We start from the raw sequence: 115,343 nt of genomic DNA on the forward strand, positions 1-115,343 counted from the left end.
TGAATCACTCCCTTTATGACGATTATGGCCATAGATTTCCGGTATTATTCGTGTCAACTATGATGGGCGCAATTCACAGGCACCATCCAAAGAATTCCTAGTTAATTCTCGGAATGTTTCCTAAATGAGGAAGAATCACTGCAATCATATTGGTGCGACCGCTAAAAACTATAACTAAATTTTTCTATAAAAAGTAAAAATATTACAATCTATGATATTGTTAAACAAGGATAGAAAAAATATTATGGGGGTTATTAAATTGAAAAAGTATTTAGTAGGTTTATTTGCTTTATTATTAATTTTTAGTTTAGTAGCTTGTTCATCTGAAAGTTCGGAAACCTCAAAAGCAGAGGATAAGAATGAGGAAAAGAGTTCTGAGGCCAAAGCAAAGGCAGATGAAGAAGCCAAAGAAAAGGCAGAGGCAGAAGCCAAAGCGAAGGCAGATGCAGAAGCTAAAGCAAAGGCAGAGGCAGAAGCCAAAGCGAAGGCAGATGCAGAAGCTAAAGCAAAGGCAGAGGCAGAAGCCAAAGCGAAGGCAGATGCAGAAGCTAAAGCAAAGGCGGATGCAGAAGCTAAAGCAAAGGCAGAGGCAGAATCCAAAGCAGCTGCAGCTTCAAGTGGAGGATCAGAGCTCTTTGACAATTGTACTGAACTAAGAAAGAAATATCCAAATGGCGTAGCTTCTGATCATCCAGCCTATCAATCTAAAATGGATAGAGATAACGATAATTTTGCTTGTGAAAGATAGTGAACTATCACTTAGTAGACCTTTCTAGGGAGTTGAATTATGCATGATCCCTTCTCAAATAATGAGATGGGATTATTTTTTGTATTTCATTAACAATTCCTAAACTGAAGTTTCATTGATATATCCGAATGTAGATTTGAGTCGTACGTGCTAGAAAAGTAGGAGACCGTGGGGACGGTTCTTACGGTCATGGCAAAATATGTAAGACCAAGAGAACCGTCCCCGTGTACATAGTTCACCATTGCATTGGTTGAGGGATAGAAAAGAATGATTATGAACATAAGGCTATTTCCACGACAAAAAATTCACTAGAAAACTGCCCAGGTTCGTTTTTATATAAGGGTTCTTGGCACTTTTAATCAAACGTTTGATGGGCATTTCGTATAGTAGATGTGTGTCAGGGTATGCCGTTTACTAGTTTCTATTGTCTATTTTTAGGAGGACCATAAATACTCTCTACTTTTTTTCGGCAAATTATTCATTTGAAAACAATAGATAGTTCTTTTACGAAAGGGACTCAGTGTCTATTTAATCAAACGTTTGATTAGGGGGATTCGGATTAACTAATCGATTGATTAGAATCGCTGCAGATGTTGGTAATGCAGGGTTTATACCTTCTAAGAAGCGTTGGAGGGTGTCGAAAAGATGGTATAGTGGAAATGGTGAATGTGTATTAACTTAGTATCAATATTTCTGTTCTAACTATATTTTAAACCAACATGTACACCTTTATTTATTCTTCACCAGACTAATTTTCAATAGATTTATGAAACTTTCTAACTATTTTGCAATTATAATCAAACCGTTTACAGCCTCCCTTCGTTTCCTTTAATAGTACTGATAAAAATCATGTATGAAATGGAGGAAGAATCATGAAGAAGACTGTGTTCCTATCAGCTCTACTACTCTTTGTCATTATGGCTGCCGGATTGTCAGCCTATGCAAAAATGGACCGTAAGCCAGAGTTCCAGGCGACACCCAATTCTAGCCAAAGTAATCATGTCATCCGAGTGTACGGACCGGGCGGACCACTTGGACCGATTAAGGAAGCGGCTGAACATTTTTCAGCTGAAACGGGAATCAAGGTGGAAGTAACAGCCGGACCAGAGGGCAATTGGATCGGCCAGGCAAAGCAAGATGCAGATATTATTTTCGGTGGCTCCGAGTATATGCTGCAGGACTTCATCTTTAACCACCCCGAAATGATCGACACTAAATCACGTACGGAGCTTTACCCGCGTGCTGCAGGAATATTGGTGAGGAAGGGAAATCCTAAGAAGATTGAAAGTCTGGAGGATTTGACGAAAAAAGGAGTAAAAATAATCGATGTGAATGGGGCCGGCCAGCTTGGCCTGTGGGAAGACCTGGCAGGCAGAAAAGGGCTGATTGAAGGCATTTCCAAAAATATTAACCTTTCTGTGAAGTCGAGTGCCGAAGCCATTGAACGATGGAAATCGAATTCCAGCCTGGACGCCTGGATTACCTATGAATCGTGGCATTACCGGCTCCAGGATGTGACCGACCTGGTCGAGCTGCCCAAAGAAGAAAAGCTCTATCGTGGAACGCCAATCGCCCTGACGAAATTCACCGATCAGAAAAAAGAGGCACAGCAATTTATTGATTATTTAAGAACGGAAGAATCTCACCTAATCTTTCAAAAATGGGGCTGGAAGTAAGGATGAGCCTTAAATCTAAAAAACTGGGAGGAACATACATGAAAAAAGGAATTCTTACCCTCGCGATACTTTCGATTATTTTTGCTTTGGCTGCCTGCGGAAAAAGCACGGAGGAAAAAACAGAGAAAGATCAACTCGATCAAGCTCAAACGGAACAAGCACTGGCTGACAGCCTCCAGCTTTTGGAGAATGAGAAAGCTGGAGAGTACCTGGTGGATTCACAGGGAAGGGCCCTGTATTATTTTAAAAAGGACGAAGCAGGAAAAAGCAATTGCAGCGGAGACTGCCTGGCAAACTGGCCGGCATTTACCCAGGAGGATTTCGCCGTCCCGGAAGGTTTTGATAAAAAGGATTTCGATACGATCACAAGAGAAGACAACGGGGAGAAGCAGGTCACGTATAAAGGCTTTCCTCTCTATTATTTTGCAAAAGACCAGCAAGAAGGGGATGTAAACGGACAAGGGGTAAAAGATGTATGGTTTGTTGTAAACAGCGAAACAGAATTTGAATAAGCCTGCCCAGGGAACGATCAGTCGCGGTCGTTCCCATCCTTAATATCAGTGCCTGTCAATCCCCGATATTTGTCGAAGATTGATAGTTCTTTATTTAAATAGATAATGCTAGAATGGGGTTGTAGCTCAATATTGTGAGGGTGGCCGGTTGTTGATCTTCTTTTCCTTTTTAATAGGGGAGGAGGTGATATACCTGGAAACTTTTCTTGAAATCCTACGAGAAATTCTAAAGGGAATTGTGCGTGAAGTTAGTGCATATTTCTTTCGGAAAAAAATCCTAGAAAACAAGAAAACCACCCTACGCCGTCGAAAGCCAAAGGGTGGTTCTCATAAATAAACTACTTTGACAACCACCACCCTGACGGTAGAGGCTGCAGGGAGAAGTGTTACCAGCACTTCTCCTTTTTATTATATGTTCATTATACACAAAAAAAACCTTATTTAAAAGGTAATCCTAAGCTCCAACTCGTTCCAATGTATTTTATTTTTTTCTACAATATTTTGCAGGATTTTGAATTATTTTGTAGAAAGTTAGTATTGTAATACTCCTTTTTATTAATCTTCAGAAATAAGCTACGTTTACTTTTTCCTCAATTCTTTTGTGTGATTCCAATTATGTATAGCAATGAAAAATATGTTATGTTGGAGGCTGCTTTATGACGGTCAATGTATTAAGTATTGGTTTAAAAGGACTTGAGGGCTATCGGGTTCAGGTGCAAGTGAGGATATCTCCAGGTAAGGAGTCGATGGTCATTGTAGGGTTGCCAGATTCTTCGGTTAAGGAGTCAAGAGAACGGGTGATAGCTGCTCTTAGTCACTTTGGTGAAGATGTTACCGATCAAAAGGTTGTCGTTAATCTTTCACCGCCTGAACAAAAAAAGAATGGACCTTTATTTGATTTAGCGATAGCGATTGCTGCATTAAAGGAACTAAAGGTTATTAAGGAAGAAATCCGGTTAGATACCGCGTTTATTGGAACGTTGTCCCTAGATGGAACGATAGAAAGTGCGGAAGGGCTGCTGCCAGCATTAATTGCAGCAAAAGCACTTGGTCTAAAGCAGATTTACATCCCTGATGATCCAACCATACCGATTGACATGCTGCATGGCCTGGAATTTGTTGTTGTAAGCCATATTAAGGAAGTGGTCCAGCACTTACAAGGACAACAAAGTTTTTCATTTCTTCCTAAACCTCGGACAAGTAATCAAGCACCACAATTTTCTGAAGCAGTTCAAAAGGATTTTTGCCACGTTATTGGTCATGAGCAGGCGAAACGAGCATTAGAAATTGCTGCTGCTGGCGAACATAATGTGTTAATGAGCGGTCCACCAGGCTGTGGAAAAAGCTTGCTTGCTGAAACTTTCCCCTCCGTTCTTCCTTCTCTAACGAATCAAGCCCAACTAGAGGTAATGAGTCTGAATCAAATCGCAGGTGAATTAAGACGATCGGCAGTTTCTAAACAACATAGTATCGCGAGGGAAACCTAATGGCACGCCCACAAAGAGTTTGGGTCAATCTTCGATATTATCATATTGTTTGTCGTGGCAACCGCCGTGATCCGCTTTTTCGAAATGCATCTGATTTCCAAGCCTTTTTCCATATCCTTCAACAGCTCCATGAGAAAATACCATTTGAAATCGCCGCCTACTGTTTAATGACCAATCACTACCATCTCCTCATTCGCTCAAAAGAGACTTCCTTTTCAAAGCTCATGGGACTAATCAACAAACGCTATGCCAATTATTACAATACCAAGTATCGCTTAACAGGCCATGTCTATGAGAAACGTTTTTACGACAAGATGATTGAAGATAAGGCAGGTATGCTAGAGGTTAGCCGCTATATTCACTTAAATCCGGTTGAGGCCAAAATGGTTAGGAAGCCAGAATACTACCCTTGGAGCAGCTATCATTTTTTTATACACCCTCAAGCAGTAGTACCTTCTTATATGAATATTGATTGTATATTGAATTATTATCTTGGGACAGTAGAAGAACGGAAAGAAAGGTACTGCCAAACTTTACAGGTGTAACTAATGATTTAATCGTTTCATAGTGATCTTGTTAATAGAACAGGTACCAGCTGTTTTAACGCTTTAATGATTATTGATATGGAATGTTGTCAATCGCTTGAATAGCAGCCTTTATTGGGTCATGGTCATCTCGACCAATGCCTATTGGGAAATCCTCTAAGATATATTGGACTTTACCAGGTCTTTCATTTGCAAACGCTTTGGTGGTACCATTTGTATAATGGAAAACCTCTATGTAGTACAATTGACCTTTGAACTCGAATTTTCTCAATATATCCATTTTAACAATTTCATTATGCTGCCTGTTCATTTGATAACCCTCATTTACGTAAGAATCATTATGCCAGAGACTACTAGGTTCCTACTAGTGGAACTAGGCGTAAGTGCAAAGAAGGAGAATAACGAGCCTTCCGCTATTCTCCTCAACTAAACCTTTATCCTCACTTGAAATTTTCCATAGCTGGAACGAGAGTCTTACTTTCCTTTGTCCATTTTTGGATCAATGAACTCCTGTTCGAATAAACTTTTAAAGTCTATGCAATGGTAGATTTTTTCAAACATTTCTCCTGGTGGTATGCCTAAGCCTATAGTAAGTTTAAAGATGGTATAGACTGATGGAGCTTTTAGGTTTCTTTCAATTTCACTTAAATAGCTCCGATCTAAGTGGATTTCATTCGCCAGCCCTTCTTGAGTCATACCTTTTGCTTTTCGTAATGTTCTAATTACTTTTCCTATGTAAATGGCCTTTTCTTTCAAGGGAATTCTCCTTTTATGACCATTAGAAACCTAGGAAGGTAATTGCTCCACGGGCTATAGCCTACAAAACAGCTCATTTAATAAAAAATGGGTTCACTCATTTAGGAATTCTTGATATAATCCGGATCCGAGTGATCGCTTGCTGTGACTATTTTGGTTTAATAGACTGAAATCTCTTATTTGGGCACGGATTTTTCCCTTGTATTTTTAGAATGGTGCATTCACTCTGTCGAAAACTTGATTTTCCATTTCCATCATAAATTCTGAAGCTTTTATACCAAGCCCGGAAGCAAGGGCTAAAATAGTATATAGACTGGGCAGTTTAAGATTTCTTTCAAGAATACTAATATAGGATCGATCTAATCCGCTTAGGTCCGCAAGTACCTCTTGCGATAATTTCCGGTCCTTTCGCAGTCTTTTTAATGCCTTCCCAAAATCTAAGTGCGAATAATAATCCGCCATGGAACTCCTCCTTTGGCTAGTAGATATCTAATAAGGGATTTTCATTTTTCTTCTTTTTCTAAAATGTCAAAATTATACTTGCCTGATTTCTCCTTAAGAAGCTGATGCTTTTTTGGCGGTTCCAGATAGAAGAGGAGGGGGCCAGCTTGAATCCCTCTTTCCTTCGTGAGTCGTTTTAATTGGTTGGCTGTTTGAAGTTTATTGTTAAAAGCAGTTAATTTTGCATCGACAAGCATGAAATGACCGTTGCTCCATTCTACCTCGGTCTTGTTGCCAATTGCTTTGGTGTTGACAATATGGTCGGGATTAAACCAGATGCAGTCTTGTTTTTGTGGGGATTTGCTTGGAAAAAGGCAAACGCTTTGATAGGGATTTACAATGATTGGACACTTAACGGTCTTATTAAGAATGTATTTTGCTCCAGCTATTGCTCCCCGTAAATCAAAGCCTATGTATTTTAATGTATCGTCTAATAAATGTAGTGGAGCTCTGTCCACCAGTAACGTCGTTTTTTCTACCATGATCCTGGAACACAGCTTCCCATTTTGGTCATATTCACCCATCACAAGGATCACTTTCTTATCAATAAAGAAATTTTTATTTATAATCGTACTCCACTCCCTTAGGTGCTATAAATTCGAAGGTTTACTAACTGCTATTTTGAGAAAAACTTTACCAGATAAAATGGATTTCTATGTTTCATGGTTTGGCCATGTCTTTCCTTTACATAAACCTCCTTCATTAAGGCAATGTATGCGGTTACCTTATAAATCTATTAAACGCTAATTGGGACTTTTTTACTGCGGACTATAGCAAACAGATTCGTCATAATTCGGGTGAATTTTGACAAAGATGCGACATTTTTTGCGATTTGGTTCCTTTCCTGTTCACCGAGGGCAATAAAATCGTTTATTCATTTGGCTGCAACCAATCCCAGTCTGGGTTTATGCCATCTAGAAAAGTATAGGTTATGGGTGTTGTAGTCCCCATTGCCGATATCTTTTCTAAATAGAATGTCATGAATTTGTTGTTTAAGATTCCATAAAAGTAGGCGAGCGGATTTTTTACAAGATGGGTCCTTTTTATTTTTCGAATCAGTTGTCTAAAAGCCTGGATGGAGATGTCTAGTACATCTTCTGTGTCATTCGCACACTCAAAGCGAAAAGCAGTAATTTGCACCATCTGCCAATATTCTTCAATGGTTTTTGCATCGGTGAAAAAGCATTTTACTAGCTGTACAAAAGGTTGTGGTACTTTACTGTTTACATAGGAGTAATCTAATGTTGACGGTTCTTCGTAACGTTTATTTATCTTTTGATTGTTTGTTTTTATAAGATTACTAGTTTCATATTGGTGGTTCACTTTTTCCGCTTTGGGTAGTTCATTCGTTGGAAAACGGTTAAACTGATATAAATTGCTAGACTGCGAACCGTTCTTCCTTTCTGTTTCAAAGACCGTGATGATCCCATATTCCCTTGCTTTCAAAATCATTCGTTTAAAGGTAGACCTTGATATGCCGTTATCATGGTATTGTGCGTGAATTGATTTTAAGATGGTTCCGATTTTGGCATTGCATACGCCGGGAACTTTGGCGGCAAATCGCACGAGCCTTTTTAATCCTACCAGCTCACCCTTAGTAAAATCATGCTTGTGTTCTAATGACCACATCTCCATATGTTGATTAAATTCTTGTAGGGAACTAAATTGCGAGAACTGCTTAAATTCTTCCGTATTACCCGATTTTATACTCATGATTCATAACACCCTCTCATCACCAAGTTTAAAGTGTTCCTTCGTGAGAGCTTAATGTGAAGGTTCACGACTAGCACTTCTACAATAACGAGATTGGCTGAGTAAATCGAACTGCCCATTTCTTCTTTTGAGGACATTTTTAGGGCCAAACGTCAAAAAACGCCTTAAAAAATGACTTTTGAAGGCGTTTTTTGATATTTGTGCTTGTTACTATCCAAGATTTAAGATTGAATTCGTGCCTGTCACTCCCCGAGTTATATCCGATTTTGTCGGATATTGTAAAAGCACCTTAGAAACCCGGGCAGTTTAGGTAATAAACACACTGCCCAGGTTGAAATAAAGTTGTTAATGATAAGTTGCAACTTTTTGCTTCATTTTTCTTATTGCCCCTAATTTCCAATGCTTAACGGCAGAAACGGTTACCTTTTCGCTTTCCGCTATTTCTTTAATGGATAGCTGATTGATAAATGATTTCATTACCCATGCTGCTTCCTTTTTCGTTAGGCCTTCGCAATATGATTGGATGGTTTCTTTCTCAAGAAAAAGTGGTGATTCCTGACCTTCAATCCTTTCCCAAAACTCCTCCTGCTGTGGAAGAATATGTTTCTCCTTATATTGGTTGTTCTGTGTCATATCAGATAACATTTTCCCTTTAATAGACGTGTAGGCGTAATTCGAAAAGCTGCCTTTTCGTTGGTCGAAGGATTGTGTAGCCTCCCAAAGGGCAATTAATCCCGTCTGATAGAATTCATGTTGATTTTTATAGATGTGCAAGGATTTAATAATCTTACGAATCATCGGTTGATACTGTACAACTAACTCGTCAAAGCTCTCCACTGATAAAGTCCTTCAGGCAGCGCGCTTCCGATCTATTCCTAGGTAGCTTTACCATAATCCATCCATTGGGAAACTTCGAATCTTGGAAAATTGAATTTAACAGAGAAAATGAGATTTATAGGGTGAAATTTGATTCAAATTGGAACAACAAGCCCCAAATATGATTAGAATGTTAAAAAGTATAAGAGATAAAAAGACCGAAAAAGCCGTGGGGACGGTTCGTGTGGTTTCCTCATTCATATATTAGTAGAGTTCACCATGGAAGTGGTTGAGGGATAGAAAAGAATGATTAAGAACATAAGACTATATCCACGACAAAAAAATCACTAGAAAACTGCACAGGTTCGTTTTTATATAAGGATTCTTGGCGCTTTTAATCAAACGTTTGATTGACATTTCGTACAGTAGATGTGTGTCAGGTTATGACCTTTACTAGTTTCTATTGTCTATTTTGAGGAAGGTCATAACTACTCTCTACTTTTTTTCAGCAAATTATTCATTTGAAAACAATAGAAAGTTCTTTTACTAAAGGGACTTATTGTCTATTTAATCAAACGTTTGATTAGGGGAATTCGGATTAACTAATCGATTGATTAGAATCACTACAGATGTTGGCAGTGCAGGGTTTGACCTTCTAAGAAGCGTTGGAAAGTGTCGAAAAGGTGGTATAGTGAAAATGGTGATATTTGTATTGATTTATAAATTTATAAATTGATGCAAATATCACCCTCGGCTCACCACTGGCGCCCCCAAAGAATGGTAGTATCACCTATTATACTTCTTTGTACATCGATGATCCGCTGATTGGACGAACCTCTGAATAGAACTCGTAAGTCCTTTTTTGATAATTCAAAGCGTCCATCTATCATCACATCTAGATAATGTACTATCTCTTTTTTATGCTCAGGTAATTCCTCAAACACATAACCAGTATATAGCCATATATTCTTGTTCGTCTTAGCTTTGATTTCCTTAACAAGCATCAATGTTTCCTCGTATTGAATGGTAAGACTATCTCCGCCACTAATGGTTACATCGGCGATGGGATTTTCTTCGATTATTTCAATCAATTCACTTATGCTATATTCTATCCCATTGCTTGCATTCCAAGAGGAGGGATTATGACATCCCTCACAATAATGCGTACAACCTGATACATAGATGACCGTACGGATGCCGTTTCCATTATCCGTAGCGTCCGTGTCAATCTTCATGATTCTCATTTCTTACACCCATGTTTTACTCTATTCATTTCTTCTTTACGTTTTGAGCTGTTCCATTTTTCCATGCTTCCTACCAAGTATCCAGTTATTCTTCTTATGCGTTCTATATCGTCGTGATTATTACACTTAGGACATTCGTTGTAAATCACGCCATTGTATCCGCACTGAAGGCAGCGATCAACGGGAACATTAAAACTGCCATACCCTATCCCATTTTCTTTCATTGCCACCACATACGTTTCTAGGGCATCGATATTTTTTGAAGCATCTTCTGCTAATTCCACATAGGTAATGTGACCAGCATTTGTTAACGCATGATAAGGTGCTTCCTTTTTAATCTTATTGATTGCATTAATCTTATATTCGACAGGGACATGATTGCTATTCGTAAACCATTCCTTATCTGTTACTCCTTTGATGACCCCATGTTTTTTTCGAGCGATTTTTAAAGCTTTCCCTGCATAGGATTCGGCAGGTGTTGCTAGCAATGTATAGTTTAATTTCGTCTTTTCTGTTAAAAGATCCATCTTTTCTTTCATGAAGGAAACCATTTTTAAGCCTAGGCTCTGAGCTTCGTCGCTTTCTCCATGATGTTTTCCAATCAGGGCAACAAGGGCCTCCGCTAAACCAACATAACCAACGGATAATGTACCTTGACGAAGAACTTCTTTTAGAGAGGTATCTTTGTATAGTTCCTCTGAATTCCTCCATATTTGTTGCCCATATAAGAATTTAAAATTTGCAGGTGTCTTTGTTGATTGATATAAGAGCCTTTCATATAGTTGTTGACTTGCTAGGTCAACATAATGGTCCAGCTTCTTAAAAAATTCCTCTACGTTATCTGCTTCTACCGCAATCAAAGGCAGATTAATTGAAGTAAACGAGAGGTTTCCTCTCCCCACGGGCGTTGACTTGCCATTTACATTTGTGAGTACCCTTGTTCTACACCCCATTGTGGCGATATGTGTTTCAGGATCTTTTTCTTTGTAATCGTGTAGATTGAATGGAGCATCTACAAACACATAGTTTGGAAAAAGACGTTTTGCTGTTGTTTCAAGCGACAGCCTGAACAAATCATAGTTGACATCACTTTGTTTTAAATTGATACCATCTTTTACTTTAAAGATTTGAATTGGGAAAATCGGCGTTTCTCCATTTCCTAGCCCTTTTTGAGTAGCAAGAAGCATATTCTTAACAAGCATTCGCCCTTCCTTTGAAGTGTCTAATCCATAGTTAATACTGATGAAAGGGACCTGTCCGCCACCGCGGCTGTGCATGGAATTACTATTGTGAATAAAGGCTTCACAAGCCTGATAGACATCTCTATCTGTCAGCTCCCAAGCTTTTTCTTCTAGGTCGCAGCCAGCTTGAACGCTTTCTAATAATTGAACGTTCTTCTCGTATGTCTTATATATATAAGGTGCTAAATCAAAATCAAAGTTACTCATTGCTTGACCGCCGTGCTGCTGGTTTTGATTCGATTGAAAGATGATAGAAGCTAAAGCCATTGCCGACATGATACTGTTTGGTTCACGCATATGACCATGGCCGGTATCAAAACCATCTTTTAACACCTTTGCTAATGGGATTTGCACGCATGTTGTCGTGCCTGATGCATAGTAATCCAAGTCATGAATATAAATATAACCATTCATATAAGCTTGTTTTACTTCGTCAGACAATAAGTGTTCAATTGCGTAATACTTCGCACTAGTAGAAGCGAAGAGTCCCATCATACCCATAGGGCTCTTGCCATCGACATTCGCATTCTCTTGTATTAAATCTTGATTATTGCTACCAACAATTTCATTGAATTCCGCTAATAAATTAGAAAAAACCTGTTTCGTTTCCACATTGGACCTCCTTGTTTGCTCAGAACCATGGAACCCTGGGGACGGTTCTGATGGCTCTTTTCAGTGGCAATTGACTTTTATTTTGAACAACAAAAAACCCATCAAAGTTGATGGGTGAAATAACGTGGAATCATCTATAAACAGCATTCATTCACTGCTAATAGTCAGAATAGCCCCGTTATACCTCCCCAACTCCCGAAGAAGATAATACGTATAAAAATGGCAGGTCTCCTGACTTATGCTTCTTCCTACTCTAATACCTTCCCATCCTAAGACAGTGGATTACTTAGTTCGTCAGCATTTACAGTTGCGGGTACAGCTCTGGACTTTCACCAGATTCCCTATTACGTCTTATTTGACGCCATTATTATCGGTCAATATCTATATATAGTATTTTATAGAAGATAAAAACACTAAATATTGTATAATTTACTATAATATACAATCTCTACTTTGACAACCATTTTTTACTAGGGGATTTTGGAGTCAGCGTATGAAATCCGGGTGACAGGCACCATCCAGGTTCCGATGGCTATGAGATAGCTAGTAAGTAGGTAAATAGGTAGTAGGAAACGTGAGAACCATCCCTAGGGAGTCGGATACGATTTGGATAAGCATGGTTTTCTATGATCACATAGATTGCGATTTATTATTTTTGACTAATTTATCTTTTCTAATTTCCTTGATTCTGCTCGCAATGAATGTACCAATGCCAATAACAGTAGAACTAACCATAAAGATATGAATAATCCCTAATATATTTGCCAGTACTCCCAAAATAAGAGGTGTAGTAACTTGAGTTAGACGATTAACCGTTAGTCGAATTCCTAAAGCTTCGCCAACACGACCGTTAAGGGCATGCTCAATGGTAAGCGAAATAGATAATGGCTGTCCAATTCCTAAGCCCATTCCAAGTATAAACGCGATTATACCAGCTATTATCATTTGTGGAAAGAAGGGTAAAGCTGAATACGAAACACACGTAATGATCATAGAGCCTATAAAAACATGAATCATTCCAAAACGATTGATTAAAGGGGTCATGCAGAACCGAATAATGACACTTGCGATCCCGTTTATCGAAAGCAGCAGCCCAATGATAGAGTTACTGTAACCAAAGTGTAATCCTAGCAGTGGGAAAAAGGTGAAGTATAGATCTTTTGCAAATAAGATTAATGAGCTGAAGAGTAAGGCTACTCTCAATCCCGGTATTTTTAGTAAATCCAAAAAAGTTGAATGGCTTGTTACTGAAGAAGTAGAATCTATCTCCTTTTTAATAGGATATACATTCGGAATGAAATGGATGAGAATGCAGCTTACGAGTCCGAATAGGCTTAGTCCGAAAAAGGTTTTGGGGAAGTTGAATGAATCTGCGATGATTCCACTTAGCAAAGGGCCAAGGAGAGTTCCGGCTGCTACCCCCAGGCTAAACCAAGAAACATATTGATTTCGATTTTCCTTGGTAGAGATTCTTCCAACATAATCTTGAGCAGATAGAATGAATATGGTTTGAGCAGAACCCGCAATGAGTTGTGATACATATAATCCGAAAAAGTTAGGAAGGAAACTGGGCAGGATGATTCCTAAAACGCCCAGATATCCCCCAATAAGTAAGGTTATTTTAGAATTAAGCTGATCGATCACTTTCCCGAGCACAATGGCAAAAATTAAGGGGACCAAGGAAAATAGACTCGTAATGAATCCGATGTGATTAATGCTTCCTCCTAATTCATGTGCAAATAAAGAAACGGTTGGACGTGTCCCCATGATCATCAACATATAAAGACCTGCGATACATACGATAGAGAAAATCTTCATAGTTACACCACTTTTAGGCAGAATCAATCTACGATAATTGATACGTCCCTCTCTTCTTTAAATATGGGACAAGCCCTCCATCATTGATAATGTCAATCATCACTAAGGGCATTTCTGACCCCTGGTATTTTACGGATGTTGTTACATTTTCTACTTCACCTGTAGTTAAATTTACTTCTAGTTTATCCTTATCGCTAATGGTGTGATCACTGATTTCAAGAATAGGTAACCCAATATTAATGGCATTTCGATAAAAAATACGAGCAAAGGATTTTGCAATCACAATCGAGACACCGGCTTTTTTTAGAGCTAACGGTGCTTGTTCTCTAGAAGATCCACAGCCAAAGTTACTGCCTGCAACTAAAATATCTCCATCCTTTAATTTCGCTCGGAAATCAGGATCTAAATCTTCAAAAACGTGGTCAGCCAATTCTTGCATATTTAATGTTTTTGTATATTTACCAGGGATAATTCGATCGGTATCAATGTTATCCCCATAGACATGAGCAGTTCCATTTAAGATCATTTCACTTCCTCCTTCATAAGCTTTGTAGGATTTGTAATCTTTCCGAATAAGGCGGATGCTGCAACAGTAGCTGGAGAACCTAGGTATACATTTGAATTTCTGTTCCCCATCCTCCCTCTAAAGTTACGATTGGTAGAGGAAATGACTCCCTCATCATTACCAGGAACACCAAGATGTGTACCGACACATGGCCCGCAGCCGGATGGAAGGAAGGTTGCTCCAGCACGTACAAGTATTTCAGCCGTCCCATCTTGAATTGCTTTTAAGTAGATTTCATTAGAAGCTGCTGCAACCATAAACCTGACATCAGGATGAACTTTTTTGCCCTCTAAAATAGTGGCGGCTTCATGTAAATCTTCTAATCTTCCATTTGTACAGCTCCCTAAAAAAGCTTGTTGAATCGAATTACCCTCTACTTCAGATATTGGTCTTACGTTATCTGGTGAATGAGGGATAGAAACCTGTGGTTCAAGTGTAGAAAAATCATAGATGTATACGGTTTCATATTTTGCATCTTCATCTGCATGAATATAGTCAAAATCATATGGCAATTCCAACCCAATCGTGTCAACAAACCCCGCTTTAGCTCCCATTTCAATGGCCATATTTGCTATGGTTAAACGGCTGTCTAAACTTAAGGCTTCAATCGCTTCGCCGGTGAACTCAACCGCTTTATAGGTTGCGCCATCAATTCCTAACTGCCCTACTAAAAATAAAATAAGATCTTTCGCAGAAACTCCAGGTTGTAACGTTCCATTCAACTGGATCTTAATCGTTTCGGGAACCTTAATCCAAGTTTTACCTGTTAATAGTACCGCAGCCAAGTCTGTTGAACCTACACCAGTAGCGAAGGCACCTAGTGCTCCGTATGTACAAGTATGGGAGTCCGCGCCAAGAACCAATTGTCCAGGTTTGACGTGTTCATTTTCAACCATCAGTTGATGGCAGATGCCACTACCTGCATCGTATAATTTAATTCCTTGATTTCTAGAAAAGTCTCTCATTAAAGAATGTAAATTTGCGATTCGTTCATTAGGAGCGGGTGCTGCATGATCGATGACAAAGATGACTTTAGATGAATCCCAAACGTGGGTTCCACCCATTTCTTCAAAACTTTTGATGGTTAAAGGAGCGGTAGTATCCGATGCCATAACGGCATCCACGTCTACAATCGCGATTTCATTTTGATAGGTTTCTTTACCTGCATGTGAAGAAATAATCTTTTCTACTAATGTTTGGCCCATCGATAAACCTCCTTGAAGAATGATAATAAAAAATCATTAAGTGAATTAAGAATTCATTCTTCGTATTTATAATCCGTATGATGAATTTTAAATTCATTCTACGGGACAATAAAGTTGGATGTCAATTATTTATTAGAAAATTTAAATTAATATAAATATTTATTCGTTGTACTTGCTTACAAAAGATTTGACAGTCTAGTGTTTTAACTTTTCTGAATTTTTAATTGACAAGGCTTATATCATCATTTACGATTAAAACAAATCACCAGCCGGATTCGAAATCCACAAGATGAAACATGGTTGAGATTTACTATATATGGAATTCACTATGTGGTCTCTTTTTTTGAAAAGGTACATAAGGAACCCGTGATAAGAATTAAAATGGAGGCGAAATAATGCATGAGTGAAACGGTCCGTTCAGTCGAAAGAGCGATTGACATTTTAACTAGTTTTTCAATAGAAGAACCGATCTTAACCGTTCCTGAAATAAGCCAAAAAACAGGATTAACAAAATCGACTGTCTTTCGCTTATTAGCATCTTTAGAATCAAAAGGGATGGTTCAGAAAATCCCGTCTACATATGAATATAAACTAGGCATTCGATTACTAGCTCTCGGAAATATTGTACAAAGTTCATTAGAACTAATAGATGTTGCGAAGCCCATCATGAAGGGGTTATCAGAGAAAACACAAGAAACTGTGAATATTAATATTATTCAGGGATTAAAGAGAGTTTGCATTGATCGAATTGATGGCAATCAAGCTTTAAGGAAAGTTTCAGAAGTTGGAAAGTTATTACCTTTACATAAAGGAGCTTCTGGTAAGTTATTATTGGCCTTTTCTGATCAAGAACTAATGACGAAAGTGTTAAAAGAACAAAGAGAGTTCATGTCAGAGGCTGCTCTAAATGAATTAAAGCTTGAACTTTTTGATATTAGAGAAAAAGGATATGCAACAAGTTTGAGTGACCGTTTAGAGGGAACAGCTTCTGTTTCAGCACCAATTAAAGACTATACAGGTAAGGTCATTGCCGGTTTAACGGTTTCTGGACCATTGGTGAGATTTACGGAAGAAAGAATTGAAAATTTTATAAAAGAAGTCTTGGAGTCTAGCGAGAGAGTTTCTAAAAATCTTGGGTATACACAGGAAGAGATGAATTCAGTCCAGTAATGGCTTTGAAAAACTTCTTTTTTTTGAAGGGAATTATGAGAAAATTATTTATTTTAAAAATTTTCAACAACAACATAGCTGTAAATAGACTTCTTTGTTTAGACAAAAATGAAAGCGTTGTCGAAATGGAATAACCATAAATGAAGAGGGGGAAAAGTCTTGATTCAATTCTCAAATGTATCGAAACGCTTTACGAGAGATGGGGAAACGTTCTTAGCCGCACAAAATATTAACCTGGATGTAAAAGAGGGTGAGTTCATTACGGTTATTGGTCCCAGCGGATGCGGAAAATCAACAGTATTAAATATGTGTGCGGGTCTAATGAAGCCAAATGGGGGAAGAATCCATTATCGCGGGAAACAAGTAGATAAAATTAATACTCAAGTAGGGTATATGACACAGAAGGATAATTTATTGCCGTGGAGAACGGTAAAGGCAAATGTTGAAATTGGCTTAGAAATACAAGGCATGAGTGCAAAAGAACGAGAAATAGAGAGTGCTAAATTTATCGAAATGGTTGGCTTAAAAGGCTTTGAAAAGCATTACCCTCAAGAACTTTCGGGAGGTATGCGCAAGAGAGTAAGTCTCGCCAAGATTCTTGCCTATAATCCAGAGACTCTTTTAATGGATGAGCCATTTGGCGCTCTAGATGCTCAGTTAAGATTAATTCTACAAGATAAGCTGCTAGAAATTTGGAAGGACACGAAGAAAACGATCATATTTGTTACGCATGATCTGGAAGAAGCGATTACACTTGGAGACCGAGTTGCCGTTTTTAGTAAAAGACCTGGAACCATCAAGTCCATTCATGATGTTAATCTCCCAAGACCAAGGGATACGTTTAATGTCCGCTATACAGAGGAGTTTAAGGATATCCAAACCAAACTTTGGGATGCATTAAAAGAAGAATTTATTGAGGAGGGCATTGTTGGATGAGTGTATCAGTTGCTAATTCTAAGGAATCGAATGTACAGAATCAGCCTGCTGTCTTAGATGAAGAAGTGAAAAAGAGTCCTTTACAGGAAAAGTTAATTCTTGCGGGTATGAGACTGGCTTTACTCGTCATTATTTTGGTGCTTTGGGAACTGATTTCAGGTTCGTTGGTCGATAAGTTTTGGGTAAGTGAACCGAGCGATATTTTCCAATCACTCTATACGTGGACGCTATCGGGTGAACTATTTTTCCATATCGGTATTACGGCTCAAGAAATGTTTATTGGCTTTTTTATTGGTGCAACAGGCGGAGCGATCTTAGGCTTTGTTCTGGGACGGTGGGAATTCTTAGCAAAGTTATTGGACCCTTTCATTATGGCACTGTATAGTTTGCCAAAGGTTGCATTAGCGCCACTCTTTATTCTTTGGTTTGGTATTGGAATTGAAATGAAAATCGTTTTTGCAGCAGTCATTGTTTTCTACCTTGTATTCTTTAATACTTATGCGGGTGTTAAAAATGTTGATAGTGATTTGCTTGATAGTATCCGTTTAATGGGGGCTAGTGAACGTCAAATTTTACTAAAGGTAACGATTCCATCTGCTCTAAACTGGGTCTTTGTAGGATTAAAAATGTCTGTACCATATGCCTTGATTGGTGCCGTTATCGGAGAAATCACCGCATCCAATCGTGGTGTTGGATTCTTAATCAGCTATTCAGCCGGACAGTTCGATACGGCTGGAACCTTTGCGGCGGTAATAATCTTAATGTTTATGTCCGTCTTGCTCAATTTTGGATTAGGTATCTTAGAGAAGCATTTTCTTCGTTGGAAGCAAACAAATAACTAATTAATCAATTATTAGGGGGAATCACATTGAAGAGAAGAAATTTTGTATTAAGTGTAGTAATAGGATTGATGTTAATCCTTTTGAGTGCCTGTGGTGGAGGAGAACCAGCCGCAACAAAAAAATCGAAAGAAGGTTCTGAGAAAGCAAGTGGTAACCAAAAAATAACGATTGCCCAAACGACCCACGGATTCTTATTCACACCACTATATATTGCACAGGAAAAAGGGTTCTTTGCTGAAGAAGGTCTTGATGTAGAGCTGATTACCACTGGCGGAGGTTCTAAGGTAATGGCGGCCGTTATTGGAGGAAGCGTTGAAATTGGTGGAACCACTTTAGGAAATGTAATGGATGCAGCGGAAAAGGGACAGGATGTTAAGGTCTTTGCGACGCTAATGAATCAATATGCTTCAAATGTTGTTATCAGGAAAGAAATTGCGGAAGAAAAAGGAATTACGGAAGACTCGCCTATTTCTGAAAAAATACAGGCATTAAAAGGGTTGAAAATAGCGATCACATCACCTGGAAGTTCAAGTGATAAATTGGTTCGTTATCTTCTAGAAAGGGAAAATATACAACCAGATAAAGAGGTTGAGCTAGTACCTCTTGGTAAAAGTGAAGCCGTAATCCCTGCCTTTAAAAACAAACAAATTGATGCTTTTGCCTTCTCCTCTCCGACGTCTGATATGGGGGCAATGGATGGTGGATTCATGCTAATCAACCTATCTAAAGGAGAATTAGAAGATTTAAATGGTTTCCTTTATACCGGTTTAGTCGCAACGCAGAAAGAAATGGATGCTAATCCAGAATTGTTCGAGAAAGTGACTCGTGCCGTTGCCAAAGCAGAGGAGTATATCAAAACCGATAAAGAGGGAGCAAAAGAAGCCTTAAAGAAATCCTTTAGTGATATAGAGGAAGAAGTGTATAACATAGCTTATGAAAACAATTATCCAGCGTTTGCCACAAGTCCAATCGTTACTGAAAATGGGTATGAAATGAACGTAAATTTTGAAGGAATAGAAGTTCCTTTTGATAAAGTTGTAAATAATGAATTTGCAGAAAAAGTGAAGTAAAGAAAAGTATACAAATAAAAAACACTTTCGGAATTTCCTGTTATGTTAGGTAACCTAACAGTGTCGGAAAACTGTGAGTGTTTTTTATTCTAACAATATGAAACTAGTTAGTTGAAGGGAATGGAAAGTATGAATAATCCTAACTTTGGACCTTTAACGGGTATAAGAGTTTTAGATTTATCAACGATGATTGCGGCACCATTTGGAGCTACTCTCTTAGGAGACTTTGGTGCTGATGTTATAAAGGTAGAGCTGCCAGGGAGAGGGGATTCTTTAAGAGGGATGGGCCCATTTCATGGAGATGAACCATTAAGATGGCCAGGACTAGCTAGGAATAAGAAATCTCTAACATTGGATTTGCATCAAGAAGAGGGCAAGGAAGTTTTACGAAAATTGGTTCGGATTTCGGATGTAGTGATTGAAAATTTTAGAGTAGGAACCTTAGAAAAATGGGGTATTGGCTATGAAGATTTAAAGAAGGAAAATCCAAACCTTATCTTGTCGAGGGTAACGGGATACGGTCAAACAGGACCCAATTCGCACAAAGCAGGATTTGGAACACCCGCCACGGCCTATAGCGGATTTACCTATTTGCATGGATATGAGGATAGACCGCCGATCAGCCCTTCTTTCTCATTAACAGACTATGTTACTGGTATTTATGTTGCCTTTGCGACAGTTGCTGCCCTATATTACCGTGATATAGATGATAATGGTACAGGACAATTTATTGATATTGGCTTATATGAATCTATGTTTAGAATGTTTGAGTTTCTTGTTGCGGAATACGATCAGAACGGAACGATAAAAGAACGTTCTCCTGGTTTAAGTGGACATTCTAGTCCTGCTGGAACATTTCAAACGAAAGATGGACATTGGGTGTCCCTTGTAACGAGTTCAGATCGTACATTTGAAAGACTGGCTCAAGCTATGAAAAGAGAAGATATGCTGGTGGATGAAAGATACCACAACAATGCTGAACGTCTAAAGCGCTTTGATGAAACAAACGGTATTGTAGCAGATTGGGTGAGAACGTTTAATAGGGATGATCTTCTCCATCTTTTAGATGAATTTGGTGTACCTGTAAGCCCCATCTATAGCATCAAAGATATTTTTGAAGATGAGCATTATAAACAAAGAGAGAATATCATTGAAGTCAACCATCCGCGGCTTGGAAAAATTAAGATGCCAGGTGTCGTTCCAAAATTTTCAGAAACTCCTGGTGCTGTTAGAAATGTTGGTCCCGATTTAGGGGAAAATAATGAAGAAATACTAGGAAAACTATTAAACCTCAGTGAGGAAGAAATTACAAACCTAAGAGAAAGAAAGGTTATCTAAAGGAGGAGAAGTTGTTGAACTTTCCAAATGAAGTAAACATTACGGAAGTGTGTCCGCGGGACGGATTTCAAAGCCTATCAGAAATCATTCCCACTGAGGAGAAAATCGACATCATTAATGATTTAATCAATTGTGGTTTTAAGCAAATGGAAGTGACTTCATTTGTTCATCCTAGGGCCATTCCGCAGCTCAAGGATGCAAGTGCCGTTTTACAAGGGATAAAACGAAAAAAGGATGTCAAATTGCGGGCACTTGTACCCAATCTACGAGGATTAGAGAGAGCGATCGAAGCGGGGGTAGATAAGGTGAAGCTCATGCTGTCAGCTACCGATTCGCACAGCATCAGCAATGCAAATAGTAAAACCTTCGATGTCATGAAGGGATTTGAACCTCTAGTAGCCAGTGCAAAAGGTACATCCATCATACTATCTGGTTCCATTTCCGTTGTATTTGGCTGCCCTTACGAGGGGGATATCCCGATAGAAAGAATTTCTGAAATTTGTAAACGATATATAGATTTAGGGATTTATGATTTATCATTAGCCGATACAACCGGAATGGCCAACCCTGTCAAGGTGAAAAGAATAGTAGGAAACCTACATGAAAGATTCCCAGAATTAAAGTTCTCCCTGCATCTTCACAATACAAGAGGAATGGCTTTCGCAAATGCAGTAGCGGGACTGGAGGTAGGAATTAAAGACTTTGACAGCTCAGTCGGAGGCTTAGGCGGCTGTCCATACGCCCCAAATGCAAGCGGAAACATTGCCTCAGAGGATTTAATTCATGGCTTTGAAGAAATGGGAATAAAAACAGGTATCAAAATTGATAAAGTTATCTCTATTGGAGAGGAATTACAACGTAAATTCCCATCTTATTCTAATAGTTTTATTTTAAAAGCTGGAAAATGCTCTGATTTGCATTTGGCGCCAGTTTCTCAGGAAAAATTAGGTTAATGATTTATAGGAAGCAGGGATACGATTCTCTGCTTTTTGTCATAACGCTGGTACGTATCGTTGTTTTCTTTGCCATCTTCAATCACTACCTTTCTTTGAACGCGCGTGACCGTGGGGACGGTTCTTGTGGTTATGGGAAAATATGTAATACTAAGAGAACCGTCCCCGTGTACACGTGTACAATTCGTAAAAAAGGCACAACTAGTGTAATGAGCTAGTTGTGCCTTTGCTGTTTTCCAGGGGAGATCCTTACGCAAAATTTTGAAGACCGTGGGGACGGTTCAGGTGGTCGTGGAAAAATATGTAAGACCAAGAGAACCGTCCCCGTGTCCACAGGAAAGGAACTATTAAGAATACAAGTCTATATCCACGACAAAAAATTCACTAGAAAACTGTCCAGGTTCGTTTTTATATAAGGGTTCCTAGCGCTTTTAATCAAACGTTTGATTAGCATTTCGTATAGTAGATGTGTGTCAGATTATGACGTTTACTAGTTTCTATTGTCTATTTTGAGGAAGCTCATAAATACTCTCTACTTTTCTTCGGCAAATTATTCAGTTGAAAACAATAGAAAGTTCTCTTCCTAAAGGGGCTCATTGACTATTTAATCAAACGTTTGATTAGTGGCATTGGGATTAATTAATCGATTGATTAGAATCGCTGCAAATGTTGGTAATACAGGGTTTGTACCTCCTAAGAGGCGTTGGAAAGTGTCGAAAAGTTGATATAGTGAAAATGTCAGCAAGATGATAAATGAGAGGTTCAAAAAATGCTGGTAACAACTGGATGGATGAATCAGGCAGTCTTTCAAAAGATAATAACAGTCTAATACGTAAAGAGTGTAGGTGATAGTATGTCCAAATTTTATCAAGTTACAATCCTCATTCTGTTCATTTGTCTTCTTTCAGCCTGTTCTTCTAGACCAGAACAGAATTCTTCTGGTCAATCGAGTCCGTATATTAAATTGTCTATTCCTTCAAAAGAAAATCCAAACCCGGTGATGCCAGATGAACAAGTAGATGAAAATAATGATTCTCCTAATCAAGTACAAAATCAAGACGCTCCAGAACAAAAGCCGCCAGAAGACTATGCAGCAGAGGATCGGCTTCAAACACAGGAGATACAAGAAAATGAAGACCCGAAAAGCGGGACTGAAACGGTGCCAGCGGAGCTGCCTTTTCAGGACTTCAAAGCCAGATGGAATGCTGTTACCGATGAACAAATGTCTAATTTATATATTAAGGATCTAGAAGAGGTATCTTCCAATGGAGAAACGTTTTATCGATCCAACCTGTCCAATCAGCTGGAGTTACGCGTATTTGTTCATCAAGATCACATCCAGCAGTTAGAGATGATTAGTAAGGACAAAACCAAAGTGACCGTAGCGGCCATGCTGACAGGCTGGAGTCAAATCATTACCTTACTGCATCCGAATATTGAAATTTATGATGTGGATGAGCTCTTTAATAAAATGGGTGTTGAGCCTAATGGTAATTTAACTAACGTAAAACAAACATCCTTTACTTACAATGACTTACATTACGAGGTAACACCGACAGAAAACGGCTACAGCTTTAGAGGAAGGTATGATAAGCCGTAACATGAGGGGGAGAAGCCATGAAGGTAGTAAAGCTTACAATTATCTTATTATTAATCATTCCTGTATCGTTGCAAGGCACCTCACCGACCCGTGCCCAAACGAGGTTATTTAATATGTCGTATGTATTCTTTGGGTCACCCAGCAGCTATGTCACTCAAGTAGATAAAACGAAAGGCAGTTTGAATGTTGTTTCCCCGAACTATTTTGATATTACTTCAGATGGACAGCTCGATGTCACATGGAGGTTACAAACTTCATTTATTACCGAGATGCATAACCGAGGAATGAAAGTAGTTCCTTTTCTTGCTAATCATTGGAATCCAACCGCAGGAATTAACGGGTTAAATAACCGTGACAGCTTAGCTCGAAATATTGCAGCTGCCATTCAACAATACAATCTAGATGGTGTGAACGTGGATATAGAGGGAGTAGGTCACGCCTATCGGGATGCTCATACGGATTTTATAAGGCTTCTTAGGGAATACATACCCGCTCATAAAGAGGTGTCTGTAGCGGTTGCTGCGAATCCTAACGGCTGGAAAACGGGCTGGCATGGCTTCTATGATTATAAGGCACTAGGGGAATACGCTACTTACTTAATGATTATGGCTTATGACGAAAGCTGGGACTCTCCTGATAGCCCAATAGGTCCTGTATCCAGCCTCTCCTTCTTTGAAAGATCCATCCAGTATGCCATAAATCAAGGTGTTGCAAAGGATCGGATTGTTGCTGGATTACCGTTTTATGGGCGAATGTGGAAGCTTGATGGGCCGACCTTGGAGAACCGTTCTATAACGGGGATGGGACTTTCAAGTACAAGAGTGGATCCTCTTGTTGCACAATTTAATGGAAAAATCCAATTTGATGAGAAGACTCAGTCATCTTATGCAACGTTTACGATACCGATAGGCGGCAGTGCCTTCATCGGGAGTGTAAAACTTACAGAAGGTAACTATATTATTTGGTTTGAAAATGAACCCTCTATCAAAGCAAAGCTGCGTCTGCCGAAGCAATATGGAATAAAGGGAACGGGTTCTTGGGCGTTGTATCATGAGAAGCCTTCGATTTGGAACAATTATACACTGTGGCTGAATGAGACCTATAATTCCTTTTGGGTACAAAATGGGTATATGGCTTTAGTGAAAGCTGATAATGTTAACCTTCGTGACAGCCCATCCCTCAGCAGTAATGTCGTAAGGACACTCTATAAAGATCTAAACCTAAAAGTAACAGGCCCTCTTGTGAATGTCGATAACCAGGAATGGTACCCCGTGCAATTATCTGAGGGGACTCAAGGGTATGTAAGTTCTTCGTACGTAGATATTTTTCAGAGATTCGGTGGAAAGAACCGGTTTGAAGTAGCCGTTAATGTTTCAAATATGGGATGGAAGGATACGGCTAATACCATCATAGTATCGAATTATAATGCGTTTGCTGATGCCTTAACCGCTTCCCCTATCGCCTATAAAGAAAACGCACCCATCCTGTTAACAGCTAAAGATCGTTTAACAGCTGAATCAAAGGATGAAATCAGTCGGCTCAAGCCCCAAAAAGTGATTATTGTCGGCGGTCCTGGCAGTGTTGGGGAGGGGGTTGTAAATGATTTACGTAACATGGGAGTCACTCATTTGGAGAGGATTGGCGGTAAAGACCGCTTTGAAGTTTCAGCCAATCTTGCGAAAAGATTAGGACCCACTACGAGAGCGGTTGTGGCAGATGGAATGAATTTTCCGGATGCACTTTCGATTGCACCTTATGCTGCCAGAAATGGGATTCCTATTTTGTTAGCTAACAGAGATCATTTACCTCAGCAAACAGAAGAGGTCCTTACCAGCATAGGTGTTCAAGATACCATCGTGGTTGGTGGTGAGGCAAGTGTGGGAAAAGCTGTGTATGACAAAATCCCAAATCCGAAACGAATATCGGGTAAAGACCGATACGAAGTAGCTGCAAATGTCATTCGGGAATTAAACTTAACGCCTGATACCGCATTTATTGCCACTGGTTTGACGTTTGCAGATGCATTAACGGGTTCGGTTTTAGCTGCAAAAGAAGGTGCACCACTTTTATTAACGAATCCAAAGCAGTTACCTGAGGCTACGAAAATGATTCTTGTGGAAAAAAATATTACTCGGCATAAGGTTCTAGGCGGTTCCGGTTCAGTAAGCGAACAGGTTTATCAAGAACTTCGACCGTAACGAAGGGAAGCAGGTGATGATGAGTGAAGAAAGTGGGATTCCTATTATTTGCCCTTTGTTTTCTTACCATAGCCGGTTGTAGAGCAACGGAGGAACCTTCGCGGCTTACTCAGGAGGCTGCTGAAGAAGTTGCCATGCATAATCCGAAGGTTTCCAAGTGGATGAACCAACACCACCCAAGGAATGGAACGACCTATTTAGTAACAGGGCTAAATAATCAGAATTCCAAAGACCTTTATACCAAATCAATAACATCTAAGGATCATCACTGGAAAATTACCTATACTTCGAAAACAGAGATTAGTCCAAACAAGATGGAGGTCACTGTTAATTCAACAACGGGTGAAATTGAATCGATACAAGAAGAGGAAAGAATGATTGTCCAATTTAAACAACAAGTGAATGAAGAAGCGATCCATGATGTAAATGGGGAAATTATAAATACAGTGGAAACAATCCCTTTACTATCAGCGTATATACCGGTTGATAAGATGGAAGAAATCAAACAAAACCCGGAAATATCCACTGTAGAAAAGGATGCAAGGATTAGAGCGACTGCCTAAGTTGTAGATTGGGGTAATGAAAAAATTCGTACCCCAATCGCTTGGCAGGCAAGCTTTACGGGAAAAGGGCAGAAGATTGCCATTATTGATTCTGGAGTATCCACAAGCCACGAGGACCTAAATATAACAAATGGGGTTGCCTTTGTTCCGTATACGACTTCTTATGATGACGATAATGGTCACGGAACGCACGTTGCAGGAATTATAGGAGCAGCTAACAATACTAAAGGCACGGTTGGAGTGGCCCCAGACGCCTCACTCTAAGCCGTTAAGGTATTGGATAACAACGGCGAAGGGTATGTTTCAGATATAATCGCTGGGATTGATTGGGCTGTTCAAAATGATATCGATATTATTAATCTAAGTCTTGGATCAGACACCCCCTCCAACATGTTGAAGGATGTGTTGGATATGGCGTATTCAAAAGGGATTCTGATTGTAGCCTCTGCTGGTAATACAGGGTACGAGCCACACACCAGTACAGTAGGTTATCCAGCTGCATATGATTCCGTTATTGCGGTAGGAGCGATTGACCAATCCAATAAGTGGGCTGATTTTTCTTCAGTAGGACCAACAGTAGAGGTTACTTCTCCAGGTGTTGATATTTTGAGTACTTATTTAAATAATTCCACCAAAAGGCTTACTGGGACATCGATGGCAGCACCCTTAACTGATGCTTAGAGTTCCGGTGCCTGTCACTCCCCGATATTTGTCGATGTTTGCTAGATTACATTAGTATTAGAACTATTCTGAAGGGAGAACGATTGGGTTCGTTGTCTTGATGAATGGCATTTATGAATACATCCTTGTATATAGACATAAGAAGGGGTGTAGAGAACTTAGCACAGGAAGGATGGATATTTGATGTGTACATGGGGACGGTTCAGGTTAATATTGTCATAGGATTGTGAAGAAATATACTAAAACTAAAAAGGCAGAATAATTGAACAAGGATTGAAACCTTATTGTTGGGTTAATCTGGCAAGGTGTGGATTGAAACATCATTGGTTCGGGAAACGTATAAAAAGAAACTCTAAAAAGGGAATTGAGGAACATTGACGGAGTATTTCTTTTTAATGGTATTGTCATTCCTAATGCTTGTGGGGATGTCAGCTTATCTTTGGCATTTATACAAACTGAAAAAGAAAAATGGAAATTCATATAAGATAGAAATCAAGAATATTCTTGTCTTGGTCTTTTTGATTCTTCTATCTGGGGCTCTATTTGTTCACTCTTTGTTGGACCTGCCAAACGTCTTAGCTAATAAAACGGAACAATATAAAGGGACCTGTGAAGTTTGGGTATTTGAAAGTGCAAGGGGTGGACATACTTCGGTGGAATTTGAAAACCATAACATTATGTTTCCTGAAAATTATCAAGGGGCAGAGGAAGGCAGCTACTACTGTGAAGTGGAATATTATCCGCGAACCGCGCAAACCGAAACAGGTAAGTCATTGAAATTTTATGAAACAAAGGGTGGAGAATTATTAAATTCAAAATAAGTTGCTTCTTCAACTATTGGACGCTTTAATGAAGTAACTAAAGCCTAATTTCTCACTTAACCCCCGAGAAATTAGGCTTTTTATATTTTGAGTTCCTTAACGTTGTAAATCCGCATTTTTCTGAACTACACCTTTATGCACTATTTATTTTTCAAGCGAATCCATGTGTATATACTCCCTTACATCATTAATTAGAATAGCAAGATTGAGAGACATTTATCTGTTGTTTTGTGCGTCCTGTTATTTAGGAATTAAATTTTAAAACAAAAAAAGACTGAACACATGCCTGAACATCATTCAGTCTAGGTAACTTACGTTAGAGATGTTAACAATTATTGAAAATTGTCTTTAATGCTGTAACAGCTTCTTCGCTATCTTTTCCATAAGCAAAAATAGTCATATTGCCATTTGTGCCACCGTACATAGCCATACTTAATATACTTTTGGCATTTAGACGTTTGTGATGCATTTCTACTAATATAGTGCTCTCAAATTCATTAGCTTTCTCCACTAATTTCATAATTGTCCCATGGGTGAGCTTCTGACAAAGAATCTGTTCTTCCTTGATTGTCAATTTGATCCCATCCTTATTAATAGTATTATTAATTAAAATCCATGGAGATAATAATCATTTTTCTCTAAATTGTTTTATAAAAATCCTTCTATATCTATAAAATGTATGGGAGGATCGGTACTAATATAGTAAGAAACAATGCTGATATAGTCATCGCAACACTTCCCATTGCTCCTTCTTCTTCCCCCCATAGGAGAGAACGGTTAGCCCCAAGCATTTGGGCTGAGGTTCCCATTGCCAGCCCTTTCGCAGATTTACTTTTTATACCCAACTTTTTTAATAAAATTGGGCCGATGATTAAGGAAATTAGGGCAGACGTAATCACAAACAAGACTGTGGTCGACGTAATTCCCCCTAGATCACTAGATATAGTCAATGCAATTGGGAGAGTAGCAGATCTAGGAATCAAGGATGCCAACAACTGTTCCTGCAAGTGGTAAATGCGGGACATCTCTAATACAGCTATAACTCCCAAGACTGTCCCACTCATTACGCCGATGCAGATTTTTTTATAGTTTTTCTTCAAAAAAGGCCATTGCTTATAAAGCGGTACAGCTAATGAGACAACAGCCAGCTGTAGCAACGGACTAAATACTGAACTTCCTTGCTGATAAGCTCCTTCTTGGATCGGCGAAACGATCAGCAAAAAAATCAGCAGAAGAGATGATGTATACAGAGGATTCAACCAAGCTTTTGGATATCTACGATAGAATCGCAGACCAAGAAAGTAACAGGCTAAGGTGATGGCGATACAGAAAACAGCATTTACAGTTAGAAGTATCATTTTGCATTTCTCCCTTTTATTTTTTCATACCACTCCACAGCGAAGGCTGTACCTAACAAACAACAAAGACTGCTCACAACTAATATAGTTAAAACATTCAATCGGAGGGTCTCCTGAAAACTTGAGGATAAAAAGAGGCTTACAATAGGTGGAATAAACAATAATGTAAGATGTTTTAACTGAAATGTAGAGGCTTTTTCAATCCATTCTAGTTTCAGCATTCCTGTTAAGAGGAAGATTAATAGCACAAGCATACCAACGACACTACTTGGCAAGGGAAGGTGAGAAACTGTAACAATACCATGGCCGAGTATTAAAAATCCTAAAATGATTAAAAGCTGCAAAAACCAACTTAGATTCACTTTACCCGCCCCCCCTGTTATGATTTGTTGATTTCAGTTTAAGGTAACCTTGAACCCGTGTCAGCGATTAAGTAAGAAAACATTACATAAATTTTGTTTAACAAACCCAAAAAACGTAAGAAAATCTTACAATAAAACTGCCTCCTAATATGAAAACAGTTCATCCTTATTTATAAAATTTCCTTATTTCGGGAACGGATGTTGGAAATCCTTTCGTCTGCTATACGGAAGAAGATTCTTACCCTCCCCACTTAAAATTCTAAATTCTGGTGCCTGTCACTCCCCGATATTTGTCGAAGATTGATAGGTTGTTAGATAGCTAAACACTGATAGAATGTAGTTGCAGTTGAATATTGTTGGGGTGTTGGTTGTCAGTCTTCTTTCCGTAATTGCGGAAGGAGGTGATAATCATGGAAACATTTCTTGAAATTCTACGAGAGGTTCTGAAGGGAATGGTGCGGGAAGTTTGCGCATATTTTTTTCGGAAGAATGTTCTAGAAGACAGGAAAACCACCCTACGCCGTCGCAAGCACAAGGGTGGTTCAGATAAAATATAAACATTGACAACCACTACCCTGACGGTAGAAGCTGCATGGAGAAGTGTTACCAGCACTTCTCTTTTTTATTATATGTCCATTATACACAAAATTATTCCAGGAGAGAAGGGATTCAACCTCTCCATGCACTGGTATTCCTCGGATTATGTTCGAGGATTGATAACCTTTTAATAAACGAAACATTTATCTAAATGGCATTTTATTTTATTTTTTCCATACTCTATGCAGGATTTTCGAATATTTTGTAGAAATATAGCAAAGAAATACTTCGTATAATTCTTCAACTATATCTTTAATATCTTCATCACGAACCGCTATTATTTTATTTCATTCATTATTCATCTATCTCCACCGTAGACATTTATGTTAATCCTGTGTTTATTTTCCTAACTTTAAAAAAATTATGCTTGGAGGCTGTTTTATGACGGTCAATGTTTCTAGTATTGGTTTAAAAGGGCTTGAGGGTTATCGGGTTCAAGGGCAAGTGAGGATATCTCCAGGTAAGGAGTCGATGGTGATTGTAGGGTTGCCGGATGCTTCTGTTAAGGAGTCTAGAGAACGTGTGTTAGCTGCACTTTATCACTTTGGTGAAGATTTTACCGATCAAAAGCTTGTCGTTAATCTTTCACCAGCTTTCACTCTCTTAACTGCATCTAGTTTTAGTTTGAATAAATAGGATTTGGTTTTTCTTTTTCTCTTTCCTCACCAAAGCGACATTTCCAAATGAGATTGCTTTCTCTCGCAAATCCATTAAGTTGTTCCTTGAAGGAGACCATTACATTATGACTATCAAAATCCATCCACGTACTGTAGTACGCGAAATGCTATTTATAAGAAAGAAATTTTTTAACTAGCAGAAAAAGACACCATTGGTTCATTTATTATTTATTCCAGTGAGTGTTTAGCAAGAGAAAAGAATAGGACGAGCAGATAACTATAACAATCTTTCTCAAATCAACAGAACACTCAAAAGACAAGTTGTAAAATTTGATTTTGAGGTCCCACAATCCTCGCACTTAATTATTAACGGAAATCCATGCTACTACTGTATTCCTCCCCAAACTAATCAAACGTTTTGAGTAAACCCATTCATGTCATTTCTAGTCTGCTATTGTAAAAATCTAACCTTTGCTGAAAGTTACTGATAGCTTGTCTTAAGGAACTGTTCTAATCCTCGACAAAAAATTTCCCGGAAAACAATTCTAATTCCGTTTATCAAAACAGTTTTAGGCTCTTTTAATCAAACGATTGATTGGGAATATTGTTAGCAGACTTTGTCGATAAAAAGAGGTTTTAGTGATTCCATAAGATAAGGGTCAGCTAGTTCATTGACAAACTGAGTACGATGTTAAAGAAAAAACAAAGGCAGATTGTTTGAATATGGATTGCAATGACGGTTATGAATCGCCACTTCCATAAATTATGACTCTGTGTGCAGCCAATCATAGTACATGACTTCGCCGTTTCCGAGCACATAACGCAAAGGATTACTCTCACATCTGTTTTCAGATAATTGTTCGAGATAGAGTTCTTTTAATTTGTTAGTTAAGATTCCATAAAAGAAGGCAATCGGTTTTACTACCAGTTTGGTAGATTTTAATTTTCGTATTAGTTGCTTAAAAGACTGAATCGCGATAGCGAGAACGTCCTCTGTGTGTTGGTTACATTGAAAATCGAAAAGCAGCGATTTGCACCATATGCCAGTATTCTTCAATCATTTTCGCATCCGAGAAGAAGTATTTTACAAGCTGGACAAATGCTTGTGGAACTTTATTACTAACAAAAGTGTGATCGAGTTCAATCGGCGATTCGTTACGTTTAGTACTCTTTTGATTATTAGTTTTTAAAAGATTATTAGTTTCTTTAGGGTGTCCTATTCGTATGTACTGCTTCCAAATAAAAATAAAGAAGATGTAGAATCATACAGCCAGAATCCAAATGTAACGATCTTAAGCAATACAAAGAATGTTCATTCAGTTAAAGAAACGACGCTTGGAATAACCGCTGCCAACTTTTTTGCTGCTGGAACGGCAGATATCATCACAGCTGAGAATCCTTCCTCTGTAATGGTGAAGGAGGAAAAAGGAGAATTGACACTGTCTGTTTCGGATCCAACACAGAAGCAAAACACAGTCATCATTGAATTGGATAAAACAGGATTATCTGTCATTAGTAAAGATGACACCGTAAACGTTCTGCAAACATCTCCTACGATTAAAGTAGAGGTCAATGTTGCCGGAGCTATCGGTAAATCGCACGTTGTGAAATTCCAAGTGGATGAGATGAATGATATTGAACGGTTAGATCAAGTTATCGATTTCGGCTATCAAAACGGCTGGATCATGAATGACGGAATCTATAACAGTTTAATTTCAAAGGTGGAGCGCATTCAAAAACACAAAGATGACAGTAGGTTAGTATATTTGGGCGTGGAAGCTCTTGAAAATGAAGTTCGAGCTCAATTTGGGAAAAAGATCAACCCTGTTTTTGCTAATTTTCTGTTAAGTAAAACGATGCTCTTGGAATCACATTAGTACTTAATTAGATTGAAAGTAATTCTGAATGCAAATACATTTGATAATTTAAAAAGTAAATAAAGAAATGACAAATAGCCAAGCTTTTTAAGCATTGGCTATTTTATTTGTGCGCCTTAGCATGGGTGCAGTCTATAGGGTGCAAGTCCCGAACTGTGAAGGCAGAAGTAACAGTAGCTTAACGCAAGGGTGTCCACGGTGATACCTCATAATTTCACTTTTTCCGGCTGGATTAAAAGAGTACTTGTGCTTTGATTATAGATTTTAACCTCATATTTGTTTAGGAGTAAAGGGTGTTCATAGTGTGTCAAATCACCTTTAAAAAGAATGTAAGCTTTCTTTAAGATAGAGCTTTGATCTGTTTTAATAATGTCGCCCTGAGCATGTAGTTGTGAAATTATTTCTTTTTGTAAGTTGGTGGATTGATAGAATAATAAATAAACTTTTTGAGTTACTGCTTCATTTTCGTATGTGTTCTTTGTAATTCTTGAATATTGATAATTTTTGTTTTCCCTTGTCAGATAGATTGATAATAAGTCTTCAATAACCGCACTTGCAGTAGCTTCTGCTCCAGCGCCTGCTCCTTGTAAAGTTAAGTATCCAAGCAAATCTGTCTTTATTCGAAGGGCATTATCAACATTTTCGACTCCGTGTAAAGGATGATCCTTGTCAACGAATACAGGCTTTACTTCTACATTCAAATGACTGTCAATAAGTACTAAATGCTTAAGGCGAAGTCCAAGCTGATCTGCTAATAAGATTTCCTCATGCGAAATACCTTTTATTCCTTGTACGGTCACTTGTTCCCAAGCAGGTTGTTCTCCAAAGATCCACTCGCTTAATACCATCGCTTTATAAAATGCATCTAAGCCTTCAATATCATTCGTTGGATCAGGTTCTGCATATCCTTTCTGCTGAGCAAGTTCAAGGGATTCTGGAAAGGAATCACCTGTTGTTCTCATATGACTTAAAATGAAATTTGTTGTTCCATTTAAAATAGCTTCTACGCTCTCAATTTGATTTCCACCGAGCAGCTCTTTAATGGTTCTTAAAACAGGAATTCCACCGCCAACACTTGCTTCGTAAATAAATCGCACCCCGTTCGTGTGAGCTATTTCCCTTATTTCTTTTCCATGACTTGCAATTAATTCTTTATTTGCTGAGACTACATGACAGCCATTCTGAAGCGCTTGTTTTATATACGATAAAGCAGGTTCAATTCCGCCCATAGCCTCTATAACTACATCTGGATTACCCTTTTCTATCATTTCATCGAAGCTTGTCGTAATCATAACATTTTCATCAATGGAGCGAGGCTTTTCTTTATTTTTAATTAAGATACCTATGATTTCAAAGGATTTCCCCGCTAGTGAAGATAATCGTTCCTCTCGATTCATTAATGCGGTATAAGTCCCATACCCTACTGTACCTAATCCTAATAATGCCACTCTAATTCTTGTCATTGTTGACTCCTTTCAAAAATAAAGAAATATAAGTCTTTAAGAAAAGTGGAAAAATAAAAGCCGCTCTATCACTGAGATAGAGCGGCTCCATAAAAAAAATTCCGTCACTTATCTCTCAAAGTAAAATACTTTGAAGGACTTAGCACCTTTTCAAACATTTGTTTGAAGGTTGCCGGGCTTCACAGGGCCTTTCCCTCTGCCACTCTTGATAAGACTTATTAAATTAATACAAATATTATCAGGGTAAACAGTCAGAGTCAACTTAATTTTATGAAAATTTTAAATCATACTTAGCCTCTTACAAATTAATATGATCTTTTTTATACCTTTCTAATTGTTCTTGTTAGATTGAGATGTAATTTCTCTAACTCCTTTTGATTGGAAATTACATGGGTATTACATTCAAATGAAAAATTACAGGATCAAGATAAAACTTTATTGAATTATTTACTTTTAATCAGCACTTGTCCATTCACCTTTATTATGAACGCATAAGTTATATTACCCACCATAGCACCATCCACAACCTCTTTCATAAGGGTGTACCTCCTAAAGAACGTTTGCATGTATTGCAGACGTTTTTTGCATTTTTATGGCGACTGTTGATTTTGTCCAAAATATGATATTTGTCCAAACCACTCTTGTACTACTGAAATATATATACATAGTGAAATTGTTTTTCTTACAAGTATTTAAGTGGTGGTGAAAAGATATGTGGTGGTGTTCTGGATACAACGGCGGTTATGGCTACGGCGGCAATTCCTTTGTATTAATTGTTGTATTGTTTATTCTTTTAATTATTGTACTTGCAAGCTTCTGATAAATGTTGAATTAACCGAACGGTACGATTTTTACAAGTAAACTCATTTCTGGAGGTGTTATGTATGAGCGACGGATCTGGAAAGTCTTTTGCGTTAATCGTTGTATTGTTTATTCTCCTAATCATTGTAGGAACTTCTTTCATGTCTTTCAAGTACTAATTTGAATTATTGAAATGGAAAAGGCGGCTAGTTTAAATTTAGTCACCTTTTTTGTGAGAAATTTTTGGCTTTGCGGACTATGTATGAAATTCGCTGCATAATGCAGATTTCGTAATAAGTTATGAGTTCGTCCTCACAAAATTCTAGTGAAAGAGCCCTTCCCTCCTTAATTTCTCAACATATTTTGTAAGGAATAAGTTTAAAGGAGGGCTATAAAATGTTTGGATATGGTGGACACGGTGGATTAGGTGCTTGCTGTGGTTATGGCTACGGCGGTACAGACCGCTGTGACGATTTTATTTTAATCGTTGTATTGTTTATCTTGTTAATCATCGTTGGAGCTGTTATCTGTTTTTAAGAAAAGACAATTACGCTTATATTAGAATACAAAAAAGCCCTACAAGGGCTTTTTTTGTTCGAGACTTTTCTTCATTAAGGCGAATGTGCAATGGAAAGCTATGGGGCTTCGGCTACACTTTAGCTTATGCATCAGTTCATGTGAAAAATCATATGGGTTAAGCATTATTTTGAAGAATTTTTTAATTTATTAAGCAATACTTAAGGTCGGCATGCAATCACAAGAAAGGTTATTGAACAATACCGTCGTGCCAGGAGAATATGCTTCCCAAAAACAGATTTCAGAAGCTGGTGGACGAAGAAACAAAGGAGAATAAGACTATAAGAAAGGTAGATTTGGTATGAATAAGCTTGGAGCAGGAGAAACCTTAAAGCTGAGTATATAATGAAGTTTCATTAAAGGGAGCCTGGGGGACGGTTTTTTAAAGGGACAATCGGCAGTTTTTCGCGTGAAAAAGCCGAATAGGGGATAGGTTCTAGTCGGGCTTTTGTACAATTTAGTGTAAGATTTTTTTCGCAAAATTTCCGATTTCCCAAGAAGAATGAAGTCGAGGTCATGGCCTGTGGGTTCCAAACTTTGGGTGTCCCAAAAATCGGATACCAGGAACCATCCGGGGATTTCCAGTTATTGTTGAGAAACTCTAGAGATAGCTTTATTATCAGCAGATCTTTGGTATAAGTGACCAAGTAGTAAAAAATCAAATGAGCAGCTGTCTTTCAAAAACTGATTTTAGAGAGCAGATTTATATTGCGTTTCGAATAAATCGGGGTGAACCGTACCACAAGTAAATGAGGTTTGTTTCTTGAAAAATAAAAGCCAAAAAATGTGCAAATATTGAATGAAAATTTGCAAAGAACATCGGGGACGGTTCTTGTGGTCATCGTTTATATATAATGCCAGGAGAACCGTCCGAGACCACTGGAAAAGTCGTTAATTTGAACAATGAACATGAATTTTCATCATTATATAATAAATACAAGAAGGCAGTTATCTACATATAGTAGGTAATTGCCTTCTTGTTTTTCAAAAATGGACTTGTCCAGTGATCTCGAACCGTCCATATTTTCCTCATGCTTCTCGCTAAGAAATCTCCTGGTTATTCCTCTTGTTTTACTGCAATGATAAAATCAATCTCAATCGGAGTATTACTAGGGAGTTCCGCTACTCCAACAGCTGTGCGAGCATGATGCCCTTTATCGCCAAAAATCTTATCTAATAATTCAGAAGCAGCATCTAGAACTTTTGATGGTTCAGAAAAACCTGGTGCAGTCTGAACATAGCCTGTTACTTTTAATACTTGTTCAACCTTGTCAAGGCTGCCAATTGCCGCTTTTAAACTGCTAAGCCCTTTTAGCACACACATCTCAGCTAGTTCCTGGGCCTGTTCAATGGTAACCTCTCTACCTACTTTACCTTGAAAAGGAACCTCTCCATTTATTCTAGGTACTTGTCCACTAATGTAGGCTACACCTTGATGAATCATTACGGGTACATAATGGTAAAGAGGTGCAGCTGCTTCCGGTAATTCGATATTTAAATCTTGTAAACGTTGATCAATATTATTCAATTTCTTGCTCCTCTCAAGGTTGTTTTTTTTATATAGATTTTAAAAAGTAATTTACGTCTTATATTCAAGAGGCGTTGCCAGAAATCCTTCTAAAACATGTTAAAAATGATGCACGGTGAATAAATGGAGGCAGCAAGGGATGGTATCGTGAAAATGGTGATAGTTGTATTATGAGGTCTGGTACCATTCCACTTTTACTTCAGGTCTTATGAGTATAAGATGAATATGAAATGCTAGAACAATGAGTAGAAATACAAGCGCGTTTTGTTCGACAATAAATTTTCATGACAACAGGAAAAGGTTCGCTTTTTAAAAGGATTTGCAACACTTTTAAACAAGCGATTAGTTGGTATAACAGCTTGTTTATATTTGTAATAATATGTATTTTGTTAGTTTTTATTGTTAGTTTTGAAGATGATTCCTAACAGCCACACATTTTATTAATCATCCTTTGTAGGGCGGATTTTGTCGAGAAGTGGGTCTGGTAAAAAGGGGAGAGAGAGTATGGGTTTCTTTATTTATGGCAATCCTTGAATATATTCCACAGCATACTTAAGAATAATATCTAAAGGGGACTGAAATAATAAAAGTATTATGCTGTAAAAGAGGTAGATTACTTTGCTAAATAAAATATTATTATGGACTTTATTATTTGCTCCATGGTTCACATTGTTTTTAGTTAAGAAGGAAAATATTAAACGATTTATGCCTGCAGCGATTTTTGCATCCTATTTAATGATTATATATAATGTGGTCGCCAATAATCAAAAGCATTGGGTAATTAATGAGACAATGATTCCCTGGTTAAAACCTTTACTTGTTTTTGGTGTATTTGGTGTTTTTCCAGTGATAACTTTATGGGTTTTCCATTATACATATGGTCAGTTTTGGAAATATCTTGTTACTAACATCATCATAGATTTCATGTTTGCTGTTTTTCCTCTACATTATTTGTTTCAAGAAGTATTAGGCGTCTATGAGCTAGTTAACATTACTGTATGGGAGCGATTTATGCTATTTGTCTTTTTTTCCATAGTAATTTATGGCTATTATAAGTGGCAAGAGGATATGTTTCATTCAAAACCTAAGAGAGAAGCAGGATAGTCTTTTAAAGTTTTGTGTTAGTAGTTCGACATTCGATAAAAATTTTCTGCTTCTGGTGGCTTCCTCATTTAAGTTTTAGCTTTATATTTCTAAGAAGCGTCGAAAAGATGGTATAGCGAAAATGGTGATATTTGTATTGATTTAGTAAATAGATGTAAAAGAAGGGGATTCTATCACTTTGCGGTGTTAGAAGCCCCCCTTTTTATATTATGAGGTCTGGTACCATTCCACTTTTACTTCAGGTCTTAAGAGGATAAGATGAATATGAAATGTCAGACAAAGAGATGAGGGGAAAATGATGATTGTTATTGAAAATGATTGGTTGAAGGTTGATATTGTCAGACACGGAGCAGAAGTACGTAAAGTGACGCATAAGAAAAATGGGCTGGATTATATGTGGACAGGGGATGAGGCCTATTGGGGACGAGTCTCACCTGTCTTATTTCCGATTGTGGGACGGTTAAAGGAAGACCACTATCAACTGGATGGTCAGACTTATAAGATGTCGCAGCATGGCTTTCTGCGTGACGTTGAATTCGATGTGGAAGAGCAAACACCAATAACGGCCTCTTTTGTGTTTGAGTCTCTTGGACGCTTCATTCATGTATATCCATACGAATTTAAAGCGGTGATTCGATATCGTCTCATGGCGGACTCGCTGATTGTCCAGTGGGAAATCCTGAATGTAAACAAGGAAGCGATGTATTTTTCCATTGGAGCACATCCTGCATTTAAGGTTCCACTAATAGAAAATGAAACCATTGAAGATTACCATTTGCACTTTACACCTGCGGTAAATAAGAGTGTGATGGAATATGAGATAAAGGATGCTCTCATTCATGAGAAAGGGACCGCTATTGATCTTTCAACGATTCCACTCACAAGCTCACTATTTGAGCGCGATGCTCTTATTTACAGCAATATCGATAAAGTTACATTGGTATCTAATCAGTCACGTCATGGTGTAGAGGTAATGTTACAAGGTTTTCCGTTTGTTGGGATTTGGTCGAAATATATGGAAACAGATGGGACGATCGCTCCGTTTGTTTGCATCGAGCCCTGGTATGGCATAGCAGATACATATGATACAACAGGAAACCTAAAGGAGAAGTTTGGTGTGAATAAGCTGGGAGCCGGAGAAACCTTTCAAGCTGAATATACAATGAAGTTTTATTAAAGGAGCAGATTTACATTGCGTTTCGAATAAATCGGGGTGAACCGTATCATAAATAGATGCGGTTTTTTCGAAGAACATGTTTATAGGATAACTTGTAACTTCATTTTTAAATTTGTCTATGGCGCTGGTTTCGTTAAACTTTGTTCCAAAATTTTCATATAAAGAAAAACACATTGAATCGGGGGATCCAATGTGTTTTTCAACGCTTCTCAAATTGAAAAAAATTTTTTTTATTCAGGCTTAATTGCTATAAATTCGTTAATAGTTTCAGGGGTGTGTTTACCTTCTTTTCCTTTGAAGAGGTCAAGATTAATGGTCACATCCATACAGCCAAGGTATTTTCCATTTTCATCACGTACTGCCATGAATTTTTGGTAAATTTGACCACTCTCATCACCGGAGCGTTTTGGAAACCAAAATTCCCATTCGTTGCGTGCTCCAGAACGGAAATCATTCAACAATTTTTCAACGTGATGAGCCACTTTTGGGTGAAGCTCAAGCACAGGGCGACCAATTGCTTCTTTACGACGGCCATGGACACGGTCTGGATTATTTGAATACCAGCGGAAAATATCGTTAGCATCACAAAAACCCATTTCAAATGGTAAAAGATTGATAATTGAATCCAAAGTGCTTGCTTTCAGTGCACCCGTTTCAAAATTAATGACAGCTTCAGGACTAATTAATTCTGACAATTTAGCTTCAGACATTTATAACACTCCTTTATGCAATCTTCCTTTATGAGAAGAATATAATAGTACGACTATTAGTGAGAAAAAAACCGCTGCTTTTAGGAGATTATTATCTAATCTCATTATTAATGATAGCACTATTAATAATAGAGAAATGTGATTTATCTCACAAAAATTGATTTTGATCATTACTTGCATTTGAGGGACTGGCCATTTTCATAAAGAAGAGGATTTGGCCAAGGAAAACAACCACATTGACGTTGTCCACTTGCCTATTATGCAATATTTGATTAGATATGAAGAAATTGATACTTCCAAAAGAACCATAGCTGCCATTCATCCTAATCCGATAAAATCCGTATAGAAAATATCGAGTGAAAAATCAATGCTAACGATATGATGTATCTATAAAGGAGGGAAATGAAATGTTACAAGAATTCAATCATTTAATGGACTACATCGAAGAACATTTGACAACAGAAATCTCTGGGAAAGAAATATCAAAAATTGTCGGGCTATCTGATTATCATTTTAAAAGAATGTTTTCGTATATGGCTGGAATGTCATTGAATGAATATATCAAAAACAGGAGATTATCTTTCGCAAATGTTGAATTAATCAACGGGGCAAAAGTGACAGATATTGCCTATAAATATGGCTATCAATCCATCGAAGGGTTTTCAAGAGCCTTTCGTGAATGGTGTGGCTTCTTACCTTCAGAAGTAGCGAAAAATAAAATTCAAAAATCATTTCCTAAATTTACATTTTTTATAGATATAAGGGGAGGAACTTCCATGGAATTCAAAATTGAAAGGAAAAAGAAATTTAATATTGTAGGAGTATCGAAAAGGGTGCCGATACAATTCGAAGGTGTCAATCATGCAATTTTGGAACTAGCCAAGTCCATTACGGAACAACAAAGAAATGAAATGCACCAATTAGCGGATTTATATCCTCATCAAGTTTTGAATGTATCTTATGATTTTGATGATGGGTACTTGGAGGAAAAAGGATCCTTAACACATATGGTTGGGTTTGCAACGACAAAAGGAAATCCATTCGATGATTTAGAACAACTTTCTATCGAAGAAAGTTTATGGGCCATTTTCCCGAATAAAGGACCGTTTCCTGCTACCCTTCAAGAAACCACTGCGAAAATTTATTCTGAATGGCTGCCATCCTCCGATTATGAAATAACTGAATTGCCCGGCATTTCATTTACAAAACATGATGGTACGTATGAAAATGTATATAGCGAAATTTGGATGCCGGTAAAGGAAAAGAAAGCTAAAAAGGCAAGATAGTGTCTGAAGCCGTGAGAGCTTCGGACAAGGGAGAGTTGAAAAAGAGAGGTTTTGTAAAGAAACCGAAAAGGAATTACAATACTTACAATAAATTTTCTTTACCAGCTCCTCATATTGATAGTTAGGTACCTGTGAAAATGGATTCTTAGTTTGATGCAATGATAGCAATTGTTGGGCCAATTTTTTGTGACCCTCATTCAACTTTGATGATGTATCATTTATACTTTTTAAAAACCGATTCACCTGATTGGGAAGAATAATGGGGTGGTCCACTTGCGCGTTGTATAAAGTGAATTCAGGGTTAATAAAAATAATGGTGGCTTCAACGAGGTAATTAAGCTTGAGGTCTTGGAGCAGTTGGCGGAATTGCGATGCGCATTTGTTTAATTGATCGATTGGATTTTTATATTCGCGGCCGGTTTTAACGAGGAAAAATCTGTCCTTTTCCAGGCAGAAGTCTCCTTCAAAATTTTTCACATCCAAGAGGCGAATGACTTCTTGCGAAACAAAAGTTGTATCAATCTGAAAATAAGAATTATTTACTTTAAGCAGCAAGTCATTGATGGCATATCTTTCTTCTTGAAGATTTTCTGCCATTCGGTCAAATTTCACCTCACCTTCATAACCCTTTTCCAGGTTGAAATAATGAAACTTTTCTTCTTGTGATAACTTCATCCGCGTGTTTAATGATCGCATTTTCAACAATTCATCTGATTCTGTTCTTCCTCTAAGTGCATAATCCACTTCCCTTCAATATTCCTAAGTCTATTTTATAAAAAAATTGAGCAGATGGGTGTGAAGATTCCGTTAAATATTTACAGGTGTTTTCAAATGAAATTTTATTTCTGATCAAACCTTATCAAAATAAAAAAGATGAAAGAGATTGATTCTTCCAAAGAAGTGTCATCTCTTTCACCTGTATTGGTTGTTACATACCTTTAGTGAATAATTTATTACAATAAATCAATAATATTGAGAAGATAGAAGCCTCGATATTATTGTAAAGACTTTGCCCCTAAATAGCGTGACTTCCAGTAGGAATTGTTCATATCGGAAATGGTCACACCCGTAGAAGAGCCAGCATGAAGGAATTTGTTATCTCCAAGGTAAATTCCCGCATGAGACGCTCCTGGAGCATAGGTAGTAAAGAAGACCAAATCACCTTTTTGTGGAGCAGATATAGGTGTTGCCGCCGCCCAAATTGTTGCAACGGTTCTTGGAATCGTGATGCCTTGTGTGTTAAACACATACTTTAAGAAACCAGAGCAGTCAAAACCAGCAGGTGTATTTCCGCCCCATACATACTGCACGCCAATGTAATTCTTTCCTTCTGCAATTAACGCATCCGCATTAAATGGAGCCACTTCTGGTACTGGAGTTGGAGCAGGAACCGGTGCAGGTTCAACGGTTGTGCCTGGTGTTAATTGAAGTACTTGCCCAACACGCAGGAAATCACTTGTTAAGTTGTTGTAAGACTTTAATTGAGTCACTGTTAAGCCATTGCTTGTAGCCACTCTCCATAGCGTGTCACCTGATTGAACCGTATAGGTTTTGGCTGATGCTGGAGTTGGTTCTGGTGCAGTATGTGTGCCAGCAGGAACTTTTAACAATTGTCCAATTTGGATTACATCAGATGTTAAATTATTCAATGTTTTTAGTTCGATTACTGTTGTATGGAGGATTTTCGCAATTAATGAAAGGCTATCGCCTGATTTGACGGTGTAGGTTGCTGTTTGTGGTCCTATTTCATGTGAATGTGGTGCTAGTAATGAAAGTTCTTGGCCGAGATAGATCGTGGAAACCGATAGATTGTTATATTGCATGATATCAGGAACGGATAGATTGTTTGTTGTGGCAATCTTCCATAGGGTATCGCCAGATTGTACTTTGTATGTTAACTCATGTGCGTCTGCTTGATTAGAAAATCCAGTAGCCATAATTCCTAATGTCATAGCAGCCGTAATGATTTGTTTTTTCAATAACAACACACTCCTATTGGTTATTTATGTTATGCCTGTTTTTTCGTGTGCTTGTCCAACGAGATTCATCATAACGTCATTTAAGTAGTAAATGAACCCTCAATTTGTTGGTTGAAATACATTATTTTACCACCATTAAAAATAGAGTCTTATAGGGACTACGAACCAGGTGGAAACCAAATCAATTAATAAAAGCAGGCTGATTATTGTCAGCCTGCTTTTTGATTTTCTGTAGTTAGTTCGCTGTATTGGTTAATTCTGTTTTCTTAGCTTCTACATCTGAATCAGCTTGTGTCTCTGCTTGTAAACAAACGGGCGTTAGTTCAAAGAGACTAACAATCAAAGTAAAGTTCCCGTAAATTCCAATTAAATACCAATGAAACAAGTTTATTTATTTCGTACAATTATCAAGAGCTGGTATGAAATTTTGTTTTACCAATAATTTTACAAAAAATAGAACATCCTTTTGATGTTGATAAACTCTTTTTAGGAATCACTTCCTAATTGAAATAGGAATGATGGGTACTATACAGTCTAACATGACTAAAGCATAATTAAGAATGTGCTAAATGAAGGTACTGAAGGAGTAAGGTAAACGTATAAAAGGAGAGAATTATGTTTAATAAATTTTTTAGACTTTTAAATTATCCTATTACTTTTCGATATTGTTTTTTTATCCTATTAATAGTAGGAATAACTGTAAGTTGGTTGACTATTGATAAAGACAGTAATGTTTATATCCTATACATCTTTTGTGCAATATTTTTAGGTATTGGATTTTATAACTTTTCTATTTGGTTTATTTTTCTTCTTTCAGGTTTAGTGGTTACTTGCAGATTTATCCTATTACCTGAAGTATCATCTGATTTAACAACATTTTTGACATATTTGTTTACGTATCTTTTAATAACTTTTATCTCAGTTGCACTTATGAAGAAGGTTCAGAAAGTAAAAGAAGATCATTTGGAATTAATAAAAGCACTATCCAACGCATTAGACTCAAGAGATACCTATACCAAATATCATTCCGAAAACGTAGCAAAATATGCTGTTCAAATCGCAGAAAAAATGAAATTGAAAAAAGACTTGTGTAATGTCATTCATACTGGAGGATTACTTCACGATATTGGGAAAATCGGTATTCCTGAATATATCATGCGTAAGTCTGGGAAATTAACAGATTATGAATATAATACTATAAAAACTCATCCAACTATTGGTTATGAGATGATTAAGCATATTTCAACTTTTAAAGAAAATGGGGTTTTAGATATCGTTTTATATCACCATGAACGTTATGATGGCAAAGGTTATCCTAAAGGATTAAAAGGAAATGAAATACCACTAGTCGCTCGAATAGTAGCAGTTGCTGATACTTTTGATGCAATGTCTACCAAACGTGTATATAGAGAGGCACTGGATCTTGATCATGTTTTGAATGAGATTCGTAATAATAAAGGGACACAATTTGATCCTGAAATAGTTGATGTTTTTCTTAGTCTGTTTAATCCTATGAAAGATAAGGAACCTGAAAGAAATAGTAATGGAATCGTTTCGATTCATTTAAAATAGTATTTTATTGACCTGCTATGATTCCAGGTGAACCAACTTCAAGACTTTTTTCTATTTCCGCATGAAAGTTAGTAATAAGCAGCATCTTTGGTTAAACAATATTGAGGAGACCAATAGCTTTTGTTTTTGCTTAAATGGGCTACCGAAAGGATGAAAAATATGAGGTCAAATCAATTTAAGGTGATCTTAGTTTTAATGTTTGTCACTTTATTAACGTACTACTATGATGAACAAATTCTTGCTTTTTTTGGTTTCCCTATAAATTCAGTGGAAGAAGACTTTTTTGATACGATCACTTTGCTGATATTAATAGTTCTGTTCTTATTTTCTTTTTTGTTTGAAAGAAAATTAATAAACGATTTAAAAGAAAGTGAAGAACGGCATCGTTCTTTAATTGAATTATCACCAGATGCAATTCTTGTTCACGATGGGGAAAAACTTCTTTATACAAATCCTTCGGGGGCTAAAATTCTTGGGGCAAATAAAATAGGTGAGCTGATAGGCAAGCCTATTATGGATTTAGTTCATCCAGACTTCCGAGACATTGTAATATCACAGATTAAAAAAGCATTTCAAGAGAGTAAAAACCCACTTGATCGTATGGAACAAAAATTACTTCGTCTAGATGGACAAGTCGTTGACATCGAAGCATCAACTACAAGAATTAGGTTTATGGGGAAAAAGGCGATTTTAAGTATTGATAGAGATATAACCGAACGTAAAAAAGCAGAGGAAACTATTGATTATATGGTTTACCACGATCAATTAACAGGGTTACCCAATAGAAACCTGTTGAATAAGTATACGGAAACAGCTTTTACGAATGCGAAAGATCATCATAAACAAATTGCCATATTATTTATTGATCTGGATGGATTCAAAGGTGTGAATGACAAGCTAGGTCATGCAGTTGGCGATCTTCTTTTACAAGAAGTGTCAATCCGATTAAGAAAATGTGTAGAAAAAATAGGGACAGCAGCAAGATGGGCAGGAGATGAATTTGTGATACTTTTGCCAGATTCAAACCAACTTAATGCCGTTCAAGTGGCGGAAAGTATTTTAAAAACAGTAAGTTCGCATTTCATGATTAAAAATAATGAGGTTATTGTTACCCCAAGCATAGGGATTTCACTTTTTCCCAAAGATGGTGAAGATGGAGAGGAGCTCTTAAAACACGCTGACATGGCTATGTATGAGGCTAAGAATAAAGGCAAAAATAATTATCAATTATATGATAGTAACAGAAAAAAAGAATTTACGATGACTATAAAGTAGCCTTACTTTTTGAACTATTGAAAGAGATGCTTTTACGCGCATTGATAGTTTTTTTCATATCTCACAAAAGACGGTCTTATGTGAGATAACAACTTTTTCTCAATAAAAAGAGCTGCCCTAAAATGGACAGCTCTAGTGAAATAATACTAGCAACTTGCTAGGAGAAGCAAGCTACATTTAATATTATCGACAAACAATCTTAAAAAGTATAGCTCTTTTTTGAAAAAAATTTTTTATCTTTCACAATGTAATAGGAAAAGCTGCCACAAAAAAAGTTTTGTGACAGCCCCAGAAAATCCGAGAGATTTTTGTAGAAGGGAGAAACTATTATTTTCTTGCTATAAATTATCCATAAAAACCTCTATTATTGATCGTTCTATTGCAACCCGTAAGGCTGCAAACCTTCCTTTTGGACCTTAATCCGCCAGACTTCGTTTTTCAATGACTCTGTTACATAAAGGTATCCATTATGAAAAGTCAGATTGGTGGTAAAAGTCCCTGCGTCCTTAGGCAGGCGAATGGTACCGTATTTAAATCCACTTGCATCAAGTACGACAATTTCGCCAGCCTGGAAATGGGCTACATAAAGATTGCCCTCTGTATCGACGGCCAAACCATCTGGACCGATTCCGCCTTCAAATTGACCGAAGACAAACGGCGTTTCACGAGTGTCTTTAGCATTCTTTGAAGGTACAGAGATAATTCGATTTGTCGCGAACTCAGAGATATAAACACGTTGACCGTTCGCTGAAATCGCAATCCCATTAGGATAAGCAATACCTTCTTGGAAAAGTTGTAATCCTGAACCATCTGGCGGCAGGTAGAAGACACGGCCTATTGGATTCGTTGCACTCGATCCCATTGGTTCTGTAAAGTAAAGTCCGCCAGCTTGGTCAAATACGAGGTCATTTAGTCCATTTAAAGGTTTGCCATTGTAAGAATTAACAATGGTCGTACGCTTTCTAGTAACAGGGTCATAGGCGTAAAGTTTTCCAGTAACATCTGTGATAAAAAGGCGTCCATCCTTGTGAAACTTTGTCCCTACAGGGAGGTCGCCTACATATGTTTCTACGATTGAAAGCTTATCGTCTTCGACCTTAATAATTTCGCCTGTAGGCGGACTGACCATCCAAATGTTTCCGCTCCGGTCGAAGTTAATGCCCTCCATAAATCCACTTCCGGTCGCTACCTTTTCCCATTGACTACTAGGTTGGACAATCTCTGAAATGGAATGTCTTTCTCCTTTTGGCACTGGTTTTGTTACATATAACGCTTTTGCTCCAACGACTGTAACAGTAATAAGGGAGAGTATGATTAATACGGTTACTGCTAATACCCTTTTTTTCATTTTATACATTCCTCCTTGTTTAACCTATTAAGGTCAAATGATAAATCTTTCAATTATTCATCTCTCTGATTTCTGAAATAGGGATGAAAGCCTGTATCGCTCAATTTAACAATATATTGTGAATATAAACAATATAAGGAAATATCTGAATTTGATTGAAAATAAGTAGTTTTTTCTTCTATTTAATTTATGTATATTTTGGTAGACTAGGAGTTTTAAAGACTGTGGCGACGGTTCTGGTGGTTTTCTTATTAAAGTTTTTGCTGTGTTAAAGCCGAATGTTGATTTTACTGTGTTTGGAAAATAAGCGGAGAATTTCCGTTTAAATTGGGAAATAGCAAATTAAACCTTTATAATAAATAGAAGGTTCCCATAATAAAGGGACTCAGTGTCTATCTAATCAAACGTTTGATTAGTGGCATTGGGATTAACTAATCGATTGATTAGAATCGCTGCAAATGTTGGCAATGCAGGGTTTGTACCTTCTAAGGAGCGGTGGAAAGTGTCGAAAAGATGGTATAGTGAAAATACCAAAAAGCCCTCAAACTTCGTTTGAGGGCTAAAATCATAGACAAATATACAGAAAAAGATGTATAAATGGTTAAAAATGAATAAATGGTGCCTGTCACCCTTCGTCCATTTGTTTGATCATGGCGATGAAGGGTTCGATGAATTGGGGGTCGAATTGTTTTCCGGAGCAGGCCCGTAATTCTTCGAATGCTTCGTTGAATGTTTTGGTTTTTTGATAGGGCCGTTCGGTGGTCATCGCGTCGAATGAGTCGATGATACATAGGATACGGGCCAGTTTAGGTATTGATTTTTCTTTTAACCCATAGGGATAGCCATTTCCGTCAAAGCGTTCATGGTGCAGCTCCACTAATGGAATCAAGTCTTCTAATTTCTTATTCACTGAAACGATTTCTTTGCCCCAGGTGACATGTTTTTTCATAATCTCCCATTCATGTGGTTCAAGTTTCCCCTTTTTTTGGAGAATATCCCGAGGGACTTCAATTTTCCCGATGTCATGGATTAATGCACCAAGAATTAACGTCTTCCGTTCATAGTCACTTAAGGATACCATCCTTGAAAAGTTCACGGCATACTGATACACACGTTTACTATGACGGTATGTATAGACATCCTTAGAGAGAAAGATTCGCAGCTGCTGTTCTGCTTCTTCCAATTCCTTTTCTAAGGAGAGGGAGCGCTGGACTGAGTATTCGGAATATTGATTGTAAATTTGAACAAGGTTTTTTCCTTGACCCTTCGCTGCATACATGGCTTGATCTGCCTTGTTTAGCAGTTCCGAAATGTTATAGGTTTCTTTTTCGCATTCCGCAATTCCCGCTGAAAAGGATAAGCAGCCATAGGGCAGACTTTCCACCCCATCGAAGTAGGTATCATTTGTCTTCTTCCGTAGTTCATTCATAAATGAAATGGCCCTTTGAGGGGTTGTATTAGGCATTATAATTGAAAATTCCTCACCGCCATAGCGGGCAACCGGGTAATTTTCCACCTCCGAAGCGGCTTTGACAAGTTGGCCAAATTCCTGAAGCAAATGATCACCTTGGATGTGACCGTATAAATCGTTATATTTTTTAAAATCATCGATATCAAGCAGAACGATACAAAGTGGCTGATCGCTTTCCTTCGCGACCGTTACTTCTTTTTCTAAAATCTCTTTAAAATACCCATGATTATTAAGTCCGGTTAAAAAGTCTTTGTTTGCTTTCTCTGAAATTTCCTTAAATAAATGAAAGTGCTGCTTAAAGGCTAACGACAGTAAAAAAGCAATACAGACAAACAGGAAAAGTCCAAATAATCTTTCGTAACTCATTAATATGGCCAGTACTAATGACAGCATGAGCGTACTCATATAAGGGGAAATGGCCTCTTTAATAAGTTCTCTAACTACATTTTCTAAACTTTCAGCAGCTGCCAGAATGAAGAAATATCCGATAAAAAAGACATTCAGGGCAAAGTAAATGCTAAAAGAAATTAAATAAGGAACGATGTTATTGACTTGGATACCATCGATGGTACCCCCAGTTAAAATGAATATATAATAAGTACTAGTGATCATTAAAACATAAATAGAAAAATTAAATATATGTTTCCACCAGACAATTTTTCGTTGTGTCAGTGCAAATAAAATCGAATTAATTAGCAATACCGCCAAAGTTAAATTTAGTCCAAATAAAAAAAGACTTGCAAGGAATATAGAAGAATCCATAGAAAGAGAGTTACCCTTTGGGGGAAGTACTATAGGATGATGATTTAAAAGTAATATAGCTCCTGCCAGTGCAATCGTGATCAGCCATTCGGAAGATGAATGAATTTTAAGATCATATATTGCTATAAAGGCGATGATGCCTAAAACCGAGACAATAAAAAGGTATTTATTAGTGGTTGACTTTAAAAACTGCATTTTGTTCATCACTCTCATAATAAGATAGGAGAAAGTGATAGGTCACTTTCCCCATTTTAATACTACTTTAGGATTATATTAGTCTAAATCCAGAAGTTAAAGCAACAATTACAGATCCAATAATAATTGCATTGTAAATCATGCCAGTCAATTTAAGTCCATGTCTTTGGTCTTTTTTCATCCTTGTTCACCCCCCTTCATGGATAGGGGAGAAAGATCACTCTTTTTTGCCAGCGGATGTCGGACCATGATGTATTGAATGAAAAAGAAGATTCCGATATTCATAATAATATCGCCGATACTAATGATTTGTGTACGCGGGTAGGGATCAGAAATTGGAATCACATCACCCAAAAATCCAAGATGAGTAGTAGAAGTTAACATGGTATGCTTGGCATACAAGCTTTCTTTTAGCGCTTCAATGTAACCAGGGTCTAAAACGGCTGCAGACTCTACGGAAACGGGCATTCTGCCCCCATTCACGACCATCACTAGAAAGTTTAGAAATACACCAATAAAAATAAGGATAAAACCAGGATTCTTGCGATTTAAAAATAAAAATAGCAAGCCAATCATATAGACTAAGATATAAATAGAGCCGCTCAATTGTCCTAAAAATTCACTATTGTTTTGGAGGGTAAAAACCGTTAATTGAACAACCAATAGTAGTGGGAATACCCATCCCCACTTAAGATTTAGCTGAGAGAAGGCTCTTAAGTTCCCTTTCCTAAATAAACCGACAATAAATGAAATGATTATACCATCAAATACCATTAATTTTTACCTGCCTATGCTCGATATAAGTTTGATAAAAGAGAAGATTTTATATTGGGTAAATATTCCTACAATAAACATCATATTGTTGTATTTTGTCGAATACAATAGAAATTTGTGAAATTTACGTGTTTTTTTTGTAAAAAAGTACGGGGGACGGTTCTGGTGGCTTCCTTATTCAAGTTTTAGCTATATATTTGTAGAGTTCACCATGGTTATTGGTTGTGGGATAGAAAAGATTGATTAAGAACACAAGGCTATATCCACGACAAAAAACTCACTAGAAAACTGCCCAGGTTCGTTTTTATATAAGGGTTTATAGCGCTTTTAATCAAACGTTTAATTGGCATTTTGTATAGGATATGTGTGTCAGGTTATGACGTTTATTAGTTTCTATTGTCTATTTTGAGGAAGGTCATAAATACTTTCTATTTTCCTTCGGCAAATTATTCATTTGAAAACAATTAAAGTTCTCATCCTAATGGGACTCAGTGTCTATCTAATCCAACGTTTGATTAGTGAGATTGGGATTAACTAATCGATTGATTAGAATCGCTGTATATGTTGGCAATGCAGGGTTTGTACCTCTAAGAAGCGTTGGAAAGTGTCGAAAAGTTGGTATAGTGAAAATGGTGATATTTGTATTATGAGGTTTGGTACCACTCCACACTTCTACTTCAAATCTATTTTATTCACGGAAATACTATTCTCAAAAGTAGAGAAAAGAGAAGGTTCCGTTAACCTCACAACACAAAGATTCATAGATTCAGGAGCACCGAAAAAAGCTAGGTGAAATAAAATTAAAGGGACCATAAGAACCGCCAAATGGCAACCTTTACTCCCCAAAATTAAGACTCCGTGTGCATCCAGTCATAGTATACGACTTCTAAGTTTCGGAGAACATAGTGCAACGGCTTACTCTCATTTTCAAGTAACTGCTGGAGATAGTGTTCTTTTAGTTTGTTGGTTAAAATTCCATAAAAGAAAGCAATCGGTTTTGCTACAGCTTTGGTAGATTTCAGTTTACGCACCAGCTGCTTAAAGGACTGAATCGCAATGGAGAGAACATCATCAGTGTGTTGATGACATTCAAATCTAAAAGCAGCAATTTGAACCATATGCCAGTATTCTTCAATCGTCTTTGCGTCGGAGAAGAAGTATTTTACGAGTTGGACAAATGTTTGTGGGATTTTTTCAGAAACAAAAGTATGATCGAGTTCAATCGGCGCTTCGTTACGTTTAGTAGTCTTTTTAATATTCGTTTTTAAAAGATTATTAGTTTCTTTAGGGTGGTTCAATTTTTCCGCTTTGGGTGGTTCACTTTGTGGAAAACGATTAAAGCTGTATAAATTACTAGTCTGTGCTCCATTTTTTCGTTCGGTTTCATAGATGGTAAGGATTCCCAATTCCTTGGCTTTGATGGTCATCCGTTTAAACGTAGAGCGGGAGATTCCATTCCCTTGATACTCTTCATTAATCGCTTTTAACAAAGTCCCAATCTTTGCATTGGAAACCCCTGGCACTTTTACAGAGAAACGAACCAGCCGCTTCAAGCCAACAAGCTCTCCCTTCGAGAACTCATGCTTCTTCACCGCTAACCACATCTCTATATGCGTATTGAACTCCTTCACACTTTTAAACTGAGAATACCCTTCAAACCCTTCAATTCTGCCTGATTTCAAATTCACAAAAATGCACCAGCCTTTCTACCCTCTATATAGGAATCTAGAGGGCAAAAGGACAGGGTGATTTGTGGAAAGTTGTGACAGAATTATGGACGATGAGCCGCAAGGACGGTTCTGGCTTTTCTGACTCTATCATTGATCGGAAAAACCCACCATAAAAAGAGAGGATGATTCATTTTCTCTGAATCATCCTCTCTGCTGTTTTAGAAGAATAAGAAGCCTAGTGAAATGACTACACCGCTGACAACAAGGACCATGACAAGGTACCCCATGATGTCCTTCGCCTTCAGACCCGCGATTGCTAGTGCGGGAAGTGCCCAGAATGGCTGGATCATGTTCGTCCAGGCGTCGCCCCACGCAACGGCCATCGCTGTTTTTGGAAGGGATGCACCAAGTTGTGTCGCCGCATCCAGCATAATAGGACCTTGAACTGCCCATTGCCCTCCACCAGATGGAACGAAGAAGTTGACAATACCGGCACTTAAAAAGGCAAGCATCGGGAAGGTAAATTCATTTGAAATTGCAATAAACCAGTCAGATATGACGGCAGCTAATCCAGAGGTCGTCATCAATCCCATTAATCCGGCATAGAAAGGGAATTGGATGATAATGCCGCTCGCTCCTTTAACCGCATTCAACACAGCATCCAAGAATTGTTTTGGAGTACCGTGGAGTAGAATGCCAAGGAATAAAAATAAGAAATTGACGATATCGAGGTTTAGCTTAAATCCGTTAGTGGCGAAATAATAGAACAGGAAAACAAGTCCAAGTACTCCAATTAATAGAGAAATAAATTTGCTGTTTTCAAGTCTGTCAGCAGGTGTCAGAGCCTCTTTTTCAATGGCCGCTGCCTGGAAATCACCCTCCAAGAGTGCAGGGTCAACCGTTATCGTTTGTTCCTTTGACGGCATACTTAAGCGGTTGATAATAGGAATGGTTACAAGCAGCCCTAATACAATCACGATATTAAAGGTTGAAAAAATCGTTTCACTTGTTGGGATAACACCGATTAGATCTTCTGTAAAATGTCCCGGAGTGGCAATGGTTAATGGGACAGACCCTGAAATTCCTCCATGCCATACGAGAAATCCTGAGTAAGCGCTCGCAATTAGCAGCCTGTAATCAACATTTTCTACTCTTTTCGCTAATTCCTTCGCAAACAAAGCACCAATGACCAGCCCGAATCCCCAGTTAATGAGGCTGGCAATCATCGATACGACGGTTACGATGACAATTGCCTGCCCTGGTGACTTAGCGAATGAAGCAAGAGATCCTAACCCTTTTTTAAATATATGGCTGCTTGCCAAGACATGTCCTGTTACTAATACGAGGACCATCTGCATCGTAAAAGAAAGAAGTGCCCAAAAGCCATTTCCCCAGTGCTGGACCATTTGGTATGGTCCGTTATCTGTGAAAATAAGGCCTAATCCAAATACAACAAACGTTAAAATGATGACGAAAATAAATGGATCTGGCAAGTACCGCTGCATGATGCGGTTAAAAAATGATACCAAAACTTTCATAAAGTTCTCCCCTTTTGATGTATTATTGCAACACTATTAGGTATTTTACAAAAATTCCGAAATTCCTCCATTTAGATTATATATTTTGACAAATTAAGAAAAAATACCTAAAAATAAAACAAAGAAATCTGGAGAATATTAGTTTTGGTGCCTGTCATTCCCCGATATTTTCGAAGTTTGCAACATTAGCCATACACCCTTATCTACCAGAAGACGAGTGGACATGGGTGGGCATGGCGTGGACATGGGGACGGTTCTGATGGCTTTTATCTTTGGCTTTGTTAAAGACAGATGTTGATTTTTCTCACGAAGACCCGATGAAGGACTAATCTCAATAAGAAATTTTCTGATATGTCCTTCATCACGCTTATGAAGGACTAATTTCACTGGGAACTCTCCTGATTTGTCTTTCATCATGCTTATGAAGGACTAATCTCACTGGGAACTCTCCTGATTTGTCTTTGATCATGCTTATGAAGGACTAATCTCACTGGAAACTCTCCTGATTTGTCTTTCATCATACATATGGTTGTGTCTGAACGAAAAGAGATGCCCTTGGATATGACCATGAGAACCGTCTCCATGGTCCCCATGAATTATATTTTTACCGGTATCGGCTTCCTTTTTTCAAATTTGTATATATAGTTAAATCCACATTCCTTTGCTAATGAAAGCGCATCGGTGAGGTTTGCTCCAACGGTATCAGCGCTGTGGGAGTCTGAGCCAATGGTTAGGATTTCTCCGCCGAGGTCTTTGTATAGCTGGATGATTTTGATGGAGGGCATCGTCTGTTTTAAACTTGTTCTGAGTCCAGAGGTATTAATCTCGATTCCTATATTTCTATCAATTGCTTTCCTTAGGACGAGCTCGATGATTTCCTGATATTCTTGAAAATCATATAGGCCATGTACTTTATAGGCATATCGTTTCATTAAGTCGAAATGGGCGATGATATCTATATCTGAGGCAGATACCATAGACAAGAGTGCATTGAAATACCGTTCATAGGCAGTTGCAGGATCTTCGTTGAGGGCGAGACGAAGCTTCTGGTTATTGAGATTATGGACAGAACCTAAGATGAAATCCAAGTCTAGTGGCTGCAGTATTTCATCATATTGATCTTTTAAAAGGTGAGGCTCGCAAAGTTCAATTCCAGCTTTTACGATTAACTGGCTGTGAAATTTCTCCTGACATTCACGAATCTCATGTAAATAATTTTCAAAAACGATGTGACCGTAGGTTGGCGCAAGGGGATTAACGGAGAAATGCTCGGTGAAGCAAATTTCTCGAATCTCGTTTTCTATTGCTTTTTTACATACTTCCACCATACTAGCGGTGGAGTCAAAGGAATGATTGGTGTGATGATGATAATCCATTACATACATCGTTTTTTCACCTGCTTTTTTTAAAATTACTATAGTGAAATCTTTCACAATTGTCTATATTAGAACTAAAATTTTCCTAATAGCGAGATGAGCACAATTTTGTCAGATTGTTCAAACATCAAATGAATGATTTTCTCTTTTTCTATTAAACTCGAATACTTTAAAGAATTCAACAAACAAACTCCGAAAGACATAGCAGCAGCCGTCAAAGAATTACTTTAAAAAGTGAAAGGGTGTCGATTTCGGTGTTTTTTTTCATATTGTTATGTCTGAACAAAAAGAGATGCCCTTGAATATGACCATGAGAACCGTCCCCATGGTTTTTATGTGAATATAGGAATGTTTACTCTTTTCAATTTTCGAAATGAATAATACAATGAAGGGTGTAAATAATAAAGAAAATATTGGATTTTATTAGGAGGACCATCATGAGCTTGAAATTTGCAATCATTGGCTGCGGAAGAATTTCGCCCAATCATATAGCTGCGGCTATCGAAAATGAACTTGAAATTGTTGGATTATGTGACACTACACCTGAACATATGGAGGATAAAATTGCGAGTTTTAACCTTCCAGCATCAACGCCTACATATACAGACTATAAAGAGTTACTTGAAAAAGAAAAGCCACAGCTAGTCGCCATTTGTACGGAAAGTGGGAAGCATGGTCAAATTGCTTTAGATTGTATTGATATGGGAAGTAATTTGATCATTGAAAAGCCGATCGCTCTTTCGCTAGAAGAAGCGGATGCCATCATTGAAAAAGCAAAAGAAAAAAATGTGAAGGTAAGTGCCTGCCATCAAAACCGTTTTAATAAATCGGTTCAAAAAATAAGGGAAGCAGTCGAACAAGAGCGCTTCGGCAGATTACTACATGGAACTGCTCATATTCGCTGGAACAGGGGAGAAGATTATTACAAGCAAGCTCCTTGGCGTGGAACATGGGAACAAGATGGTGGTGCATTGATGAACCAATGTATTCATAATATTGATCTTTTACGTTGGATGATGGGCGACGAGATTACAGAAGTGGTTGGGATGACAGACAACATGAAACACGACTTTATCGAGGCTGAAGACTTAGGGATGGCATTAATTAAGTTTTCAAATGGAAGTTATGGAATTGTTGAGGGTACCACCAATATCTATCCGACGAACCTTGAAGAAACGCTCTACATTTTTGGAGAGAAAGCAACTGTTAAAGCTGGAGGAAAATCGGTCAATATTATCGAGGAATGGCAGTTTGCAGATAAGTTAGATGATCCAGAAGAAGTGAAAGAAACGTATCAAGAAAATCCTCCGAATGTATACGGATTTGGTCATAACCCACTGTATGCGGATGTCATTGATGCTATCAAGAATGATCGTGAACCATACGTGACAGCAGAAGATGGAAGAAGAGCACTAGAGCTTGTTCTTGCCATTTATAAATCAGCTGCGGAAGGTAAAAGTGTTAAACTTCCACTGGAAAAATGCAGCACATTGGATTTTAAAGGCAGGTTCGAAAGATAGGAAATTGGTGACCGTGACCAGGGGGACGGTTCCAATGGTCTTTTGATTATGATTTCACACTTCGGAGCAAATCGTAGGATTTGATTATTTTTTACGCTAATAAGTTACATGTTTTTCATTCAATTTATGAGGGAACCCTTGTCATATAAGGGTTCCCTTCATATTTACACAAACGTTTAATTAACCCTTTATTTGTCGAGAGGCGCTTGAGATAGCTTTCTTACTAAGCCACAGTTGTCCCCTTAGGTTTTGTGGTAAAATATAGGATGATACAATGGATTAATGTTAGCTAGAAGGCAGGTGTTCTGATGAAGATTAATATACATATTGTGGCACCTTATGAAGCAATGATTCCTGTTATTCAGGAGTGTATCCCTCTTTTTCCTGCGCTTGATATTACCTATTCTCTTGGGGATTTAGAGGAAGGGGTTAGGAAGGCGGTCGATGCGGAGGAAAAGGGTGCAGACATTCTGATTAGCAGGGGTGGAACAGCTCAATTTATTAAGAAGAATGTTCGGATTCCGGTTTTGGATATGCATCTTTCCGGATATGACATGATTCGGTCGCTTTCTTTGGCCACGAATTTGGAAAGAAAGACGGCGATAGTGGGCTTTTCCAATATTACCTCTGGGGCTCAGGCCGTTATTGACTTATTAGACCTTCCCTTACAGGTATTCACGATTTCCGATCTTTCTGAGGTAGCCCCGTTGATTTTAGAGCTAAAAAACACTGGCTATGAGCAAATTGTCGGTGATGTGATTACGCTGAAAACCTCCAAGGCATATGGTCTTAAGGGTTTTTTAATCCAATCGGGCAAAGAGTCGATTATGAATTCACTTGAGGATGCGGAGATTCTCTATCGTTATCTGCAAGACAATAACAATGTCACAAAGGTTATGGAGCAATATATCGTAAATAACCATCAAAATCTGATGATGATCGATGGGCAAAATAAGCTGATTTATGAGCATTGGACGGATTTTCCTTCCAATCCACTTACAGAGGAACATTTATACATATTAAATACAGACCTTGAGATCAATCAACATAAGGTGACGAGAAATCTTATGCTTGATGATCGGATGATTAATGTGACGGGCACCTGTGTTCAAGTTGAGGGGCAGCGTTACAAGGTCATTGTAATCGATAAAAATACAATGCCGCTAATGGAGCGAAGGGGACTCACCATCGAGACGGAAATCGCGAGTGAACCCATTGCGGATACCTCTGTTTCGATCAAGACGATTCTCAATCATATTGAAACACTCTATAAAAGCAATCAAATCATCCTTTTAGAAGGAAGGAAAGGAACAAGCAAGGCCTTTATTACGCAATATATCCATCAAAAGCTTGCAGATGGCGGCATGCTTGCTACCCTAAATTTCAAGGAATTTGAGCAAGACTATTTGGATCAGCTGCCGTTAGGAAAAATTAGGACAATCAAGCTGTTGAATACAGAATTTGCAGACGGTCGCGAAAGGCTTTCCCACTTTTTAAAGGAATGTCAAAAACAGCAGGTTCGTATTTTCATCGTTTCAGAAAATGGGTTTGTTCCTGAGCTCCTTCCAGGACTCAAACTTACGAAAATTATGATGCCGACTCTTTCTGAAAGAAAAGAGGATATTCGCACCCTGGCCCAATATTTCATCGCCTACTACAATCAGAAATATGGAACAACAGCTGTGAAAATTACAAATGAGGCAATCGGGTTTTTAGAGAACTATAGCTATCCGAATGAGATTGATGATTTGAAAAACTTAATCAAGCAGATCGCCCTCAATTCGCAGGACTATGTGATTCAAAAGGAAACGATTGAAAAAGCGAATACGAATGAACACCTCCCAGCCAATGACATTCTTCAAAAAGGTACCCTTAAGGAAATTGAAAAGGAAATCATTAAATGGGTACTGAAGGCAGAAAATCATAATCAAACAAAAGCAGCAGAACGATTAGGCATTAATCGTGCCACCCTATGGCGTAAGCTTAAAGAGTAATCTTTATGCTTTCGCCTATTTTTATTGGGAAAAATAAGGCAGGGCTACCTACGTTTTTCAAATCTAAACTGTTGCAATTTTAAACGATTAAATTTCGCATAATATAAATATATAAAAAAGTGTTGCTTTTATAAACAATCTGTTTTAAGATAACAAATGTAAACGATTTACTAGATAACTTGTGTTACTTTTTTAAACAATCTTAAGGGGGAAAACAAGATGAGAATTAAAGCAACTTTAGATAAAATTCCTGGCGGGATGATGGTTGTTCCGTTGTTATTAGCAGCAACAATCAATACATTCTTCCCAAGCGCATTACGAATTGGCGGATTCACTGAGTCCTTGTTTGTAACCGGTGCCAATACATTAATTGCACTCTTCCTATTTATTGCCGGTGCGCAAATCAGTGTGAAAAACGTAGGGGTATCACTTGGTAAAGGTGCCACATTACTTGGTTTGAAATGGGTAGTTGGTGCTGCCGTTGGTTTAATCGGTTACTTGTTAGCTGATAGTAACGGATTATTTATAGGAATGGCACCGCTTGCGATTATTGCAGCGATGACAAATAGTAATGGCGGTATGTATATGGCTCTTGTGGGTCAATACGGAAAAGAAGATGACAAAGCAGCGTATTCACTGTTAGCTTTAAATGATGGACCATTCTTAACAATGGTAGCATTATCGATTTTTGGAACAATGGGATTTGTAGACGGAATGTTCTCGGCTAAATCCTTTATCGCAGTCCTTCTTCCTATCGTCATCGGTATGATCTTAGGAAACTTAGATCCAGAATTGAAGGCATTCTTAACAAAAGGCAGTGACATGCTGATTCCATTCTTCGCCTTCGCGCTGGGTATGGGAATTAACTTCACTGCTATCCTTGAAGGTGGATTAGCGGGAATATTACTAGGTGTGATAACAGTTATCTTTACAGGTGGTTCAGGTTATTTACTATTTAAATGGATTGGCTGGAACCCACTTGTTGGTGCAGCAGAAGGTACAACTGCAGGTAACGCAGTTGCAACACCGGCAGCAATTGTAGCTGCGAATGCGTCATTCGCACAGTACGCAGAACTTGCAACCGTTCAAATCGCAGCAAGTGTTGTAACAACAGCAATCTTACTTCCAATCGTAATCGGCTTTTTAGCCAAACGTTTAGAGAAAAAAGGCGGACTAGCCAAATATAATCATTAATTCCAGCTATTTTGTAAAAAAGAGAGACTTAATGGCTCTCTTTTTTTGAAAGAGAAGGAAGTTCAAGGTGCCATGAAAGGCACCTCGTGCTTTTCCCAGGGAGGACAACAAAATGAAATTAGCAATCATAGCAGACGACCTAACGGGTGCTAATGATAGCGGAGTTCAATTAGCACAACATGGTCTGAAAACCTCCGTATTATTTGACATAGATAAAGAATCAATCCATCACTATGAGGGTATTATTTTTGATACAGATAGTCGTTCCATCGAACGCGAAGAAGCTTATCAAAAGGTAAAAAAGGCGGCTAGCTTTTTAAAGGAAGCGGGCTTTCCCTCTATCTTCAAAAAAATTGACTCCACGATGAGAGGAAATATTGGTGCAGAAATAGATGCGGTTTATGATGTGGTCAAACCGGATTTTATGATGATTGCACCAGGTTATCCTAAAAATAATCGTACAATCTTACATTCCACTCATTATTTAAATGGAGTTCCATTAGCAGAAACGGAAATCTCTAAGGATCCGAAAACACCTGTTACTCTTTCTTTTTTGCCTGAGCTTTTACAGGAACAAACAAAGCAAAGAATTGGAACGATCACCCTCGATGACTTAGAGCAAGGTGTGACTAGAATTCAAGAAAAATTAGATCATTATTTTGAACAAAGCATCGCATACATTCTTGTCGATTCAACAGAGGAACAGCATCTTGAGCAAATTTTGGCGTATACAAAGCAGTTACGGTACCAATTCTCATGGGCAGGTTCGGCTGGTATCGCCAATTATCTTCCGGCTTACTACGATATACCAGAACAGCATCGTGACTTGTCAATTCCAAAAAACGATGGTCCCATTCTTACCGTAGTAGGAAGTGTGAATAAAAACTCACGAGCACAGTTAAAGCTATTGTTAGAAAAAACAAATGTGTATCCGATTGCCTTTGAATCCTACAAATCGGTTTCCGATGAAGAGGAACGTGCAAATGAGATTAGAAGGGTCTATAACCAAGCGGTGGAAAACGCTGAAAAAGGTTTTGATGTTGTCATCTATTCCACTGGTGAGGCAAGCGATATTGAAAAAGCTTGGGAGATAGGGGAAGCTAAAGGCTTAACCCACACACAGATCAGCAATGAAATCGTAAAAGCGATCGGTATTGTTTGTGCCGCTCTTTTAGAAAAGGACTATTTCAAAGGTGTTTCCATGACAGGTGGAGACACGGCGAAACAAATTTGCCATTTATGGGATGTTAAAGGCTTTGAACTATTCGATGAATTAGAAATTGGTGTACCGATTTCGCGGTTTTTTGGAAATGATCATTTGTATGTGATCACAAAGGCTGGAGGATTTGGAACACCTGAGGTATTTATCAATGCCATTCACAAATTAAAGGGGGAGCTATCATAATGAAACCAGTAATTGGGATTACAATGGGAGATGCAGCAGGAATTGGACCTGAAATTATCGTTAAGGCCCTTGCGCACGAGGAAGTTTATCAAATTTGCCGTCCTGTCGTCATCGGTGATGCAAAAATACTAGAACGGGTAAAACCGATTGTTGAATCAAATGCAAAAATAAATATCATTACCGATCCAGCTGAAGGAACGTACGAATATGGAACGATTGATGTCATTGATGTAGACCTGCTGCCAGTGGATTTACCATTTGGAGAGGTTTCATCGATTGCTGGAGATGCAGCCTTTCAATTTATTGCAAAATCCGTTGAACTTGCAAAAGAAAGAAAAATTGATTCCATCTGTACCGCGCCATTGAATAAAGAAGCCTTGCACAAAGGCGGCCACATGTACCCTGGACATACAGAAATTTTGGCTGACCTAACGGATACGGAAGATTTCTCTATGATGCTGACAACACCAAATTTAAGGGTAATTCATTTAACCACACATATGGGTCTGATTGACGCCATCAATAGCATCAATCCAGAAAGAACCTATAAAGTGGTTAAATTAGCACATGAAACACTTTCACGAGCAGGCTTCGATAACCCGCGCATCGCCGTTTGTGGCATTAACCCGCATGCAGGGGAAAATGGCTTATTCGGCTACGGAGAAGAAGAGGAAAAATTACAGCCAGGTATTGAACAAGCACAGGCAGAAGGAATCAATGTAACAGGACCGCTGCCTGCCGACACTTTATTCTTCAGAGCAGGAAGAGGAGACTTCGATATCGTCGTAGCCTGCTACCATGACCAAGGCCATGCGCCAATTAAAGTAATGGGCATTGAAGAAGGCGTCAACATCACCGTGGGACTAAAAGGCGGAATCATCCGCACATCCGTCGACCACGGAACCGCCTTCGACATAGCCGGCAAAAACATCGCCGCTGAACAAAGCATGCTCGCTGCCATCAACTCAGCTATTGAATTGGCACCGAAGAGATAAGTGACCTTGACCGTGGTAAGTGACCTTGGGGACGGTTCTTATGGTCTTTTGAATATGGATTCACACTTCAGAGCAAATCGTAGGATTTGCTCTTTTTTTTTCGCTAATAATTTACCTATTTTTCATTCAATTTATGAGGGAATCCTTGTCATACAAGGGTTCCCATCACATTTACACAAACGTTTAATTAATCCTTCATATTGTCGGAAACTGTCTCTTATGTAGAGTTTTGTAAGTTCATAAAGAAACCTAGAACCTATTTTCTAGCGCTGACATCTTGAAGGGCATGGTGAAGCGCCACATTAAGGGCAAAGTCGGTCTTTCCAACGCTTGGGCGAGCACCGATGATGATCAAATCGGAATCCTGGAATCCATCTGTCAGTTGTTGAATATGATGAAAATGAAAAAGGTTTAAGTATTAATTAAGAGGTGCAGTAAATTGAACATAATAGAAACTTCTATACAGGGAGTAAAGATCATTGAACCAAAGGTATTCGGTGATCACCGGGGATGGTTTATGGAAACCTATAGTGATGTATTGTTTGAAGAAGCAGGAATCGATATAAAGTTTGTTCAAGATAATCAATCGTTTTCTGCAGCTAAAGGAACATTAAGAGGATTGCATTATCAATTAAACCCTAAGGCACAAACTAAGCTCGTAAGGTGTACGAAGGGAGCCATATTTGATGTTGCTGTAGATATTCGAAAAGGGAGTCCTACTTTCGGTAATTGGTTTGGAATTGAACTAAGTGCAGATAACAAAAAACAATTGCTTGTACCTAAAGGATTTGCACATGGATTTATGACTTTAACAGATGATGTGGAAGTTCAATATAAAGTTGACGAGCTCTATGCACCTGAATGTGACAGAGGTATTCTTTGGAGTGATCCTGAAATTAATGTTGAGTGGCCAATTGATATCTCACCAGTTTTATCTGTAAAGGACGAGAAAACACCACTACTAGTTCATGCAGAAAATAATTTTTTCTATGGAGAGTAGACGATGAAAGTTCTAGTAACGGGTTACACTGGGCAACTTGGCTTTGATGTTGTTCGAGAAGGATTCGAACGTGGATTTGAAATGATGGGGATAGGTTCTAATGAGTTAAATATTACGGATGAACAATCTGTTTCCCAATTTGTGAAAGAAATGAAACCAGATGCTATTATACATTGCGCGGCCTATACAGCAGTAGATAAGGCAGAAGATGACAAGGAAAACTGCTGGAATGTTAATGTCAACGGTTCAAAGTACTTAGCCATTGCTGCAAAAGAGATAAATGCCAAGTTTATGTATATAAGCACTGATTATGTGTTTGACGGACTGGGTGAGGATCCATTTGTTGAAACAGAAGTACCTAATCCAGTAGGGTATTATGGGTTAACAAAACATGAAGGTGAAAAGGTAATTCAATCTCTCCTATCTGAATGGTTCATTGTACGGATTTCATGGGTGTTTGGTCAAAATGGAAATAATTTTGTTAAAACGATGCTGCGGTTAGCGGAAACACGAAATAAATTGAGTGTTGTTGGAGATCAAGTAGGTTCACCAACGAATACATTCGACTTATCGAGGTTATTACTTGAAATGATCCAAACGAATCGATATGGAATCTATCATGCAACGAATGAAGGATTTTGCAGTTGGTCTGAATTTGCTAAAGAGATTTTTCGGTTATCTGAGAAAAATGTAGTGGTTCACTCTATTACAACAGAGGAATACCCTGCTAGGGCAGTCCGTCCTAAAAACTCTCGTTTATCGAAACGAAAATTAGTTGAAAGTGGCTTTGAACCTTTACCAAAATGGCAGGATTCGTTGGCACACTATATAGATGCATTAAAACGTGAGGTGAAATAATGACTAAGAAAAAGCTCCTAGTAACTGGTGGAGCAGGGTTCATTGGAGGCAATTTTGTTCAATATATGGTTAATAAATATCCCCAATATGACATTTGCAATCTTGATTTACTAACATATGCTGGTGATTTAGCGAAGCACCGTGACATAGAAAAGAAGGATAACTATCATTTTGTACAAGCAGATATTGCAGATCGTGAGGCTATGATCGCTCTTTTTGAAAAAGAGAAGTTTGACTTTGTAGCCCACTTTGCAGCAGAAAGTCATGTGGATCGTTCTATTACAGAGCCCGAAATTTTTGTTCGAACGAATGTATTAGGAACTCAGGTATTACTAGATGCGGCAAAGCAAATTGGAGTTACAAAATTTGTTCATGTATCAACGGATGAGGTCTATGGTGAATTAGATTTTAATCCAACGACTTTCTTTACAGAGGAAACACCGTTACAACCAAATAGTCCATACAGTGCTAGTAAAGCATCATCTGACTTTTTGGTCCGTGCTTATCACGAAACATTTGGTCTTCCTGTCAATATCACACGTTGTTCTAATAATTATGGACCGTTCCATTTTCCAGAAAAGCTAATTCCTTTAACCATTTCTCGTGTATTAAATGATGAAAAGGTGCCCGTATACGGGGATGGCAAAAACATTCGTGACTGGTTACATGTTCTTGATCATTGTGCGGCCATTGACCTTGTTCTTCATGAAGGAGCCAATGGTGAAGTTTATAATGTTGGCGGACATAATGAACGAACTAATTTAGAAGTTGTTAAAACTATAATTAGTGCTTTAGGAAAATCAGAAGATTTAATTGAGTTTGTTACAGATCGCTTAGGTCATGATAAGCGTTATGCTATCGATGCAACTAAGCTAGAAAAGTTAGGCTGGAAGCCAACTTATACTTTTGAGACAGGTATTGCTCAAACCATTGAATGGTATTTGAACAACAAATGGTGGTGGGAACAAATCATTAGTGGTGAATACAAATGTTACTTTAAAAATCAATACCCATTAAAATAATTGATAGAAAGAGACCATGGGGAGACCATGGGGACGGTTCTCATGGTCTTTTGATTATGGTTTCACAAATCAGAGCAAATCGCAGGATTTGCTCTTTTTTTCACTAATAATTTACCTATTTTTCATTCAGTTTATGAGGGAATCCTTGTCATACAAGGGTTCCCTTCCCATTTCACCCCTCTAATTGAGCTAAAATCCCTTTTGGAAAATATATTTTCAAAGACCCTGTCCTTTTTGCCTACTTTTCTATATATAAAGGGGTGAAAGGAGGTGATTACGATGGCACAAGCAATTATTGCAACTTCTAAGCTGCGTTTGGTGTTCCAGGTGGGGATGGAGGATGACGGTAAACCGATTCTAAAGGCGAAGACTTTCAGTAATATCCAAAAGTTAGCGACAGCTGACCAGCTTCTACAAGCAGCACAAGCTGTTATCAGCTTATCCAATGATTCTCTCAGCAGCATGGAGAGGGTCGACAATTCTGAATTACTAGCGTAATCGGAAAATAAATGATAGAAGGAGGTGAATGAAATGGCTAAAACATTAGAGTTGGAGTTTGTTACGGAATATGGTAAACCCGCACGATTATCAATCGAAAATCCGAAGGAACCGATTGAGGAAGCAGTGGTGAAGGCTGCGATGGAAGCAATGATCGCTTCTGGAGTTTTCACTTCTACTAATGGTAACTATGCTTCTGTTAAAGGAGCACGAGTGATTGACCGCAATGTAACGGAATATGAAATTATTTAATAGTGTACGAGGCCGGTTTCCAAAAGAAGCCGGCCTCGGTGATACTGGCGAAAGGAGTGAATTCTAGTGGAGCAAATTATCCCTTTCATTAGTGATGTTGGATTCCCAATCGTTGTCACCCTCTATCTGCTTTACCGAATCGAGTCAAAACTTGATATGGTGGTCCAGTCGATACAGAACCTTCCTGAACGAATGAAGGTGTAAACGGAGTGGAGTGACGAAGTGACCATGGGGACGGTTCCGATGGTCTTTCTAAGCGGATTGTTATCTTTGGACCCTGGCCCCATGGTACGTGCTATTTAAAATTGACGAAATTTTAATACTTTTGCAAATTTTAATGTTGTATAATATAAAAATATTAAAAAAAAGGAGTAAAAAGAGAACGAGAGATAGCGGATATGTTATAGGAAAAGGAAGGTATCGTTAATTTTTTAAAAGTGAGAGGAAGGTTTGCATGCTAAAGATAAAACAGAATTTTTCAAGTATCTTATACCTTATCCCAAAGGTATTCCAATTATTTTTGAATATTTCTCTCATTCTTTTAGGAATCATTTTATCCGTTTTACTCGTAAAGGAATTAGTCATTTTCATTCAGATTTTGATAGAAGGAGGCGAAAATGATTATAAACTTGTTCTAGCGAATATACTGATCTTCTTTTTATATTTTGAGTTTATTTCTATGATTGTTAAGTACTTTAAAGAAGAATACCATTTCCCTATTAGATATTTTATCTATATTGGTATAACGGCAATGGTAAGAATCATTATTGTTGAGCACGAACACCCTGAAAAGGTATTATTTTATGCGATTATCATCCTCATTCTTATAATCGGCTATTTCATTATCAATTGTACTCCTCGTGAAAGACCCAATAGTAACAAATTGTTTAAAAAATGAAACTGATAAAAAACCGCAGGTAGTAACGTTACGGTGAGCCTTATCATTAGTAAATGAGGTATAGGGGATACCTCTCCTTAAGGTTGGGGATCAGGTTAAGGGCCCGATCTGATAAATAGACGGAGAAATTCCGCTTAGTTAGTAAATAACATCAAAAAGAGCCTAAATAAACGGAGAAATTCCGCCTATTGACTCGAAAACCGTGGAAATAGAGGATTTCGCTTTGCATAAGCGGAAAACTTCCGCTTATATATCCCGAAACAAGCTTCATTCTGCAACTAACCGGAAAATCTCCGCTTATTTACTTTGGCTGGTTACTTTAAGTTGCATGCTTCAATTTTAGCCATCCAAGAGACCCCATTATGATGCGTTACGGTGAACCGTAAACCAGAAACTCTTATTATAAAACAGACACTTACAGCTTAGTAGGTGTCTGTTTTTATATCCATATTGGAAATGGTCCCTAGTTATTACCAACTTGTAAGAAATAATAAGAGTTTTTTGAGTTTATGTTAAATAATTGTATTTCATGAAAAAGTTCTCTTTTTCTATGCTATAACTTGATTGAAGTGAGTTGATTCCGTTGGTTTGAGAAAACGAAAGACTACCTAAATTCGAAAGGTGCTGTTTTATTTGTTACATTCCACCGTTCAGTTAAGTGATTTTAGTTTAGATACATTACCATCCATGTTAAACCATTCGCTCAACAGAATGAAGAAGGTAAAAAGTATTATCTTATTAATAGGGGATGGGATGGGTTTTTCGTACACGACAGGTCTTCGTTACTTTAATCATGATGCGCGAACGGGGCTTATGAGGCCGACATTATTTGATCAATATTTTGTTGGTACCCAATCGACCTATTCATTGGACGCAAAGAGTAACATTACAGACTCGGCTGCAGCAGGTACTGCTTTAGCAACAGGCTATAAAACCTATAATGGTGCCCTTGGTTTGAATAGTGAAAAACAGGCGGTTCCGAGTATTTTAGAATATGCTAAATTTCGTGGTAAATCTACTGGTCTAGTAGGAACGAGTCAAATCAATCATGCTACACTTGCGGCGTTCGCCACACACCATGAATCCCGGGAAAACTATCATGGAATTGCCGATGATTATCTGGATGAACGAATCAATGGCGAGAACAAAATCGATGTCTTGTTGGGGGGAGGAGCCTCCTACTTCGATAGAAATGACCGTAATTTAGTTGAAGAGTTTATAAAAAATGGCTTTGGTTATGCTACCAATTCAATCGAACTTTTAGCCGATCGGAACGAGAAATTGCTAGGCTTATTTGCTCCAATGGAACTTCCCAAACACCTTGATCGCTATGCAACCACGGTACCTTCTCTTTCGCAAATGACCAATGCTGCACTCACCCGCTTGCAGCAAAACGAAAATGGTTTTTTTCTTTTGGTAGAGGGAAGCCAAATTGATTGGGCGGGGCATGACAATGATATTGTAGCTGCCATGAGTGAGCTGAAGGACTTTGAAACCGCGTTTCATGTGGCCGTACAATTTGCGAAAAATCGGGAGGATACCCTCGTGATTGCAACCGCTGACCACTCCACTGGCGGAATGAGTATCGATCGAAATGATAACTATAAATGGAATCCTTCTGTGATTAGATCCGTTAAATCGACCCCGTCTGTGATTGCAGCAGACATGCATAAAACCAAAGAATTAGCTAGGATCAAACGTCACATGCACCTATCTATTCATCTAGAAGACTTGAAAACCATCCAATCTACATTAGAAATGGAAGTAGAAGATACCAAAAAGGCTCTCATTGACATCATCAATCACTATACCAGCACCGGGTGGACGACAAAAGGCCATACTGGTGAGGACGTCCCCATCTATGCATATGGCTTAAATAGACATATGTTTAGTGGAAGAATGGAAAATAGTGAGATTGGTAAGCTTTTGTTTGAGATGATAGATTAAGGGGGTTCCATGGGGGCGGTTCTTGTGGTCATCGCAAAAATATAAAGTCCATCAGAACCGTCCCCATTGAACACATTGAACATTCACTTTTGTATCGTGGTATTATTTTTGCTGCGAATTGAAAAGAAAGCTTTGTGTAATCTTGTGGCTAAAACACCTGTTATCACGGAGATCACGATGTCGCCGGCGATGCTATTAACAAAACCAATCATTAAAATATGTGCCCAGCCGTTTGGAACACCCAGCCATGTATTAAGCGCCAAGTATAAGTAAGGTACCCCAATGAGGTAAACGACCAGGAGGCCGATAAAATTGGCAATAATAAAATGATAGGTTTTAGGATTTGCGATTCGTTCAATCATCCAGCCGATTACAAATGCGGCAACAATAAAGCCGATTAAATAGCCAAATGTAGGTTGTAGAAAATAGCCAATCCCGCCGCCTTGGGTAAAGACAGGGAGTCCTGCTAAGCCAATACCTACATAGACAAGCTGGCTTTGCATTCCACGTTTACTTCCTAATAAACTACCTGCTAAAAAGACAAAAAGAATTTGGAGTGTAAATGGAACATAGGGTAAGGGAATTTTAATAAACGCACCAACCGCCGTTAAGGCAGCAAATAAAGATACATTGATTAATGAAACCGTTGGATTTTTTTTAATGGTCAAGCACCGCCTTATGAAAATAGATATTTTCGAAGTAATGTTCAATCACTTCATTTGTGGTCAAAATCATCGTCTTGATTTCCTCATCTGTAATGACATAGGGCGGCATAAAATAAAGAACATTTCCTAAAGGGCGCAGCAGCAAGCCTTTTTCCAAAGCAAGCTGATAAATTTTATATCCAATTCGTTCTTCACTAGGGAAGGGCTCCTTTGTTGCTTTGTTCTTTACTAATTCAATCGCCCCTACCATCCCGGTTTGTCGGTATTCTCCAACGTATGGATGGTCTTTAAATACTTGGGAAGCCAGCTTATTCATGTATGTACTCTTCAATCGGTTTTTTTCCAAGTAATGGTCCTCTTCAAATATGTTTAATACTTCAAGTGCGACTCGACACGCTAACGGATTACCTGTGTAACTGTGAGAATGTAAGAAAGCTTTTTTCGTTTCATAATCATCGTAGAAGGCATTAAAAACCTCCTCTGTGGTTAAAACGGCTGAAAGTGGTAAATAACCGCCTGTTATTCCTTTTGATAAACACAAAAAGTCGGGTGAAATTCCTGCTTGCTCACAAGCAAACATCGTTCCCGTTCGACCAAATCCTACTGCCACTTCATCTGCAATCAGGTGCACATCATAGTGCAAACAAAGTTCTTTTAGTTTCTTTAAATAGGAGGGAGGGTACATTTTCATACCTGCCGCTGCTTGTATTAACGGTTCAATAATAATGGCACTTATTTCTTCATGATGTTGAGATAGCTTTTCTTCCATGAATGAGATACAAGGTGTACTGCAGCTTTCGGGGGTCTTGCCAAAAGGACATCTAAAACAGTCAGGTCCTTGTACCCGAATGGTATCTAGTAATAGTGGTCTATAAATCTCGTTATATAGTTCCACTCCTCCAACAGAAAGGGCCCCTAGTGTTTCGCCATGATAGGCATCTGTTAAGGCTAAAAATCGCTTTTTATTTGGTTTGTTTTTTTGCATATGATATTGAAAGCTCATTTTTAAAGCAATTTCTATCGCAGATGATCCGTTATCGGCAAAAAATACTTTCGTTAAACCATCCGGAGTTAGTTGTACTAGTTTTTCAGCAAGCAGAATGGCTGGTTCATGTGTAAAGTTTGCAAAGATTACTTGTTCCAATTGAAAAGCTTGATTGGCTAAAGCTTTGCTAATTCGCTCATTGGCATGTCCGAATAAATTTACCCACCAGGAAGAAACCGCATCTAAATACCTTTTTTCATTTTCATCATACAAGTAAATCCCTTTCCCGCTTTTAATGACAATGGGCGGAAGGTCTTCATAATCCTTCATTTGTGAACAAGGGTGCCAAACATGATTTAAATCTCTCTTTTGTAAGTTTGAAAGTATAGAAGTCATATACTGGATAACCTTTCAAGAAACTCGGTATTTGGTAGTTGAATATTTTTTAAATCAGAAAGAACGTCTAACTTGGGTATGACGAGAGTTGGCAGGTCTGTATTTTGTTGTATCGTCCTGATGTTATTTTTCTCAAGCTCAGTCCCTTTATCCCCATTAAATACGATCCCTACAATGGGAATCTCCCATATTTTAAGAGCTTCAAGAGATAGGAATGTATGATTAATCGTCCCTAACTTTGTACGGGTAACCAATACTACAGGTAACTGAGATTGTTTAATAAGCTTGAGGAAATGATAGTTACCTTGTTCGTTCAAAGGCACATATAATCCACCTGCACCTTCACTAATCACATGATCATACATGGTCATTAATTTTGTGATATGCTGCAGAATGACTGCTTCATCGATTACTGCTCCTTCTAACATGGCGGCATAATGGGGAGAGGCAGGCTTTTTAAAAGAATAACTATTCAAATGTTCCTCGACTAAAACTTCTTCACTGAATGACTTATAAAATTCCGTGTCACCATAAAAATGCTTAGTATTTTCTACCATGATTCCAGTTTGAATGGGCTTGTAGGGTATGGCTGTCACTCCTTTCGTTTGAAAATACCGCATGAAGTAAGCGGTTACCAATGTTTTTCCTACATCTGTATCTGTACCCACAATCCAAAAATGATTTGTCATAAGATTCACCCCTATATGTTAACCAATATAGAAAATAGGTTAACATATGAAAAGTGAGCCTGTAAATGATTTTGTGTCCTGGGGGACGGTTCTGATGGCTTTTTTCCTCTTTGGGATTTTTCGTTACTAAAAAAGAATAAGAAAAATTTCACTTCCATCATTTAGAAACATGTGGTAATCTTTACTAGAAAGTTGAATATCGTGTTCTAGTAGTCTACTAGGGGGGTCCAATGGCTTGGACTGAGAGAAGAAGGCAAATTTCTTCGACCCTTTGAACCTGATCTGGGTGATACCAGCGTAGGGAAGTAGTGTCAAAGTTATGTGCTTCATTGTACAGGTTTTGGCTACTTTTTTATGGCAGTTTCAGGTTCTGAATTTCATTCAGGGCCTTTTTTATTGTCTAAAACTACGTTGTAACTCTTCATCCGCACACAAAAAAGGAGGAAGTTACATGCAAAAGCAAGAAGAAATGAAAATGGATTTAAAATCACAGTTTACAGGAAGTAAAAAGGTATATGTACAAGGATCTAGGCCTGATATTCAGGTGCCGATGCGAGAAATTTGCTTAGGTTCTACCGTTAATACCTTTGGTGAGGAAGAAAACGAACCAGTACGAGTGTACGACACAAGTGGTCCTTATACGGACTCAACCTACACCGTTGATATTAGAAAAGGGCTGCCTGCAGTCCGTAAGACTTGGATAGAAGAACGTAAAGATGTAGAAAGCTATGAGGGCAGAGATATTAGGCCAGAAGATAATGGCTTCAGTGCTGAAGATCCACGTGCAAACTTAGAATGGTTTCCGAATGTTAACAAAAGCCCATTACGTGCAAAAAAAGGCCGCAATGTAACACAAATGCACTATGCGAGAAAGGGTATGATCACTCAGGAGATGGAGTATATTGCCATTCGTGAGAAAATGGATCCTTCTTTTGTACGAGATGAGGTGGCAAAAGGGAGAGCAATTATTCCAGCAAATATAAATCATCCAGAATGTGAGCCCATGATTATCGGGCGGAATTTCCATGTGAAAATAAATGCGAATATCGGAAATTCTGCCGTATCTTCTTCTATTGAGCAAGAGGTTGAAAAAATGACTTGGGCAACTCGCTGGGGTACTGATACGATAATGGATTTATCTACAGGGAAAAATATCCATACGACAAGGGAATGGATTATTAGAAATTCACCAGTACCAGTGGGAACCGTGCCCATTTATCAAGCACTTGAAAAGGTAAATGGGGTGGCAGAGGACTTAACCTGGGATGTGTACCGCGATACATTAATTGAGCAGGCAGAACAAGGTGTTGATTACTTCACGATTCACGCAGGGGTGTTATTGCGCTATATTCCAATGACCGCAAAGCGTACTACAGGTATTGTCTCACGTGGTGGTTCCATCCTTGCTCAATGGTGCTTAGCTCACCATAAGGAAAACTTCTTGTATACACATTTTGAAGAAATATGTGAGATTTTAAAAGAGTATGATATATCTGTTTCTCTTGGGGACGGCCTAAGACCTGGGTCCATTGCGGATGCAAATGACGAAGCGCAGTTTGCTGAGCTTGAAACATTAGGGGAATTAACAGATATTGCGTGGAAGCATGATGTACAGGTAATGATTGAAGGCCCAGGACATGTCCCTATGCATATGATAAAAGAAAATGTGGATAAGCAGATGGAAATTTGTAAAGAAGCACCCTTTTATACATTAGGTCCATTAACGACAGATATTGCTCCTGGATACGATCATATTACATCGGCAATTGGTGCAGCCATGATTGGCTGGTTCGGTACAGCCATGCTGTGTTACGTAACGCCGAAGGAGCATCTGGGATTACCCAACAAGGATGATGTACGTGAAGGGGTGATTACCTATAAAATTGCTGCACACGCTGCTGATTTAGCAAAGGGTCATCCTGGGGCACAGATCCGTGATAATGCCTTATCGAAGGCACGCTTTGAATTCCGTTGGAACGACCAATTTAATTTATCACTTGATCCAGAAAGGGCACGAGAGTACCACGATGAGACGCTTCCAGCTGAAGGAGCTAAAACAGCACATTTCTGTTCGATGTGCGGTCCGAAGTTCTGCTCCATGAGAATTTCCCATGACATTCGAAATATGGCGAATGAAAAGGGTGATTCCGAAGAACGTTTAATTGCTGAAGGTATGAAGGAAAAAGCGAAGGAATTTGTCAAGGATGGATCGAAAATCTATCGATAAATGTACCTTGGGGATGGTTCTTGAGGTCACGTTCAAATATGTCCAGGAGAAACGTCCCCATGGTCCCAACGGGTATTAGGGTTTCCAAAGAAAGCACTTGAATTCAAGTGCTTTCTTTTATTTTCAAATGCTAAAATGCTTTGCCAGTTCAACAGGATGAGGACTGGTCATTGCTTCAGACATAATACAAAAACCCGCCGCACCTGCTGCTCGTATTTCTTTAACGTGGGTTCTTTTGATTCCGCCAATGGCGTATACCGGAATACTGACCGAATCGCATACCCCTTTCAGGAAGGGGAGTCCTCTCGGAGGCACTCCCTTTTTACTATCTGTTGAAAAAATATGACCCGCAATTAAAATGTCAGCACCTAAGGATACAGCCTCTTTTGCTTCCTCTACTGAATGGACAGATGCACCAATCACGCTAAATGAACACAAATCACGTTGGTATTTTCTTAAATTTGACATGGATAAATGAATATTGGTTAGTCCCAATTCAGCTGCTGCAGAAATATTTTGATTGATGATCAATGGGACATCGTGATACTGACAAATTTCGTTTATTTGAAAGGCTAAAGCTTCAAATTCATGAAGCTCTAAGTCTTTTTCCCTTAGCATGATGGCATGAGGCTTTCCCTTTGCTAATTGCTGAATTCTCTCGAGAAAATTCTCCTGACAAAGCCTTCGATTGGTAATATAAATGAGCATGGGTTCACCTAAACCCTTATATAGTCTGTATAGACCGGCTGCAGACCTTTCTGGACAATCATGTCGTGAACTTCCTTAACGGTTCTTTCATCAGAAATTTCAAACTGCTGGTCGCCTTTTTGTTCTTCTACATGACCGCCCACGCCAACATTCACACCTGCCGACATTTTCGTCGCCACCATGCCGGCAGTATGGTCACGGAATCCCGGTCTTTCCCGGGTGGAAATCGTAATTCCCGCAAATGGCATAAACAGGCGGTAAGCCAGCATCACTTGTAAAAGCTGTTTTTCGTGGACGTCCTTTGAATTATTATCCGCATTGTTAATGTATGGACGTAACCGTGGAACGGAGAAGCCGATTTCAGCATGCGGATATTTTTGTTGAATTAATTTTGCGTGCAATCCAGCCGCGAAGGCATCTTTACGAAAATCATCTAATCCTAGCAATGCCCCGAAAGAAACCCCGCGCATTCCTCCTAATAAAGCCCGCTCCTGTGCATGAAAACGGTAGGGGAAAATTCGTTTCGATCCCCATAAATGAACCTGCTCATATTTATCGGGATTATAGGTTTCCTGATAAACGGACACAAAATCAGCGCCGCATTCCCTTAGAAACGCGTATTCGTCTACGTTTAGAGGATAGATTTCAATTCCAACCGTTTTAAAATACTTGACTGCCAGTTTAATCATTTTCCCGATATACTCAACATCTGATTTATACCGGGATTCACCGGTAAGGAGTAAAATCTCTTCTAAACCTGTAGCAGCAATCGCTTTTAATTCATCCTCTGCCTCATTGGGGTTTAGAACGGCACGCTGAATTTTATTGGTTGCTTTAAACCCGCAATAGACACATTCATTTTCACAATAATTCGCAATATATAAAGGTGTAAAAAGGGTGATGCTGTTCCCGAAGTGCTTCTTTGTTTTCTCCATGCCTTTTTGAGCCATCTCTTCTAAATATGGCAGCGCGGCAGGGGAAAGAATGACTCCAAAGTCCTCCAAAGTTAAATGCTCCTTGCTTAAGGCTCTCTCAACATCATGTCCTGTGTAAAGATTATAATTATATTTTTCTACCGTTTTTAACACCATGTCCATTAAATCAGATTGTATGATTTCCATACCTTCCTGATACTGCATATGATCAACTTTTTTTCTTCCCATCTCGTATTAATCCTCCAAAAATCCTGTTAATGGACTAGATGCTTCCGCTTTATAATCAAGTACTCTTCCTAAACCGGCTAAATAGGCTTCACGGCCAGCTATTATCGCGTGTTTAAAAGCACTTGCCATCATGGATACATTGTTTGCTGTCGCAACGGCCGTATTACACATGACCGCCGCAGCCCCCATTTCCATTGCTTCACATGCTTGAGACGGGCGTCCGATACCGGCATCGACAATAATAGGTAAGTCGATTTCATCAACTAAAATCTGAATGAACTCCTTTGTACATAGGCCTTTGTTGCTTCCAATCGGAGCACCTAAAGGCATGACCGCACTAGCCCCTGCATGGACGAGGGCTCTTGCCGCATATAGATCCGGGTACATATAAGGCATCACAATAAATCCTTCTTTGGCCAGCAATTCGGTTGCTTTAACCGTTTCTTGATTATCAGGCAGTAAGTATTTCGAATCAGAAATTACTTCCAATTTGATAAAATCCCCGCAGCCGAGTTCCCTTGAAAGACGGGCGATTCTTACAGCTTCCTCTGCTGTTCTAGCACCGGAAGTATTCGGAAGCAGCGTAATATTGTTTGGAATATAGTCGACGATATTTTCTTCGCCGCCTGTATTCGCTCTTCTTAGGGCGAGAGTGACAATTTCAACTTCTCCATATTCAATAACGGCTTTCATAAAATCGAGTGAAAATTTACCTGACCCCAGAATAAAACGAGATTGAAACGCGTGTCCGCCAATCGTTAATTGATCTTTTACTAATGTCTCTTTCATGTTAAAAATCCTCCTTATACTTCTTCTTGTCCTAATAATAATCGTAGAATCATATTCGCTTGATGGCCGGCGCAAATTTGCACTCTTGGTGCCATTAAACCTCTGCCGATTCTTGCTTCATTTTCTAAATCTCCACAAAGATATAATTGTTTCATCGGCCTCCTTGTCTGGATTAAATTAGAGCTATCATAGCCTGCCATACCGGACCCGGATACGATTTTACAATCGGGGAGCTGCTCCAATGCCGTATTAACCAGCATTGCTTTGGCATTCGGTTTGTCAAAGGCTTCACAAATGACATCATAGCCTTCAAACAGTTCCTTAACATTTTCCTCTGAAATTCTAGCGATTCTTGTCTCGACTGTAATAAATGGATTAATCTCTTCTATCTGCTCTTTAAGAGCGGTTGTCTTTGGCATTCCTAGATGTCTTATGTAATAGCTTTGCCGGTTAAGATTACTAGGCTCCACAATATCAAAATCAACTAGGAACAGATGGCCAACGCCAATTCTCGCCAGCATGATTGCAATATTAGATCCAAGACCGCCTAACCCTGCGATGGCCACTTTTCCTTCTTTTACCTTCTGGTGGACGTATGGAGTATGCCTCGCCATCATCAAGCTTTCTAATTCTTCTTCTTCTGGCATGATGCCTTTTCGAATAATAGAGAGAATATCATGTTCATCTAAGGGTGAATCATGTTCAATTTGAAATCCGTTTAAAATAACAATATCATCAGGATTTCCTATACTTTCTCTTACTTGGAAGGCCGTCTGAAAAGTTGTTTCCTGTTTCTTGCCATTGATGATTATTTTCATGATGGTCAACCTCCTCCAACAAATCTAACAATTTCTAAAGTATCCTCTTCTTTAAGAATTAAATTCTTATATTCTGCTTTAGGAACAATCTTTCTATTGCATTCAACTGCAACTTTTGTTAAATCAAAGTTTTTTAATGTTAAATATTCATATAAAGTTTGATCCTTCTCTACTGGTTCAATAGTCCCATTTACCTTCACTTTTTCCACTTCCTTTCTCAATTTTTCACAAAAAAAAGCACAAAAAAGGTAACACCCTTTCGGTGGTGCTCCCCATTTTGTGCTTCGTTTTATTAAATATTTAACAGAATTATATAATAACTTTGTAACTAAGTCTATAAGAGATTTGAAAAAGTTTCAATGGGGAGGGTTCTTGTGGTCTGCGTAAACCATAAAAGACCATGAGAACCGTCCCCAAGGTACACTTTCCCTAGGGGACATGAATATTCTCCTTACCGACATCATATATATTACCAACTTCTATAAAATCCAAAATATTGGCTTTTAGTTAACTTTTGTATTATATTATAAATAAGTAGTTCTTTATTTAGAACGAGTAGTGCGTTAAAACAATCAAAATTTGGAGAAAGAAGTCGATTTATGAAAAAATTTTATAAATTTCTTTTTATCCTTTTATCGCTTTCGATTTTATCCCTACTATATTTCCATTACCTTACATCTACAAAAGAAGACATAACCATTCAACCTCATGAAGATCCGATTACTCAAGATATTATACAAACAAATCTGCCAAGGGATGATGAAGGTGATTGTGTGGAAGACGCTATTTACAAAGAAACGAATGCTAATCTAAATGGGTGGGTTTTAATTTGGCAGGATGAATTTGAAAGTAACTGCCTGGATTCCAGCAAGTGGAATATAGAAGACTGGGCAGCTGAGAAAAATAATGAACTCCAATACTATTCTCCCAATAATGTAAAGGTTGAGGATGGCGTGTTAAAGTTAATCAGCAAAAAGGAACAATTTAAAGGGAAGGATTACACATCAGGGGCAGTACATACCCAAGGAAAATTTAATTTTTTATATGGAAAAGCAGAAATGAGGGCTAAGGTTCCTGCTGGACAAGGGATGTTTCCAGCTTTTTGGATGATGACAGATAAGGAAAATACATGGCTTCCAGAAATCGATATTTTGGAAATGCTTGGTCACCAGCCGGATCAAGTTTGGATGGTTTCACATTGGTTAGGTGAGGATGGAAAGTTAAAAAGTGTTTCTGACACCTTTAAAGGTCCAGACTTCTCCAAAGATTTTCATACTTTTGGTATCGAATGGACTCCAGCTTCGATTACGTGGTTTATCGACGGTATGGAGAGATTCACAATAAGCAGGAACATTCCAAGTGAAGAAATGTATTTATATCTAAATACGGCGGTTGGGGGTAATTGGCCAGGGGCTCCAGACCAAACGACGGTATTTCCTGTCAGTTTTGAAATAGACTATGTAAGGGTTTATCAGGGAAATGGAGAGTGAGGGTAATTTTTTTTGGACCGCTTGTTCGTTTTTTCGAACAAAATGTGAATTAAAGCACAAAAAATTCCCGGACTCTTTATTATCCTTCACAAAATCCTTTCATGAAGGTTGGAGGAAGGTTCTATGATGTTAATGATCACAATGACTCTATTCTGCCTTTTTATCGTATTCCATCTCCTCTATATTTTTATTCCCCTTTATACTAGCAGAGCGCAAAAGAGAGATTATCCAACAAAGGAGAAGGGAATTAGCATCTTGATTCCTGCCTATAACGAGACACTTGTCATTGAAAACTGTCTGATGGGTATTCTCAATGTGAATTATACCGATTTAGAGATTCTGTTTATCAATGATGGCTCCACCGATGACACACTTGATACTTTCGACAAACACCTTAAGCTTGCTAAAACCTCAAGGCTTAAAGAGGGGGTGCTGAAACATGAAGAAGTAAGGGAAGTTTACCAGTCGCAAATCTATCCTTATATTTGGGTGATTGATAAAGAAAACGGTGGAAAGGCTGATGCCCTTAATACCGGAATAAATTTCGCCAAGAATGAAATACTGATTACCTTAGACGCCGACAGCATTCTCGAGCCCAACTCATTAAATGAAATGAACCTAACATTTACAGATGACTCTGTTGTAGCTGCAGGTGGATTGGTTAATATCGTGCAAGGATTTAAACGTACTGAACAGAAGTTATTCCCTTGTTTTAAACTGCCTGGCCTGATTCGCTATCAAGTCGTTCAATATTTGAGCGCGTTTTATTTACATAAAACCACCCAATCAAGGATTGGGTCGATTACGGTCATCGCTGGGGCGTTCGGTGCTTTTCGAAGAAGTATTCTGATTCAAGCAAAAGGCTACAGAAAAACAGTTGGTGAGGATATGGATATTACACTAAGGATCCAAGAATTAATCGGGACAGTTTTGAAAGGAAAAAGGATTGTGTTTGTACCTGAAGCGGTTTGTTATACGGAATGTCCTGCAAGTTTTAAGAATTTATTCAGACAGCGAATACGCTGGCAAAAAGCTTTTGTAGACTGCGTCATTACCTACCGCAAGTCATTTTTTCGAAAAATGAATTTCAGGGTATCAACCTATTTATTAGTAGATTCTTTTTTACTCGGAACAGTGTCTGCCTATCCAACACTGATGGTTCCCATTATCGTTATTGCCACCATGAACCATCTGAAATTATCTATCATTCTCTTAATCATGTCGATCGTGTTAGCCATTATGCAGGATATTGCTACGTTAATAGTTTCTAGAAGATTCGGACATCATTATAGTTTGAGAGAATATATTTCGGTGCTTTTATTTCTTCCGATTGAAGTCATATTCTATCGAGTGACAGGATTACTTTTTGTTACGATTGGAACCATCCTCTATTTCTTTGATAAAGATGGATGGAACCGTTCAGAGCGGATTGGACAGCCAATTATGCTTGATATGGGGGTAAAAGCAGGCGTTAAAGATACACTCGGGGGGTAATGAAATGAAAAAATACACCATCTCCAATCTCTTGTTTACCGTTTTTTTCTTAGCTATTTTCAGCCCTCTTTGTTATTTACTTTACGATTATGTTCTCAATTTCGCTCTGCCGCCTGTGGCAGCCAAACAGTCATTACGTGATATGAACACAGATCCGATCTCTGTTAATCGTGATTTTCCTATTGTCGAGGAGTATGCCGACAAAGTGCCCGTCCTCATGTATCACCAAGTTATTCCGGAGAGTCAATTAAAAAAACACCATTTTACTGAAGATGGTGATATCAATGAAATGGTTGTGACGCTTGAGGAGTTTACCAAGCAAATGAACTATTTGAAGGAGGAAAATTATACGGTTTTATCGTTAAAAGAGTTTGAAGGGTTTATGACGAACCAGAAAAAGGTACCAGCCAAAAGTGTCCTGATTACATTTGATGATGGTTTTAAAAATGTGTTTGAATTTGCGTATCCTGTTTTGAAAAAGCATGATTATTATGCTGTGAGTTTAATCATTACTGGACTCATTACAGATAGAACCGTTGATTATGATTCTGCCTTTCTCCAATATGCCAGTCTTGATGAACTGAAGGAAGCAAGTGATGTCTTTGATTATGGAAACCATACACACTCCTTCCACCATAGGAATGATGAGGGAGTGTCCTACTTAGAAGCCTATGATATGGTGGACGTTAAAGAGAATCTTACCAAAGCGAATGAATGGGTAGGTCACTCAGAGGCTTTTGCAGCACCATATGGAGAGTATAATACTGCGACATTAGATATTTTAAAAGAACTGAATATTAAAATGGGGTTTACTGTTGAGCCAGGTTATGCGAATCCATCTCAGCACATCCTGGAGATTCCTCGGTTTGCCATCTATCCATTTTATACGGTGGAGGATTTTGGATATATTCTTGGGGGACATGGGGACGGTTCTCACGGTTTTATTCGATGATGATAGAAGAAAGAGATGGAAATCCCATAAGGGGTTTCTTTAGGCGGAGAATTTCCGGCTATTGTAGATAAAGGAACCTTAAGAAGCCGATATAAGCGGAAATATTTCCGGTTAACTGCTTTAAATACGACAAAATCCAATGATTTGGAAACCTTAAGCGGAAAAACTCCGCTTATTATGAAGGAAATATGGGGATTTCCCAATTTAAACGGAAATTCTCCGCTTATTTTCCAAACACAGTAAGATCAACATTCAGCTTTAACACAGCCTTAAAATAAAAAGACCAGAAGAACCGTCCCCATTGAACACATTCGTATTCAAATTTAATTTTCTCCACCAATCAGTCCCTCTTGCCACATTTGATAAATGTAAAGGCAGATAGCGATTGTTGTCATGATTAGAATCCCTTCAATAGGCGATAAGTTTCCTGCACCAGTTGTAATTTTGAGTTTTTTCCATAAAGCCCTGAAACCAAAGGAATAGATACTATCTACTATCAAATTAACAAGGATATAAACCCAAAATCTCCGAAAGGTAAAATAAAAGATCCATATGGTCCCAACCAAAAAAACACCATAAACAGTATGGATTTGTGCGATTTTATCCCAAGAAAAAAGAGTTTCTTTATATTTCCACCAATCATACGTCCAAGCAACTTGGTACATTATTGTATTTATCACCGTTGCAAATAAAGCAACAGGCATATATCTTCGGAGAGCAGAGTTGTTCAAAAAGAATAAGGAAAGCCAGGGTAATAAAAAGAAAGACCATAAAACGAGTTTTATCATATAAATTCTCCTCTAATTCAGCTTGTTCTAGTCTTTTCAAAATTCCCTTTAACGATCCATTTTATTCAATTATTGAACATCGCAATCTTGTCTGGTTTTTGGGGCCAGACCAAAAAAGCCGATTGAAGCGTATCAATCAGCTTTGTTCCTTAATTCAATTCTAACTGAGTTTTTAGCTCAGTCTGGATCCGTTGTTTTTCTTCTGGTGAAACCAGCCCATAATAAATGCCATCAATTTTTGTACCTTGGGACTTGATTTCTATCTGCTGGATGTTGTTAACGACGCTCTTATAGTTTTTTTGGATATCCATCATCTGGTCAAAGGTAAGATTTGTTTTTATATTGCTCCCAAGAGCAGAAAATATAGTTGAAAAGTTAGTAAGACTGGATAAACTTGCTCCTTCTTTTATTACAGCTTGAATAATTTGGCGTTGCCTCGTTTGGCGCCCGAGGTCACCTCGTGGATCTTCATATCTCATTCTGGTGTAACTCAATGCTTCTTCCCCATTTAACGTGATTTCACCAATCGGAAATTTGAAATCACCGACAGAAAAATCTAAGTCATTTTGGACCGTTACCCCACCAACTGCATCGACGATATCCTCGAAACCTTCCATATTAATTTGCACGTAATAATCTATCGGAATATCAAGGAAATTTTCAACGGTATCCATGGCCATGGGAACCTCCCCAAAGGCGTAGGCATGGTTAATTTTATCTTCAAACCCTTTTCCGATGATTTCTGTTCGTGTGTCACGTGGTATGCTAAGCATTTTTACAGAGTTGTTGTTTGGATTGACCGATAGCACGATGATTGTGTCCGAGCGGCCGCGATCTCCCTCTCTTTGGTCCACGCCCATCAATAACACGGAAAACGGATCTTTCTGTTCCAATACCACCGGTTCAAGACGTTTCACTGAGATTTCACGTTGAAGCGGGGCATGCATTGTTTGAACAGCAGAGGTTAATGACCTATATACTGTAAACCCATAGACTCCTCCAGCTACGAGCAAAAGAAGCAATGTAATGCCGGTTACCTTTAACCACTTGCGTTTCTTTTCCGCCCGCATTAGCAAATTCCTCCAATTCTGTAAAAACTCATCTATAGAATACCAGATAAAAGGAAAAGTGAATAGATAGATAGTAAATAAAATTGAGCAGATAGTCCTCATTCATTAGTAGGATAGCTACAATTTGTATCAGCGAAATCAGGTCGTGTATCAGCAAAACTGCTAATCTATCGGCGGTTGCCAGCCCCAAGTAACGAAGGTTTTTAAAACAAAAAATGTTTTAGTTTTTTAGCATATAACACCTTTTTATCCGATTGTGTACTAGGCTCTATTAATACCGGCGCCTGTCACTCCTAGATATTTATCGAAGAAGCCTTCTCCACTAGAAGTTAAAATTCAAAAAAGTATAATTAATTCAGAAAATTTGAAATAGACATATTGCTTAGCAGAAAAATCTATGATATATTTATGGTGCATTATAAAGAACTGGGTTTACCATAGTAAACCGGTTTTATTTTTACTCAGTATACTAAACTTAGTTTACTATAATAAACCAACAATAATGAAGGGTTATGATGACATGGACAAGAAGTACTGGGCTCCCGCAATTGAGAGAGCAGACAAAATTATTGATATTATTGCCCATCATCCTGCCGAATATCGGTTAATTGATTTTTCGCATGAATTAAGCATTAATAAAAGCTCATTGTTTTCGCTGCTGAATACGTTAGAGGTATTAAATTGGGTGAAAAAGGAGAAGGACGGCACTTATTCCCTCGGGATAAAATTGGGAACGCTTACTCCGTATTACTTTAAGCAATTTGATATTATAAACACCTTTAATTTGGCAGCGCTTTCTACCGTTGAAAAGCTTAATGAAACGATTCAGCTATCGATCCTTGATGGTTCAGAAATTGTGTATTTAAGCAAAAAAGAAAGCTCGTCACCAATAAGGGTCTCCACCGATCCAGGAATGAGGTTTCCTGCACATGCCACGGCAATGGGAAAGGTGCAGCTATCGCAATATACTTACGATGAATTAAAAACCCTTTATCCCGAGTGTTCCTTAAAGCCAAAAACGAAGTATACGGTGAGCAATATCGAAAATCTATGGGAGCAGATTTTAAGTATTAGAGAAAATGGCTTTGTAGCGGAATGCCAGGAAGCGGTAGAGGACTTTAATTGTATCGCAGCCCCGGTTACCAATCATGAAAATAGGATTATTGCCGCAGTCAGTGTAACGATGCTCACTTCAAAGTGGGAGGAAAAAAGGGACATGGCTCAGGTGGAAATCTTGGACTTAGCTAAAAGAATATCATTGATGGCTGGTTTCACAGCTCCAATAAAAAGTTGAAGGAAGGAATCCAAATGAGACTAAAAAACAAGGTGGTTTTAATTACCGGTGCCGGCTCTGGAATTGGTAAATCAACTTCGTTGTTATTTGCCAGTGAAGGTGCTTATGTCATCGTCAATGATTTAAACTCTGAGGCTGGAAATCAGACCTTAAACGAGATTCTCGAAAAAGGGGGGCAAGGAACCTTTATCCAGGCAGATGTCACGAATGCGCAAGAAGTAGAACGAATGATGGGCCAGGCTATAAAAGAAAATGGCAGGATTGATGTTCTATTTAATAACGCAGGAATTTCTGGGGTTGGGTCGGTACACGAAACGAGTGAAGACTTGTGGGACAAGGTGGTCAACGTCAATATTAAAGGCGTCTTCTTGCCTTGTAAGTATGTACTCCCATACATGATGGAGCAACAGGGAGGCAGTATTATCAATATGTCTTCTTGTATCGCAGAAATTGGCCTTGCCCGTCGCGCATCATACTCAGCAACAAAAGGAGCTATCCTTTCCTTAACCAAATCAATGCAAGTTGATTATGCCCCATACAACATCAGAGTTAACGCACTTTTACCGGGGACCATCCTCACTCCATTTGTAGAACAATACTTAAGAGACTCCTATGAAGATTATGAAGAAGGATTAAACAGCATTAGAAATCGACAGTTAAGCGGTGACCTGGGACGGCCAGAGGATGTGGCAAAAGCAGCCCTTTTTCTAGCCTCCGATGATTCCAATTTTATGATGGGTTCCCCGCTCTATATCGATGGCGGCGTGACATTTGGAAAAATGGCTTAAAAACGAAAAATGAAAGGGGCTTAATTGATGAAACTTGTAAACTTTAAACGGAAATCCGAGGACAAATTCAAATTTGGTGTAAAAACAGAAGCAGGGGTCTTAGACATTGAAAGGGCCATAGAAGCAGCGGATGAGCCTTCTGTCATTCCGCTTTCATTCGAAGCATGGCTCCAGGCTGATGAAGTCTCGAAGGAATTTTTCGAATCTTTTGTAAATGAAAACCGAAACAACAGCAGTCTGCATATTCAAGAGAATGAAATTGAATATGGTCCATGTGTACCGAAAAGTGCAAAAATCATTTGTGTGGGCTTAAACTATCAAAAGCATGCAAAAGAATCCAATATGGAGGCGCCAAAAACACCGGTACTTTTTAATAAATACAGTAATTCACTTGCTGGTCATGGGGAGGATGTGGAACTTCCAGCGGACTCCAAGCAAATCGACTTTGAAGCAGAACTTGGGATTGTGATTGGGAAAAAGGCTAAAGCTGTTTCAAAAGAAAATGCTTTGGATTACGCAGCAGGATATTGTAATGTCAATGATTTATCTGCCAGGGACCTTCAATTCCGTACGAATCAATGGCTGCTTGGAAAAGCTCTTGATGGTTTTTGTCCAGTCGGGCCCTATCTTGTGACGGCAGATGAAGTCGGCAGCCCAAACAATCTCAAGATTGAAACGATTGTAAACGGTAAAGTTAGACAGTCATCCAACACTTCCGACATGATTTTTTACTGCGATGAAATTATCAGCTATATCTCTCAATATATTACGTTGGAGCCGGGTGACCTGATATTAACAGGAACACCTGAGGGAGTCATCTTTGGTCTTCCTAAGAACGAGCAGGATTGGCTGACTGACGGTGACAAAGTAACGATTCGAATTGAGAAGCTTGGAAAATTAACGAATCAGTTAACAGCTGCAAAAAACAGTGAAGCAAAATTTTCCGCAGCTAGTCAGAATGCGTAATTATTTTCAAATGTATGCAGGGGATTAAAAAAATAATATCTTGGGGGGAAAAACGTGAAAAATAAAGGGGCAGCAATATTTTTAGCATTATGTTTGTGTATTTCTATGTTACTCGTTGGATGTGGTAAATCGGAAGGCGCATCAGGGAAGAAGGATGTTTACACCATTAAAATTGGTTATGAAAATCAGCCCGGTGAGCCGGTAGATTTAGCGGCACAGGAGTGGAAAAAGCTAGCTGAAGAAAAAAGCAACGGGAAAATTAAAATCGAGCTTTATCCAAGTTCACAGCTTGGTTCAAAGCAGGATGCCATTGAACAGATGAAAACAGGTGCCAATATTATTCATATTGCTGATGCCAGCTTTTTAATGGATTATGTTCCAGACATTGGTATCCTCTCTGCTCCCTATTTATCTGAGAACTATGAGGACTTGTTTAAAGTAACTGACAGCGATTGGTTTAAAGGGTTAGAAAAAGACCTGCAAAGTCAAGGGCTGCATATTGTTTCAACCAAGTGGATTTATGGTGACCGTCACCTAATTACTACGAAAGAAGTAAAGGAACCAAAGGATTTAAAAGGACTTAAAGTTCGTGTCCCAAGTAATCCGTTATCCATAAAAATAATGGAGAAAATGGGAGCAACCGCTACACCGCTGCCGCTTGGTGAAGTATACCCATCGATTGCGCAAGGTGTCATTGACGGGATGGAAAACCCGCTTCCTGTTATCCAAGGATCAAAAGTTTATGAGAAAGCTAAATTCTTATCTGTAACGGGTCATACCAATATGATTATTCAGTGGATTTCTGGTCAGTCTTATATGGAAAGCCTTCCGGAAGATGTCATGAAAGTGTTAAAGGAAACTGGTGACGAGGCCGGAAAGTTTATGGAAGAGAAAGTAAAAGAATCAGAGGAATCCGTGCTGAAGGATTTAAAGGATGCTGGGGTTACAGTAGTCGAGCCAGATAAAAAGGCGTTTAAAGAAGCGACGAAGTCCGTTTATGAAGAAATGGACGAATGGAGCCCAGGATTGTACGACAAAGTTCAAAAGATATTGAAGCAGTAGGGATAATTGGGGATGTGAAGGATGCTCATCCCCATTAAAAAAGGGGTGAATGATTCGATGTTAAAGCAGTTGGGACGCGGGATAGCCAATCTTGATAACATATTTGCTTCTATTTCGCTCATTTTGATCATTAGCGTATCGGTAATAGGGGTATTTATGAGATTCATAGTAGGAGAGCCTCTAACTTGGACTGAAGAAATGACCCTAGCGTTATTCGTATGGTTCACTTTTCTTGGAGCAAGCGTCGTTGAAAAAGAGAACGGACATGTTGGTATTGATTATTTTGTAGAAAAGCTAAATCCCTCTTTCAAAAGGTTTGCTTTATTAGGAAAAGAATTGATCGTTGGTTTTATTAATATTTTTGTTTTTGTTTTCTTAGGAAGTCAATTAACCGCACAAGCCGCATCACGTCTGACACCCGTTCTAAGAATTAGTTACATATATATTGATATTGCGGTGGTCTTGGGCGGGCTTTTTGCCGCCACTCATATTATTTTGCGAATCCGAAAAATCCTGAAAAAAACCCAAGCCCTTCATACAGTCCGTAAAATAGAAGATTACCAAACTACAACACAAGAGGAGGCGAAAATATGACAGTAGCGGTTGCTTCGGTATCCTTATTAGTCCTATTTTTAATCGGTATTCCCGTTGCCTTTGCAATTATAGGAAGCTGCTTAATCTATTTCTTACTTTCCATGCAAGTAGAACCCATGCTGCTCGTGCAGCGAATGATTGCAGGGATCGAATCCGTTCCCCTTCTTGCCATCCCCTTTTTCGTGGTCGCTGGCGTTTTAATGAACTATACAGGGATTACCCGCAGAATTGCCAACTTTGCTGAAGTAATAACCGGACATCTACCTGGTGGATTGGCTCAAGTAAGTATTGTCCTGAGTACCATCATGGGAGGTTTGTCAGGATCTGGTTTGGCAGATGCGGCGATGCAGGCAAAAATGATGCATCCGCAGATGGTGAAGAAGGGGTACGCCCCAGGTTTCTCGGCCTCTGTGATCGGAGCATCGTCTCTTATCACACCATTAATTCCGCCGGGTATCGGAATGATATTATATGGGTATATCGGAAATGTTTCCATCGGGAAGCTTTTCATGGCGGGAATTGTACCAGGCTTGATGACATGCCTTTTAATGATGATGGCCGTTCATTTCGTATCGAAAAAAAGAGGCTATCTTCCATCAAGAGAAAAAATGGCTCGTCCTAAAGAAGTGTTCACTGCATCAAAGAATGCCATTCTCGCCCTATTATTGCCGGTTATCATCATCGGGGGAATTCGCATTGGTGTTTTTACCCCTACTGAAGCGGGAGCCGTTGCCATTGTTTATGCCTTATTAATCGGATTTTTGTTTTATCGTGAAATGAAGCTGTCTCATTTAAAAGAGGCACTTAAAGAATCTGTAACAACATCTGCATCCATTTTAATCATCATTGCTGCGGGCTCGGCGTTTGGCTGGATCTTAACGTGGGAACGAATCCCGCATGTAGCCACTCAATATGTAACCGACCTAGTAAGTACACCCATTGCTTTCCTATTAATCTTAAATCTTTTCTTATTAATTCTAGGGATGTTTATTGAAGGAAATGTGGCCATCGTCATTTTAACTCCTTTGCTTATCCCTATGGGTCAGGCCTACGGCATCGATCCCGTACATCTAGGAATGGTTTTCCTATTCAATATTGGAATTGGGACCATCACGCCTCCATTAGGAACTGCTATTTTTACCGTTTGTTCTACAGCTAATGTGAAAATAGAGCAGTTTTTAAAAGAAGTTCTTCCGTTTTATGTTGTTCTAATTATTGCTTTATTGCTGATTACATTTATACCAGCCATTTCCTTATGGTTACCTAGTATGATGATGTAAAAATTTCACCCCTTAAAAAATGAATAGAAAAGGAGATATCATGATGCGGGTTATTCGATATCAAGATGATAATGGCTCAACCGTTTTAGCTGCACTAACCGATCAATCAGAGGTATATAACCTCCTATATAAGGACTTTTTGGAATTAGTAGAATATGCCAAGGATAAAAATCAAAGTCCTTCCTCGCTCATTAAGGAAGTGATTAAAAATCAGCTGCCAGAAAAGATAAGGCTTGAGGAGCTTTCCTTGCTTGCACCCATTGAAGCGCCCGAAGTATGGGCTGCTGGGGTAACCTATGAAAAGAGTAAAGAAGCACGAAATTATGAAGCAACCGGCGGAAAATTAGATGCAACAACCTTTTATGACAAGGTGTACGATGCGGAACGCCCAGAGCTTTTTATAAAATCTACTGCTGCTAGATTAGTAGGTCCGAACACAGATGTATTTATTCGAAGTGATTCGAATTGGCAGATCCCTGAACCGGAACTGGGACTTGTCATCAATCGTAATGGCGAAATTTTGGCCTACACGATTGGAAATGATATGAGCTCTCGGGATATTGAAGGGGAAAATCCACTCTATCTCCCACAGGCGAAGATTTGGAAGAATTCCTGCTCAATTGGGCCGGCATTGCTCCTGACTGATACCGTTGAAGATCCCTATAATCTCGATATCATTTGCAGGATTTATCGGAATGGAGAACAGGTAGTGGAGGGGTACGCCAACACGAAACAATTAAAAAGGAAATATGATGAATTAATTTCGTTCCTTTTAAGAGATAATGTTGTTTTTGATGGAACTGTTCTTTTAACGGGAACCTGTATTGTGCCGCCGAATGAATTTACGCTCGAGGATGGAGATTTCATTGAAATTGAAATTCCGGAAATTGGTGTATTAAGAAATCCGGTGAAAGCACCGGTAAAGACTTTAGCAGAGGAGGCTTTGCCAAATGGATCAAAATTATAAAGCAGTCATGATTAAGCCGAACGATAATGTCGCAACAGCCCTTGAATTTATTCCGGCTAATGTCGTTGTTACGCTTGAATCCCAGGATAAGAAGGTATCGGTCAAGCTGCTAAAAGATATCGAGTTTGGTCATAAATTTGCGTTAACTTTGATTCCAAAAGAGACGAATATTTTAAAATACGGCGAAGTGATTGGAAGAGCTGTAAAGGTTATTGAACCGGGAGAGCATGTTCATATTCATAATATCGAAGGTGTAAGAGGAAGAGGTGATCAGGTTGGAACTAACCAACAATCAATTTTGGGGATATAGAAGAGCGGATGGAAGAGTAGGAGTACGTAATCATGTGTTAATTTTACCAACGATCACATGTGCGACCCAAGTAGCTAGACAAATTACGGAGTTGGTCCATGGAACGGTATCGTTTATTCATCAGCATGGATGTGCCCAAGTCGGAATTGACTATGAGCAAACCTTCCGTACCTATGTAGGAATGGGGGCAAATCCGAATGTATATGGAGTTGTGGTTTTAGGATTAGGCTGTGAAACCCACCAAGCCAGAAGTGTAGCGGGTGAACTAAAAAAATACAATAAACCGGTAGAAGTTGTATCGATTCAGGATGAGGGCGGCACATTGTCGGCGATTGCAGAAGGAGCAAGAATCGCTGCAAGAATGGTCCAAGAGGCTTCCGCTCAAACAAGAGAGATCTGTGACATTAGTGAATTAATTATTGGAACTGAATGCGGCGGGTCTGATGCCTGCTCAGGTTTATCAGCAAACCCTGCGGTTGGATATGTCAGTGATATGATTATTGACCGCGGTGCGACTGCTATTTTAGCAGAAACAACTGAGCTAATCGGGGCCGAGCACCTACTCGCTGAGCGGGCTGTCGATGATAAGATTGCCAAAAAGGCTTATCAAATCATTCAGGCAATGGAAAACCGCTCACTGCAAATGGGCGTCGACATCCGCACCGGAAACCCAAGCCCTGGAAACAAAAAGGGCGGGCTCAGCACCCTTGAGGAAAAATCATTGGGGGCTGCCGCTAAAGCGGGAACGAGACCGCTGCAGGAGATTATTGATTATGCTGAGGAGCCTACGAAAAAAGGGCTTGTTTGGATGGATACACCTGGACATGACATTGAACAGTTAACTGGAATGGTTGCCGGCGGTGCGCAGGTTGTCTTATTCACGACTGGAAGGGGAACTCCGACAGGATCGCCGATTGCCCCTGCTATTAAAATATCAACGAATAGCGGCATTTTTGAAAGAATGTCAGAGAATATTGATTTAAATGCCGGGACCATTATTGAAGGGAAGGAATCGATTGATGCAGTAGGTCATCGAATTTTTGATGAAATCGTGAAGGTTTCTTCTGGCAAATTAACAAAGGCTGAAATATTAAAACAGCACGATTTTGGGATTTGGAGAATTGGTCCTACTTTTTAAAAGGGAAGGGAGATGGTTGGCTGTATGCAAACGATAAATAAGGAAAAGGCTTATAAAAATTTCATTGCTAACGAGTGGGTTGAATCTTCTGCACAGGAAGTTATCGAGAGTATAAACCCGGCAAACAAAGAAGAGATTGTCGGTTATGTGCAAAAATCAACAATTGAGGATTTGAACAAAGCTGTTGAAGCGGCTCATCGTGCGAAAAAGGCCTGGCGCAAGCTTGGTCAGTCGGCAAGAGGACAGCTTCTGTTTAAGGCAGCCAATATTCTTGAAGAAAATCTTGATGATATTGCCGAAACGATGACAAGAGAAATGGGTAAAACACTTCCGGAAGCGAAAGGTGAAACGGCCAGAGGGGTCGCCATTCTTCGCTATTATGCAGGAGAAGGCCTGCGTAAAGATGGAGATGTGATTCCGTCTTCTGATAAGGATGCATTGTTGTTTACCAAACGGGTGCCTCTTGGGGTTGTTGGAGTCATTACTCCGTGGAATTTCCCAGTTGCCATCCCTATTTGGAAAATTGCCCCTGCCCTTGTTTACGGAAATACCATTGTGCTGAAGCCTGCTTCGGAAGCCGCAGTGACAGCAGCTAAGGTTGTCGATTGCTTTGTAAAGGCCGGCTTCCCTGAAGGTGTATTGAACTTTATCACCGGATCAGGCTCTGTTATCGGACAGGGATTAATTGATCATCCATTATTAAATGCCATTACCTTTACAGGATCTGAAGGTGTTGGTAAAACGGTAGGAACATCAGCGGCCGATCGAGGTATCAAATTCCAATTGGAAATGGGCGGCAAGAATCCTGTGATTGTTGCGGCGGACGCCAATCTCGACCAGGCTGTTGAAGCGGTTATCAGCGGGGCCTTCCGTTCCACAGGACAAAAGTGTACAGCCTCAAGCAGAGTGATTGTAGAAGAAGCTGTATATGAAGAATTTAAGGAGAAATTGATCGCTGAAACGAAAAAAATTACAGTGGGCAATGGTTTGGCGGATGGTGTATGGATGGGTCCATGTGCCAGTGAAAGCCAGTTAAATACAGTCATTGGATATATTGAAAAAGGAAAAGAGGAAGGAGCTTCCTTGATCTTAGGCGGTATTGTCTTGGATGAAGGGGAGTGGAAAAATGGATTTTACATTACTCCAGCTATCTTTGAAAATGTGAATTCACAAATGGCGATTGCTCAAGAAGAAATTTTTGGACCTGTTATTGCTTTAATTAAAGCGGGTTCAATAGAAGAAGCTATTGAGATTGCCAATGATACAAAATATGGACTAAGTGCTTCTATATTTACTACCAACATTAATTCTTTATTACGTTTTATGGATGACATGGAAGCGGGTCTTGTAAGAATTAATGCAGAAAGTGCTGGTGTAGAGCTTCAGGCACCATTTGGCGGAATGAAAGCATCCAGCACAGGATCTAGGGAGCAGGGAGAAGCAGCTAAAGAGTTTTTTACGGCTATAAAGACGGTGTTTGTGAAAGGAACTTAGTCGGCCACGGGGTTTCCAGGGAGACGGTTCTTGTGGTCATCACTAAAAAACAAAAATCTATGAAGACTGTTCCCATTGAACAGATGAAAAAAAGCCACTGTTTCAGAATTTTTGTATACAGTGGCTTTTTTATGATTATTTAGACTTCTTATTTAATCGTTGCATAAATTTTTTCTGTTTTAGCAAAGCACTTGTCCACATACATTCACGACAAATGGATGGAGTTATCTGGATTAATCATTATCCTTCTTGTACTATAATAATATGCTTTACTGACAACTAAGAATCAGGAGGAAACGTTTTGTATAAATTAGTAGCAATCGATATCGATGGAACGCTGATGAATGATCGAAAGGAAATTACAAGGGAAGTAAATGACGCCATTCAAGCTGCAAAAGCTAAAGGAGTGAAGGTGGTAATTTGTACGGGGAGGCCAATTGTTGGTGTCCAATCGATTATTGAGGAATTGAAATTAAATGACGAAGAGGACTATGTGATTACCTTTAATGGTGCTCTTGTGCAAAATACATACTCCAAGGATGTCGAATCCCAAATTACCTTAACTTATGAAAACTTAAAAGAACTACACGATTTAAGTCTAAAGCTCCATTCACCGCTCCATTTCTTTGACACAGAAAATCTTTATACCCCTAATCGAGAGATAAGCCGATACACCATTCATGAAGCCCATATCAATCAAATTTCTCTCCATTATCGGCCAATTGATGAAGTACCAAAGGACATGCTGATTCCGAAAGTTATGTTTATTGATGAGCCGGAACGTTTGAATACGATCATTGCAAACATACCTGAATCGTTTTGGGATAAATATACGTTCGTTAAAAGTACTCCGTTCTTTTTAGAAATCCTTGACCCAAGTGTCAGCAAAGGAAATGCAGTAAGACTTCTCGCCGAAAAACTTTCGATTAAGCAGGAAGAGGTCATCTGTATCGGGGATGGCGAAAATGATCTAAGTATGATTGAGTATGCTGGCTGTGGAGTGGCCATGGACAATGCTGTATCTGTCGTAAAAGAAGCGGCTCAGTTCCATACATTATCCAATAATGAAAATGGGGTTGCCTATGCGATTGAAAAATTAGTACTGGGGTCAGAGCACCAGTGAGCTGAAGCTTAACGGTGTAAAGTATGACAAAAGGTGGAGGGCAAGTTCCTTCCGCCTTTTCAACTATCAGTTTGTAAGATTTTTTACAGTAAATGAACAAGGCGTTTCAAACCTACCAGCTCTTTCTTCTAGAACTCCTGCTTCCACTCGCTAACTTTATCTCTACATGGTTATTTAACTTCTAAAATTCCGTGCCGCACTACAACTAATTTCAAAATGATAGTTACTGCTAAGTGATTAAGATAGGAATCTATACTGCTTTCTAAAAAGTGCTGTATTTATGAAATAAAGTGAAATTTATTGAAAATGTTAAGTGGAATCTATTCTATTTTACAAATAAATGACATTTTTTAGTATAAAGATTAAATTTTATGAAAAAAGATGAAAAAAGATGAAAAAATTTATTGAATCTTTGGAATCATGATGGTAAAGTATTAATCAGAAAGCGGTTTCTAAATTCAAGTTTTGGAGTGGTTATCAATGAAGTTAGCAACAAGGATAAATTCAGTTCTCCCAACTGTCAATGGTGATATTTTACAAGCAATTGATTTGGTTTCGAAAGTTGATGGAATCACTTCTGTTGACCTTAACTTTCCGGAGCACTTTGAACAGTATACTGTCTCTGAAGTTTCTAACAAGTTGCAAGATACTGGGTTAGAAGTTAATGGACTGGCTCTAAGATTTCGGAAACATTTTATTAATGGAGAATTAGGGAATAGCAATATTGAGATTGCAGAAGACGCATTAAAGTTATGTTATCAAGCAGTCGATGCTTGTAGAGAACTAAATGGTAAAGTCATCACACTTTGGTTAGGATATGATGGTTTTGACTATCCATTCCAAATTGACTACCCAAAGGTTTGGAGTCAAGTGAAAGGTTTTATCAGAAAAGTTGCAGATTATGCTCCTGATTTAAAGATTAGTATTGAATATAAGCCTTATCAAGAAAGATCTTATGCATTCATTGATAGTATCGGTCTTACCATGTTAATGGTTAATGAGATTGATAGAGAAAATGTAGGGGTAACAGTTGATTATTGTCATATGTTAATGAAAAGAGAAAATCCAGCATATGGGTTAAGTATTGTAACAGAGAGAAATAAGTTATTCGGCGTACATATTAATGATGGGTATGGTCAACACGATGATGGCCTAATGGTTGGAACGGTTTCGTTCATGCAAACATTGGAATTTATGTATTACCTTAAGAAAGGTAATTATGAAAGCGCTATTTACTTTGATACATTTCCGGTAAGAGAAGAACCGTTAGCAGAAATTCAACAAAATGTCGAAATGATTCATGAGATTAATAGATTGATCGATTCTGTAGGATTGAGTCATATAGAGAATGTTATTAGTAAAAATAGTGCAATAGAAGCAAGACAACTTTTTATGAAATTCTTGCAAAGTGTAAGCTCAACCGTAACAACAAAATAATAATAGTAGAATATAGGAGGGTTATTGGATATGAATAAAAAAATATTTCTTGCATCAATGGTCTCAATCTCTTTACTGTTAGGTGCGTGTAGCGCTAACAGCAGCAATAATGGGACAAGTGGCGGCGGAACAAAAGAAAATACAGGATTTAATCCTGATACAGAAGATGGTAAACTCTATTCAGAAATTAGGGATGAGCTAGGTGCAGTACCAAAAGTTTCCGATGAATTGAACCTTGGCGGTGTAGCAAAAGCTTTTGAAAATGAATACTGGAGAACACTAAAGGAAGGCATGGAAATAGGTGCCGATAAATTCAATAGCAAGGGTTACAATATTAACGCTGATGTCAAATCTCCACAAGGGGAAGCAGATGAAGAAGGGCAATTGTCTATCGTTAGAGATATGATTAATAAAAAATATTCAGGATTATTGTTATCACCAATCTCTGATAGTAATCTTGTTCCTGGGGTAGAAGAGGCAGTAGAAGATGATATTCCCGTTATTAACGTAAATGATGGTATTATTGCGGAAGCGCCTCACTTTGTTGGGCCAAAAGCGATAGAAAATGGCGAAAAAGTAGCTGAGTGGGTTTCCGAAAAAATTGATGGAAAAGGAAAGGTTGCTATTGTTGTAGGTATGCCTAAAGCCTTTGCAGCACGACAACGTACACTAGGTTTTGAATCTTGGATCAAAGACAACGCACCAGGAATTGAAATTGTTGAAAAACAAAATGCCGACTGGGATCGCGAAAAGGCAAAGAATACAGCAGAAACTTGGATCAAAAAACATCCTGACTTAAAAGCTATTTTTGCTAACAATGACACAATGGCATTAGGTGTACAGGAAGCTGTAAATGCATCTGGAAAAGATATTCTTGTTATGGGTGTGGATGGAATTGGTGAAGCCTATGATTCCATTCGTAAGGGTGAGCTTGACGCTACCATTGATTCCTTCCCTAAATATAAAGGACAAATTGCAGTCGAAATGATGATTAGAAAAATCGGTGGTCAAGAATTACCTAGAGTTATTTGGACACCGCAGGCATTAATCGATTCGACAAATGTAGATACACCAGCTGAAGAGATTATTGGCTGGACTGAACCTGAACTAGCTCAATAAAATTTGATTAAAATAACTATAGTCGAATCTATTGAAGATTCGGCTATAGTAATAAAAAGGGGAATTTTATAGTGAAAGACCAAATGGAAAAGATCATAAAATTTCATAATGTTTCTAAGGTATTCCCAGGTGTAAAGGCATTAAATAGTGTGAGTTTTGATATACAAAAAGGAGAAATTCATGCCCTTTTGGGAGAAAATGGTGCTGGTAAATCAACCTTATTAAATATCCTTCATGGTGTACTTACAGAATATGATGGGGAAGTACATTTAAATAATGAGATGGTAAAATTTAAAAATGCAAATGATGCGATCCATCACGGAATTTCTAAGGTACATCAAGAGGTAAGTTTAATACCAGAACTTTCGGTTGGTCAAAATATCGTATTGGGGTACGAACCCAAAAAAGGAATGTTAATAGACAGTAAATCCATTCATGAAAAGGCAAACGAAATTCTATCAAAATTAAGATGTAATTTTAAAAGTGAAGATAGGGCAGGCTCATTGAGTACAGGGGAAATGCAAATGGTTGCGATTGCAAAGGCGCTGTATCACAATGCTGAAGTGATCTCTTTTGATGAACCTACAGCTTCCTTGTCAAAATCTGAAACGGACTCCCTGTTTGAAATCATTAATGAATTAAAACAGAATGGGATTACGATTTTATATGTCAGTCATCGATTGGAAGAGATTTTTGAAATTTGCGACCGAGCAACTGTCCTTCGTGATGGGACTTTTATTGAATCCTTTTATGTTAAAGATGTAAGTAAAGAGCAATTAATCAGGAAAATGGTTGGTCGGGATGTTTCCTCTTTTGCTGTCAGAAATAAAAAAGGTATGATCGGTGAAGAGACTGTGTTAGAGGTTAAAGGATTAACGATTAATAATGTTTATGAAGACATTTCATTTCATTTAAAAAAGGGAGAGATACTGGGCTTTTTTGGACTAGTAGGCTCGAAAAGAACCGATGTTATCCGCACCATCTTTGGTGCAGAAAAGAAAACAAATGGTACCATCCTGCTTAATGGCAAAGAAGTTGAAATAAAGTCTTCCGGGCAGGCAGTGAAATTGGGACTTGGACTTGTTCCAGAAAATCGAAAAACGCAAGGATTTCTAAAATTCTTTAATAATGCTGATAATATTGCTTTAACTAAATTAGAAAAATTCACCAGGTTTGGTTTGATTAGCCATAAGAAAAAAACAGAAAATTGTATGACCTATATAGATGAAATCAATTTAAGGCCTGCAAATCCTCACTATTTAACAAATGAACTAAGTGGGGGTAATCAGCAAAAAGTAGTTATTTCCAAATGGCTATCTTCTGATGCAAGCATTCTGTTTTTAGATGAGCCAACTAAGGGTGTCGATGTTGGAGCGAAGGCAGAAATCTATCGTGTAATGGAAGGGCTTTTGGAAAAAGGTAAATCTATCATCATCGTTTCTTCTGAATTACCTGAAATACTTGGCATGTCGGACCGAATTATTGTCATGAGAGAAGGACGAAAAGTAATAGAGTTAAAAAATAAAGGACTTAAGGAAGAAGATGTACTTCAATATGCAATGGGGGTAACCATAGATGAAAGCCAAGTTATTTAGTCGTGAAGCTAGTCTAGTTTTTGCCATTATCTTGATGGTCATTATTTTTTCAGCAATAGAACCCATTTATTTAAGTGGTGGTAATTTACTAGATATTTTTGATCAAACCGTCATTAATGGTTTATTAGCCATAGGTATTACGTATGCGATTATAACTGGAGGAATTGATTTATCGATTGGTTCCATTTTTGCAGTAGTCATTGTTATTACTGGGGACTTATTGGTAAGGGGAATGAATCCCGTTTTAGCTATTACAGTAGGTATGGTGTTAGGTTTTGTACTAGGTGTAATAAATGGACTATTAATCACAAAGTTTAAATTACAACCATTCATTGCCACATTAGGTACCATGAGTGCATATAGAGGTATTGCCTATATCTATACAGGCGGCTGGCCAGTATTGGATATTCCTGATAATTTTAGATCCATGCTTGCAGGAGATGTTGTTAAAGATGTTCCCGTTTCTGTCCTAATATTGATTGCGTTTACAATAGTAAGCCACATTATTTTAAAGTATACTAAATTAGGAACGTATATCTTTGCTATTGGTGGGAATGAAGAAGCAACAAAACTGTCAGGTGTTAATGTTGACCGAACGAAGATTTTAACCTATGCATTATGTGGAGTTGGAGCTGCTTTAGCCGGGATGATCTTGTTAGCGCGTCTAGGTTCTGGTGAACCTGCTACTGGACAAGGCTATGAATTAAATGCGATTGCTGCTGCTGCTATTGGCGGGGCAAGTTTAGCAGGTGGTAAAGGAAATATGATTGCTACCTTACTTGGTGCTATTCTATTGTCAGCATTAAAGGTAGGTTTGGTTGTAGTGGGAGTTGACTCTTTCTGGCAATATATTGCAACAGGTGCCATTATAGTAGTTGCAGCTTATTCTGAAGTAATCCAAGATAAATTTAAAAAACTTCGTGCAGTCAAAAATAAAAATGGAAATCCAAACTATCCAAAAAGTGTAGGGATGTAGGCTTTATGAAAAATAACAAAGTAGCTGTCATTGGCAGCCTTAATTATGACATCGTATTAAAACAGGAAAGATTACCAGAAATTGGTGAAACGATAACGGTTAATGGGGTTTCATTTTGTGGCGGTGGAAAAGGGGCAAACCAAGCCGTTCAATGTTCAAAATTGGGCCTTGAAACCTACATGATTGGTAGTGTAGGTAATGACCATTTTGGTACTGTATTAATTGATTCCTTGAAAAAATATAAGGTAAAAACGGATTATATCGGATTAGCCCAAACGCATACGGGTCTTGGAATCGTTAACTCTTTCCCTGATGGGAGACTTCTTTCTACGATTTCAACAGGAGCCAATTATTCACTAACCGTTGAGGATATTGAGCGGGCAGAGTCGATTATAAAGAAAAGTCAAATTGTTATTTTACAATTAGAAATTCCAAGAGAAGTAGTCGAGTATTCGATAAAATTAGCAAAGAAACATAATTGCTATGTGATCGTAAATGCAGCACCAAGTTACAATCTTTCAGAAGATGTAATGCCGTTAATTGATTGCTTGGTTGTAAATGAAGCAGAAGCAAGTTTTTATGCTAATCATGAAATTTCTACGGTTGAGGGTGCATTACAATCCTGCGATCCTTTATTTAAACAGATTGGAGATCTCTTGATTATCACCTTAGGTGAAAAGGGCAGTATTTTATATGATGGAACAAATACGTTTTGTGTCTCACCTGAAAAGGTAAATGTAGTTGAAACAACTGGTGCTGGGGATTCGTATATCGGTGCAATTGCATATGGTTTGATTAATGGTTTAAGTAAAGATGAAATGGGTAAATTCGCATCGAAAGTTAGCTCTAAGACCGTTACTAAAATTGGCGGCCAGGATGCTATGCCTTATTTAGAGGAAGTTGAATCTAGTTTAGATGTATAGCCCAATGTTAGTTAGGTAGGTTTTGAATATGATTCCTTATGTAAGACGTGAAAAAATAATAGAAGAATTAGAAAACAAGGATCTAATGTATATTGAAGATTTTGTAAAAATCTTTGAAGATGTTTCAGAATCCACTATTCGTAGAGATTTAAAAAATCTAGAAGAAGAAAACCAAATTACTGTCCTTAGAGGCGGAGCTGTTAAACGAAAGGTTAATACATTTGAGTTGCCAGTTGGCACAAAGAAACTCCTGAATATGGATGAAAAAGAACGAATTGCTAAATTCGCAGCCTCTTTTGTTAAGGATGAAGAAGTCATTTATGTTGATTCAGGAACAACCTGTGCGGCAATTGTAAAATATATAAAAGCTAGAGACGTTCGTATTGTCACTTCAAACATTCTAGTTTTATCTGAATTAGACAACCCAAATATTACTGGTTGTATCATAATTGGTGGAGACTTTAATAAAAATTTAGATTCAATCAGTGGCCCTTTATCAGACAACACTCTAAAAAATCTGTATTTTGATAGATCATTTCTAGGAGCAAGTGGCTTTAGCAATGAAATGGGAGTCAATACACCTGACTTCAGAGAAGCTAGTAAAAAAACGATCGTAAATACTAATTCAAAGAAGTGTTATGTATTGGCAGATAGCTCTAAGTATAATAAAAGTACCCTATGTAAGGCATTTGAATTAAATCAATGTATTCTAGTAACGGAGAAAAAAATAAAAGGGCTAGATGGAAAAATACAGTATTACATTGTGGAGTAGAAGTCGGTGATTGGAGCCAATCGGGGACCATGGGGACGGTTCTTGTGGTATGCACTAAACATATAAAAAACCATGAGAACCGTCCCTGCGGTACTTTTATTTCTTCCGATTCCCACTAACAAAGTTTTGGATGTGCTCGAGTTGTTCTTCGTTCGGGATTTCCTTTCGCACCTCGGTAAATGTAGTGACGGCTTTATCAACAGAGCCCTCTTTATCCACGATTTCCCCGATACTAGTTAAATCATCAAAGAATCTCCACATTTCTTCGCGCGTATGCGGATTTTGGTGGAGAGGATAGTATCGCTTCTATCCTCTTTAAGTTTACCGCTAATGCGGCCAGTTTCGATTGTATAGACACACTTAATAGACCATACCCCCTTGCTCGAGATAGACCGTGGAATCTTTTTCAAACGCAAAGCAGGATGAGTGGATAGTAGTTTCATGGTAATAAGAAGGGAGGATTTCTAGCTACTTAGAAACCTCTCTTTTTTGTTCATTACATAGCTTTCCATCATCTATAAAAAACGGTTTAATTTTACCTCCAGGCAAACTGCTAAGAAAAGCCGCCCCTATAAACGCGCTGATCGCACCGGGGATGGTTAGTTTCCATAAAAGGGTGTGGAATTGTTTTTATCATTCGGGCTTACTGTCATTATTTTTTTGCATAGTTAACAGTATTTATCACAAACTAAAAAAAATTCGTGTTAAAAATTGGTTACTTTTACTTCTTAGAGGGGATGCATGTGATGTTTCGCTTTTTAAAAGAAAGATTCTTGCAACAGATGAAGCACGAAGTAAATCAGAAGAAGCAAAATCACGAAAGTCCAAATCAAATCTTTCCTACTCTTATGGAAAATATTGAACAAATTAAAAGGCTGCTGCATTCTCCCAATGATCTTATCATTCGAATCGTTACCATCGGAAATTCCAATCATCGTTGTGCGATTGTTTATATTGATGGCTTAGTTGACAAGGATATTGTAAATACGCAAATTCTTAATAATATTCAGCTTGGTATGGCGCAAGCAAATAAAGAAATTCCAGCCAATGAGAAGGAATTGTTAATCGAACTGGAGAATGAAATCCTCTCAATAGGTGAGCTGAAAAAAGTTCAAAGTCTCGATGCTGTGATGTTTGCTGTTCTTTCGGGAGAAACCGCCATTTTTGTAGAGGGAACAACGGATGTATTACTGATTGGTACGAAGGGTTGGGCAAGCAGAGGAATTGAAGAGCCGGTTTCAGAAGCATTAGTGCGTGGACCAAGAGAAGGGTTTACTGAAAACGTGCGGACAAATACAGTACTGATCCGAAGAAATATTCGCGATCCAAATCTTCATTTTGAAAACTTTCAGGTTGGGAGGCGTTCGAAAAAGGATCTTTTCCTTGTCTATATTGATGGTATTGTTCACCCTGGAATTGTCAAGGAAGTAAAAAAGAGATTGGATTCAATCGATATGGATGATGCACCAGAGTCGGGGTTCATTGAACAATGGATTGAAGACAGTTTTATGTCTCCTTTTCCTCAGATTCTTCATACGGAAAGGCCTGATAAGGCTTGTGCCTCGATTTTAGAAGGAAAAGTCGTCATTATCTTAGATGGAACACCTTTTGTCTTAATCGCACCCGTAACGTTTGTAGCTTTAATTCAATCGCCAGAGGATTATTATGAACGCTGGATGATCGGTTCTCTCATTAGAATATTAAGATATGGTGCAGCTTTTATTTCCTTGTTTCTTCCAGCACTATATATAGCTCTTGTTTCCTTTCATCAGGGAATGATTCCGTCAAAACTGGCATTTTCAATCGCTGCTACACGTGAAGGTGTGCCTTTTCCGGCAGTGGTGGAGGCATTCATGATGGAAGTTACGTTGGAGTTGTTAAGAGAAGCAGGACTACGCTTACCAAAGCCAATTGGTCAGACGATTGGTATTGTAGGCGGTTTGGTTATTGGTGAATCTGCAGTTCAAGCCGGTATTGTCAGTCCTGTCATGGTAATAGTCGTTTCTGTTACTGCGATTGCTTCTTTTGCGGTTCCTTCCTATAGTGCGGGAATTGCATTTCGGATGCTTCGCTTTGTGACCATGCTTACGGCAAGTATTTTCGGTCTTTATGGCATTATTTTAACTTATATTATGATCAATGTTCATCTTGCGAGACTTAAAAGCTTTGGGATTCCTTACACAGCGCCATTTTCACCTAACTTTAAACATGATTTAATGGATTTGGTTATCCGGGCTCCTCTTATCATGTTATCGAGAAGACCTAAATTTATGCAAACGGAAGATGAAAAACGTATGGATACAAAAGGGGAGTAGCTCATGAAATCCTTTGAATATGGTGACGAGGAAATTGGAAAAAAGGAAGTCATATTCCTGGTCGCTAATATGATTATTGGTTTTGGGATTCTTACCCTTCCACGTGCCATTGTAGATGTCACAAAATCAATAGATGGCTGGATATCCATTTGTCTTGGTGCATTCGTTGCACTTATTTTTACCGGAGTGGTTGCAGTATTAATTACAAGATTTCCTAAGAAAAACCTTTTTGACATTTCGAAGTCCATTTTTAATAAGCCTGTTGCATTGGGTATCACCTTTTTATTTGCTCTCTATACGATGCTCTTTGTTAGTTATGAAATGAGGGGCGTCGCGAGCATTGCCAAGCTATATCTGTTTGATGTCACTCCTGTCGAAGTCATTTGTCTCGTTTTTCTGTTAGTGGTTGTATATGGAGTAGCAGGTCCAAGCACTGCGTTATTACGATTAAATATTATGTTTATACCCATCATCCTTTTTATTGTATTAATCTTAATCATTTTTAATATCGGATTTTTTGAAATGGGAAATATCAAGCCTTTTTTTATTACGGGGTGGTTCGATGTCATTAAGGCTTCAAAGGAAACAGTATTCTCTTTCTTAGGCTTTGAGATTTTATTATTTTATAATGTACATATTAATCAACCGAAAAAGACTGTGAAAGCTTCACTAATTGGAATTACCATTGCCTTTCTTTTATATCTGATTGTGTTTTTTACAGTAATTGGTGTGTTTAGCGTAGAAGTTACGGCTAATCTCAATTTCCCAACAGCAGAATTAGCAAAACAAGTGGAAGTACCGGGTGGATTTTTTGAGAGATTTGAATCCTTATTCTTCACGATATGGGTTATGACATTATTCAGTACAGCTGCAATGGCATTTGATGTCACTCTTTTGGCACTTGGTGCAATCTTCAAAAAGATAAAGAGAATAACGTTCATCTTTGTCTTAACACCCATCATTTATATAATCGCGATGACACCTCAGGATTTTAATGAATTTTCAACATTTGGATTATTTATCAGTTATTTAGGTATCGTGTTCAGTATGATTATTCCTTCTCTACTGCTCATTTTCGCAAAAATAAGCGGGGTGAAGGGGAATGTATAAAGGTTTATTATATGTCAGTTTATGTTTGCTTCTAACTGGATGTTGGGATCAGGTTGAGAGTGAAGAACGTGGATATGTGATAGGAGTGGGTATCGATCCTTCAGATCATGACACTTTAGAGGATCGAGATGAGGCAGAGGCGACCGAGGATTCCATTGCTAAAGAGAGATTTAAGGTGACATTTCAATTTGTGGATCCAAGTGCTTTACAAGGTAAAGGGGGAGATTCCAGTCACATTCAAGATCCGTTTCTAAATGTTGCGGCCAGCGGTAATACAATGTTTCAAATTAATCGTAATATATCGAAAAAAATCGCACGATCCCCATATTTCCAGCATATTAAGATGATCATAATCTCAGACGAAGTAGCGAAAAAGGGATATCTTCCTGAGGTATTAGATTTTTACTTGCGAGATCATGAAATGCGACGAGAAACAAAGATCATGATCACTAAGGATACAACCAAGGATATTTTAGAATCAAGAACAAAAGTAGAGAGATTACCTGTTATGTATATTGATTCGATAACAGATAATGCATACAAAAATGGGGAGCTATTACCTCCAGTGAATATTGGAAAGGTCCATAAATATTTACTGGGAATCAACAGCTTCCTCATTCCTTTCATTCAGTCGATTGGTCAAAAAGCAGATTTGTCCGGCTCTGCTATTTTTAAAGGAGATAGTAAAAAAATGATTGGAACCTTAAATGGAATGGAAACAATGGGAGCCAATTTTATTACAGGTGAACTAAAAGGAGGGGTTATTGAAGTTATTATGGATGGTCAATTGGCCGTATTTGAAATTAGTGATGCAAAAAGAAAAATACATGCGAATGTCACCAATAAAGATCAAATAGACTTTACGATTGATGTTGTGGTTGAAGGTAATTGGGGTGAGGGTTTTGGAAATTATCTTATATCTGAACCTAAAACGGTTGCTAAATTGGAAGAAAAAGTGGCGAAAGAAATTGAGAAATTAACAGCAGGAGTGATTGAAAAAACGCAAAAGGAATATAATGCCGATGTTTTAGGATTAGGCTCCTATTTACATCAAGAACACTATGATAGTTGGAAATCCATTAAAAATGATTGGGAGAGTGGTTCACATTATTTTTCAAAAAGTAACATACGCGTTAATGCCAAGATCATTGTACGTAGTATCGGGACGATCATGGAAACCCAAAAATAAAGGAGGTAAACCATGTGGGACTTTATAATAGGAAGACTTCCTTCGAAGCTCATCCTCATAAATGCAGTTTTCTCTTTGTTCATCCCACTAGGAATTTATAAGTTAAATAAAGTGCTCCATAAATTTGGTGATCCCCCATGGAAAAATAATCAAAATCCTAAATAAAATTCTAAGGTTGTGTGGAGGTATATTGTCGGAATTGAATTAATTTCCACTCAAGAAATTGGTTATATAATGAAATTAATAGCTTTGCACAAAGTAGATGGATTATATAACTAAGGCAACCTTAAAAAGAAAGGATGATTTGCAATGAAGGATTCTCTAAAGAAGCAATGGGGACGGTTCTTGTGGTCTTAAAAACCATAAGAACCGTCCCCATTGCACCCCCCCAAGTTTTCTAACACAAAACAATGATTTTATAAGGAGTAGTTTGGGCTGGTATGCTGAATGTGGCAGGACCATATACAACGAGTAGATTTCGGTTTGCAGGACTCAATGTAAAAGATTGATCGTTTTGTAATAAAACAAGAGTATAACTAGAGATATTCAATTGTAACTGACCATCACTACTCACGAGCTGGCTGTTAAAATAGTCTACCTTTACATGTTGATAAGGGTTATTTTTTACGATAATAAGTGCTTGATATTGTGGCGGGTAAATAAGAATGACAGGTACATTGACATCATAATAACCTGTTACAGTGTCTCCAACTGAAACCATAACATGGTCTAGAAAATAGGTTGTTGGACTAATAACGAAATTTACGATTGAACCATCGTCTCCTACTAGTGACATTAATTTAAAGCATCCTTTTAATTCTTCATCTGAACCTACTAAATAATCTTGAATCATGGTAACCGTACCAGAAAAAGAACCGTATTTCTTCATTTTTTCCCCTCCATTTTGATGAATCATTAACGAAATCCTTCGGAAACTTCGAGTGCGCAGAGCGTATAATATGCTAATTGAAAATCAGTTTGCCTTATAAATTTTATGATGCTGGGGTTTTGATATTACTTCATGAAGAGCAATTATGATGATGGTCGTCATCATGGAAAGGAGCAGGTTATGTTTAACTATTATTCTAGGACAACGATGAATCTGCATAGTATGGTTTCGTTTGCACGTGGTGATGTAACTGGGGATCGAGTACTTGATAATGTCTATTTAACTGGAATAAAGACTCCTGCTAGTCCATTTACTCAAAATATCACCCTGAATGTTCAAGATGGAAGAACTGGCGAGGTGAAAAGTGTTCCGCTTCGTGAGAATGCCGGCTACAATCCTACAATATTCTTGGGCGATTTTACTGGCAATGGGATAGATGATATTTTAATAAGTATTGCTACAGCTGGCAGCGGGGGAATCATGTACCATTATATTTATTCTTTTTTGGAAAATACACCTCAATTACTATTTGATTTCAATGTATATAATGAACAATACCAATATGTAGTTACGTATCAAGACCATTACAAAGTGGAAGTTGTCAGTGAAATCAATAATAAAAAGTACCTGATAGACATTTCAACAAGAGGTGCTGGGTATTTAAATGAAATATATGATGCAAACGGTAAACTGAAAAGCCCTATTACTGGTTTTGTAAATCCTTTAAGCGGCTTATATCCAGTAGATTTTGATTCAAATAAAGTGTTTGAGCTTTTGGCGTATCAAAAAATTGCAGGAAGATATAATGCGGATTCTTTAGGTTATGTTTTGAACACTTTAGGATGGAAGGATAATAGGTTTGTTTTGCAAAATCAGAATGTAGCGATTTTTGGATATTAGGATAGCAAGGAATTGAATGAAAAAATTAGTCGAAAATAGACATCACAGATAAGAACCTGTTCTTGGGATGAGAACAGGTCTTTATTTTTACTGAAAAGAAGACCATGGGGACGGTTCTTGTGGTCTTCACTTAAAAAAAGACCAGGAGAAGAACCGTCCTCATTGAATCCGGTACTATACTTGATAGATAATTATAATCATCCATATTACAATAATGATAACGAACGCTCATACTTACCGTTTTTCTTTGGAGTTTGGTACCAATGTCTCGATAAACATAAATATATTACTTTGTAGTTGAATTCACTATAACGGAGGGTACTCCTATGGAAAATAGGCAAAGATACGAAACCTTTTTAAATAAAATCCATCAGTATAATTCAGGTGAGAAGGGAATTACCCGAATTGCCTATACGCAAGAAGAGCAAGCTTGCACTCATGCCCTGATGAGGATGTGTAAGGATGCAAAAATGACTGTCAAACTCGATCCTGCTGGAAACTTAATTGCGAGACGTGAAGGAAAACGGAATGATCTTCCTCCGGTGGTGATGGGTTCCCATATCGATTCAGTCTATCAGGGTGGTAAATACGATGGCGTTGTTGGTGTAACGGCTGCACTTGAGATTATCAATCGCCTAAATGAGAAAGGGATTGTGACCGAACATCCAATTGAAATCATTTCGTTTGCTTGTGAGGAATCTTCACGCTTTGGTGTTTCCACCATTGGCAGTAAAGCGATGGCAGGTCGAATTGATAAGGAGAAGTACCGCCACTTAACCGACCATGATGGGATTTCGATGGAAAGGGCCTTTTCCCTTTGCGCTCTAGACTTTAATGGGATTGATCAAGCGAGCCGCAAAAATGAAAGATTCGAGGCGTTTTTTGAGCTACATATTGAACAAGGGCCAGTGTTGGAAACAGAAAAGAAAAAAATTGGTATTGTAACGGGCATTGCTGCTCCTGCCCGATTTATTGTCAACATCTTCGGAAAAGCTTCTCATTCCGGGACCACACCGATGAACATGAGAAAGGATGCTCTTTTAGGAGCAGCTGAGATTTCATTAGAGCTTGAAGAAGCAGCAAATCTTGAAGAAACCTTTGGGACTGTCGCGACAGTAGGTGTCTTGGGGGTTAAGGCGGGGGCTATGAATGTCGTACCGGGGGAAGTAGAAATGAAAATTGATATTCGTTCTTCCTCGATTGAGTCAAGACAGAGGGTACTAGAGTGCCTTTATCAAACGATTGCTTCGGTTGGACAGAAAAGGGCGCTTCACATTGATTATAAGGAACTCAGTATCGAGGAACCCGTACTTCTATCTTCTGACCTATGCCAAGTGCTTAGCAATATTTGTGAAGAGAACCAATTACCTTATAAGCTCATGCAAAGCGGGGCAGGACATGATGCTATGAATATGACTGGCTTTGGTCCAACAGGGCTAATCTTTATCCCATCAGTGGATGGCTTAAGCCATCACCCAGATGAACATACTGAAATGGAGGATATCTTAACGGGGATCCATGTATTAGAGGCAGCAGTCCTTCATACTGCAAAGGTATCTTATTAGTGGCTAGAAGAGTGTGGGAGACCATGGGGACGGTTCTTGTGGTCATAAAAACCATGAGAACCGTCCCCACGGCATTCCCGCGGCATTTCCAGACTCTATACTTGCCGAAAGTTGATAGGTTGTTGTCAAAAGAATGGAGAAAATTACAAGGGAAAAATCGATTAAAGTCGAATACAATTATCTGGGAGTGTAATAGTTTTTGAGGACTGTTATTTTTACCAATATCTAAGTGGGGGGAACATGAATGGTTAAAAAGGGGTTGTATTTGTTTTTGTTATTAGTAGTTTTTATGAGCTATACAATTGGAAATGTACAAGCTTCCCAGATTAATGGTAAAGGAGGAGCCGAAGTCCAGGGTACGGATTCAATAAAATCAGCGGTATATGGAACTATTAAAGATAAAGGAGCACCCTTAGAAAATGTCCTTGTTATGATTCAGGAAAAAGGAAGGTCAAATTGGATCCAAACAAGGACAGATGCTTCCGGAACATTTAAGACAAAATTAACTGATGGTACCTACGCTATTAAAGGAATCGCAGGCAGCGGTTCTAATACGTATGGTACAAATAAAAGTTTTGTAGTCAAAGATGGAAAAATTCAGGGAGAAATTAATCTTTCTGAAAAAAAACAAGGCAAAAATGCTTCAGCCCAATCTGGTAATCTGACTGGTGCAATTAAGGAAGGAAGCAAAGGACTAAAAGCCGACCTGGTCTTGTTAAAAGAACACAATGGAAACGTGGCAGATGTGTATACTGTATCATCAAAGGGTAATGGAAGCTTTACTGCTTCACTTCCTGACGGAGACTACTACCTTAATGGAATAGAATTTAATGGGGGCATATATATTTATGCGTTAAGCTTTAAAGTTGAAGGCGGAATCGTGTTAATAGATGGCGAGCCTGAAGACCATCTGGCTATTACTGTCCCAATTGAAAAATATGCCGGAAAACTTGCTGATTCATCCAAACCATTATCTGGGGCTCACATCGTATTAGAGAAACAAGGAATTGAATACGATGAATTTATCCAGGAAGTTATTACGAATAAACAAGGGACGTTTTCCTTAAGGGCACTGTCTGACGGAGTGTATTCCCTAAGTGTCAATCACGGTACATACTCATCGTGGAAACACATTACGTTTGAAGTGATGAATGGGGACATTTATATTGATGGGCAAAAGACAGAAATAGTTAAAATGACGGTTCCTGATGTAAACGTACAAGGAATTATCATGGATGGCAATAAGCCTATTTCTAATGGAAATATCACGTTCACGGGAGAAACAGCTGACGGAGAAAATAACTATTATTCTTCCGTCGTGGACTCCAAAGGGAAGTTCCAATACAGGCTGAAGGATGGGCAGTATAAAATAATTGAGATTAATGAGGAATTAAGTAATACACGTGTGGACGTTTCTTTCGAAATCCGTGAAGGGCAACTTGTTCAAGAGGGTGAGGTCAAATCGACGTTAACCATTGAACTACCTCCGATTACTCTTTCCGGAAAATTGATCGATTCAGGAACGGCCGTACAAGGTCGAGTTAATATCGATAATATTGAAAATTATGAATGGCACCATGCGGAAACAGATGAAAAAGGTATCTTTTCGTTACGGCTGAAGGATGGATCATATAAAGTATCGTACGGTTCCTTAATAGATGGACAAGAGGGGTTCTCGGTCTCAACTAAGTTTGATATCATCAATGGCCAGTTATTTATTGATGGCGAAAATCGAGAGTTACTGGAAATACAGGTACCTCCAATTAGTTTACAAGGCATTGTTAAGGAAGGAGAACAGGCAGTAAAGTTTGGTTCCTACTATGTGTGTTCTAATGACCAAAGCTTTTGCAGCGGACAAAGCTTAAATCCAGATGGAACATTCACTTTGCGCCTGACAGATGGTGACTATATGTTTAGCCATGTTCTTCTTGAGGATGGAACATCTGTAACGATTAATCAGGAATTTTCAATTCTTGATGGAAAAACCTACGTCAATGGGCAGCTGCAGGATCAGTTAGAGATTTCCGTTCCAGCAGTGACGTTAACCGGATTTGTGACAGAATCAGGCAACCCTATTACAGGCAGCCTATCTATCTCGCAAACTAATAATGAGGCTAATCCTCAAACATTTTGGGGAAGAACAGATGAGGAAGGCAGATTCAACTTCCGCCTCGCGGATGGCGATTATACGGTGTCTAGTGTAAGTCTGGACGACAGAACAGAATTCCGTGCCGAAAAAGAGTTCAGTATCGTTTCGGGTCAATTAAATATAGATGGCCAAATACAAGACACTCTTGAGATATCAATACCGCCTGTTACGTTAAAAGGAATTTTGACAGAATCAGGTAATCCATTTGCTGGGCAGATTAACATCATGGAAATGTATAATGCTGACAACCCATTACAGTTGATGGCTTGGGCAAATGAAGATGGTCAATTTCAATCCCGTCTTCCTGATGGAACTTATAGGGTAAGTAATGTCTATCTTCAGGGTGGTGGAGCATACAGTCCTGAAATTGAGTTCCAGGTCGTATCCGGCCAACTATATATTAGTGGGCAGCTGCAGGAAAGTCTAAACATTTCTGTTCCCCCTGTAACAGTAAAAGGGGTACTTTTTGATTCAGGAAACCCGGTTAGTGGGGGTATATCAATCATGGAACGAGGGGTGGATTATCCACACTCTGTCTGGATCTATGCAAATGAAGAAGGCGAATTTCATTCCCGTTTGAAGGATGGAAATTATCGGGTTTACTATGTAACCCTAAATGATGGCACCTCGTTCAACCCTAATATAGATTTTAGCATTGTTTCTGGTGTAATCTATGTTAACGGTGAACAGAAAGAAGAACTAACAATCGAGGTTCCTCCTTTAAATTTAACAGGAAACGTAACTGTTGGTGGAGAACCGGTCATGGAAGGTTACTTGAGTATCAACTCGACAGGTGAAACTGGGGGAATGGGAGAAAATATTTGGATTCAAAATGGCTTTTTTCAGTCCCGGCTTCCGGATGGGGATTATGAACTTGCTTCTGTTCAAGATTACCAACATGGATACTTTACAATTGGCAAAAGATTCACCATTTTGGATGGAAAGTTATTGGTTGACGGGCAGGAAGTAAATACTTTAGATCTTAATTTATAGTATGCCAAGTGGAAGGTTCTGGCGGCTTTTTCCCTACCAATTAATTTGAATATTGCTGTATAACAAGAGGATGGTTATTCGTAGTAACCTGTCCTCTTTTGCTTTTCGCCATTTAAATCGTAAAATTACTTTTCACATTTCGACTTCCTTTTTATTTTTTCAAGATAAAATGATTGATTATAAGGGCTATTTTTCAGTTTTAATCAATCGATTGATTAGTAGAAATAATGTTAGAAAAATGTCGAAGTCTCCTTGAAGAAGGTAAAGGCAATTCGGAATGTGATATTAGGGACCGTAAAAGATCTCAGGTCTATTGAAGTCGAGGATCCAATGAAATCCTAGTTATATGATTCCACAGTTTAATAGGAAGGAATAAAAAAAGAGCCAATGGGCTCTTTTTTATATAGATTTACTACTTTTTCCACATCTGATGCATTTGCTTGTGTAATAACTGTACTTATGTCGTTTGCGAAAGAAACAGAGGATGGATTTAAAATTCAAATAGAACAACTCCCTTTGAATGATTAGACCGGCTGTTCAGCCATTGTATAGTTTCTCGTTAGAACTGTAACTTTATGACTATCGCAATTATATTAATGATTTAATAGTAACACTTATTTGACTATTCTGAAAGTGGAAATCCTCCACAAGAGTTCTCAAAAACTACAACTATTGAACTGTTTTTGTGAAAATAGGGAACATTTCCAATTTTAAAACGTTTAATAGGTAGATATAATTTTTGGGAGGGAATAAAAGGATGAAACATGGTTTAATTTTGATTACTCTTTTGATGTTAATGGCTGCATGTTCTTCTGAAGATGTTTCTCAGAGTAAGGTAGATACTACTGTTGAACTATCTCCACAAACTATCACTTTAGAACCAACCCAAATGATAACTGAAAATGAAATGATTGAGACCAATCAAGATATTAAACTGATAAACAGTGAAAATAATGACAATGTTGAAACACAAAGGTCAATTTCTTCTCAGACGGTAGAAGAAGAGGAAAATGAAATTCAAACCCTATCACAGGAACCTACGGAACCCCTAGTAGACGAAAAGAAAGAAACACCTGCCGAGGATTCTATTATGATTGGAGATTCGAAATATATTAATTTGATGCATGAAGAAAAATTTCAAGATTGGATAAATGTTGCGGTGAAATACGGGGCTACACTTTATGCTATTCCGTATTCTGACGTTTTTGCGATTGTGAAAGATGAAGAGGTGCTCGTCGGTATGAGTACGGGGGTTGCAAGTGCTGCGCCAAACCATATCGATATACTTTGTGATTTGATGGCAGACAAAGGTGAGTCTGCAGAAAAGATTATCGAGGGTATCAAACAAGTGGCTCAAACGGGAGAAAGTGTTCAAGTGGCAGGTCCGCAAGAATTTGATGATGATTATTCAATAGAAAAGCAGGATGAGTGGATTGTCGTTTCATGGTAAGAGTAGGACCATGGGGACGGTTCTTGTGGTCATCGTTAAAATAAAAAAGACTAGGAGAACCGTCCCCAAGGTCCCCATTAGCTCACACCAAATCTGAGCAATATTTTCTAATCAGGTTTGATGCTTTGGTTTGGCTGATGCCGAGGTCGTTTGCGACCTTTCTAGAGGATTTGTTCGTCTGGAAGGATCTTCTGACAAGGGTCCTCTTCGTTTCATCCAGAGCTTTATCCAATGAGTTTGGAAGAGCAAGCTGCGTAACCTGTCCGACACTTTCATTGATAATATCTGGTAAATCCGCCAATTGAATAATGGAATTGCTGACAATCACTAACCGTTCCATTAAATTTTCAAGCTGGCGGATATTGCCTGGCCAGGAATAGTGAATAAGAATGTTCAGGCATTCATCGGATATCACTTTATTTTCATTATATTTTTGATTGAATTTATTTAAAAAGTTGTAAATGAGTGGAACAATATCCTCTTTTCTCTCAGATAACGGAGGCAGGTGAATATCAATCACATTCAAACGGTAGAATAAATCTTCGCGAAATGCTTTGTCTTGAACCATATCCGCTAAGTTTTTATTGGTTGCTGCCATAATCCGAATGTCCACTTTTTTAATTTTATTACTTCCGACAGGGATAAACTGTTTTTCCTGAATGACCTGCAGAAGTTTTGCTTGCACAGATAGAGGCATTTCCCCAATCTCGTCTAAAAATAAAGTACCGCCATTTGCGGCCTCGATTAGACCTTCTTTTCCCAATTTACTTGCACCGGTAAAGGCCCCTTTTGCATAGCCAAACAGTTCTGATTCTAATAACTCCTCAGGAATGGCTGCGCAGTTGATGGCTAGAAATGCTCCATCCTTCCGTCTGCTTAATTTATGGATATATTGAGCCAGCACGCTTTTTCCTGTTCCGGATTCTCCTAGGATAAGAATATTTGAATCTGTCGGAGCTACTTTTTTGCAAAACTCTAGGATACTCTTAATCTTACCACTATTTGTTATAATTTGGGCTTCACTTGTAATCACTTGAGTTGATTTCAACTCATCTTTCTCCTCTTTCGCCTTCATCATTTTAATGGTTTGAACCTGAGTGGATGTAATAACGACGAGGTCGATTTCTCCTTTTTCGTTCAATATAGGCACGGCGGAGGTCATTAACTCCGCCCCAATATTCGTGACCTGCCTCATATAGCATGGTTCTTTTCTTCTATAAACCTCGGGAACAATCGAAGGCTTCCAATACCCTTTTTCAAACAGTTCGACATTAAACTTTCCAATGACCTCTGTTGGTTTAAGCCCATAGTGCTTTTCGCAAACCTGATTGACATAAAGAATCCGCTTTTCACCATCAAGGACGAAGATTTCGTCAGAGGAGTGATCAAGAATTTTTAATAAAGTTTGAACAGTCATTTCTACATTGCCTGTGTGAGTTGATATTTTCATAAGAAAGCCCCTCTTTTTAAAAAGTGAGTTATTTTTGCTTCAAATTAAGTAACAGTGAGTTCATTTTAACTCATTTATTCGTAATATTCAGCATATTTTTACAAATCATCTGCATGTTTCTAGGGTTTAACAACATTGGCACAGTACTTGCATTATAAAAGGTATGAGTCATTCATTATTTTGTTTCGTTGGTGAACGGTGCACGTTTCCCATAAGACAAAAGGGAGGGAAGATATGGGAGAGCAGCTAGAAACATTTGATATTACCATTATCGGCGGAGGGCCAGTTGGATTATTTACCGCTTTCTATGCGGGGATGCGCCAAGCTTCTGTAAAAGTAATTGAAAGTCTTCCCCAGCTAGGCGGACAATTGTCTGCGTTGTACCCTGAAAAATATATTTATGATATTGCCGGGTTTCCAAAGGTGAGAGCAGGTGAGCTCATTGATAATTTAATGCTCCAGATGAATCAGTTTGAACCAACACTTTGCTTAGAGGAATCAGTTGAAAGTATCACGCGTCTTGAAGATCAGTCTTTTGCAATCGTAACGAACAAAGGAATTCATTATACGAAAGCAGTCATTATTACTGCTGGAAATGGTGCATTCCAACCACGGAAGTTGAAATTAGAGGGCGAAGAAAAGTTTGAAAGC

108 protein-coding genes, 2 pseudogenes and 3 riboswitches (1 of these 113 running past the window's edge) are annotated in these 115,343 nt (G+C 38.4%); of the genes and pseudogenes, 69 read left to right on the forward strand and 41 right to left on the reverse strand.

The features are described 5' to 3' along the window. Positions 1 to 244: 244 nt before the first annotated feature. From tolA to ACY3XC_RS23655, 5 genes are all read left to right on the forward strand, one after another. Positions 245 to 748: a cell envelope integrity protein TolA gene (tolA, locus tag ACY3XC_RS23635; RefSeq protein WP_464870752.1), complete on the forward strand. Its 504-nt coding sequence runs from the start codon at positions 245 to 247 to the stop codon at positions 746 to 748. A gap of 872 nt (positions 749 to 1,620) precedes the next feature. Further along, positions 1,621 to 2,424 (forward strand): extracellular solute-binding protein, encoded by an 804-nt coding sequence (locus tag ACY3XC_RS23640; protein ID WP_464870753.1) that lies wholly within the window; start codon positions 1,621 to 1,623, stop codon positions 2,422 to 2,424. 38 nt (positions 2,425 to 2,462) lie between these two features. Beyond that, the gene (locus ACY3XC_RS23645) at positions 2,463 to 2,936 is read left to right on the forward strand and encodes a hypothetical protein (protein WP_464870754.1); all 474 of its coding nucleotides are present in this window, start codon (positions 2,463 to 2,465) and stop codon (positions 2,934 to 2,936) included. A 656-nt stretch (positions 2,937 to 3,592) separates the two neighbouring features. Beyond that, positions 3,593 to 4,423 (forward strand): magnesium chelatase domain-containing protein, encoded by an 831-nt coding sequence (locus tag ACY3XC_RS23650; protein WP_464870755.1) that lies wholly within the window; start codon positions 3,593 to 3,595, stop codon positions 4,421 to 4,423. Continuing rightward, a complete protein-coding gene (locus ACY3XC_RS23655; RefSeq protein WP_464870756.1) occupies positions 4,423 to 4,968 on the forward strand; it encodes an REP-associated tyrosine transposase in 546 nt (181 codons plus the stop codon). The genes ACY3XC_RS23650 and ACY3XC_RS23655 overlap by 1 nt, the downstream gene beginning before the upstream one ends. Positions 4,969 to 5,038: 70 nt before the next feature. Here the strand turns inward: ACY3XC_RS23655 and ACY3XC_RS23660 are convergent, their stop codons facing one another. The 11 genes from ACY3XC_RS23660 to ACY3XC_RS23710 form a co-directional block, all read right to left on the reverse strand. Continuing rightward, positions 5,039 to 5,278 (reverse strand): hypothetical protein, encoded by a 240-nt coding sequence (locus ACY3XC_RS23660; protein ID WP_464870757.1) that lies wholly within the window; start codon positions 5,276 to 5,278, stop codon positions 5,039 to 5,041. Positions 5,279 to 5,442: 164 nt separating this feature from the next. After that, positions 5,443 to 5,724: a helix-turn-helix domain-containing protein gene (locus tag ACY3XC_RS23665; RefSeq protein WP_464870758.1), complete on the reverse strand. Its 282-nt coding sequence runs from the start codon at positions 5,722 to 5,724 to the stop codon at positions 5,443 to 5,445. A gap of 207 nt (positions 5,725 to 5,931) precedes the next feature. Beyond that, positions 5,932 to 6,186 (reverse strand): helix-turn-helix domain-containing protein, encoded by a 255-nt coding sequence (locus ACY3XC_RS23670; protein WP_464870759.1) that lies wholly within the window; start codon positions 6,184 to 6,186, stop codon positions 5,932 to 5,934. Positions 6,187 to 6,227: 41 nt separating this feature from the next. Beyond that, a complete protein-coding gene (locus ACY3XC_RS23675) occupies positions 6,228 to 6,794 on the reverse strand; it encodes a competence protein ComK (protein ID WP_464870876.1) in 567 nt (188 codons plus the stop codon). A gap of 301 nt (positions 6,795 to 7,095) precedes the next feature. Next, positions 7,096 to 7,938 (reverse strand): hypothetical protein, encoded by an 843-nt coding sequence (locus ACY3XC_RS23680; RefSeq protein ID WP_464870760.1) that lies wholly within the window; start codon positions 7,936 to 7,938, stop codon positions 7,096 to 7,098. A gap of 345 nt (positions 7,939 to 8,283) precedes the next feature. Further along, positions 8,284 to 8,775: a sigma-70 family RNA polymerase sigma factor gene (locus tag ACY3XC_RS23685; RefSeq protein WP_464870761.1), complete on the reverse strand. Its 492-nt coding sequence runs from the start codon at positions 8,773 to 8,775 to the stop codon at positions 8,284 to 8,286. A gap of 734 nt (positions 8,776 to 9,509) precedes the next feature. Beyond that, entirely contained in the window at positions 9,510 to 9,998 is a 489-nt protein-coding gene (nrdG, locus tag ACY3XC_RS23690) for an anaerobic ribonucleoside-triphosphate reductase activating protein (protein WP_464870762.1), read from the reverse strand. Further along, positions 9,995 to 11,851 carry an anaerobic ribonucleoside triphosphate reductase gene (locus ACY3XC_RS23695; protein ID WP_464870763.1) on the reverse strand — a complete coding sequence of 619 codons (1,857 nt, stop codon included), beginning with the start codon at positions 11,849 to 11,851 and terminating at the stop codon, positions 9,995 to 9,997. Before ACY3XC_RS23695 ends, nrdG begins: the two co-directional genes overlap by 4 nt. A 204-nt stretch (positions 11,852 to 12,055) precedes the next feature. Then, positions 12,056 to 12,232: riboswitch (cobalamin riboswitch) on the reverse strand. 249 nt (positions 12,233 to 12,481) lie between these two features. Then, the gene (locus tag ACY3XC_RS23700) at positions 12,482 to 13,669 is read right to left on the reverse strand and encodes an MFS transporter (protein WP_464870764.1); all 1,188 of its coding nucleotides are present in this window, start codon (positions 13,667 to 13,669) and stop codon (positions 12,482 to 12,484) included. Positions 13,670 to 13,697: 28 nt separating this feature from the next. After that, entirely contained in the window at positions 13,698 to 14,195 is a 498-nt protein-coding gene (locus tag ACY3XC_RS23705; RefSeq protein ID WP_464870766.1) for a 3-isopropylmalate dehydratase small subunit, read from the reverse strand. Then, on the reverse strand, positions 14,192 to 15,439 hold the full coding sequence (locus ACY3XC_RS23710; RefSeq protein ID WP_464870767.1) for a 3-isopropylmalate dehydratase large subunit: 1,248 nt from the start codon (positions 15,437 to 15,439) through the stop codon (positions 14,192 to 14,194). The genes ACY3XC_RS23705 and ACY3XC_RS23710 overlap by 4 nt, the downstream gene beginning before the upstream one ends. 399 nt (positions 15,440 to 15,838) lie before the next feature. Here ACY3XC_RS23710 and ACY3XC_RS23715 point away from each other — a divergent pair, with 399 nt between their 5' ends. The 11 genes and pseudogenes from ACY3XC_RS23715 (at position 15,839) to ACY3XC_RS23765 (ending at position 27,611) form a co-directional block, all read left to right on the forward strand. Further along, the gene (locus ACY3XC_RS23715; protein WP_464870768.1) at positions 15,839 to 16,609 is read left to right on the forward strand and encodes an IclR family transcriptional regulator; all 771 of its coding nucleotides are present in this window, start codon (positions 15,839 to 15,841) and stop codon (positions 16,607 to 16,609) included. 159 nt (positions 16,610 to 16,768) lie between these two features. Then, complete coding sequence (locus tag ACY3XC_RS23720; RefSeq protein WP_464870769.1) at positions 16,769 to 17,545, forward strand: ABC transporter ATP-binding protein; 777 nt, start codon at positions 16,769 to 16,771, stop codon at positions 17,543 to 17,545. Next, a complete protein-coding gene (locus ACY3XC_RS23725) occupies positions 17,542 to 18,387 on the forward strand; it encodes an ABC transporter permease (protein ID WP_464870770.1) in 846 nt (281 codons plus the stop codon). Before ACY3XC_RS23720 ends, ACY3XC_RS23725 begins: the two co-directional genes overlap by 4 nt. A 26-nt stretch (positions 18,388 to 18,413) precedes the next feature. Continuing rightward, complete coding sequence (locus tag ACY3XC_RS23730; protein WP_464870771.1) at positions 18,414 to 19,457, forward strand: ABC transporter substrate-binding protein; 1,044 nt, start codon at positions 18,414 to 18,416, stop codon at positions 19,455 to 19,457. Positions 19,458 to 19,586: 129 nt separating this feature from the next. Continuing rightward, entirely contained in the window at positions 19,587 to 20,795 is a 1,209-nt protein-coding gene (locus ACY3XC_RS23735; RefSeq protein WP_464870772.1) for a CaiB/BaiF CoA transferase family protein, read from the forward strand. Positions 20,796 to 20,809: 14 nt separating this feature from the next. After that, positions 20,810 to 21,748 (forward strand): hydroxymethylglutaryl-CoA lyase, encoded by a 939-nt coding sequence (locus tag ACY3XC_RS23740; protein WP_464870773.1) that lies wholly within the window; start codon positions 20,810 to 20,812, stop codon positions 21,746 to 21,748. A gap of 853 nt (positions 21,749 to 22,601) precedes the next feature. Next, a complete protein-coding gene (locus ACY3XC_RS23745; RefSeq protein ID WP_464870774.1) occupies positions 22,602 to 23,348 on the forward strand; it encodes a hypothetical protein in 747 nt (248 codons plus the stop codon). Between the two features lie 17 nt (positions 23,349 to 23,365). Then, a complete protein-coding gene (locus tag ACY3XC_RS23750; RefSeq protein WP_464870775.1) occupies positions 23,366 to 25,546 on the forward strand; it encodes a cell wall-binding repeat-containing protein in 2,181 nt (726 codons plus the stop codon). A gap of 23 nt (positions 25,547 to 25,569) precedes the next feature. Further along, a complete protein-coding gene (locus ACY3XC_RS23755) occupies positions 25,570 to 26,109 on the forward strand; it encodes a hypothetical protein (RefSeq protein WP_464870776.1) in 540 nt (179 codons plus the stop codon). Positions 26,110 to 26,145: 36 nt separating this feature from the next. Next, positions 26,146 to 26,790: pseudogene (locus tag ACY3XC_RS23760) on the forward strand (S8 family peptidase). Positions 26,791 to 27,185: 395 nt separating this feature from the next. Next, on the forward strand, positions 27,186 to 27,611 hold the full coding sequence (locus tag ACY3XC_RS23765) for a hypothetical protein (protein ID WP_464870777.1): 426 nt from the start codon (positions 27,186 to 27,188) through the stop codon (positions 27,609 to 27,611). 325 nt (positions 27,612 to 27,936) lie between these two features. Here the strand turns inward: ACY3XC_RS23765 and ACY3XC_RS23770 are convergent, their stop codons facing one another. From ACY3XC_RS23770 to ACY3XC_RS23780, 3 genes are all read right to left on the reverse strand, one after another. After that, the gene (locus tag ACY3XC_RS23770; protein ID WP_464870778.1) at positions 27,937 to 28,185 is read right to left on the reverse strand and encodes an HPr family phosphocarrier protein; all 249 of its coding nucleotides are present in this window, start codon (positions 28,183 to 28,185) and stop codon (positions 27,937 to 27,939) included. Between the two features lie 94 nt (positions 28,186 to 28,279). Further along, on the reverse strand, positions 28,280 to 28,969 hold the full coding sequence (locus ACY3XC_RS23775) for an LrgB family protein (protein WP_464870779.1): 690 nt from the start codon (positions 28,967 to 28,969) through the stop codon (positions 28,280 to 28,282). Next, positions 28,966 to 29,331 carry a CidA/LrgA family protein gene (locus ACY3XC_RS23780; RefSeq protein ID WP_464870780.1) on the reverse strand — a complete coding sequence of 122 codons (366 nt, stop codon included), beginning with the start codon at positions 29,329 to 29,331 and terminating at the stop codon, positions 28,966 to 28,968. Before ACY3XC_RS23780 ends, ACY3XC_RS23775 begins: the two co-directional genes overlap by 4 nt. A 410-nt stretch (positions 29,332 to 29,741) precedes the next feature. Between ACY3XC_RS23780 and ACY3XC_RS23785 the strand changes: the two genes are divergently transcribed. After that, entirely contained in the window at positions 29,742 to 29,888 is a 147-nt protein-coding gene (locus ACY3XC_RS23785) for a hypothetical protein (RefSeq protein WP_464870781.1), read from the forward strand. A gap of 421 nt (positions 29,889 to 30,309) precedes the next feature. Then, a complete protein-coding gene (locus ACY3XC_RS23790) occupies positions 30,310 to 30,564 on the forward strand; it encodes a magnesium chelatase domain-containing protein (RefSeq protein WP_464870782.1) in 255 nt (84 codons plus the stop codon). Positions 30,565 to 31,308: 744 nt separating this feature from the next. Here the strand turns inward: ACY3XC_RS23790 and ACY3XC_RS23795 are convergent. Then, positions 31,309 to 31,602, reverse strand: a complete 294-nt coding sequence (locus ACY3XC_RS23795) for a hypothetical protein (RefSeq protein WP_464870783.1) — start codon at positions 31,600 to 31,602, stop codon at positions 31,309 to 31,311. 154 nt (positions 31,603 to 31,756) lie between these two features. On the opposite strand from ACY3XC_RS23795, the gene ACY3XC_RS23800 reads away from it, so the two are divergent. Next, entirely contained in the window at positions 31,757 to 32,422 is a 666-nt protein-coding gene (locus ACY3XC_RS23800; protein ID WP_464870784.1) for a polysaccharide lyase beta-sandwich domain-containing protein, read from the forward strand. A gap of 206 nt (positions 32,423 to 32,628) precedes the next feature. On the opposite strand, the gene ACY3XC_RS23805 is transcribed toward ACY3XC_RS23800, so the two are convergent. Continuing rightward, positions 32,629 to 33,885 (reverse strand): homoserine dehydrogenase, encoded by a 1,257-nt coding sequence (locus ACY3XC_RS23805; protein ID WP_464870785.1) that lies wholly within the window; start codon positions 33,883 to 33,885, stop codon positions 32,629 to 32,631. 105 nt (positions 33,886 to 33,990) lie between these two features. Next, a riboswitch (SAM riboswitch) is annotated at positions 33,991 to 34,100 on the reverse strand. Between the two features lie 497 nt (positions 34,101 to 34,597). Here ACY3XC_RS23805 and ACY3XC_RS23810 point away from each other — a divergent pair. From ACY3XC_RS23810 to ACY3XC_RS23820, 3 genes are all read left to right on the forward strand, one after another. Further along, positions 34,598 to 34,705 carry a YjcZ family sporulation protein gene (locus ACY3XC_RS23810; RefSeq protein ID WP_464870786.1) on the forward strand — a complete coding sequence of 36 codons (108 nt, stop codon included), beginning with the start codon at positions 34,598 to 34,600 and terminating at the stop codon, positions 34,703 to 34,705. A gap of 64 nt (positions 34,706 to 34,769) precedes the next feature. Beyond that, positions 34,770 to 34,865: a YjcZ family sporulation protein gene (locus ACY3XC_RS23815; protein WP_464870787.1), complete on the forward strand. Its 96-nt coding sequence runs from the start codon at positions 34,770 to 34,772 to the stop codon at positions 34,863 to 34,865. A 217-nt stretch (positions 34,866 to 35,082) separates the two neighbouring features. Next, positions 35,083 to 35,223: a YjcZ family sporulation protein gene (locus tag ACY3XC_RS23820; RefSeq protein WP_095251751.1), complete on the forward strand. Its 141-nt coding sequence runs from the start codon at positions 35,083 to 35,085 to the stop codon at positions 35,221 to 35,223. 1,096 nt (positions 35,224 to 36,319) lie between these two features. Here ACY3XC_RS23820 and ACY3XC_RS23825 read toward each other — a convergent pair. After that, positions 36,320 to 36,790 carry a RidA family protein gene (locus ACY3XC_RS23825; protein ID WP_464870788.1) on the reverse strand — a complete coding sequence of 157 codons (471 nt, stop codon included), beginning with the start codon at positions 36,788 to 36,790 and terminating at the stop codon, positions 36,320 to 36,322. Positions 36,791 to 37,408: 618 nt separating this feature from the next. On the opposite strand from ACY3XC_RS23825, the gene ACY3XC_RS23830 reads away from it, so the two are divergent. Continuing rightward, positions 37,409 to 37,894, forward strand: coding sequence for a hypothetical protein (locus tag ACY3XC_RS23830; RefSeq protein WP_464870789.1), 486 nt, complete (start codon positions 37,409 to 37,411; stop codon positions 37,892 to 37,894). A 295-nt stretch (positions 37,895 to 38,189) separates the two neighbouring features. Beyond that, positions 38,190 to 39,071 (forward strand): aldose 1-epimerase family protein, encoded by an 882-nt coding sequence (locus ACY3XC_RS23835; RefSeq protein ID WP_464870790.1) that lies wholly within the window; start codon positions 38,190 to 38,192, stop codon positions 39,069 to 39,071. A gap of 230 nt (positions 39,072 to 39,301) precedes the next feature. Here the strand turns inward: ACY3XC_RS23835 and ACY3XC_RS23840 are convergent, their stop codons facing one another. Further along, positions 39,302 to 39,781, reverse strand: a complete 480-nt coding sequence (locus tag ACY3XC_RS23840; RefSeq protein WP_464870791.1) for a PAS domain-containing protein — start codon at positions 39,779 to 39,781, stop codon at positions 39,302 to 39,304. Positions 39,782 to 40,188: 407 nt separating this feature from the next. On the opposite strand from ACY3XC_RS23840, the gene ACY3XC_RS23845 reads away from it, so the two are divergent. After that, entirely contained in the window at positions 40,189 to 41,067 is an 879-nt protein-coding gene (locus ACY3XC_RS23845; RefSeq protein ID WP_464870792.1) for an AraC family transcriptional regulator, read from the forward strand. Here the strand turns inward: ACY3XC_RS23845 and ACY3XC_RS23850 are convergent. Both ACY3XC_RS23850 and ACY3XC_RS23855 read right to left on the reverse strand, forming a co-directional pair. Continuing rightward, entirely contained in the window at positions 40,978 to 41,763 is a 786-nt protein-coding gene (locus ACY3XC_RS23850) for a nuclease-related domain-containing protein (protein WP_464870877.1), read from the reverse strand. The genes ACY3XC_RS23845 and ACY3XC_RS23850 overlap by 90 nt on opposite strands. 299 nt (positions 41,764 to 42,062) lie before the next feature. Further along, the gene (locus ACY3XC_RS23855) at positions 42,063 to 43,046 is read right to left on the reverse strand and encodes a C40 family peptidase (RefSeq protein ID WP_464870793.1); all 984 of its coding nucleotides are present in this window, start codon (positions 43,044 to 43,046) and stop codon (positions 42,063 to 42,065) included. A 615-nt stretch (positions 43,047 to 43,661) separates the two neighbouring features. Here ACY3XC_RS23855 and ACY3XC_RS23860 point away from each other — a divergent pair. Further along, positions 43,662 to 44,618: an HD-GYP domain-containing protein gene (locus ACY3XC_RS23860; protein WP_179158959.1), complete on the forward strand. Its 957-nt coding sequence runs from the start codon at positions 43,662 to 43,664 to the stop codon at positions 44,616 to 44,618. A gap of 159 nt (positions 44,619 to 44,777) precedes the next feature. Then, positions 44,778 to 45,893 (forward strand): diguanylate cyclase domain-containing protein, encoded by a 1,116-nt coding sequence (locus ACY3XC_RS23865; RefSeq protein WP_464870794.1) that lies wholly within the window; start codon positions 44,778 to 44,780, stop codon positions 45,891 to 45,893. Between the two features lie 376 nt (positions 45,894 to 46,269). Here ACY3XC_RS23865 and ACY3XC_RS23870 read toward each other — a convergent pair whose 3' ends face one another. From ACY3XC_RS23870 to ACY3XC_RS23900, 7 genes are all read right to left on the reverse strand, one after another. Continuing rightward, a complete protein-coding gene (locus ACY3XC_RS23870; RefSeq protein WP_464870795.1) occupies positions 46,270 to 47,241 on the reverse strand; it encodes an SMP-30/gluconolactonase/LRE family protein in 972 nt (323 codons plus the stop codon). Positions 47,242 to 47,637: 396 nt separating this feature from the next. Next, on the reverse strand, positions 47,638 to 47,775 hold the full coding sequence (locus ACY3XC_RS23875; RefSeq protein WP_464870796.1) for a hypothetical protein: 138 nt from the start codon (positions 47,773 to 47,775) through the stop codon (positions 47,638 to 47,640). 91 nt (positions 47,776 to 47,866) lie between these two features. Continuing rightward, a complete protein-coding gene (locus ACY3XC_RS23880; protein WP_464870797.1) occupies positions 47,867 to 49,669 on the reverse strand; it encodes a bifunctional diguanylate cyclase/phosphohydrolase in 1,803 nt (600 codons plus the stop codon). Positions 49,670 to 49,846: 177 nt separating this feature from the next. Then, complete coding sequence (locus ACY3XC_RS23885; RefSeq protein WP_464870798.1) at positions 49,847 to 50,443, reverse strand: DUF5317 domain-containing protein; 597 nt, start codon at positions 50,441 to 50,443, stop codon at positions 49,847 to 49,849. A gap of 848 nt (positions 50,444 to 51,291) precedes the next feature. Next, on the reverse strand, positions 51,292 to 52,131 hold the full coding sequence (locus ACY3XC_RS23890) for a hypothetical protein (protein WP_464870799.1): 840 nt from the start codon (positions 52,129 to 52,131) through the stop codon (positions 51,292 to 51,294). Between the two features lie 200 nt (positions 52,132 to 52,331). Beyond that, positions 52,332 to 53,651 (reverse strand): short-chain fatty acid transporter, encoded by a 1,320-nt coding sequence (locus ACY3XC_RS23895; protein ID WP_464870800.1) that lies wholly within the window; start codon positions 53,649 to 53,651, stop codon positions 52,332 to 52,334. Positions 53,652 to 54,247: 596 nt separating this feature from the next. Further along, entirely contained in the window at positions 54,248 to 55,036 is a 789-nt protein-coding gene (locus ACY3XC_RS23900) for a histidinol-phosphatase HisJ family protein (protein ID WP_464870801.1), read from the reverse strand. 428 nt (positions 55,037 to 55,464) lie between these two features. Here ACY3XC_RS23900 and ACY3XC_RS23905 point away from each other — a divergent pair, with 428 nt between their 5' ends. The 5 genes from ACY3XC_RS23905 (at position 55,465) to pdxA (ending at position 62,135) form a co-directional block, all read left to right on the forward strand. Then, positions 55,465 to 56,547 carry a Gfo/Idh/MocA family protein gene (locus tag ACY3XC_RS23905; protein WP_464870803.1) on the forward strand — a complete coding sequence of 361 codons (1,083 nt, stop codon included), beginning with the start codon at positions 55,465 to 55,467 and terminating at the stop codon, positions 56,545 to 56,547. A 308-nt stretch (positions 56,548 to 56,855) separates the two neighbouring features. Next, positions 56,856 to 58,541, forward strand: coding sequence for a PrpR N-terminal domain-containing protein (locus ACY3XC_RS23910; RefSeq protein WP_464870804.1), 1,686 nt, complete (start codon positions 56,856 to 56,858; stop codon positions 58,539 to 58,541). A 219-nt stretch (positions 58,542 to 58,760) separates the two neighbouring features. After that, positions 58,761 to 59,735, forward strand: a complete 975-nt coding sequence (locus ACY3XC_RS23915; RefSeq protein WP_464870805.1) for a 2-keto-3-deoxygluconate permease — start codon at positions 58,761 to 58,763, stop codon at positions 59,733 to 59,735. Positions 59,736 to 59,847: 112 nt separating this feature from the next. Continuing rightward, entirely contained in the window at positions 59,848 to 61,140 is a 1,293-nt protein-coding gene (locus tag ACY3XC_RS23920; RefSeq protein ID WP_464870806.1) for a four-carbon acid sugar kinase family protein, read from the forward strand. After that, positions 61,140 to 62,135 (forward strand): 4-hydroxythreonine-4-phosphate dehydrogenase PdxA, encoded by a 996-nt coding sequence (gene pdxA / locus ACY3XC_RS23925; RefSeq protein WP_464870807.1) that lies wholly within the window; start codon positions 61,140 to 61,142, stop codon positions 62,133 to 62,135. The genes ACY3XC_RS23920 and pdxA overlap by 1 nt, the downstream gene beginning before the upstream one ends. Before the next feature lie 283 nt (positions 62,136 to 62,418). Here pdxA and ACY3XC_RS23930 read toward each other — a convergent pair. Continuing rightward, positions 62,419 to 62,535, reverse strand: a pseudogene (locus tag ACY3XC_RS23930) (DnaB-like helicase C-terminal domain-containing protein); the annotation flags it as partial. 39 nt (positions 62,536 to 62,574) lie between these two features. Between ACY3XC_RS23930 and rfbC the strand changes: the two are divergent. The 8 genes from rfbC (at position 62,575) to ACY3XC_RS23970 (ending at position 68,610) form a co-directional block, all read left to right on the forward strand. Continuing rightward, positions 62,575 to 63,135, forward strand: a complete 561-nt coding sequence (rfbC, locus tag ACY3XC_RS23935; RefSeq protein WP_464870808.1) for a dTDP-4-dehydrorhamnose 3,5-epimerase — start codon at positions 62,575 to 62,577, stop codon at positions 63,133 to 63,135. 3 nt (positions 63,136 to 63,138) lie between these two features. Then, positions 63,139 to 63,993, forward strand: a complete 855-nt coding sequence (gene rfbD / locus ACY3XC_RS23940) for a dTDP-4-dehydrorhamnose reductase (RefSeq protein ID WP_464870809.1) — start codon at positions 63,139 to 63,141, stop codon at positions 63,991 to 63,993. Further along, positions 63,993 to 65,015 carry a dTDP-glucose 4,6-dehydratase gene (rfbB, locus tag ACY3XC_RS23945; protein ID WP_464870810.1) on the forward strand — a complete coding sequence of 341 codons (1,023 nt, stop codon included), beginning with the start codon at positions 63,993 to 63,995 and terminating at the stop codon, positions 65,013 to 65,015. The genes rfbD and rfbB overlap by 1 nt, the downstream gene beginning before the upstream one ends. Before the next feature lie 279 nt (positions 65,016 to 65,294). Next, the gene (locus ACY3XC_RS23950; protein WP_464870811.1) at positions 65,295 to 65,513 is read left to right on the forward strand and encodes a DUF1659 domain-containing protein; all 219 of its coding nucleotides are present in this window, start codon (positions 65,295 to 65,297) and stop codon (positions 65,511 to 65,513) included. Positions 65,514 to 65,546: 33 nt separating this feature from the next. Continuing rightward, positions 65,547 to 65,765 carry a DUF2922 domain-containing protein gene (locus ACY3XC_RS23955; protein ID WP_464870812.1) on the forward strand — a complete coding sequence of 73 codons (219 nt, stop codon included), beginning with the start codon at positions 65,547 to 65,549 and terminating at the stop codon, positions 65,763 to 65,765. Between the two features lie 66 nt (positions 65,766 to 65,831). After that, positions 65,832 to 65,969, forward strand: a complete 138-nt coding sequence (locus ACY3XC_RS23960) for a YvrJ family protein (RefSeq protein WP_179158929.1) — start codon at positions 65,832 to 65,834, stop codon at positions 65,967 to 65,969. A 250-nt stretch (positions 65,970 to 66,219) separates the two neighbouring features. Then, a complete protein-coding gene (psiE, locus tag ACY3XC_RS23965) occupies positions 66,220 to 66,663 on the forward strand; it encodes a phosphate-starvation-inducible protein PsiE (RefSeq protein ID WP_464870813.1) in 444 nt (147 codons plus the stop codon). Between the two features lie 633 nt (positions 66,664 to 67,296). After that, on the forward strand, positions 67,297 to 68,610 hold the full coding sequence (locus ACY3XC_RS23970) for an alkaline phosphatase (RefSeq protein WP_464870814.1): 1,314 nt from the start codon (positions 67,297 to 67,299) through the stop codon (positions 68,608 to 68,610). Positions 68,611 to 68,693: 83 nt separating this feature from the next. Here the strand turns inward: ACY3XC_RS23970 and ACY3XC_RS23975 are convergent, their stop codons facing one another. From ACY3XC_RS23975 to bioD, 3 genes are read right to left on the reverse strand one after another with little or no spacing between them, the layout of a single operon-like run. Further along, entirely contained in the window at positions 68,694 to 69,272 is a 579-nt protein-coding gene (locus ACY3XC_RS23975; RefSeq protein ID WP_464870878.1) for a biotin transporter BioY, read from the reverse strand. Beyond that, positions 69,268 to 70,656 (reverse strand): adenosylmethionine--8-amino-7-oxononanoate transaminase, encoded by a 1,389-nt coding sequence (bioA, locus tag ACY3XC_RS23980; protein WP_464870815.1) that lies wholly within the window; start codon positions 70,654 to 70,656, stop codon positions 69,268 to 69,270. Before bioA ends, ACY3XC_RS23975 begins: the two co-directional genes overlap by 5 nt. Continuing rightward, entirely contained in the window at positions 70,653 to 71,345 is a 693-nt protein-coding gene (gene bioD / locus ACY3XC_RS23985; RefSeq protein ID WP_464870816.1) for a dethiobiotin synthase, read from the reverse strand. Before bioD ends, bioA begins: the two co-directional genes overlap by 4 nt. Before the next feature lie 209 nt (positions 71,346 to 71,554). After that, positions 71,555 to 71,666, forward strand: a riboswitch (TPP riboswitch). Positions 71,667 to 71,796: 130 nt separating this feature from the next. On the opposite strand from bioD, the gene thiC reads away from it, so the two are divergent. Continuing rightward, a complete protein-coding gene (gene thiC / locus ACY3XC_RS23990) occupies positions 71,797 to 73,572 on the forward strand; it encodes a phosphomethylpyrimidine synthase ThiC (RefSeq protein WP_464870817.1) in 1,776 nt (591 codons plus the stop codon). A 123-nt stretch (positions 73,573 to 73,695) separates the two neighbouring features. Here the strand turns inward: thiC and ACY3XC_RS23995 are convergent, their stop codons facing one another. The 5 genes from ACY3XC_RS23995 to thiS are packed head-to-tail and all read right to left on the reverse strand — an operon-like array spanning position 73,696 to position 77,250. Further along, positions 73,696 to 74,280: a thiamine phosphate synthase gene (locus ACY3XC_RS23995; RefSeq protein ID WP_464870818.1), complete on the reverse strand. Its 585-nt coding sequence runs from the start codon at positions 74,278 to 74,280 to the stop codon at positions 73,696 to 73,698. Positions 74,281 to 74,288: 8 nt separating this feature from the next. Further along, positions 74,289 to 75,443, reverse strand: coding sequence for a 2-iminoacetate synthase ThiH (gene thiH, locus ACY3XC_RS24000; protein ID WP_464870819.1), 1,155 nt, complete (start codon positions 75,441 to 75,443; stop codon positions 74,289 to 74,291). A gap of 6 nt (positions 75,444 to 75,449) precedes the next feature. After that, positions 75,450 to 76,232, reverse strand: coding sequence for a thiazole synthase (locus tag ACY3XC_RS24005; RefSeq protein ID WP_464870820.1), 783 nt, complete (start codon positions 76,230 to 76,232; stop codon positions 75,450 to 75,452). A gap of 14 nt (positions 76,233 to 76,246) precedes the next feature. Next, entirely contained in the window at positions 76,247 to 77,050 is an 804-nt protein-coding gene (thiF, locus tag ACY3XC_RS24010) for a sulfur carrier protein ThiS adenylyltransferase ThiF (protein ID WP_464870821.1), read from the reverse strand. Positions 77,051 to 77,055: 5 nt separating this feature from the next. After that, on the reverse strand, positions 77,056 to 77,250 hold the full coding sequence (gene thiS, locus ACY3XC_RS24015; RefSeq protein WP_464870822.1) for a sulfur carrier protein ThiS: 195 nt from the start codon (positions 77,248 to 77,250) through the stop codon (positions 77,056 to 77,058). A gap of 399 nt (positions 77,251 to 77,649) precedes the next feature. On the opposite strand from thiS, the gene ACY3XC_RS24020 reads away from it, so the two are divergent. The 3 genes from ACY3XC_RS24020 to ACY3XC_RS24030 all read left to right on the forward strand — a co-directional run bounded on the left by ACY3XC_RS24020 (position 77,650) and on the right by ACY3XC_RS24030 (position 80,986). Next, positions 77,650 to 78,540, forward strand: coding sequence for a glycoside hydrolase family 16 protein (locus ACY3XC_RS24020; RefSeq protein WP_464870823.1), 891 nt, complete (start codon positions 77,650 to 77,652; stop codon positions 78,538 to 78,540). A 123-nt stretch (positions 78,541 to 78,663) separates the two neighbouring features. Then, positions 78,664 to 80,034, forward strand: coding sequence for a glycosyltransferase family 2 protein (locus ACY3XC_RS24025; RefSeq protein ID WP_464870824.1), 1,371 nt, complete (start codon positions 78,664 to 78,666; stop codon positions 80,032 to 80,034). A gap of 4 nt (positions 80,035 to 80,038) precedes the next feature. Further along, positions 80,039 to 80,986: a polysaccharide deacetylase family protein gene (locus tag ACY3XC_RS24030; protein WP_464870825.1), complete on the forward strand. Its 948-nt coding sequence runs from the start codon at positions 80,039 to 80,041 to the stop codon at positions 80,984 to 80,986. 323 nt (positions 80,987 to 81,309) lie between these two features. On the opposite strand, the gene ACY3XC_RS24035 is transcribed toward ACY3XC_RS24030, so the two are convergent. Both ACY3XC_RS24035 and tagU read right to left on the reverse strand, forming a co-directional pair. After that, on the reverse strand, positions 81,310 to 81,774 hold the full coding sequence (locus ACY3XC_RS24035) for a hypothetical protein (RefSeq protein WP_464870826.1): 465 nt from the start codon (positions 81,772 to 81,774) through the stop codon (positions 81,310 to 81,312). 149 nt (positions 81,775 to 81,923) lie between these two features. Beyond that, the gene (gene tagU, locus ACY3XC_RS24040; protein WP_464870827.1) at positions 81,924 to 82,844 is read right to left on the reverse strand and encodes a polyisoprenyl-teichoic acid--peptidoglycan teichoic acid transferase TagU; all 921 of its coding nucleotides are present in this window, start codon (positions 82,842 to 82,844) and stop codon (positions 81,924 to 81,926) included. 520 nt (positions 82,845 to 83,364) lie between these two features. Here tagU and ACY3XC_RS24045 point away from each other — a divergent pair. The 17 genes from ACY3XC_RS24045 (at position 83,365) to ACY3XC_RS24125 (ending at position 100,682) form a co-directional block, all read left to right on the forward strand. Next, the gene (locus ACY3XC_RS24045) at positions 83,365 to 84,138 is read left to right on the forward strand and encodes an IclR family transcriptional regulator (protein ID WP_464870828.1); all 774 of its coding nucleotides are present in this window, start codon (positions 83,365 to 83,367) and stop codon (positions 84,136 to 84,138) included. A 14-nt stretch (positions 84,139 to 84,152) separates the two neighbouring features. Beyond that, entirely contained in the window at positions 84,153 to 84,926 is a 774-nt protein-coding gene (locus tag ACY3XC_RS24050; protein ID WP_464870829.1) for an SDR family NAD(P)-dependent oxidoreductase, read from the forward strand. Positions 84,927 to 84,953: 27 nt separating this feature from the next. Further along, the gene (locus ACY3XC_RS24055) at positions 84,954 to 85,892 is read left to right on the forward strand and encodes a fumarylacetoacetate hydrolase family protein (RefSeq protein WP_464870830.1); all 939 of its coding nucleotides are present in this window, start codon (positions 84,954 to 84,956) and stop codon (positions 85,890 to 85,892) included. A 54-nt stretch (positions 85,893 to 85,946) separates the two neighbouring features. Further along, entirely contained in the window at positions 85,947 to 86,954 is a 1,008-nt protein-coding gene (locus ACY3XC_RS24060) for a C4-dicarboxylate TRAP transporter substrate-binding protein (RefSeq protein WP_464870831.1), read from the forward strand. 57 nt (positions 86,955 to 87,011) lie between these two features. Further along, entirely contained in the window at positions 87,012 to 87,548 is a 537-nt protein-coding gene (locus tag ACY3XC_RS24065) for a TRAP transporter small permease (RefSeq protein WP_464870832.1), read from the forward strand. Further along, positions 87,545 to 88,828: a TRAP transporter large permease gene (locus ACY3XC_RS24070; protein WP_464870833.1), complete on the forward strand. Its 1,284-nt coding sequence runs from the start codon at positions 87,545 to 87,547 to the stop codon at positions 88,826 to 88,828. The genes ACY3XC_RS24065 and ACY3XC_RS24070 overlap by 4 nt, the downstream gene beginning before the upstream one ends. Before the next feature lie 43 nt (positions 88,829 to 88,871). Beyond that, positions 88,872 to 89,795, forward strand: coding sequence for a fumarylacetoacetate hydrolase family protein (locus tag ACY3XC_RS24075; protein WP_464870879.1), 924 nt, complete (start codon positions 88,872 to 88,874; stop codon positions 89,793 to 89,795). Beyond that, entirely contained in the window at positions 89,779 to 90,105 is a 327-nt protein-coding gene (locus ACY3XC_RS24080; protein ID WP_464870834.1) for a UxaA family hydrolase, read from the forward strand. Before ACY3XC_RS24075 ends, ACY3XC_RS24080 begins: the two co-directional genes overlap by 17 nt. After that, the gene (locus ACY3XC_RS24085; RefSeq protein ID WP_464870835.1) at positions 90,071 to 91,243 is read left to right on the forward strand and encodes a UxaA family hydrolase; all 1,173 of its coding nucleotides are present in this window, start codon (positions 90,071 to 90,073) and stop codon (positions 91,241 to 91,243) included. Before ACY3XC_RS24080 ends, ACY3XC_RS24085 begins: the two co-directional genes overlap by 35 nt. A gap of 24 nt (positions 91,244 to 91,267) precedes the next feature. Next, positions 91,268 to 92,737 carry an alpha-ketoglutaric semialdehyde dehydrogenase GucD gene (gene gucD / locus ACY3XC_RS24090; protein ID WP_464870836.1) on the forward strand — a complete coding sequence of 490 codons (1,470 nt, stop codon included), beginning with the start codon at positions 91,268 to 91,270 and terminating at the stop codon, positions 92,735 to 92,737. A 301-nt stretch (positions 92,738 to 93,038) separates the two neighbouring features. Continuing rightward, entirely contained in the window at positions 93,039 to 93,860 is an 822-nt protein-coding gene (gene yidA / locus ACY3XC_RS24095) for a sugar-phosphatase (protein ID WP_464870837.1), read from the forward strand. A 480-nt stretch (positions 93,861 to 94,340) separates the two neighbouring features. After that, positions 94,341 to 95,297, forward strand: a complete 957-nt coding sequence (locus ACY3XC_RS24100) for a sugar phosphate isomerase/epimerase family protein (RefSeq protein WP_464870838.1) — start codon at positions 94,341 to 94,343, stop codon at positions 95,295 to 95,297. Between the two features lie 30 nt (positions 95,298 to 95,327). Then, positions 95,328 to 96,416, forward strand: coding sequence for a sugar ABC transporter substrate-binding protein (locus tag ACY3XC_RS24105; RefSeq protein ID WP_464870840.1), 1,089 nt, complete (start codon positions 95,328 to 95,330; stop codon positions 96,414 to 96,416). A gap of 71 nt (positions 96,417 to 96,487) precedes the next feature. Then, on the forward strand, positions 96,488 to 98,011 hold the full coding sequence (locus tag ACY3XC_RS24110; protein WP_464870841.1) for a sugar ABC transporter ATP-binding protein: 1,524 nt from the start codon (positions 96,488 to 96,490) through the stop codon (positions 98,009 to 98,011). Continuing rightward, positions 97,992 to 98,987, forward strand: a complete 996-nt coding sequence (locus ACY3XC_RS24115; protein WP_464870842.1) for an ABC transporter permease — start codon at positions 97,992 to 97,994, stop codon at positions 98,985 to 98,987. The genes ACY3XC_RS24110 and ACY3XC_RS24115 overlap by 20 nt, the downstream gene beginning before the upstream one ends. Before the next feature lie 5 nt (positions 98,988 to 98,992). Beyond that, positions 98,993 to 99,910: a ribokinase gene (locus ACY3XC_RS24120; protein ID WP_464870843.1), complete on the forward strand. Its 918-nt coding sequence runs from the start codon at positions 98,993 to 98,995 to the stop codon at positions 99,908 to 99,910. Positions 99,911 to 99,938: 28 nt separating this feature from the next. Beyond that, a complete protein-coding gene (locus ACY3XC_RS24125; protein WP_464870844.1) occupies positions 99,939 to 100,682 on the forward strand; it encodes a DeoR/GlpR family DNA-binding transcription regulator in 744 nt (247 codons plus the stop codon). A 96-nt stretch (positions 100,683 to 100,778) separates the two neighbouring features. On the opposite strand, the gene ACY3XC_RS24130 is transcribed toward ACY3XC_RS24125, so the two are convergent. After that, complete coding sequence (locus tag ACY3XC_RS24130) at positions 100,779 to 100,943, reverse strand: hypothetical protein (RefSeq protein WP_464870845.1); 165 nt, start codon at positions 100,941 to 100,943, stop codon at positions 100,779 to 100,781. Positions 100,944 to 101,428: 485 nt separating this feature from the next. Between ACY3XC_RS24130 and ACY3XC_RS24135 the strand changes: the two genes are divergently transcribed. From ACY3XC_RS24135 to ACY3XC_RS24145, 3 genes are read left to right on the forward strand one after another with little or no spacing between them, the layout of a single operon-like run. After that, on the forward strand, positions 101,429 to 102,997 hold the full coding sequence (locus tag ACY3XC_RS24135) for a spore germination protein (protein WP_464870846.1): 1,569 nt from the start codon (positions 101,429 to 101,431) through the stop codon (positions 102,995 to 102,997). A 3-nt stretch (positions 102,998 to 103,000) separates the two neighbouring features. Then, on the forward strand, positions 103,001 to 104,107 hold the full coding sequence (locus ACY3XC_RS24140; protein ID WP_464870847.1) for a GerAB/ArcD/ProY family transporter: 1,107 nt from the start codon (positions 103,001 to 103,003) through the stop codon (positions 104,105 to 104,107). Next, positions 104,100 to 105,296: a Ger(x)C family spore germination protein gene (locus ACY3XC_RS24145; protein WP_464870848.1), complete on the forward strand. Its 1,197-nt coding sequence runs from the start codon at positions 104,100 to 104,102 to the stop codon at positions 105,294 to 105,296. Before ACY3XC_RS24140 ends, ACY3XC_RS24145 begins: the two co-directional genes overlap by 8 nt. 397 nt (positions 105,297 to 105,693) lie before the next feature. Here the strand turns inward: ACY3XC_RS24145 and ACY3XC_RS24150 are convergent, their stop codons facing one another. Continuing rightward, entirely contained in the window at positions 105,694 to 106,185 is a 492-nt protein-coding gene (locus ACY3XC_RS24150; protein WP_464870849.1) for a hypothetical protein, read from the reverse strand. A gap of 132 nt (positions 106,186 to 106,317) precedes the next feature. Here ACY3XC_RS24150 and ACY3XC_RS24155 point away from each other — a divergent pair, with 132 nt between their 5' ends. The 4 genes from ACY3XC_RS24155 (at position 106,318) to ACY3XC_RS24170 (ending at position 113,242) form a co-directional block, all read left to right on the forward strand. Next, on the forward strand, positions 106,318 to 107,085 hold the full coding sequence (locus ACY3XC_RS24155) for a VCBS repeat-containing protein (protein WP_464870850.1): 768 nt from the start codon (positions 106,318 to 106,320) through the stop codon (positions 107,083 to 107,085). A 326-nt stretch (positions 107,086 to 107,411) separates the two neighbouring features. Then, positions 107,412 to 108,650 carry an allantoate amidohydrolase gene (locus ACY3XC_RS24160; RefSeq protein WP_464870851.1) on the forward strand — a complete coding sequence of 413 codons (1,239 nt, stop codon included), beginning with the start codon at positions 107,412 to 107,414 and terminating at the stop codon, positions 108,648 to 108,650. A gap of 244 nt (positions 108,651 to 108,894) precedes the next feature. Further along, a complete protein-coding gene (locus ACY3XC_RS24165) occupies positions 108,895 to 111,792 on the forward strand; it encodes a hypothetical protein (RefSeq protein ID WP_464870852.1) in 2,898 nt (965 codons plus the stop codon). 757 nt (positions 111,793 to 112,549) lie between these two features. Next, positions 112,550 to 113,242, forward strand: a complete 693-nt coding sequence (locus tag ACY3XC_RS24170) for a hypothetical protein (protein WP_464870853.1) — start codon at positions 112,550 to 112,552, stop codon at positions 113,240 to 113,242. 82 nt (positions 113,243 to 113,324) lie between these two features. Here ACY3XC_RS24170 and ACY3XC_RS24175 read toward each other — a convergent pair whose 3' ends face one another. Then, positions 113,325 to 114,692 (reverse strand): sigma-54 interaction domain-containing protein, encoded by a 1,368-nt coding sequence (locus tag ACY3XC_RS24175; RefSeq protein ID WP_464870854.1) that lies wholly within the window; start codon positions 114,690 to 114,692, stop codon positions 113,325 to 113,327. Positions 114,693 to 114,926: 234 nt separating this feature from the next. Here ACY3XC_RS24175 and ACY3XC_RS24180 point away from each other — a divergent pair, with 234 nt between their 5' ends. Beyond that, on the forward strand, positions 114,927 to 115,343 hold the start of the coding sequence (locus ACY3XC_RS24180; protein ID WP_464870855.1) for an NAD(P)/FAD-dependent oxidoreductase. Its footprint extends 609 nt past the window's final position; only the first 417 of its 1,026 coding nucleotides appear in the window; it begins with the start codon at positions 114,927 to 114,929; its stop codon lies off the right edge, out of view.

The organism is Bacillus sp. CZDM1, assembly GCF_055502545.1.

Coding starts and splice junctions, on each gene's coding strand:
- thiC (WP_464870817.1), top strand. CDS start 71,797: ATGCAAAAGCAAGAAGAAATGAAAATGGATTTAAAATCACAGTTTACA.
- ACY3XC_RS24165 (WP_464870852.1), top strand. CDS start 108,895: ATGGTTAAAAAGGGGTTGTATTTGTTTTTGTTATTAGTAGTTTTTATG.
- ACY3XC_RS23745 (WP_464870774.1), top strand. CDS start 22,602: ATGTCCAAATTTTATCAAGTTACAATCCTCATTCTGTTCATTTGTCTT.
- ACY3XC_RS24125 (WP_464870844.1), top strand. CDS start 99,939: ATGATTCCTTATGTAAGACGTGAAAAAATAATAGAAGAATTAGAAAAC.
- ACY3XC_RS23845 (WP_464870792.1), top strand. CDS start 40,189: ATGTTACAAGAATTCAATCATTTAATGGACTACATCGAAGAACATTTG.
- rfbB (WP_464870810.1), top strand. CDS start 63,993: ATGACTAAGAAAAAGCTCCTAGTAACTGGTGGAGCAGGGTTCATTGGA.
- ACY3XC_RS24170 (WP_464870853.1), top strand. CDS start 112,550: ATGAAACATGGTTTAATTTTGATTACTCTTTTGATGTTAATGGCTGCA.
- ACY3XC_RS23715 (WP_464870768.1), top strand. CDS start 15,839: ATGAGTGAAACGGTCCGTTCAGTCGAAAGAGCGATTGACATTTTAACT.
- ACY3XC_RS23735 (WP_464870772.1), top strand. CDS start 19,587: ATGAATAATCCTAACTTTGGACCTTTAACGGGTATAAGAGTTTTAGAT.
- ACY3XC_RS23840 (WP_464870791.1), bottom strand. CDS start 39,781: ATGTCTGAAGCTAAATTGTCAGAATTAATTAGTCCTGAAGCTGTCATT.
- ACY3XC_RS23775 (WP_464870779.1), bottom strand. CDS start 28,969: ATGATACTTCTAACTGTAAATGCTGTTTTCTGTATCGCCATCACCTTA.
- ACY3XC_RS24035 (WP_464870826.1), bottom strand. CDS start 81,774: ATGATAAAACTCGTTTTATGGTCTTTCTTTTTATTACCCTGGCTTTCC.
- gucD (WP_464870836.1), top strand. CDS start 91,268: ATGCAAACGATAAATAAGGAAAAGGCTTATAAAAATTTCATTGCTAAC.
- psiE (WP_464870813.1), top strand. CDS start 66,220: ATGCTAAAGATAAAACAGAATTTTTCAAGTATCTTATACCTTATCCCA.
- ACY3XC_RS24175 (WP_464870854.1), bottom strand. CDS start 114,692: ATGAAAATATCAACTCACACAGGCAATGTAGAAATGACTGTTCAAACT.
- ACY3XC_RS23725 (WP_464870770.1), top strand. CDS start 17,542: ATGAGTGTATCAGTTGCTAATTCTAAGGAATCGAATGTACAGAATCAG.
- thiF (WP_464870821.1), bottom strand. CDS start 77,050: ATGAAAATAATCATCAATGGCAAGAAACAGGAAACAACTTTTCAGACG.
- ACY3XC_RS24080 (WP_464870834.1), top strand. CDS start 89,779: ATGGATCAAAATTATAAAGCAGTCATGATTAAGCCGAACGATAATGTC.
- nrdG (WP_464870762.1), bottom strand. CDS start 9,998: ATGAGAATCATGAAGATTGACACGGACGCTACGGATAATGGAAACGGC.
- ACY3XC_RS23640 (WP_464870753.1), top strand. CDS start 1,621: ATGAAGAAGACTGTGTTCCTATCAGCTCTACTACTCTTTGTCATTATG.
- ACY3XC_RS23710 (WP_464870767.1), bottom strand. CDS start 15,439: ATGGGCCAAACATTAGTAGAAAAGATTATTTCTTCACATGCAGGTAAA.
- ACY3XC_RS23815 (WP_464870787.1), top strand. CDS start 34,770: ATGAGCGACGGATCTGGAAAGTCTTTTGCGTTAATCGTTGTATTGTTT.
- ACY3XC_RS23785 (WP_464870781.1), top strand. CDS start 29,742: ATGGAAACATTTCTTGAAATTCTACGAGAGGTTCTGAAGGGAATGGTG.
- ACY3XC_RS23680 (WP_464870760.1), bottom strand. CDS start 7,938: ATGAGTATAAAATCGGGTAATACGGAAGAATTTAAGCAGTTCTCGCAA.
- ACY3XC_RS23670 (WP_464870759.1), bottom strand. CDS start 6,186: ATGGCGGATTATTATTCGCACTTAGATTTTGGGAAGGCATTAAAAAGA.
- ACY3XC_RS23950 (WP_464870811.1), top strand. CDS start 65,295: ATGGCACAAGCAATTATTGCAACTTCTAAGCTGCGTTTGGTGTTCCAG.
- ACY3XC_RS23870 (WP_464870795.1), bottom strand. CDS start 47,241: ATGAAAAAAAGGGTATTAGCAGTAACCGTATTAATCATACTCTCCCTT.
- pdxA (WP_464870807.1), top strand. CDS start 61,140: ATGAAACCAGTAATTGGGATTACAATGGGAGATGCAGCAGGAATTGGA.
- ACY3XC_RS24030 (WP_464870825.1), top strand. CDS start 80,039: ATGAAAAAATACACCATCTCCAATCTCTTGTTTACCGTTTTTTTCTTA.
- ACY3XC_RS23860 (WP_179158959.1), top strand. CDS start 43,662: ATGTTTAATAAATTTTTTAGACTTTTAAATTATCCTATTACTTTTCGA.
- ACY3XC_RS23700 (WP_464870764.1), bottom strand. CDS start 13,669: ATGAAGATTTTCTCTATCGTATGTATCGCAGGTCTTTATATGTTGATG.
- ACY3XC_RS23895 (WP_464870800.1), bottom strand. CDS start 53,651: ATGAAAGTTTTGGTATCATTTTTTAACCGCATCATGCAGCGGTACTTG.
- ACY3XC_RS24065 (WP_464870832.1), top strand. CDS start 87,012: ATGTTAAAGCAGTTGGGACGCGGGATAGCCAATCTTGATAACATATTT.
- ACY3XC_RS23920 (WP_464870806.1), top strand. CDS start 59,848: ATGAAATTAGCAATCATAGCAGACGACCTAACGGGTGCTAATGATAGC.
- ACY3XC_RS23660 (WP_464870757.1), bottom strand. CDS start 5,278: ATGAACAGGCAGCATAATGAAATTGTTAAAATGGATATATTGAGAAAA.
- ACY3XC_RS23645 (WP_464870754.1), top strand. CDS start 2,463: ATGAAAAAAGGAATTCTTACCCTCGCGATACTTTCGATTATTTTTGCT.
- ACY3XC_RS24145 (WP_464870848.1), top strand. CDS start 104,100: ATGTATAAAGGTTTATTATATGTCAGTTTATGTTTGCTTCTAACTGGA.
- ACY3XC_RS24075 (WP_464870879.1), top strand. CDS start 88,872: ATGCGGGTTATTCGATATCAAGATGATAATGGCTCAACCGTTTTAGCT.
- ACY3XC_RS23655 (WP_464870756.1), top strand. CDS start 4,423: ATGGCACGCCCACAAAGAGTTTGGGTCAATCTTCGATATTATCATATT.
- ACY3XC_RS23910 (WP_464870804.1), top strand. CDS start 56,856: ATGAAGATTAATATACATATTGTGGCACCTTATGAAGCAATGATTCCT.
- thiH (WP_464870819.1), bottom strand. CDS start 75,443: ATGGGAAGAAAAAAAGTTGATCATATGCAGTATCAGGAAGGTATGGAA.
- ACY3XC_RS23905 (WP_464870803.1), top strand. CDS start 55,465: ATGAGCTTGAAATTTGCAATCATTGGCTGCGGAAGAATTTCGCCCAAT.
- bioD (WP_464870816.1), bottom strand. CDS start 71,345: ATGACAAATCATTTTTGGATTGTGGGTACAGATACAGATGTAGGAAAA.
- ACY3XC_RS24160 (WP_464870851.1), top strand. CDS start 107,412: ATGGAAAATAGGCAAAGATACGAAACCTTTTTAAATAAAATCCATCAG.
- ACY3XC_RS24050 (WP_464870829.1), top strand. CDS start 84,153: ATGAGACTAAAAAACAAGGTGGTTTTAATTACCGGTGCCGGCTCTGGA.
- bioA (WP_464870815.1), bottom strand. CDS start 70,656: ATGACTTCTATACTTTCAAACTTACAAAAGAGAGATTTAAATCATGTT.
- ACY3XC_RS23750 (WP_464870775.1), top strand. CDS start 23,366: ATGAAGGTAGTAAAGCTTACAATTATCTTATTATTAATCATTCCTGTA.
- ACY3XC_RS24100 (WP_464870838.1), top strand. CDS start 94,341: ATGAAGTTAGCAACAAGGATAAATTCAGTTCTCCCAACTGTCAATGGT.
- tagU (WP_464870827.1), bottom strand. CDS start 82,844: ATGCGGGCGGAAAAGAAACGCAAGTGGTTAAAGGTAACCGGCATTACA.
- ACY3XC_RS24070 (WP_464870833.1), top strand. CDS start 87,545: ATGACAGTAGCGGTTGCTTCGGTATCCTTATTAGTCCTATTTTTAATC.
- rfbD (WP_464870809.1), top strand. CDS start 63,139: ATGAAAGTTCTAGTAACGGGTTACACTGGGCAACTTGGCTTTGATGTT.
- ACY3XC_RS24045 (WP_464870828.1), top strand. CDS start 83,365: ATGGACAAGAAGTACTGGGCTCCCGCAATTGAGAGAGCAGACAAAATT.
- ACY3XC_RS24020 (WP_464870823.1), top strand. CDS start 77,650: ATGAAAAAATTTTATAAATTTCTTTTTATCCTTTTATCGCTTTCGATT.
- ACY3XC_RS24130 (WP_464870845.1), bottom strand. CDS start 100,943: ATGTGGAGATTCTTTGATGATTTAACTAGTATCGGGGAAATCGTGGAT.
- ACY3XC_RS24140 (WP_464870847.1), top strand. CDS start 103,001: ATGAAATCCTTTGAATATGGTGACGAGGAAATTGGAAAAAAGGAAGTC.
- ACY3XC_RS23835 (WP_464870790.1), top strand. CDS start 38,190: ATGATGATTGTTATTGAAAATGATTGGTTGAAGGTTGATATTGTCAGA.
- ACY3XC_RS24005 (WP_464870820.1), bottom strand. CDS start 76,232: ATGAAAGAGACATTAGTAAAAGATCAATTAACGATTGGCGGACACGCG.
- ACY3XC_RS23865 (WP_464870794.1), top strand. CDS start 44,778: ATGAGGTCAAATCAATTTAAGGTGATCTTAGTTTTAATGTTTGTCACT.
- ACY3XC_RS23790 (WP_464870782.1), top strand. CDS start 30,310: ATGACGGTCAATGTTTCTAGTATTGGTTTAAAAGGGCTTGAGGGTTAT.
- ACY3XC_RS24135 (WP_464870846.1), top strand. CDS start 101,429: ATGTTTCGCTTTTTAAAAGAAAGATTCTTGCAACAGATGAAGCACGAA.
- ACY3XC_RS24055 (WP_464870830.1), top strand. CDS start 84,954: ATGAAACTTGTAAACTTTAAACGGAAATCCGAGGACAAATTCAAATTT.
- ACY3XC_RS23820 (WP_095251751.1), top strand. CDS start 35,083: ATGTTTGGATATGGTGGACACGGTGGATTAGGTGCTTGCTGTGGTTAT.
- ACY3XC_RS23850 (WP_464870877.1), bottom strand. CDS start 41,763: ATGCGATCATTAAACACGCGGATGAAGTTATCACAAGAAGAAAAGTTT.
- ACY3XC_RS23915 (WP_464870805.1), top strand. CDS start 58,761: ATGAGAATTAAAGCAACTTTAGATAAAATTCCTGGCGGGATGATGGTT.
- ACY3XC_RS24105 (WP_464870840.1), top strand. CDS start 95,328: ATGAATAAAAAAATATTTCTTGCATCAATGGTCTCAATCTCTTTACTG.
- tolA (WP_464870752.1), top strand. CDS start 245: ATGGGGGTTATTAAATTGAAAAAGTATTTAGTAGGTTTATTTGCTTTA.
- ACY3XC_RS23765 (WP_464870777.1), top strand. CDS start 27,186: ATGGTATTGTCATTCCTAATGCTTGTGGGGATGTCAGCTTATCTTTGG.
- ACY3XC_RS23810 (WP_464870786.1), top strand. CDS start 34,598: ATGTGGTGGTGTTCTGGATACAACGGCGGTTATGGCTACGGCGGCAAT.
- ACY3XC_RS24155 (WP_464870850.1), top strand. CDS start 106,318: ATGAAGAGCAATTATGATGATGGTCGTCATCATGGAAAGGAGCAGGTT.
- ACY3XC_RS23705 (WP_464870766.1), bottom strand. CDS start 14,195: ATGATCTTAAATGGAACTGCTCATGTCTATGGGGATAACATTGATACC.
- ACY3XC_RS23900 (WP_464870801.1), bottom strand. CDS start 55,036: ATGTATGTAATGGATTATCATCATCACACCAATCATTCCTTTGACTCC.
- ACY3XC_RS24150 (WP_464870849.1), bottom strand. CDS start 106,185: ATGAAGAAATACGGTTCTTTTTCTGGTACGGTTACCATGATTCAAGAT.
- ACY3XC_RS24120 (WP_464870843.1), top strand. CDS start 98,993: ATGAAAAATAACAAAGTAGCTGTCATTGGCAGCCTTAATTATGACATC.
- ACY3XC_RS23880 (WP_464870797.1), bottom strand. CDS start 49,669: ATGCAGTTTTTAAAGTCAACCACTAATAAATACCTTTTTATTGTCTCG.
- ACY3XC_RS23885 (WP_464870798.1), bottom strand. CDS start 50,443: ATGGTATTTGATGGTATAATCATTTCATTTATTGTCGGTTTATTTAGG.
- ACY3XC_RS23805 (WP_464870785.1), bottom strand. CDS start 33,885: ATGACAAGAATTAGAGTGGCATTATTAGGATTAGGTACAGTAGGGTAT.
- ACY3XC_RS23650 (WP_464870755.1), top strand. CDS start 3,593: ATGACGGTCAATGTATTAAGTATTGGTTTAAAAGGACTTGAGGGCTAT.
- ACY3XC_RS24025 (WP_464870824.1), top strand. CDS start 78,664: ATGATGTTAATGATCACAATGACTCTATTCTGCCTTTTTATCGTATTC.
- ACY3XC_RS24115 (WP_464870842.1), top strand. CDS start 97,992: ATGAAAGCCAAGTTATTTAGTCGTGAAGCTAGTCTAGTTTTTGCCATT.
- ACY3XC_RS23995 (WP_464870818.1), bottom strand. CDS start 74,280: ATGCTCATTTATATTACCAATCGAAGGCTTTGTCAGGAGAATTTTCTC.
- ACY3XC_RS23955 (WP_464870812.1), top strand. CDS start 65,547: ATGGCTAAAACATTAGAGTTGGAGTTTGTTACGGAATATGGTAAACCC.